This is a genomic window from Marinobacter shengliensis (assembly GCF_003007715.1).
GTDB lineage: Bacteria > Pseudomonadota > Gammaproteobacteria > Pseudomonadales > Oleiphilaceae > Marinobacter > Marinobacter shengliensis.
Genome location: NZ_PXNO01000027.1, coordinates 692058 through 806822, shown reverse-complemented (window position 1 = coordinate 806822; position 114765 = coordinate 692058). Strand labels below are relative to the sequence as shown.

Sequence of the window (114765 nt, the reverse complement as noted above, 5' to 3'; positions counted from 1 at the left end):
AAGTCAAACAGCGACAGTACGCCACCGGGAATTTCCGCCACCAGGAAATAGGCACCGGCGTACAGGCTGCCAAAATGATTCTTGTTGCCCTTGAGCTTTATTTTCGCCCGAACATAACCGGGGCGCATCTCTTCGACACTGAAGCCGTTTCGCGGTGCAAATGGAATGGCGAGTCCAATCAGGCGGTTAACAGTGGCATAGCTGCCGGTTTTCTTAAGCCATGCAACAGGCTGCAGAAGCGTGGCTTTCGGGTCGCTCGCGGTTACCCACTGGCCAGCGGTGCCGATAAGTGTATCAATGAGTGCCATATTCAGGGCTCCAGAGAATGGTTTTTCGGGATCATTACAGCCGAACGCGCGTGCTTCAAGAATCTTTTACAGTATTTTTGAAAGTTATCCGGTTTCAGTAACAGATTCTGTTCTACAGTTAGGGGGCGCGCCACTTAAGGAACAAGGCATTGGTTGCACGAAATCGTTTCATTCATCGTTATCTACCGGGGTTTCTTCTGGCCCTGTGTTTGTCCTTGCCCGCTCCAGCCATGTCAGTCGAACCGGATGACAAGCGCACCTTTATTCTTTGGTACCGGAATTACGATAACCCGGCCATCCGGTCACTGGTGGAACTGGCACTGGCCAAAACGTCGGAATACGGCGACTTCACGGTCGTGCGCAGTGAGGAACTGAGCCAGGGCCGGGTACTGCGAGAGTTGGCCAACAATAATAACCGGCTGGTGGATATTGCCAATGTTGCGACCACCGCTGAACGGGAGGAATTTCTCAATCCTATTCCCTTGCCGGTAGACGGCGGCTTGCTGGGCTTTCGGGTGTGCCTGGTGTTACCAAAGCACCTGCCCCAGTTCGAGGGCATCCAGAACATAGATGACCTGACTTCAAGAAAAATCCGGATTGGCCAGGGCTCTCACTGGCCAGACACGCCGATTCTCGAGGCCAACGGCTTGCAGGTGGTTACGCACACCCGCTACGAAATCCTGTTTGGCATGCTGCGCAATGAACGTTTTGAATGCTTTGCCCGTGGCGTTGGTGAAGTATTGTTTGACCTTGAACACAATCGGGCAGACGATCTGGTCATCGAACCCAACATTCTGTTCGCCTACCACATGCCATCCTATCTTTTTGTCGCTCCAAATGATCAGGAGGCCGCCCATCGGTTACAGCTGGGAATAGAACGCGCCATCAAAGATGGCAGTTTTGCAGTTTACCTGAAGCGATGGTTCGGTCGCGCAGTGACAGAGCTTGGGCTTGAGCAGCGCAAAGTGATTACCCTGGAGAACCCGTACCTCAGCGAGGAATCCATGTATGTGGGGCGGCACACTTTGGAAAACCTGCGTCGCCGGCTCGATTATCTGAGCCAGATTGCCTCACCTGATTGAAAGGTTATGACCCGCTGGCCGTCCATGGCCAGCCTCCGCTATACGCGGAAGCGGGTCACTTTTTCATTCAATGTTCTGCCAATGGTTTCAATGTGCCCGCTGTACACATCGTTTTCACTGGCGGCTTTGGCTGCTTCCTGGCCCTGGTCCGCAATCCGGGTGATGGAGGCATTCAGCTCTTCGGTAACCGAGGTTTGCTCCTCAGACGCTGTGGCAATCTGAGACGTCATCTGGCTGATGGCGGTGATGGCCTCGGCAATCCGGTTCAGGGATTCCATGGCGTCCTGGGCTTTTTCCATACTGACGTTAGACACCGCCGTTGACGCCTTCATCACTTCCACCGCATCGCCGGCGCCTTTCTGCAGACGCTCGATCATGTTATTGATTTCCTCAGTGGAAGACTGGGTCCTCTGGGCCAGGTTGCGTACTTCGTCTGCCACCACCGCAAAGCCACGCCCTGCTTCCCCTGCCCTTGCGGCCTCGATTGCGGCGTTCAGTGCCAGCAGGTTGGTCTGTTCTGCTATGCCCTGAATAACCTCCAGCACCGTGGTGATGGACGACACATCCTTACCCAGCGTGTCGATGACTTCAGCAGCTGCATTAACCTCATTGGAAAGCTTTTGTACCGCATCCCTCGACGCAGTCACCGTCAGCAACGACTCGCGACTCTCCTGATCCGCATTCTCAGCCGCTTCCGCTGTTTGCTGTGCGTTCTGGGCAATCTCCCCGGCAGCAGCAGACATTTCGTTGATGGCCGTAGCAATCATGTCAATCTCGCTCTGCTGGCTCTCAACGCTCGAACGGCTGGTACTGGAGGTGTTGCGCAAGGCGGTCACATTCTCATCCAGGTCATCACTACCCTCTTTGACTTCCCGGACAACCTGCTGAATGTTCTCCACAAATCGGTTAAAACTTTGCGCCAGTGCGCCAAACTCGTCCGAAGCGGAATCGTCCAGTCGGCGGGTAAGATCTGCGTCACCCGAAGCAATACTGGACATCGCACTGTTCAGGCGGCGCACCGGCACCATCAGCAATCGTATTCCGAAATACAGCGCCACCAGGGCAACTATCAAACCCACAGCGGCAATGACAAGGCCGCCCACCCGGGCCTCAACAATCGGAGCGTTGATCAGGTCCTCGTTAACAAACGTCACCAGGTACCACTCCACAGCCCGGGCATCGGCTATCGGATGAAAACTGACACTCCAGCGAGCGCCGTCCATCTCAAATGTATGCTGGCTGCCATCAAGAGCGGGCCGCTGACCGATAATGTCCGAAATGTTGTTTCCGACCACCTCTGAGTCCGGGTAGAAGAGCACAGTGCCTTTCTCGTTTACCAGTGCGGCGAACCCGGTATCGGCCAGGGTGATCGTCGACAACATTCGGTCAATCGTGCCAAGCCCGATATCCATGCCGGCTGCTCCTTTATATAAACCGGACTTGATCGGGGCCATGGCGGAGATAATGGTCGCACCAGTGCTGGCATCCTGATAGGGCTCAGTGAATGATGAACGCCCTAACCGCTGGGCTCCCTGGAACCAGGGGCGGGTGCGGGGGTCGTAGTCAGGTGGCAGTGTCGCTTCCACCTCTGGGCTCCGCATTAGCATCCGGCCGTCCTCGGTGCCGGCATAGACATCCATAATATTGCCGCCGCGCGTCATTGCTTCCATCAGGGTACGGGCCATATTGTCGGTGCGGATGCCCTCAAGGGCGCTGGCCGTCGCCTCAGCCATGTCCAGGCGAGTGTTGAGCCAATCGGAAATACTGGACGTACTCTGCTCTACCGCGTCGGCCATAAGCGCGTCAACATAACGATCCGTCGTTGATCTGAGCCTGATATCCGTTGCCACTGTCAACGCAGCCATCAGCATTATGATGAGAGCACCTACGGCAACGAGCAGTTTCTGAGAAAATGAGAATTGCAAGGGGAGTCCCTCCGATAAGACTGAGGTTGTTTCAATCAGCTTCTCATCAATTATAGATGTGAATTAATTGACTAACGGCAATTTGAGCGAAGTCTTTAGAACTCTTTGTTAGAATGGACTTACAGGCAACCAAGGCTGCCAAACCAAAGGAGATACACCAGATGGCCCATGAAGAGCTCCACCTGAATCTGCGAAACCTGACGCTTGAAGACTACAGCCAGCTCCAGGAGCTGATGGACGAGGTTTACGACGATATCGGTGGCGCATGGCCAAAGGAAACCATCAAGGCGTTGGTTGAGCAGTTCCCGGACGGTCAGATCTGTATTGAAGACAACGGGCACCTGGTGGCCGTTGCGTTGACCGTATGCGTTAAGTACGAGCGCTTCAGCAACCCCCACGCCTACGACGACCTGATCCTCCGTAACGAGAAAATCTGGCACAACGCCAATGGCGATTCGCTCTATGGCCTGGATGTATTTATTCATCCCGAGTACCGGGGCTACCGCCTGGGCCGGCGGCTCTATGAAGCCCGCAAGGAACTTTGCCGTTCCATGAACCTGCGGGCTATTCTCGCAGGCGGGCGTATCCCCAATTACTTCAAGTATTCCGAACAGTACACGCCGGAAGAGTACATCCATCGCGTCGACCGCAAAGAGATCTACGATCCGATTCTCACCTTCCAGCTGTCCAACGATTTTCAGGTAACCCGTTTGATGCACAAGTATCTTCCGGAAGATGAAAAGTCGCTGGGTTATGCCACCCTGCTGGAATGGCGGAACATCCTGTATACCCCGCCCTCCTCGGTGCTGAACGTAAAGAAAACCCAGGTTCGCCTGGGTGCCGTGCAATGGCAGATGCGGGAATTCACCTCAGTGGAGGAAGTGCTGAAGCAGGTTGAGTATTTCGTGGATGCGTTGTCTGATTACAAAAGTGACTTTGCCCTGTTCCCGGAATTCTTCAACGCACCCCTGATGGGCCTGACCGACCAGATGGACCAGACCCGCGCCATTCGTTTCCTTGCCGGTTTTACCGAGCAGTTCCGCAATGAAATGTCGGAAATGGCGGTCAGTTACAACATCAACATTATCACCGGCTCCATGCCGCTGATCGAGAACGACCGGGTTTATAACGTGTCGTACCTGTGCCATCGGGATGGCCGCGTGGACGAGCAACGCAAGATCCACATCACGCCCCATGAACGCCGCGACTGGGTTATTGAAGGCGGCGACAAGTTCCAGGTATTCGATACAGATGCCGGCCGGGTTGCCATTATGATCTGCTACGACATCGAATTTCCGGAGCTCGGGCGTGTAGCTGCCAGCCAGGATGTGGACATCATCTGTGTACCCTTCTGGACCGACACCAAAAACGGCTACTTGCGGGTTCGCCATTGTGCCCAGGCCCGCGCCATCGAAAACGAGTGTTATGTGGTGATCACCGGCAGTGTCGGCAACCTGCCCAAGGTAGAGAACCTGGACGTCCAATACGCGCAATCCTCCGTATTCTCACCGTCTGACTTCGCATTCCCGCACGATGCCGTGATGGCGGAGACCACCCCGAACACCGAAATGATCATGTTCTCGGATATGGACCTGGAGAAACTCAAATTGGTACGTAACGAAGGCTCAGTCACCAATCTGAAAGATCGTCGTGTTGATCTGTACGAATTGAAAACCAGATAAAGACCGCATCTGGCCCCCTTTGCGGGGGGCGGATGTTGAACTATTCCATGAAAGGGTTACGGTAGACAGCTGATGGCATTGCCAAAATTAAATAGCCCGTCTATTGTTTAATTTATGCTCAAATAATCTGGCTGATCTCAGAGGCAGAGAAAGCATTTCATGAACGAAGAACTACCGGATCTTGTTGCCCGTTTCCGCGTACGCCACGGCCTGTTTCGCAAAGAAACCGTGGAAGCTCGCCTTTATGAGCTCGACAGCTACGGCTGCGTGATGAAAACCGACAAGCTGTTCAAGCCCGGCGACACCATCACACTCGACCTCATCATGGATATGCCATTTGAAGAGATCCGCGCCGAGGGTGTTACCGGACTGGTTACCGAAAAGAGAAAGCACTGTAGCAACTTCTTCTACTCTATTGATTTTTTTCAACTTGAATCCGGAGATAACTCCCCTCTTTCGGACAAGCTACGCCGTATTCGTGAAGTGCTTCTGAAGAAGCAAAGCCTCAAATCCAGACGAAGCTCGAATACGACCAACGGAATGAGGCAATTGGCCTGATACACCGTTCCATCGTTCTATCCCCCTCTGTAAGGAGACGCCCTATGGCAAAGAAAGCCAAACCCAGTGTTGATAAGATTGTCAAAAAAGTGAACAAAGAGTTCGAGAAAACCACGGCTCAGATTGAAACACTCATCAATGATGCCCTGAAGCAGTTCGACCACCTGCAGCATCAGGTTCAGGATCCGGTTCGTAAACTGCTGAAGGAAATGGACGAGCTCCGTGAGCGCGAAGTGAAGCGCTTCAATGAAGAGTTCGAACGCCGGATGAACGAATTCCACGAACTGCAGAGCTCATTGCTGGACAAGCTGGGTATTGCAGCCAAGGAATCTGGCAAAGACGTCAAGAAAGCCGCAGACACCACCGCCAAGAAGGCTACGACTGCCGCTAAAAAGGCGACGAGTGCGAAGCCCGCGGCCAAGAAGCCTGCCGTTAAAAAACCGGCTGCCAGCAAGGCCAAGCCTGCCGCCGCCAAAAAGCCTGCAGCAAAGAAACCGGTAGCAGCCAAAACCGCCAAGCCGGCGGACAAGTCTGATCTGACCCGCATCAAGGGTATTGGCCCGGCAACGGCGAAGAAGATGAAAGATGCCGGCATTACATCCATCGACCAGATCGCCAACCCGAGCGATGCCGATAAACAGAAACTGGAAGCCTTCAAGAGCATCAAAGGGTTCAGTGAGCTGTCTGCAGAAGCCAAGAAAGTCATCTGATGCAAACACCCGATCAACCTGTATTACGGGACATTGTCCTGGTAGGTGGCGGGCACAGCCACGTCGGGGTCCTCAAGCGATTCGCCATGAATCCGGTCCCCGGCGTTCGGCTCACGCTCATATGCCGTGATACCCACACCCCCTATTCCGGCATGCTTCCCGGTTACGTGGCGGGGCATTACAGCTATGACGATGTGCATATTGATCTGAGCCGGCTGGCAGAGTATGCCGGTGCCCGGTTCTACCGTGCGGAAGTGTCTGGCATTGATCGTGCGGCAAAACGCGTCATCTGCAAAGGCCGCCCAAACGTTCCCTACGATATCCTGTCGATCAACATTGGTTCCTCTCCCCGGGTTGCTGAGGTCAGCGGTGCTGCGGAACATGCGGTACCGGTCAAGCCCATTACCGGGTTCAACAACCGATGGCTATCGCTGCTGTCACGCATCGAGAACCACGATGGCCCCATGACCATCGCCGTTGTGGGTGCCGGTGCCGGCGGGGTGGAACTCACCCTGGCCATGCAGTTCCGCTTGCGCAATGAACTTGCAAACCGGGGCAAAGACCCGGACCAACTGCACTTTCATCTGTTCGACGCCGCAAACGAGATTCTGCCCACCCATAATGCCAAGGTCCGTGCGGTGTTCCGGGACAAACTGGTTCGCCGGGGCGTAAAACTGCATCTGGGCGATGCTGTTTCCCGGGTAGACGCAGGACTATTGGCCACCGAATCCGGCCAGACACTGCAAACCGACGAAGTGCTTTGGGTAACCCGGGCCGGTGGCCCGGCCTGGCTGGAATCGACTGGCCTGGATCTTGACGACGGCCTGTTTATCCGGGCCCGGGACACCCTTCAGACCGAGAACGACGACCACATTTTTGTGGCCGGCGACATCGCCAACGTGGTGAACCACCCCCGTGAAAAAGCCGGGGTGTTTGCGGTGCGACAGGGGCGGCCTTTGGCGGATAACCTCAAACGCATGGCCCTGGGCAAGCCACCCAGACCGTTCAATCCCCAGAAAACCTGGCTGGCGTTGATCAGCACCGGTGACCAGTTCGCCGTCGCCTCCAAAGGCAATTACGGGTTTTCGGGCGCCTGGGTTTGGCGCTGGAAAGACTGGATTGACCGTCGGTTCATGAAGAAATTCACTGACCTGCCGGCCATGGAAGACAGCGCAAGACTGCCAGACACTTCGGCCGCCCAGAATCCCGAAGAAGCCTCCCAGGCCATATCGGCCGTTGCCATGCGTTGCGGCGGTTGTGGCGCCAAGGTTGGCAGCACGGTACTGTCCAGGGCACTGGGTGAGCTGCGCCCGATTGAGCGCGACGACATTCTCATCGGCCTGCACGCACCGGATGATGCTGCAGTGTTGAAAGTGCCACCGGGTAAGGCGGTGGTCCATACCGTGGACTTTTTCCGGGCGTTCATTGATGACCCTTACATTTTCGGAAAGGTAGCCGCCAATCACAGCCTGGGTGATGTATTTGCCATGGGCGCAGAAGCCCAGAGCGCTACGGCGGTGGCGACTGTCCCGTACGGGATCGAATCAAAGGTGGAAGATACCGTGTTCCAGATGATGTCTGGCGCGGTGGAGGTGCTTAACGAGGCGGGTTGTGCACTGGTCGGCGGCCATACCGGTGAAGGCAAGGAGCTTGCGCTTGGGTTTGCGGTGAATGGCCTTATCGATCCGGACAAGGTCATGAGCAAGGGCGGCCTTCGAGCTGGTGATGTATTGCTGCTGACCAAACCCATTGGTACTGGCACCCTGTTCGCCGCCCATGCCCGTTTGGCTGCCAAGGGGCGCTGGATTGATGCCGCGCTGGCCTCCATGGTCCAGTCCAATAAAGCTGCTGCTGAGTGCTTGCTGAGCCACGGGGCACGGGCCTGCACCGATGTCACCGGTTTTGGCCTGCTGGGGCACCTGGTGGAAATGACCAGGCCTTCCGGTGTCGATGCCGAGCTGGACCTCACCGCCATCCCCATTCTGCCTGGTGCGGAAGAAACCGTGGCAGCAGGGATTTTAAGCTCGCTGCAGCCGGCGAACGTAAGGCTGCGCCGGGGTATCCGGGACCAGGGAGACTGGGTAAACCACCCCCGCTATCCCCTGATCTTTGATCCGCAAACCGCTGGAGGACTTCTGGCCAGCGTGCCCGCAGCGGTGGCGGAAGCTTGTGTCAGGGAGCTCAAGGGCCTGGGCTATCCCCACACCGCGATTATCGGCCGGGTACTTGCCCAGGATGAAAACGGCCCGATAGAACCCATCACCCTGCGGGATTAACCGCAGCGAGCGCCAGCGCCACGGCCTGTTCCAGGCTCTGGCGCTCGCGCTCCGGAGTGAAGGTTCCTGCCAGCTCGTTAACGCAGGCCGTCAGTTGTGCCAGAAATTCCGGTCCGGTTTCAGCCTTACGCATCAACCGGGCCAGCGCGGCCTCATCCTTGGCCGGATAATAGCCGGGGTAGCGGTCACCCAGCAGGCCTCGGTTGCCGGGGATGTCAGAGGCCAGAATCGGCAACCCTGCCCTGCAGGCCTCAGACACCACGTTGGCGCCACCCTCCATCACAGAACTGATCACCATCAGGCTGCTCACGGCCATCAGATTTTCCAGCTGCGCTTTGTCCAGTTGTCCCAACCAGTGGAAACGGGGGTTATCCTTGCTTTCGCTCAATGCCCGTTCCCGCCACTCATCGTTGTGAGGCTTTCCGGCACAGGACACAATGATGGCCGACTCCTCCGGTAATAGCCGGCTGGCCCAAGCGGCACGCAGGGAATCCTTCTCATCCCTCAGGTGCCCGATCACGCAGATATTGAACTGACCTGGCTCTGGCCGGGATCCACCGCGAACCGCAGGCTTGGCTGCGGACTGCCGCAAGGTAAGCAGCTTGTGTCGGAAGGTTTCAGGAATGTCCTGGGCAACAAGATCATGCAGGCCGATCAATACCGATGCCGCTGCCATAGAGGCATGGGTTGGTTCCGGGTATTGGTACTGGTGATGATAGATGTCGGTGCCGGTCAGGGCGACGATCAGTGGCTTTTCAGGCCATTCGGTGTGGAACCGTTGGATCGCGTCGGCACTTCGCCAGGCATGAAGGGCTATCAGCAGGTCTGTTGGCTCTCCATCATAACCTGTAACCACCGTTACCTGATGGCCAGCCTGCTCCAGCAACTGCTGCCATCGCACGGCGGTTGCGCGGTTCCCCGCTTTTGAGTCCGGCCCCGCCGGGGTAAGAATGCTAATATTCATAGGCCTGCCAGGAAGATTTTGCACAATTCTGTCGCTCTGAATGCTCCAGGTAAAGAGTTCTACCGTATATCGGTTCAGACTTGACCGTAATCACGTTATCCTCTGCAGGTCGCAATCCACAGCAACATCATCACCCTCTTTTAGAAGGAAAGATTATGATCACCAAGCAAATACGGAAATGGCTTGTTTCCGGTTTCCTGATCCTGCTTGCCTCCAGCACTGTGTCTGCACAAACGTTTGTCTTTACCGCGATTCCCGATGAAGACGAAACCAAACTCGTCGAGCGCTTCCGCGGCATTGCAGATTACCTGTCGGAGCAACTTGAGGTAGATGTACGCTATATTCCGGTTAAGTCCTACGCCGCCGCCATTTCTGCATTCCGCAATAACCAGGTACAACTGGCCTGGTTTGGCGGGTTGTCGGGTGTTCAGGCCCGTGCATTGGTTCCCGGCTCAGAAGCACTCGCCCAGGGCGTTGAAGACCAGGCGTTTTACAACTACTTCATCGCCCACAAGAGCACCGGTCTTGAGCGCGGTGACGAATTGCCCGAGGGCGTTCGCGGCAAAACGTTCACGTTTGGCTCCAAGGGTTCGACTTCCGGCCGCCTGATTCCCGAGTACCACATCCGCCAGCGTTTCGGCGAAGCGCCGGAATCAGTGTTCAGCCGCGTCGGTTACAGCGGCAACCACACCCGAACATTGAGGTTGGTCGAGTCCGGCACCTATGAAGTCGGCGCACTCAACTACAAGGTTTGGGAAAAGGAACTGGAAGACGGCAATATCAATACAGACGACGTCCGGATTATCTGGAAGACCCCGGGCTTCCCCAACTACCAGTGGACCATCCGTGGCGACGTTGACGCCCGTTTCGGTGAAGGATTCACGGACAGGGTTCGCCAGGCCCTGCTTGATCTGGACGACCCCGCGCTGCTGGAGAGCTTCCCCCGTGAAGGCTTTATTCCCGCCTCCAACGATGATTATGAGCCCATTCGCAGCGTTGCCAAAGACATTGGAATCATCGATTGATGTCAGGCTTTTCATTTGATCAGCTAAAGGCAAGTTTTGGAGACAAGCGGGTGATAGGCCCGCTGTCTCTGAAGGTAAACGATGGTGAGCATGTGGCCCTGGTGGGCAAGAGCGGTGCCGGCAAGTCCACGCTGATCAAACTGCTGTATGAACGTTTGACCCGCGACGCCTCGCTGGTCCCTCAGGGGCTTGGGCTGGTCAACGCCCTGCCGGTGTTTCACAACGTGTTTATGGGCCAGCTGGACCAACACCCGCTGTGGTACAACACCCTTACCCTGCTCCGGCCATTCCGCAAGGACCGCGCCGTCATCAGCGACCTGCTGAATCAACTGGGCATTGCTGAAAAGCAATGGTCACCCACGGCCTCGCTGTCTGGTGGCCAGCGGCAGCGGGTTGCCATTGCCCGGGCTCTGTACAGACATGCTCCGATATTGCTCGCCGACGAACCCATCTCTGCCCTGGACGGCCCTATGGCGCATCTGGTTATGAACGCGTTGACAGAGCGCTTCCATACCAGCGTGATTGCACTCCACGATGTGGATATGGCCCTTGCCTACTGTAACCGGATCGTGGGTATTCAGGATGGACAGGTGGCACTGGACCAACCGGCCAGCAAACTGAACGCGTCTGATATCATGACACTTTACTGACAGGCAGCGCCGGCACCCCATGTTCTCTTACCCCACCGTTCGCGCCAGTTTTCTGTTTCTTGCCATCGCCGTGGCAGGCCTGCTGGTGGCCGACATTACCATCACCACCGCCAACCCCTGGCGGGATCTGGGGCAATTCTTTCTGGGAGTGGTTACACCCAATTTTTTCAGTACCGAAGGCCTGTTAACTGCTCTGCTGCGCACGGTTGCCTTTGGTTTTGTGGGGGTTACTCTTGGCAGTTTCTTCGGCTTCCTGCTGGCGCTTTTGTATCGTTTCATGCCGGTACGGATTTTCTGTGCGTTCATCCGTGCAATCCATGAACTGTTCTGGGCGCTGATCTTCCTTCAGTTCTTTGGCTTTCACCCGCTGACCGGTGTATTGGCGATTGCCATCCCCTACGCCGGCATCTTTGCCAAGGTGTATTCAGAAATCCTGGATGAGTCTGACCCGGAACCGGCGCAACTTCTGCCTAAAGGTACCCACGCCATTGCCGCCTTCCTGTACGCCCGGATACCGGACTGCTGGGTTCAACTGCGCACCTACACCGCCTACCGCCTTGAATGCGGTTTGCGGTCCTCCGCTATCCTCGGTTTTGTTGGCCTGCCTACACTCGGCTTCTATCTGGAGTCGTCATTCTCCCAGGGAATGTATTCCGACGCCGGAGCGATGCTTATTCTGTTTTACGTGCTAATTGCCACCATGCCGCTCTGGGTAAGGCCCAAGGTACTGCCTGTCTATATCCTGGCTGCACCGTTTTTTCTGGGAGAGGGCTTTCCGATTGTCTGGGGTAACGTTGAGCGTTTCTTTACCGAAGACATCGTGCCGGCGCCGTTACGCAATGGTGAAGGCCTGGCGGCTTTCTCCAGCTGGCTTGGCGATGTGATGGTCAGCGAGGCCCTGCCTGGGATATGGAACACGGTAGTGCTCACCCAGATAGCGTTGGTGGCCACGGGGATATTGTCGCTACTGGCATTCCCGCTGATCTCGAAACACTTCGGCGGGCCGGTGCGCCGCACCTCCGGCCACGTGTTTCTGGTGATTGCCCGATCCACCCCGGAATACATCCTGGCTTACATTCTGCTGCAGCTGTGGGGCCCATCCATGTTGCCAGCTGTGGTGGCCCTCGCGCTGCATAACGGCGGCATCATCGGGCACCTGATTGGCCGCCAGACCAACACCATCCACCTGCGCCCGGACGCCCCACAGGGTTTCGCCCGCTACAGCTGGGAACTGGTGCCCCGGGTTTATCGATCGTTCCTGGCGTTTCTGTTCTACCGGTGGGAAATCATCATGCGGGAAACCGCTATTCTGGGCATTCTGGGTATCTACACCCTGGGCTTCTATGTGGATTCCGCCATCCAGAACATTCAGTTTGACCGCGCCATGATCCTGATACTGATCACGGCCTTGCTGAACATTGGCGTCGATATCCTCGGCCGTTACATACGTCGCAAACTAGCACTGCAAACCATGCCCACCTGCTAAAGCGCTGGGATACCGTTCACAATTTCAGAGTTGGCCACGAGCTTTTGCCCGTTCTGCTGGCCAGTTGGCTCGCCATTCGGTTACACGCTGTTACAATTCGCAGCATCAGCAGTTAACCGAATGTTTGAAAGGCAGGCACACCGATGATGGTCAATGGACTGGTCGTTATTACCCAAGTTGGGCTCGTGATTTTGATGGCTTTGCTGGGATTGCGAATGTTTTCACTCATTCGGCAGGAATCCCTGGTTCAGGGTGGCGTTATCGGAAATGGTGGCGGTATTGAGGGTGCACCGTTTACTCAATCGCCTGCCCCGGAACACCCTGCCCGGCCGAAGTCGGTATCCCCATCAGTTGAGTCTTCCGACAAAACGGAACTGTTTACCAAGTTGCATATCCTGGCCGCACTGCAGGAGCGTGACTGCCGGGTCAAAGGACTTGCGCTAACAGATGCTCCAGAGGTGGTGCGCGCCTACACGGCTGCCTGGCTGTACGGTGCCGCCTGCGCCCTTAGCCCACGAGCCAATCGCCATAACGACGCCCTGGCAGGGCTGGTTGCCAGAATCGTGCATCGGAAAACCGGGATCCGCCAGCCGGCGGCCATCCAGGCCATCGCCACCCTTACCTCGAGCAGCGAACTACTGGCCTGTTATCGTGCAGGGTTGGAAGGCGCGGAATTCTGGGCAGAGCATCAGTTCGTACCACCGGCATTCAGCCTCTACGAGGTGGTAACCGGCAACGCCTTTATTTGACCGTTGCCAATTCCCATTCAGTACCGAGGGTAACGACCTGCCGGCCGGTATCATCTTCTTCGGGAGTGCCGCTGACACTGGGCTTGGTGAAGGTGCCGTCGTCTGTGTAGGTCATCGACTGCACGTCTACTGAGCGCACAAGCCAGGTTTTACCGTTAGCGGTTACCCGGGCGCGATGAGACAGGCCAAAAACAAACCGGCAGTAGTCCAGTTTGAGCTGCAACAGGTCCTGCTCGGCTTTCGTAATCTTGCGCAACAGAACCTTCTGAACACTTTCCCCGTAATCCATCACTTTTCCCTGGAAACAACTGTAATTTTGCAGGATTTAACTATTTTTGCGCTTTGAACACCAGTGTCCAGGGCACATTTTCCAATCTTTCCTGACCATCCTGAAGATCGATTCGCCAGATCATATCGGCGCCGGTCGTGCAGAACGGTGCGGTAAACCTCGCCTGGTACTCGAGCGGAGCTTCCCGAACCAGCGGCACCGGATACTCCCCCATGTACATCGATTGGCCTTTAAGGACAGCCAGAAAACGGTCAGGCGCCTTCGGAACGGAAACCTGAAGAACGTATTCCATGCCCTGGGCGCCCTCTTCTACCTCCTGCAACCGCACTCGCCATTCGCCATCCTGGGTGGTCCAGCTACAGGCACCTGCCAGAAGATCGCACTCGGGATGGTCAGCGGTATCACCCGTGGTATCGAGCAGGCGCGAACCGAACAGCGTAAGAACAATTGCTCCCACTACTAAACCTACGATCACGATGGCTCGTACCATTCTCCGCCCCCAGCTGTTCCAAAGTGGGCATTATGGGGATAAATCCCGACATAGCAAAGGTTTCTAAACTGCTGCCAGCATGAGAAAATGTCGGGCTTTCTGGTCTGAGTCACTCAAAAAACAGGACACGCCCGTGCAACCGGACATTTCCGTAAAGCACCTGAACAAGATCTACGGCGACGGTTTTCAAGCCCTGAAAGACGTCAATCTGGAAATCTACCCCGGTGAGATTTTTGCCTTGCTTGGCCCCAATGGTGCCGGCAAAACCACCCTGATCTCCATCATCTGCGGCATCGTCAATAAAGGCGACGGCGAAGTAAAAGCCGCCGGCCACGATATCGTGAAAGACTACCGCAAAGCCCGGGAGGCCATCGGCCTGGTTCCCCAGGAGCTGAATACCGATTCCTTCGAGACGGTCTGGCATGCGGTGTCGTTCAGCCGTGGGCTGTTTGGCAAACCACCCAAGCCGGCCCACATCGAAAAGGTATTGAAAGACCTTTCACTCTGGGACAAACGCAACAACCGCATCATGTCTCTCTCCGGCGGCATGAAACGACGGGTGATGATTGCCAAGGCGCTGTCTCACGAGCCTCGTATTTTGTTCCTGGACGAGCCCACAGCCGGAGTGGATGTGGAACTGCGCCGTGACATGTGGGAAATGGTGCGCAAACTTCGTGAGACCGGCACCACCATCATTCTCACCACCCATTACATCGAAGAAGCCGAAGAAATGGCGGACCGCATCGGGGTGATACGCCAGGGTGAAATCATCCTGGTGGAAGACAAAGATCGCCTGATGTCCAAGCTCGGAAAGAAAGAGCTGCGCCTGCACCTCCAGAACAAGCTCGAAAAGATTCCCGGCGAGCTTACCCTGGAACCGGTGGAACTGTCAGACGACGGCTACCAGTTGATCTATACCTTCGACGCCCAGCAACAGCAGGCCGGCGTTGCCCGCCTGCTCCGTACCCTTGGGGATCTGGGTATTGAATACCGGGATCTGCAAACCCGGGAAAGCTCGCTGGAAGAAATATTTGTTGGCCTGGTGCACGAATAGCCGCCGGTACGAATGGAGAGCGTAATGAATCTGTACGGTGTAAAAGCAATCTACAAGTTCGAGATGGCGCGCATGAAACGCACCGTCATGCAGAGTGTGCTGTCGCCAGTGATCTCCACCTGCCTGTATTTTGTGGTGTTCGGCTCGGCCATCGGCTCTCGCATGGGCGAGATCGGCGGTATCGACTACGGCGCCTACATCATCCCCGGGCTGGTGATGCTGTCGCTGCTGATGCAAAGCATTTCAAACGCTTCCTTCGGTATCTACATGCCCAAGTTCTCCGGCACCATCTACGAGGTGCTGTCTGCGCCGGTCTCCTATTTCGAGATTGTGCTTGGCTACGTGGGCGCCGCCGCCACCAAGGCTGTCATCCTCGGCCTGATCATCCTGGCCACCGCCCGGCTGTTCGTGGATTACTCGGTTCTGCACCCATTCTGGATGCTCTCGTTCCTGGTACTGACGTCCATCACCTTCAGCCTGTTCGGTTTTATCATTGGCATCTGGGCAGACGGTTTTGAGAAGCTGCAGATTGTACCCATGATGATCGTCACGCCTCTGGTGTTCCTGGGTGGCACCTTCTACTCCATCGACATGCTGCCCGACATCTGGCAAACCATCAGTCTGTTCAACCCGGTGGTGTACCTGATCAGCGGTTTCCGCTGGGCCTTCTATGGCGTGGCGGATGTTCATGTGGCCATTAGCGTGGGTATGACCCTGGTCTTCCTGGCTTTGTGTATGGTCGCCGTGTGGTGGATCTTCAAAACCGGTTACAGGTTGCGTACATGAGGCCGTTCAGCGCTGCCGTTGTCGCCACGCTGATAACGGCGGGTTTTGCCCCGGCCACACTGGCCGATGCGCTGGAACCGCTGCCCACTGTGGAAGCCTGCTTTGCGACCACCGATCACAAGCATGCCGTAGTGCTTGAGGTGGCCAGTAAAAACAAGCAGCGGCAACGGGGATTGATGGAACGAACCACACTGGCAGAAGACGCCGGCATGCTGTTTACCTACCAGACCGAACGCTCACCCAATCACGGATTCTGGATGTACCAGACTCTGATCCCCCTGGACATCGCCTATCTGGATAAGCAAGGCGTTATCGTCAGTATCCATACAATGACTCCCTGCCCCTCATCCGAAGGCCGGAACTGCCCAACCTATCCCTCAGGGGAGCGGTTCTGGAACGCTGTGGAAATGAATGCGGGCTTCTTCGAGGCGCGGGGCATCACTACGGGCGATCAGCTTGTATGGCCGGCAGAACAGGCCTGCCAGCCATAAAAACAACAGTCTTACTGGTGCTTCCAATTGGGGTCACGCTTCTCAAGAAAAGCCGAGATCCCCTCCTGAGCATCATCCGTGCAGGCATTAGCCGCCATCACCTTTGCGGTGTATTCGTAGGCGTCTGATAACGGCATTTCCAGCTGGCGATAGAACGCAGATTTGCCGATTTTCAGGGTATGCCCGGACTTGCTGGCAATCGTTGCCGCCATTCGATACACCGTCTCATCCAGAACGTCTGCCGCGACCACCCGGTTAACCAACCCTATGGACTCCGCCCTGGGCGCATCAATCAGTTCCCCGGTCAGCAGCATTTCCATGGCGTGCTTGCGGGAGACATTTCGAGACAACGCCACCATTGGCGTGGAACAGAATAAGCCAATATTCACGCCAGGGGTGGCAAACCGGGCCCCCTGCTCCGCCACGGCCAGGTCACAGCTGGCAACCAACTGGCAACCGGCTGCCGTGGCTACCCCCGCCACCCTGGCGATCACTGGCTGCGGCAGGTTTACGATCTGCTGCATTACCTTGCTACATTGCTGAAACAGTGCCAGCTGGAATTCATGGCTGTCGAACTGCGAACGCATCTCCCGCAGATCATGCCCCGCGCAGAATACGTGCCCCTCGGCAGCCAGCACCACCACACGGGTTTCGGAATCCTGTTCTATGGCTGTAAAAACATCTGACAATGCCTCCAGCATGGCCATCGACAGACTGTTTCGCCGCTCCGGATGACTCAGCGTTACGGTGGTGATGCCATTCTCCGTGCGCTGTCGCACCAGATTACCGGTTGCTTGTGTCATAGCCTGCTCCTCCCTCAAAACACGTCCGGGCAGTATCACCAAACCCTGCGCCTGTGTCGAACCGACCTTTGGACAATGGTTGTAATTAGCACCAGAGCCCTCAGGGTAATAGGAGGCGAATGCAAACAGGAGAATCTATGTCTCGCAATGTACTGATCAAAATAGCACTTCTGGTCCTGATCCTGGGTGGCGCCCTCATGGTATTGATAAAAGATGACCCCAGGGTGCCCACCGGCGATATCAACCAGATACGCCCGGTAATGCCAGTCCAGGAGTCGCAGTACCAGGAGCCCGAAGAAAGAGCTGAGCAGGATCAGTGATGAATTGAGTGGCAACTACCTGAAGGCGGGTTACAAGCCCGCGGGTATCTTTGGAGCGTGTCCGTATTATTTACACCAGCATCCGGAATCGCCTGTCTTCAGGGGCGCCCTTCTCGCTTTCCTTTTGTTAATCTGAGGAATTTCAGCCCCAGGCACTCCAATTGCTGATGTATCCGTGTATGCCTCGGAAGCGCTATTCCGATCGCGACACAACAACGACATGCTCACAGGGAGTGCCTCTCATGATTAAACAACTACTGGTTGCCGGTGCAACCGCAGCAATGTTGTCCGTAGGAACCGCAAGCGCTGCCGTTATTAACCTGACCAGCGTTACCGGACTGTGGACCGCAACAGTGCCAACAGCTCCGGATGTAACTGGCCAGAACACTAACGAAATTCGTTGGGGAACTCCGGTCTCCGGAGGTAACAAAAGTGGCTACCGTTTTGACAGTGTCGCCACACCAGCGCTAGTGACGGAAGAAGTATCTTTCAACCTGGGTACCTTTACCCACTTCAACTACCCGATCTACGAACCTTCGTTGACCTTCGCGCAGTTAACAGTGCAATCAACACTGGACATTGACGGCGTCGAAGAAACGGTCATGTCGGTCTTCGAGTTCCAACACTGGGAAACCCCAAATGAAGCCAAGCCCTGCGCAAATGGCGGTGCTAACTATTCCGGCGTGAACATCAACGGCTGCGCAGACCGGGTGACCTTCTCGCTGAACGTTGGCGCTTCGGATAGCTTCCTGATTGGTGGCGTGAATTACTACGTCGACATCGCCGGCTTCTTCTACGACGGTGCACTGGCCGATGAATTCTGGACCAAGGAAAAGAAAACCAATACCGCAACGCTGAAAGGCTTGATCACCTCTCGCCCGGTATCGGTACCAGAGCCTTCTACCCTGGCCTTGCTTGGCCTGGGCTTGCTGGGACTGGGCGTTCGCCGCAAGATGCGCCAAGCTGCCTGATTTCAGAGCACAGTGACGCAGTGAAAGCCGCTTCTTGACTCAAGGGGCGGTTTTTTTATGTCCGGATTTACGCAAAGGGAAATAATAGTGGTGCCCGGAGCCGGAATCGAACCGGCACGACCTTGCGGTCGAGAGATTTTAAGTCTCTTGTGTCTACCAATTTCACCATCCGGGCATCGGAGGGGAGATTCTTGAAGGGCGGAATTGTATAAGGCCCGATGGCGTAACGCAATTCTGTTCCACTCCCTCAGCCCTGATCGCTCATTTTCCCGCCAACTTGGATCAAACCGGCTTGGTGGCGCGCCCTTTGTAGATGAACCCGGCTATTTTCGGCGCATTGGGCATGTACAGGTTTTCCAGCTCCTGAATCTCAAAGCCGGCGTGGCGAATAAGGTCTGCAATTTGTCGGTTAAGGTGGCAACCACCCGCGAACATTTTCCAGCCCGGGGTTATGCGATGCTGCCATTTTCGGACGGTTTCATGGGGAGCCTCCCCGTGTTCCAGGAACAACAGGTCGCCGCCGGGCTTCAGTACCCGTTTCATCTGCAGCAATGCCGCATGCCAGTCCGGGATGGTGCAGAGCGTGAACGTCAGCAATACCGTATCCACGGAGTTGTCCTCCAGTGGAATCTTCTCACCGGGCAGGTCCAACCACTCCACGGTAATGGGTGATCGGTTAAGATTTGGTAATGCTTTGCGCCTCATGCCTTCCGAGGGCTCCAGGCCATAGACCATTTCAACCTGGCTCTGGTCATAAAACTCCAGATTGATACCGGAGCCCATGCCGACTTCCAGCACTCTGCCACGGGCCCTCGGTACAATCTGGCTACGCAGTCTCATCACCTGCCCCATGGAGCATGCCTTGTCGATAATGTGAGGTAACACTCTGTCCTCGTAAAAGCTCATGTGGCTCACCATAATTGTTTTTGATCAAGGGGTGCGACAAACTGCCCTACCCATTATTGCTACAATTTGAGTAGCATCGTAATGAACTGCCGGTAATAACAATAGACAAGATGAGCCAAGGCAGCGGCTGAACGGGCGCGCTGGCCCGTTTTTTGACTATGTTTGAGTTACCGGAGGTACTATGGAGCTCGATCCTCTCATCCTATCGCGAATCCAGTTCGCATTTGTGGTGTCATTTCACGCCATCTTCCCGGTGTTTTCCATCGGTCTGGCGTCGTTCATCGCTGTCCTTGAGGGCCTGGCGTTCAAAACCGGCAATCCGCTGTGGGAAAAACTGTCCGCCTTTTGGACCAAGGTATTTGCCGTGGTATTCGGGATGGGGGTGGTTTCCGGCATTGTGATGTCGTTTCAGTTCGGTACCAACTGGAGCAACTTCTCCCAGGCCTCAGCCAACTTCCTCGGGCCCATGCTCAGCTATGAGGTGATCACGGCGTTCTTCCTGGAGGCCGCATTTTTGGGTGTGCTGCTGTTCGGTCGTCACAAGGTGCCGGCGGGTGTTCACCTGTTTGCAGCCATTATGGTGGCGGTTGGTACCTTTATCTCTTCATTCTGGATACTGTCTGCCAACAGTTGGATGCACACACCTGCGGGTGTGGAGCTGAGAGAAGGCGTATTCCATGTCACGTCCTGGTCTCAGGCCATATTCAATCCCTCTTTCCCCTATCGGTTCGCCCATATGGTTATGGCGTCGTTCCTGACCGGTGGCTTTGTGGTGGCTGGCGTCAGCGCCTGGTACCTGCTTCGTGGGCGTGAAGTGGAAGCTAACCGCAAGGCCCTTTCCATGTGCCTGTGGATGTTATTGGTCCTGGCCCCGTCCCAGGCGGTAATTGGTGATCTTCATGGTTTGAATACCATGGAGCATCAACCGGTCAAAGTCGCAGCCATGGAAGGAAATTGGGAAACCTCTCGAAACGTACCACTGTTGCTTTTTGCCATTCCCGACCAGGAAAACCAGACCAACCGGTTCGAGATTGGTATTCCTAACCTGGCCAGCTTTATTCTTACCCACAAATGGGACGGTGAGGTGCCTGGCCTGAACGAGGTTGCGGTAGAAGAGCAGCCACCAGTCGGTATCGTGTTCTGGTCTTTCCGGGTGATGGTTGGCCTGGGGCTGTTGATGATTGCCTTTGCCCTTGCCGGTCTGGTGCTCAGACGCAATGGCGCCTATTACCAGAAGCGCTGGTTCCTTCAGGGTTTGCGGTTCATGAGCATCACTCCGTTTATTGCGGTGATTGCAGGATGGTTCGTGACCGAGATTGGCCGTTCGCCCTGGTTGGTGTATGGCATGATGAACCAGGCCGAGGCGCTGACACCGTCGCTTACCGGGGGTATGGCCCTGTTCACCCTGATTGGTTATGTCGTGGTGTATGGACTTGTCTTCAGCGCAGGCGTCTACTATCTGCTACGGGTGCTCTATGTGGGCCTGGAAGACGAGGATGAAGGCGAGCACGAATCTGACCGCCCGGCCCGGCCTTTGTCTGCCGCCCATGTGCCTTTTGAAATTGAATCCGGCAAAGGTGATGTTAGCCATGCCAAGCCAGCCAACGAAGGAGGTCACTGATCATGGAATTGTTCAATCTGTCTTTGATCTGGGCATTCATTATTGGCTTTGGCGTGATCATGTATGTGTTGATGGATGGTTTCGATCTGGGTGTTGGCATCCTGTTCCCCTTCGCCCCGACTGAGACCGACCGAGACACCATGATGAATACCGTGGCTCCGGTATGGGATGGCAACGAAACCTGGCTGGTGCTTGGCGGCGCCGGCTTGTTGGCAGCCTTCCCGCTGGTGTATTCGATCATCCTTCCTGCGCTGTATATTGGGGTGTTTCTGATGCTCGCCGGATTGATTTTCCGCGGTGTGGCATTTGAATTCCGCTTCAAGGCCCGGACTTCCCGCTATCTCTGGAACTGGGCCTTTGCCGGCGGCTCCACCCTCGCTGCGTTCGCTCAGGGTGCCGTGGTTGGCGCCTATATCCAGGGTTTTGAAACCACTAACGGAGCCTACTCTGGTGGCGCGCTGGACTGGCTGACACCCTTTACGGTGTTGACCGGTTTTGGCCTGCTTGCCGGTTATGCCTTACTGGGTTCGACCTGGTTGATCATGAAGACGGAAGGCCGGTTGCAGGAGTGGGCATACCGTATTACCACACCTCTTCTGACGGCGGTGCTGGTGATCTTCGCCATCATCAGCGTATGGACCCCGTTCGTGGATGACATGGTCCGTGAGCGCTGGTTTGATCACATCACAGTCATCTGGGTTCTGCCGGCACTGACTCTGCTCTGTGCGTTCCAGATCTGGCGCTCGGTTCGCAATCGCTTCGAGGGCATGCCATTTGTGGCAACCATGGGGCTGTTCATCACCACTTACCTGGGCCTGATTGTCAGCCGCTGGCCCTATGTGGTTCCCCCGGAGTACACCCTGTGGGATGCCGCCTCTGCCTATGAATCGCAGCTGTTCCTGCTGCTGGGGCTGCTCTTCGTTATCCCCATCGTGCTGGCTTACACCGCCTGGACCTACTGGGTATTTCGCGGCAAAGTCCGTGCAGGTGAGGGGTACCACTGAGTGGCGGAACCGGCTCAGGCTGATATTCGCCAATGGCTTTCCGGGCTCGCCCGAAAAAACCAGCGGTGGATTCGCGCCACGGTCGTAGCCGGAGCACTGGTCGGGCTGGCAACCATCGTTCAGATGGCTCTGCTGGCCTGGCTGGTGCATCAAATCGTCATTGAGGGCCAGAATGCGTCTACCCTCACACCCTGGTTCGTGGCCCTGGTGGCTACGCTGCTGGTTCGCACGCTGGGCCAGGGTTTCCAGACACAGTTTGCGGCGCGCTGCAGCGAACAGGTGCGGCGCGATGCCCGACGACAGATTCACCGCCACTGGCGGGATGCCGGCCCGGTAGCGCTCGCCGACAGCTCCGCCGGCACCCTGGCCCGGGAATGGCTGGACCATGTGGAAGCATTGCATGGTTATTTCGCCCGCTTCCTGCCGCAAATGTCGTTGTCGGTGATTGTGCCACTGGCCATTCTGATTCTGGTGTTCTGGCTGGACTGGCTTGCGGGCATTTTTTTGCTGCTTTCCGCGCCGCTGATTCCGATCTTCATGGCACTGGTGGGAATGGGTGCCGAGAAGGTCAACCAGCAGCATTTCGAGACCATCAGTCGATTATCAGGCCAGTTTCTGGACAAGGTCCGCGGCCTCACAACCCTGCAATTGTTTCGTCAGACGGAGGATGCTTCCCGCACCCTGCATCGGCGGTCTGACCAATACCGCAAGATCACCATGAAAACCCTCAAGGTGGCCTTTCTGTCTTCCGCTGTACTGGAGTTTTTTGCCTCCGTCGCCATTGCCGTTATTGCCATCTACATTGGTTTTGGTTTGCTGGGCTACATCACTTACGGCCCCAGCGCGGACCTCACACTCTTCTCCGGTTTGTTGATTCTGTTGCTGGCGCCGGAGTTCTTCCAGCCGCTGCGAACGCTGTCGCAACACTACCACGACCGGGCCGCCGCTCTTGGCGCCGGCGCTGAAATCCTTGCTCGACTGGCAACCCCCGTTGGCGGGGAGCCTGCATCCGATACGCCCGCATCGTTGCCGGATCATGGTCTTAGCCTGGACAACGTCACCCTCAGCTACCAGGGCGGCAAGCCGGTATTCGCCAACCTTGAACTGACCATTGAACGCGGAAAAGCGGTTGCGCTGACCGGGGCCTCCGGAGGTGGCAAATCCTCTTTGTTGCACTTGATGGCAGGGTTTATCCAGCCGGATAGCGGTGCCATCAGCGTGTTCGGCCAGCCACCCGGCCAGTGCCCGTTTGGCTGGCTTGGCCAGCGCGGGTTCTGGATACAGGGCTCCTGGGCAGACAACCTCCGCCTGACCAGTCCGGAGGCATCCGACATTGCCATTGAGAACGCGCTGCGCCTGGTGGGCCTGGGCAGTGTGCTTGAAAGCCGGGACCAGGGTATTCACAGTTTGATCGGGGAAGATGGCCAGGGGTTGTCCGGCGGGCAGGCTCGCAGGCTGAGCCTGGCACGTATTTTCCTGGCGGATTATGACCTGATCCTGCTGGATGAACCCACCGCCGGGCTGGACGCGACCAGCGAGATTCTGGTTCTGGAAGCGCTTCACAAACTGGCGGAAGCGGGCAAAACGCTGGTTTTCTCAACGCATCACCAGGCCCTGCTGACCCTCGCGGACCAGGTGCTGATTGTCAGTGACGGGGAGGTTCGCCATGCATGAACTCAAGCCCTGGCTGGACCTGATTCTTCAGCGGCGCGGCCGCCTGGTGGTTGGAGCCCTGTTGTTGCTGGCTACCCTGCTCTCCGGTATCGGGTTATTGGCGTTGTCGGGCTGGTTCCTGACCGAGACCGCACTGGTGGGGCTGCTGCTGGCCGCTGGCACACAAGCCTACATCAACCTGTACGTTCCGGGCGGCGGCATCCGTTTTTTCGCGGTGTCCCGCACGGTGTCTCGCTATCTGGAACGGGTGTACAACCACAACACGGTACTGCAGTTGCTAACCGATATTCGTGTTGCCCTGTTTAACCGAATGGCCGAAGCCGGACACCGTGACAGGGGCCAGAAATCTGGCGCCCAATGGCTATCCAGGCTTACCGCAGACGTGGATGCTCTGGATACCCTGTACCTTCGGGTGATCGCGCCCACGGCCCTGGCCGGGGTCGTCAGCGTGTTGCTGGTGCTCTCAGCATGGCTGCTGTTCTCGGGCTCATTGGCGCTGATACTGCTAATACTGTTGGCGGTGGCTATCTTGCTTTCGAGCTGGCGAGTGTTCGCCGGTACACAATACTTATCGGGTCAGCTAAGTGACCAGCAGGAGCAGCTCCGCGGCGATGTTATTGAGCACCTGGAAGGCTTTGCCGAGCTCACTGCGGCCGGGCGCACGGGCAAACACTCCGGCCGGTTGATGAGGCAAGCGCTGGCAATGTCCAGAACCCAGGCGCGGGTGGATAGCCGTGCCGGATGGCACCAGGCAGCCACACAGTTACTCGTGAATCTGGCGGTTGTGGTGACACTGTGGGTTGGTATTACCCTGTTTAACCAGGGATCGGTAACCGGCCCCGTGCTGGTTCTGCTACCCATCGCCCTGATGGGGCTGCTGGAAGTCTATGCCATGCTGCCGGATGCCTTCGCCAAACTGGGCGCCACCCTGTCTGCAGCCAGGCGCCTGAACCAGGAGGTGCAGCCCGCTCCGGGAACCGAGTATTCTTCAGCGTTTGACAGGCAGCCAGCAGAAGCCACCGCCAATGCACTGGAAGCACGGGATCTCTCGGTTGGCCACCCAGGGCTGCCACCGGTTCTGACCCATTTCAGCCTCAAGGTTGGCGCAGGAGAACGACTCGGAATTATTGGCGCCTCCGGCTCCGGTAAATCCACCCTGGCGGATACCTTCGCCGGCGTGATTCCGCCCCGGCAAGGGAAGCTCGCCGCCCTGCCCTGCGCCTATCTCACACAAGCGACGGTGGTGTTCGAAGACACGGTTAAAGCCAATCTGTTATTGGGCAACCCCAATGCTACCGATGGGGATCTATGGCGTGTTCTGGAACTGGTAGAGCTGGCAGACAGGTTTGCCCGTGAAGCCGAAGGTTTATCCACCTGGCTGGGGAGTGCCGGTAACCGGCTGTCTGGTGGTGAGGCGAGGCGGTTGGTGCTGGCGAGGGTGTTGCTGAGCACGGCACCCCTGGTGATTCTGGATGAACCTTTTACTGGAGTGGATACAGACACCAGGGGGCGGATAGCGCCCCAGATCAATCGATGGCTGGAAGATCGAGCGGTTATCTGCCTGGGGCATGGACCGGAGGCGCTATTGCCCTCCTCCGGCCATACCCTGCATCTGAATTGACCCTCAGCGGGTTTCTAACACGTCGAAAGTCAGGCCAGCTTTGCTGGTCAGGCGCTCCAGCAGTTTGCCATCCAGCATGGAAGCCGGCGTCCAGAAACCGCCCTGGTCATCGTCTGACAAATCAAACGCCAGGCACAGGCCTGCCTCGCCCAGCATTTTGGCCGTGGAACCGTAACCCGGATCCCGATCGCCGGTGACTTTGGTGATGATGGTCTTGCCGTCTGTGGTACGCCCCACAAAACGCAGGTCATAGAAGCCGTTTTCCTGGTCTTCCGGGCTTGGGCCCTCACCGGGCTTGGGCACCAACTTCTCAACCACCCAACGGGTTGGCTTGATGGCGGAAGCGGTAAAGAAAGCGCCAAGTGCGGCGGTGATGCCGTAAGCGGTCAGGCGGCCTTTGGCGCCCTTTCCGGTCATCATCGCTTCGTCGTAGGTGAACTCCTGACCGTAACGGGCCTTCTGAAGCGCGTTTGAACGGTGCACCACGCGGGTGTTGATGGCACCCATCACGAACGGCGCCAGCCACACGTCAAAGTCTTTGTCGTACTCTGCGGTTTTCAGGCTGGGCTGACGTACCTTCGAACGGTGGCCCTCCGGGCAGATCGAGAAGGGATTGGCAAGCTCCTTGCGCAGTTTCGGATCGGCGCCAGCTTCTTTGGCCACGTTAATCATGGATGCCACGGTGCCACCGGACAAGCCGCCCTTGGCGACCTTCACCCGCATGCGCACATCCTGGCAGGTTTTGCCGAAGGCTTTCTCAGCCTGCTGCTGCAGGAACCAGACGCCCATATCGGACGGGATTGAGTCGAAACCGCAGCAATGGACAATGCGAGCACCGGTTTTCCTGGCCTGGGCTTCATAGCCCTCGACCATCCGGCGAATCCACTGCACCTCACCGGTCAGGTCGCAATAATCGGTGCCAGTGTCCACGCAGGCCTTGACCAGCGGTTCACCATACAATGCGTATGGGCCAACGGTGGAGATCACCACGCGGGTCTGTCGGCACATGCCCGCCAGTGCGGCATCGTCGGCCGCGTCTGCCACCAGAACCGGCAAGTCCGCAGCCTGAGCACCCAGTTCGGCTTTGAGGGTATTCAGCTTGCCCTCTGAACGGCCAGCGATCGCCCACTTCACCTTGCCGGCCGCGCCATAGTTCTCTACCAGGTATCGGGTCAGAATCTGGCCCACAAAGCTGGTGGCACCAAATACCACCAGATCATAGTCTGCCTGCTTGGAATTCGTCATTACATGTCCTTTTGGGTTTGCGTGTACGAATATCTCTGATCGGTCAGGGTTGGCGAGACGCTTTTGCTGCCATCAGCACCATAAATACGGCCACTCCCAGCCCCCAGAAGCCGTTAAGAATCAGGCCACCTACCCAAGTCTGAGCTGATACTGCCAAACCCTTCATCGGAAAGACAACCAGCATCGCTACGGCGGTTGGGCCGACGGCACCCAGTATCACATGGCCGAGCCAGTACAACGCTCCTTTCAGGCGGCCGGCGATGGCCCATATCGCGACACCCCATAACCCGCCAAAGAATGCCAGTGAGATCACCGATGGTACCCCCAATGGCGGTACGGGAGTAAGGTTAAATGGCGCAGCGGGTACGGCACCTGCCAGGTAAAACACGGCAAATAGCCCCTGATGGAAAATCAGTGTTGCCAGAAAGCCCGCAACAAACGCCTTTATCCAGACCATATTGGATTCCTTTCAAGTTTCATTGAATTGATGGTAACAGGTTTAAAACCGGCACGACTTTCCCGGATACACCATGACAGGCGTCCGGCCGGCCAATCGTTTGTCATACAGCTTGTTGCACACTGTGGCGCATAATGACACAAGTGTGGAGGCATCCCTTGATCATCTTTCTGACCATCACAAGCCTGATATTGCTGGCCATCAGCGGTTTACTGCTTTGGCAACTGCTTGAACAGCGCAAAATGATCAACAACATGCTGGAAAACGAGGATATCAGTGATATCCATCGCGAACCGGAACTGGTGCTTACGTTGCGGGTGCTGGATCCGATTGCCCTGGCAAAGCGCGAATCCCGAACCGGCCGGGCGCTGGCAGACAAACTGCCGGTTATGACCCGGAAAATGGTCTACCAGGAAGTCATGAAAGAACTGGAAAGCGAACTGTTTGAGCGGGATATCGACGTTGAAATGCACATTGAGTATCGCTGAGGAGCACGGCTATGGTCTCTCAGGTTCTGGTCATCATTTGCCTCGCCGGCACTGCAACGCTTCTTTTTTCGGGGTTCCGTCTATCGAACCAAACCCGAAAACGGTTACTGATTATCAATGCCCATCGAATTGCGGCCCGCAGCGCCATCCAGAAGAGCCGGATGGACCTGGCGGAAGTGCGCAACCGGGCCCGACTTCTCGAAGATACCGTCTCAGGCGGCGCTTCTGCGGTTGAGAAGGTGCATAAGGCGATAGCCAACACCACCTTCGGTCTGATCGACATGTTCTCCAAGGATGAGGAGTTCAAAGACAGCACCCGTAAGGCCCGGCAAACTCATCACCAGAAAAGTGAGCAGGTTTATCAGGCGGTGAGAACCACCAATCGTGCCCTGCACATCCTGGCAGACACGCTGATTATCAGCAAAGCGGAAAAACGCATTGCTTCAAAACCAAAAAAGGCGCCCTGAGGCGCCTTTTTTGATCGAACTAACAGAAAGTTACAGGACTTTCTTCAGCTCTTCTTCCAACTGCGGTACGGCTTCAAACAGATCCGCAACCAGGCCGTAATCAGCAACCTGGAAGATCGGCGCTTCTTCATCCTTGTTGATCGCAACGATAACCTTGGAATCAGACATACCGGCCAGGTGCTGGATGGCACCGGAGATGCCGACCGCGATGTACAGCTGCGGCGCAACGATCTTGCCGGTCTGGCCAACCTGCATGTCGTTGGGTACGAAACCTGCGTCAACCGCGGCGCGGGATGCACCAACGGCAGCGCCCATCAGGTCAGCAACCTGCTCCAGCATCTTGAAGTTGTCGCCGTTCTGCATGCCGCGGCCACCGGAGATAACGATACCGGCAGAAGCCAGATCCGGACGATCAGACTGGGCTTTCTCTTCACCAACGAAGGAAGACAGGCCGGCGTCTTTTACAACGTCCAGCTGCTCAACGGAAGCGGAACCACCTTCGGCAGCTACCGGGTCGAAACCGGTCGGGCGTACCGTGATAACCTTGATGGCGTCGCTCGCCTTAACAGTGGCGATGGCGTTACCCGCGTAGATCGGACGAACAAACGTGTCATCGGATTCAACGCGCACGATGTCAGACACCTGGGCAACGTCCAGCAGCGCAGCAACGCGCGGCATGAAGTCTTTACCGGTAGTACCGGCAGCCGCCAGGATGTGGCTGTAGCCTTTACCTACTTCAGCAACCAGCTCGCCCAGGTTTTCGGCCAGGAAATGACCGTAGGCAGCATTGTCGGCAACCAGTACCTTGTTCACGCCTTCTGCCTTGGCAGCGGCTTCAGCGACGGCGCCTACGTTCTCACCGGCAACCAGCACGTCGATGTCACCACCGATGGCCTTGGCAGCCGCTACAACATTCAGGGTAGCCTGCTTGAGGCTGCTGTTGTCGTGTTCAGCAATTACCAGGATGCTCATTTAGATCACCTTCGCTTCGTTCTTCAGTTTGTCCACCAGCTCAGCTACGTCAGCCACCTTGATACCAGCCTGGCGTGCAGCCGGGGCTTCGACCTTCAGGGTGGACAGGCGCGGGGCGATTTCAACACCCAGATCGGCGGGGCTCACGGCGTCCAGCGGCTTCTTCTTGGCCTTCATGATGTTCGGCAGAGAAGCGTAACGCGGCTCGTTCAGGCGCAGGTCAGTGGTAACAACCGCAGGCAGGTTCAGAGCAACAGTCATCAGACCGCCGTCTACTTCACGGGTTACGTTAACCTTTTCACCATCAACAACCACTTCGGAAGCGAAAGTGCCCTGGCCCATGCCAGTCAGAGCAGCCAGCATCTGGCCAGTCTGGTTGTTGTCGGAATCGATGGACTGCTTGCCAAGAATAACCAGCTTCGGCTCTTCTTTCTCAACGACAGCCTTCAGCAGCTTGGCCGCTTCGAGGGACTGAACTTCTTCGTCAGTCTCGATGTGGATACCGCGGTCAGCACCCAGAGCCAGAGCAGTACGAATTTGCTCCTGAGCAGCTTTCGGTCCAATGGATACAACAACGATTTCACTGGCAACACCCTTCTCTTTCAGACGAACCGCTTCTTCAACAGCGATTTCGCAGAACGGGTTCATTGCCATCTTGACGTTGGCGAGGTCAACACCGGTGTTGTCCGGCTTGACGCGCACCTTCACGTTGTAGTCGATAACTCGTTTTACAGCGACCAGAACCTTCATAGATTCCTCGTTCTTCTACGATGGGTTTAATGACTCGCAATCCTTAACGGGGAGCCTGCTGGATAGTGCGCAGTAATACTGCAGGCTACTGTCTACAGGGTCAATAGCCCCATTCGACGCATCAGGACTGCCTTCACAGCCAATAGACCGGGTTGACCCGGCCTGGCAATGAGACGATACTAAAAATCGACTCAAAACACACGACATTTCGGTGTATACGTACAATGCCAAAGGTAAACGCAAATTTCAAACAAACGTTTGTTTGATTCCTGAAATGCGTTATCCTTTCGGGACAAAGGGCCCGTATTCAGGGCTCGGGGCTGTCGTCTATAGGCATTTTTACCGGTATGATGTCGCCCCTGAATGAATTGAGTTAGGCCTGCGGGCAAACAACACCCACTAAAAAAAGCTGTTTGAGGAGACCAACGTGGAACGCGAATCGATGGAATTTGATGTTCTGATCGTCGGCGGCGGCCCTGCTGGCCTGTCTGCAGCCTGCCGCGTGATGCAACTGGCGCAGGAAGCTGGCGAAGAACTGACTGTTTGTGTGGTTGAGAAAGGTTCCGAAATCGGCGCGCACATCCTCGCCGGTACGGTATTTGAGCCCACAGCCCTGAACGAACTGTTTCCGGACTGGAAAGAAAAAGGCGCGCCGCTGAACACGCCGGTTACCCGGGATGACATTTTCCTGCTCAAGAACCAGGAAAAAGCCACCAAGATTCCCAACGCCTTTGTGCCCAGGAACATGCACAACCACGGCAACTACATCATCAGCCTTGGTAACCTGTGCCGTTGGCTGGCTGAACAGGCTGAACAGCTGGGCGTAGAGGTTTACCCGGGGTTTGCCGCCTCTGAGACCATTATTGAAGATGGCCAGGTTAAAGGCATCATCACCGGCGACATGGGCGTGGCCCGTGACGGTTCCGAGAAAGACGGCTACATGCCGGGCATGGAACTGCGCGCCAAGTACACCCTGTTTACCGAAGGCTGTCGTGGTCACCTGGGCAAGCGCCTGATCAACGATTTCAAGCTGGACGAAGGCAAAGATCCACAGCACTACGGTATCGGTATCAAAGAGTTGTGGGACATTGACCCGGCCAAACACGAGCCCGGCCTGGTGGTTCATACCACTGGCTGGCCGCTGAACGAGTCCGGTTCCACCGGTGGGTCCTTCCTGTATCACCTGGAAAACGGCCAGGTTTATGTCGGCCTGATCACCGATCTGTCTTACAGCAACCCGCATCTGAGCCCGTTCGAGGAATTCCAGCGCCTCAAGCACCATCCGGAAATCAAGAAGTATCTGGAAGGCGGCAAGCGCGTTGCCTACGGCGCCCGCGCCATTTCCAAGGGTGGCTACAACGCCTTGCCGAAGATGAGCTTCCCCGGTGGTCTGTTGCTGGGTTGTGACGCCGGCACCCTGAACAGCTCCAAGATCAAAGGCTCCCATACCGCCATGAAGTCTGGCCTGCTGGGCGCAGAAGCCGTGTTTGAGGCCCTGAAGGAAGGTAAGGCTGGCGAAGAGATCACCAGCTTCCAGAAGCGCTTTGAAGACAGCTGGCTGTACAAAGAACTTTACGCCGAGCGCAACTTTGGCCCGGCCATGCACAAGTTCGGTAACATTGTAGGCGGCGCCATTGCCTTCTTTGAGCAGAACATTCTGCGTGGTAGCCTGCCGATCACCTTCCGCGATACCACTCCGGACTACGCCACCCTGAAGCCAGCGTCTGAGTGCAAGAAGATCAGCTATCCGAAGCCGGATAACAAATTGACCTTCGATCGCCTGTCCTCGGTGTTCATTTCCAACACCAACCATGAGGAAGACCAGCCGGTTCACCTGAAACTGACTGATCCGGACATTCCGCTGAAGGAAAATCTGCCCAAGTACGACGAGCCAGCACAGCGTTACTGCCCGGCCGGCGTATACGAAGTGGTCGAGAAAGACGACGGCAGTGGCAAGAAGTTCCAGATCAATGCCCAGAACTGTGTTCACTGCAAGACCTGTGACATCAAGGATCCTGCCCAGAACATTACCTGGGTAACGCCGGAAGGCGGCGGTGGCCCGAACTATCCGAATATGTAATCGGGTGCACTAGCCAGAAAAGCCGGAGCTCGTCTCCGGCTTTTTTGTGTCCGCGCCAAAACTCCAAAAAAAACGGCTCCCGCAGGAGCCGTTATTTGATCAACCTTTCGGAAGAGATCAGTGCACGTGGCCGTGCTCCTGCTCTTCGTCAGTTGCTTCGCGAGCTTCTACCACTTCTACGTCGAAGTGCAGAGTCTGGCCCGCCAGCGGGTGGTTGGCATCAATAGTGACGGTTTCGTCGCTGACTTCCACAACACGAACGATCTGGGGACCGCCCGGAGTCTGAGCCTGGAACTGCATGCCCGGCTCGATGGTGTCTACGCCTTCAAAGGCAGAGCGCGGAACCGGCTGAATCAGCTCTTCGTTGACTTCGCCATAGCCTTCGGCGGGAGCAACGGATACTTTCACCTGATCGCCTGCGTTCTTTTCGTTCAGCGCACTTTCCAGTCCACCGATAATGTTTTGTGCACCTTCCAGGTAAGACAGCGGCTCACGGCCTTCTACACGGGAGGAATCGAGTTGCTCTCCCTGGTCGTTAGTGAGCGTGTAATGGATGGTGACAACACGAGGTTGGGCCATGTGATCTCCTTGCGTGTCGCAATGACTGTGTATTTAGATTGTAGGCAATCGAAAGTGTTCGTGAACAGCCATACTGCACAGAGGGACTAACGACCACCGGGCCTCGTTAGAGAGCCAGGCTCGGTAACAAGTATGAAAACACAGTTTAACAAGTGACAGACTGCGTTTTCTACCCTATTTATAAAGGCGAACTTCCGCTTTTCAACCGCCCTGCCCGATTTTCCAGAATTTTCCGTGACTAAGCACGCCATACTGGGTTTCCCCATTTTCGTGCCGTTCTTCCACCAGATCAGCCAGCTCGTAGAATGCCGCCGTCACCAATCGGGCATCAATACCGTGGCGGACGTAAACCACTGGGCGGGGCTCATCGCTGTTCGGGTACTGGCTCACTGCCAGGGGATGCTCGGGCCCTATTTCAAGAATCTCACCTACGCTGGTGGTTAGTGAGAGCACTTGCCCTGCGCCCTCTCCTTTGCGCTCCAGGGAGTGTGCCAACAAGGGGGTGTCTTCCACCTGGATGCGCCATTTCTCGACAGGTGTGACCAGGTAATGGTGCCCGTCGTCTTCCCGGCGCAAAATGGTTGAGAACAGTTTAACCGTGGCTTCCCGCGCGATTGGGGCTCCCTGATAAAGCCACTGGCCGTCTCGGGTGATCACCAGGTCCATGTCGCCGGACAACTCCGGATGCCACTGGTGCAGTGGCGGAAGGCCCTTTGCGCTACTGTGTTGCTGTACCGATCGTTCGATATCATCAGGCTTCATGTTCATTGGCGGAAACTCCCAGGTTACAGGCCGCGCATCCATTCGGCACGCAGCGGCGCCGCGCCGGGGTCACGAATAGCAAGGTCAACCTCGCCGAGAAGTCGCTGCTTATCGCGCCCAAGGTTGCCCTTGAGGACCAAGTAATTGGATGCGTGATCACTACGGAATATGGTGCTGTCCAGTTCCAGGTGCTCGAGAAACACCCGAATCTCTTCGAACAGACCCTGCTGACTCAGGGGAACGAAGTCGTCGCCGAAACCAGCGCGAAAGCGCTCCTCACCCTGGGGAAAGCTCACCACCAGCGTGGACAGGTAATCGGGCTGAGTCTCGTTGCACAAAGTGGCCGTGTTGATGGCATGCTGCCGGGAGAGCTCCTCGCCCCCCAGACCGTTGAGCACCATCACAGAGCTGGTCAGCCCCGCCTGCTTTATCTTCTCCAGAGCCGACCGGGTAGACTCCCAGGTTTCGCCCTTGTTGATTCGCCGAAGCACTTCGTCATCACCCGATTCCATACCGACGTACAAAATGCCCAAACCGGCTTCCCGCAACTCGACAAGTTCTTCCACGGATTTCCTGGCCAGGTTGCGGGGCAAACAGTAACTCGACACCCTCCGCAGACCTGGGAAAGCCTGCTTCAGGTCTGCCAGAATTTCCAGTAAGCGTCGGGTTGGCAGAACCATGGCGTCGCCGTCCGCGAGAAACACCCTTGGTACGGATTCGAAGGCCTCAGCGGCCCGGGCAATATCACGGCGGATATCGTCGGGTTTGCGCGCGCGGAATTTTTTCTGGGGTTGGGTGTACATTTCACAGAAGGTGCACTGGTTCCAGGAGCACCCGTTGGTTACCGGAAGTATCAGCGATTTGGCTTCACTCGGTGGCCGGAACACCGGCTCAACGTATTCAATCGGAAAGCTGTACATGGCGTCTCAGCAACAATTCAGGGAAGTTGGATATGGGTAAGATCAGGGCAAAAACTGGGCTTTCAAGTCTGCGCAGCCGGGTCCCACCACTGGCATGTCGAGCAACACCGCCTGCGCAGTCATGAACGGTATGCCTTTGCGGTGGCCATCCACCAGCAGGGTGGACAGACAGCCAACGAACGGCATGTGAGACACCAGCATCAGCGGCGAGGCCTTGTTCTCCAGCAGCAAATCGAGGCACTTTCCGGGGTCGTCATCCGGGGTGATGACCGGACATTCTTCAACCGGGCAATTGAGCACTTCAGACACGATCGCCGCGGTCTGGCGGGCGCGCGTATACGGACTGGCCCAGATTCGCTCCGGCCGCCAGGGAGACTTGGCAATCTGCGCAGCCACAGAGGCGACTCCGGCTCGGCCGGCTTCCGTCAGCTCCCGTTCCTGGTCCAGGGTGTGCCAACCGGCCTCACCATGGCGCATGATGATCAGATGCAAGGTAATCCTCCCTGCCCGGCGCGGGCTTACTGACTGATGGTACGGGGCAGAATAAACTCAACGTCGGAATTCTGTACAGCCATCATCAGGCTGTTGATGACCGCGTTGATGGAGGCGCCTTCGTACAGGATTTCATAAAGCCCCCTCACCAGAGGCATATAAATACCGATGGCCTCTGATTTCTCCCGGACCAGCTTCAGGGTATATATACCCTCGGCTACCTGCCCCAGCTCCTGTGCAGCTTCGTCAAGCTTCTTGCCTTTACCGACCGCATAACCCACCCGGAAGTTCCGGCTTTTGTTGGAGGTACAAGTGGCAATGAGATCACCAACGCCAGCCAATCCCATGAAGGTCATCGGGTTGGCGCCCAGGCTGACCGCAAAACGGCTCATTTCCGCCAGGCCACGGGTAATCAGCATCGCCTTTGCGTTCTCGCCCATTTCCAGGGCGTTGGCCAGTCCGGCTACGATCGCGTAAATGTTCTTCAGTGCTCCGGCCAGTTCCACCCCGTACACATCGACGTTGGCGTAAACCCGGAAGTACTCGCAACCAAGCAGCTCCTGAATGGCCCGGCGCACATCCGGATCTTTGGCGGCAATCACCGTGGCCGTCAGCTCCCGGTTAACAATCTCGCCTGCCAGGTTGGGGCCACTGAGTACGCCGGTGCGGCAACGGGGAATTTCTTCCTGAAGGATCTCGCTCATCAGCTTGAAGCCGTGTTCTTCGATGCCCTTGGTCAGGCTGACAACAATCTGGCCGTCCCGGAATACCTGGCTGTTTTCCCGGATAACGGCACGAAATGCCTTGGACGGAATGGCAACCAGCACCACCTCCGCTTTGCGAACGGCATCTGCGAGATCAGTCGTGGGCTGGATATCGCCCTCCAGGGTGATACCTGGCATATAGCGTTTATTAATACGGTTCTGACGAATATCTTCGGCCTGCTCTTCATCACGCATCCAGAAGTGGACGGTGTGGCCATTCTCGCCAAGTACCTTGGCCATGGCAGTGCCGAAACTGCCGCCACCCAGAACGGCGACGTCACGAGGGCCCGCTCCAGCGGTGCGGTAGGTTGCGTTTTCAGACATATCTGTTCCGTTTTGTTGCTTCGGGGGCACCGCAGGGAACGCGTAACCGAACGTTCAGCCCGGTTCTTCGCACTCCAGTGCGCGCACCAGGTTCTTGAATTCTTCCCTGTTTTTGCTGTTCATACCCATCAACACTTTGTGGGCGTCGAGCACTTTATCTCTGACCTGCTGTTCACTGGCCTTCAGTACGGGGATTTCTTCGAGCTCTTCAATTCTGGAGGCAGGCTCCCGGACAATGATGAAAATCTTGTCGAAGCCCATAGAGGCGATAATGCGGGTAATGTCGGGGTTGGTAGAGATCAGAGTTGGCAGGAATTGACTTTGTTTTTGCGCCGCCAGGGCTATCTTGGCCAGCAGGCCCAGGGTAGTGCTGTCGATGATTTCCGTTTCCGTGAGATCGACCACAACCGTTTTGAACTGGGGATCACGGGTGATGGACTCAACCAGATTGTCCAGCGTCGAACACAGGTTCAGCCGGATTTCCCCAATAAACTTCAGGACGTAGATTCCCTGCTTCTCAGCTTGCAGGATTTTATAACCAGCCATTTTCACACTGCCACTAAGTCGACGACGTGTTGTCTGAACCATCTATGGTATCAGTTACCGATACTATCGCGATATCATCCGGCAGCTCCGAGATCTTACCAAGCCCCAGAGCGTCGCTCAGCGATGCGATAGTGTGACTACCTCCTGATACGAGTTCAAGTAGTGTCTTCTCCTTTTCATCCAGGGATTTGGCAGGAATCACTTCCAGAATCCCGTCTGAAAACAGCAACAGCCGGAACGGCTTGTCCAGCTTGACCTCGTAAACCTCCCACTCTGGAGCCTCAAACAACCCTACCGGGAGCCCACTGCCTTCCAGAAAACGGGTTTCGCCGCCCTCGAACGACAAAATCGGCATCGGGAAGTGTGCACCAACCGCATAACTTAATGTACGGGTGGAAATCGAGATAATGCCAACAAATACGGTTACGTGCTTACCGAGACCAGTATCCAGAAGCTCCGAATTGATCCGTTCCAGAAACCGTTCCGGGTACAGGATATCGTCGCTGGATTGGCGGCGCATATTGCGCTGCAGGCGATTGGTCAGGTTCTTGAGCAGCACCGTGACAAACGCCGAGCTGGCGCCATGCCCCGATACATCGGCAATATAGACCAGAACTTTGTCTTCGGTGATGCGGAAGTAGTCCAGGAAATCGCCGCTCAGGTAGAGCGAAGGCTTGATCAGGTGGTCCACCTGTAAACCGGACAGACGCAGCTCGTGGTCCGGTAACATTTTGAGCTGGACCTTGCGCCCGGCATTCTGGTCAGCCCTCAATTCCGCGATACCGGTGCGCAGTTCGCGGTTGGCTTCTTCAAGCTCCTGCCGGTACAACTGGTTCAGGCGATTCACCCTTACCCGGTCAAACAGTTTGCCGATAACGTCGTCCAGGGCGCCCTTGTCGTCGTTACAGGGTTTAAGAACAACATCCGCTGCACCTGCTCTGAGGGCCTGGACAATCTCCGCACTGGACTCACTGCAGGTACAGGCAACGATAGGGGTAAAGCTGTCGGCTTCATCCAGTCGCTTTGACAGCTCTCGGATGGCCTCGGGGGGCAAATCTGCAAAGATGACATCGGGAATGTTATCTTCGAAAAGGCTTCGGGCGGCGCTGACATCGGGAAATCCAGTCACGTAGAAGCCTCTCGCTTCAAGGTAGCGGGACAAATCCGATCTAGCCTGTTCGTTGGCGTCAATAATCAGAATGCGCTCGGTGCGCGAGGTCATGTTGATGGCCTTAAACTACCAGCGATAAAAGAGAAATTGGCTTCATTACGCCTATTCTGGCATGCCCCTGTGATATAACAAGGGCCGTGTCATTAAATTGGGAGATTTGTAACCATGCGACGTGCCGTCAACGACCTGCTCGGAGCCTACGACAAGCTCATCATGGACCCCGTGCACGGCGGCATTCCCTTGTATCGGCATGAAATCCAGGTGATTGACCATCCCCTGTTCCAGCGTCTGCGAAACATCTGCCAGAACGACATCCTGAGCCTGGTGTTCCCCGGCGCGACCCACTCCCGGTTCCTGCACAGCATTGGCGTAATGCATGTGGGCACCCGCATGTTTCGTTCAATGATCGACGCCTACCTTCGGGAAAGGCAACTCAGCGAACGCACAGATCTGAGCCTGAGCCAGCTGGACGCCATCGATTACCTGGCCAAAACCATTCGCCTTGGTTGCCTGCTGCACGACAGCGGCCACTCCAGCTTTTCGCACCAGTTCACCCAGGCCCGCCGCATCCGGGAACTCATGTCGCGCCCCCAGCGTTTCCGGGACCTCTGGCGCGGGGTCGACTTCACCCGTTATCACCCGGAGGAACCAGGAGAACTGGAACATGAACATTATTCCGTCCGGGTTGCCCATGACGTGCTTTCATCGGTAGATCTGGATAACGCTGGGCTGAACGCCGTTGATGTCATTGGCATCATGGAGACCACCGACGTAACCCCAAGCGACACCTTCTGCCGCCACGCCCGCACCTTCTGGGCATTCATTGCCGGCGAAGATGCGGTCGCCGGCACCATCGGTGAACAGGACGTGCCGGCCCTGGTCATGGGATTGCTGTCGTCCATCGTGTCCGGTGAGATCGACGCTGACCGGGCAGATTACATGCTGAGGGATGGTTTCCACAGTTCCGTTACCATCGGCGGGTTCAACCTGGACCACCTTCTAAGCAACCTGAGGTTTGGCTGGGATGTGTCCGAACCCTGGATGGGCCTGGCGATTACCCAGAAAGGCCTGGGTGCCCTGGAAGATTTCGTTTACAGCCGGTATCAGATGTACCGGAAAGTCTACGCCCACAAAACAGCCCTGGGTTTCGACTGGCTGCTGCGGGAAGCCATCAACGAAGTACTGGAAGACGCGGAAAGCTTCGACTGGATCGACACCTGCCTGAGCGATATGAGGTACTTTGCCGAGCTGACCGATAACTTCTTCTGGGAAGCTTTCCGGAAAGTGGCCCGCAAGCATCCGAAAAGTTATTCATTCTGCATAGTAAACCGGGTGAAGCTGCACCACCTGGATACCCGGGAAAATCTCGACAAACAGCAGATTGCCGACCACAGCCACTGGCTGGCTGGCGAGTTGGCCATGGACCCGGGCAACGTGGTGACCTGCTCCATGCGCGCCCGTTTCTCGAATATCCAGGACAACTTCAACGGCATAAAGGTATTGGTGAAGAATCCGATCTCCCGGGAGCGCTCATTGCGCAAGATTACCGAGGTCAGCGCGTTTTTCTCGAAGTTTGGTGACGGCACCATCACCCATTTCTACAGCCGGCCGGAAGTCACCAGGATGGCGCCTCCCGACCTGCTTGAATAGACTGGTGCGCTACTGAATCGCGGCAACCAAGCGGGTGGCGCTTTCCCACGCGCCTTCCACCCGGCCGCCAGCCAGCCAGTCGCCCGCCAGCCCAACCCCATTCTCGGCATCGTACCGATAACCGGGCTGACTACTCCAGGCCGACCGGGCATAAAGCCAGCGGTGGGCCACCGTCTCATCGGGCCGGGCATCGGCACCGGTTAACGCCGCGAATTCGCCTACCAAAGCGTTGCTGACATAGCCCGGCTCTGCATCCACATGGGCCTTGGTCCACTCCGGGGTGGCATGCAGTACCCACCATTGGCCGGAATCATCCCGGCCCGGTTTGGAGGAGTTGTTAGCAACCCAGTAGAGCACCTCAGAGTGCGGGCGCATGGCGTCTGCGTCTACCTCCGGTGGCTCCGAATAGTGAGCCGCCACTGCCCAACACGGGAGAATCTGATCAACCGGCTTTTCCAGCTCTTCCGCCAGCCCGTCAAGCTGGCTCGCCCGTAACAGTTCCTGGGCCTGGGCCGGGGGCGCGGTGATGATCACCTGGTCGAAAACACCGTGGTTCAGTCCTTCTGTACACACCAGTTGCCACTGGTTACCGGAACGCTCCAACCGTTCAATCCTCACCTGGGCAGTGACATCAACGTGAGCAGACAATGCGCGGGTGATGGCAGTCATTCTCGGTACGCCAACATAACGCTTTTCTTCCGGAAACGCCTGCCAGTTCAGGGTGTCGTCCTGAAAACGAAATCTGGCCGGCCATTCGAGGAACGCATCGCTTCCCGCCCAGCGCTGCAAGAACGAAAGAAACTCACGGTTGCGGGCGGTAAAATATTGAGCACCAACATCGGCAGAGCCACTACCCACTCTCTTGGAGGCCATACGACCACCGGGCCCGCGACTTTTCTCAAACACCGTGACACTATGGCCCCGTTGGCCAAGTAAAATTGCAGCCGTGAGGCCTGCCAGACCTGAACCGATAACCGCTACGCTGCGTATTGATGTGGTGTCTGATGTCACTTTAAGCATGGTTGTATATGGCCCGATTGAATTACTGGTTAACAAACATTCTGAGATGGTTCGATTCCGAAGCCGGTTCAGATCACCTGGACTCCAGTTCCAGATCCTTTAACTGGGTGAGAGTGCTGCCTTTTATCGCATTGCATCTTGCTTGCCTACTCGCATTTTTCACTGGTGTCAGCACGTTTGCCGTCGTGTTCGCCGCAGCCTTTTTCATCATCCGGATGTTTGCCATCACTGGCTTCTATCATCGTTACTTTTCCCACAAGACATTCAAAACCAGTCGCGCCGCCCAGTTTGTGTTCGCCGTACTGGGTGCCAGTTCGGCCCAGCGGGGCCCATTGTGGTGGGCCGCTCACCACCGCCATCATCACCAACACTCCGATAATGCGGAAGACCTGCATTCGCCCCACCACGGCGGGTTCTGGTGGTCTCACGCTGGCTGGTTTACCTGTGATGCCGGTTTCAGCATGGATGAACGCCGGGTACGAGACTGGTTGAAGTTTCCGGAACTCAAGTTTATCAACCGTTTCGATTCATTGATCCCGGTGGCGGCAGCCGTGCTGATCTACCTCCTTGGTGAAGCCCTGGCGGTTTGGGCACCGGGGCTGGGCACCAATGGTTTGCAACTGCTGGTTTGGGGATTTTTCATCTCAACGGTGTGCTTGTTCCACGCGACGGTATCCATCAACTCCTTGTCGCACGTGTGGGGAAAACGCCGGTTCGAAACCGACGACGACAGCCGAAACAATTTCTGGCTCGCGCTCATTACGCTGGGCGAAGGATGGCACAACAATCATCACCGGTGGCCACAATCCGTGCGCCAGGGGTTCCGGTGGTATGAAATAGATATTACCTGGTACGGGCTCTGGGCGTTGTCCAAGCTCGGGATAGTGTGGGATTTGAATCCAATACCGGCACACATCCAGAAAGAAACCCGTGAATTGGACGAACAGAGGAGGAAGCGCAAATGACGACTGCTTCTGCCATCGAGGTCGGCTCACCGAACCCCGCCCTGCCAGCTGTGCTCGACCAGTTCTGCGCCTTGTTCAATCAGCTGGATAAGGGCAATCTGCACAAACTGCAGCAGGTTTATGGTGAAGACATCGAGTTTCAGGATCCATTTGGAACGGTGAACGGCCTGGATGAACTGACGAATTACTTTGCCGACGCCTACGGCAACGTTATCCGCTGCCAGTTCCGCTTCAACAGCCCAGTGATCCAGGACTCCTGGTGCACGATTCCCTGGGTAATGGAGTTGCAGCACAAACGCATCAAAGGGGGAAAAACCGTAGAGGTTGAGGGTATCAGCCACCTCCGGATTCTGGACGGTCGGGTACGGTACCACCGGGATTACTTCGATGCCGGCCAGTTACTCTATGAAAATCTTCCGGTAGTGGGCGGCGTGATCCGCTGGGTCAAGGAGCAGGCAGGATGAGCAGACGCCTGGAAACCGCCAGCAACATCTGGCTGACCGGCGCATCGTCCGGTATTGGCGAGGCACTGGCAAAACAACTTGCCACCCACGGGCACAGGCTGATTGTCACCGGGCGCCGGAAGGAGGCACTGGATGCCCTGGTGAATCAGCATCCCGAACAGATGCTGGCAGCCCCCGCCGACACCACCAGTAAGAGTGATCTTGAGGCTTTAAAGGATTCTCTGGGCCACTTTGGTGATCTGGATATGGCGATACTCAATGCTGGTACCTGCGAATACCTGGAAATCGCCGAGTACGACAGCCGCGTTATTGAAGCCAACATGATAACCAATGTGGTTGGCACCGCCCGCAGCCTGGATATCGTGCTCCCAGCGCTCAGGGCCACACGGGCCAAAGGTAAACCGGCAACACTGGTGATCGTCAGCTCGTCGGCCTGGTGGTTTCCCTTTGGCCGGGCAGAGGGTTACGGCGCTTCAAAGGCTGCCCTGACCTACTTTGCTCACGCGCTGCGTGCCGACTTGGCGGCGGAAGGCATCGACGTGGTGGTGGTCTCACCGGGCTTTGTAAAAACACCTCTGACGGACCGTAACGACTTCCCCATGCCCTTCATCATCAGCTCGGAAGATGCAGCCCACCGCATCGTTAAAGGGCTTGAAAAGGGTAAAACGGAAATCGCCTTTCCCCGGCGTTTTACCTGGCTGCTCAAAGCGCTGGGCGCCTTGCCTCAAGGCCTTGTGGATCGCATGGCCGCATCCATGGCCCGTAACAACCACTCTTGAACACTTCGGTAACAGGAAAAGATTGCATGAACCCGAATCGTCAGCGTATTGCTGTGATTGGTGCCGGTGTATCCGGCTTAACGGCGGCCTGGCTGCTCAGCGAAAAACACGACGTTCAACTGTTCGAGGCTGGCGATTATGCGGGCGGCCACACCAACACCGAGCAAGTTGAGGCTGGCGGGCGCGTTTGGCCGGTGAACACCGGTTTTATCGTGTTCAATGACTGGACCTACCCGAATTTTATCAAACTGATGGACCGCCTGGACGTAAAGTCGGAAGTCAGTAACATGAGTTTCAGCGTGGACTGCCATGTGTCTGGCCTGCAGTACAACGGGACCAGCCTCAATACGCTGTTTGCACAGCGCAAGAACCTTCTTAACCTGAACTTTCTGAAGATGATCCGGGAAATCCTCCGGTTCAACAAGGAAACTCGCGCCGATCTCGCTGCCGGCCAGATTCCAGAAGGTGAAACCCTGGGCGAATACCTGAACCGCAACCGCTACAGCCGTTATTTCCGTAACAACTACATCGTTCCGATGGGTGCTGCTATCTGGTCTGCCCCGGAAATCGTATTGGAGCAGTTCCCGATCCGGTTTTTCCTGCAGTTTTTTAACAATCACGGCATGCTTTCGGTGGACGACCGCCCAACCTGGCGGGTGATTTCCGGTGGTTCCGCCACCTACGTGGACAAGATGATGGCGCGGCTGGGCGACCGCACTCACCTGAACAGTCCGGTAACGGCGATTACTCGGGACGAAGAAGGCGTCACCATTGTCGTGAACGGCCAACAGCACCGGTTCGATCAGGTTGTGCTGGCCTGCCATAGCAACCAGGCGCTGGCGATGCTGAATGATCCGACCGATCAGGAACGGGACATCCTTGGTGCCATCGGCTACCAGAAGAACGATGTAGTGTTGCACACCGATGCCAGCGTTTTGCCATCCACCCGGCTGGCCTGGGCAGCCTGGAACTACATGATTCCCGAACACAGCACCCAGCCGGTGTCGGTGACCTACAACATGAATACCTTGCAGAACTTCGATGATGCGCCTGAAACCTTCTGCGTTACGCTCAACCGCAGCCATGACATCGACCCCGCCAAGGTCATCAAGCGATTTGAATACGACCATCCGGTGTTCACCCTCGAAGCCGTGGCCGCCCAAGAGCGCTATGACGAGATCGGCAACCGTAACCGGACCCACTACTGTGGCGCCTACTGGTTCAACGGCTTCCATGAAGACGGTGTACGCAGCGCATTGCGCGTTACCCGCGCGTTCGGGGTGGAGCTCTGATCATGGCCAGCCAGTGGCTAGAAGGCACTATAAGACATAGGCGTAAGATTCCGGTTTTGCACGAGTTTAAATACAAGATCGGTATGCTGGCGTTAGACCTGGATGACTGGGAGACCATCACCTCTTCGAGCCCGTTCTTTTCCCTGGAACGGTTTAACTGGATGTCTCTGTACCGACGGGATTACCTGAACCCGGAAGTGCCCAGTCTGCGCCAGGCAGTGTTCAACCAGGTGAAAAGCGCCACTGGCTGGGCACCGGACGGCCCAATAGAGCTGATCACTCATCCGCGCTACCTGGGGTACGTCTTCAATCCAGTCAGCTTTTATCTTTGCTACAACCACGGCGAAAGCCCTCAAAACGGCGACGTTCCCCGAGTGATTCTGGCGCAGATTACCAACACACCCTGGAAGCAACGCCATGTTTACTGCCTTGAGTGCCATCAGCCCGGACCTACCCTGACCGGGGCGTGGCATACCGAACGCTTTGCCTTCAGCAAACGCTTTCACGTGTCCCCGTTCAACGGCATGGCTCAGCAGTACCAGTGGCTGTTCAGTTTCAAAGGCCCCGAGCTACGTATTCACATGAACGTGCAACAGGGACAGGAAAAACATTTTGATGCCACCCTGGTAGTCCAACGCAGCCCGTTTGAACGTAAAACACTGCACAGAAGCCTGAGGCGTTTTCCCCTGGAAACCCTCAAAGGCACGGCCGGCATTTACTGGAATGCCCTGAAGCTGAAGCTCAAGGGCGCGCCTTTCTACACCCACCCGGACAAGCTGGACAAAACGGACAGCCAATATCGAAAGGGCGTGGAAGATAAAGGCGCAGAGATCACTTTAACACCGGCACCCAGGCACTCAGATTCAGATATAGCGGGAAGGGTAAGCTCATGGAGAACCTGAACACATCCGTAGACAGCCAGCGCACCAGCCAAACGCCGCTGGTAAGCCGGATTGCAAAACAGCTTGTCTGCCAGCAGCTGTCACAACTGGCCCACGGCAAACTGGTGGTCAAGGAATACGGTGCTGAGGATCTCGTCTACGGTGACGGGGACCCGCAGTATCCGACAGCGGAACTGGTCATCCATGATCACACCACCTGGCGTGATCTGGTGACTGGTGGCAGCGTTGGGGCCGCCGAGTCCTTCGTTGCAGGGGACTGGAGCTCTCCGGACCTGACCGCCCTCCTGCGTTTTTTCAGCCGAAACCTGGACACCATGAATGCCTTTGAAGACAAGTTCAGCTGGGTAAGCAAGCCGACCCTGAAAGCGCTGCATTGGCTGAACCGCAACACCCCTGCCGGTTCGCGTAAGAACATCAGTGCCCACTACGATCTGGGTAACGATTTGTTCCAGCTCTTTCTTGACCCAACCATGATGTATTCATCGGCCATTTACCCGAGCGCGGACTCAACACTCGAAGAAGCCGCGGTCTACAAGCTGGATACCATCTGCAAGAAGCTGGACCTGCAGCCAGAGGACCGTGTGATCGAAATAGGCACCGGCTGGGGCGGGTTTGCCATTCACGCCGCCAAGCATTATGGCTGCCACGTAACCACAACCACCATCTCCCGGGAGCAGCTTGAGCTGGCCAAAGAGCGGGTGAAAGCCGAAGGCCTTGAAGACCGTATCACCCTGCTGTTTGATGACTACCGTGACCTGACCGGGCAATTCGACAAGCTGGTGTCGATCGAAATGATTGAGGCCGTTGGACCGCAGTTCCTGGACAGCTACCTGGCCCAGATCAGCACGTTGCTCAAGCCGGACGGCCTTGCCCTGGTGCAGGCTATTAATATGCCGGAGCAGCGTTACGACCGGGCCCTGAAGAACGTCGACTTCATTCAACGGTACATTTTCCCGGGCAGCTTCATACCCTCATTCGGAGCCATTATCACGTCCATGCGCCGCGGATCCAACCTGGTGCTGACCCACTCCGAAGACTTCGGCTTCCATTACGCCCGCACCCTGCGCGACTGGTGTGACCGGTTCATGGCAAACCGGAACACCCTGCTTGAACGTGGCTACGACGAGGCCTTCCAGCGTCTATGGCACTTCTACTTTGCCTACTGTGAGGCGGGCTTCAGCGAACGGGCCATTGGCGTGGCCCACCTGGTGCTGGCCAAGCCCGCCAACAAACGCGCCAACATACTCAGTTTATGATCGCCTCAGACACCGCCCGCAATATCCTGAACTTCGCCCTGTTCCAGACAGGCTGGCTGGTGTGCGTTCTGTTTCCCGGCCTGGCTGCCGCCGGGCTGGTGTTGATATTTCTGGCCATCCACTTTGCGTTGGTGAGCCAGAAGCGCTTTACCGAGCTCCAGTTCATCGGCTTCGGGGTGGTGCTTGGCAGCCTGATGGATACACTCTGGTTCCGAACCGGTGTACTGGGCATCAATGGTTCCGATGAAGTGCTGGTTGCGCCCCCCTGGCTGGTCGCTATCTGGGCCATATTCATGACCACCCTGTGCCACTCACTGGGCTGGATAGCGCAACGCAAATGGCTACCTTATGTGTTTGCGCCGATCGGAGGGCCGTTCGCCTATTGGTCCGCCAGCAAACTGGGTATCGTCACCCTGCCCGACCTCACGATCTCTCTGGCCGCCATGGCCGTGGGGTGGTTCCTGTTATTCCCGTTGCTGCTTTTCGTTCGGAAGACCCTGTACTCGGAGTTGCAGCCATGATTCGTTCAGCCATTACCTTCAGCGCCCTGACCATTCTGGCACTGCCCGTAAACGCCAACCAGTTCGTGTTCACCGGCACAGCCAAGAGTAACGGTGGCACGTTGCTTTACCAGGAAGTCCATCGGGTTGAGGGCCATTGTGCGGAAGGCATCTTCGAACCCCAAACTCACTCAGTGAACTACCGAAAGGAACCTGGCGAGGACCCCTTCGCAACCAAACAGATGAACTATGAAGACTCCTCGCTCCGCCCGAGCGTGGATTTTCAGCAACCGGACTTCAACGAGAGCCTGAAAATCACCTACCCGGAGGCGAACCGCCTGGATATTGAATGGCAGACTCCCGCCGGCGACGTTGAGAGGTACGAGGTAGATTTTGATAATCGGTTAGTGGTGGATGCCGGTTTTGATCATCTGGTCCGGGCCAACTGGGGCAAGGTTACCCGGGGGGAGTCGGTGGAGTTTCGCTTCCTGGGCCCGACACGGGGCGAGCATTATGGGTTTGTACTGGAACCCACCCGCAATAACCAATTGAACTCCGATGTTGTCCTTCGTATTCGCCCCACCAGCCTGGTTCTCCGGCTTCTGGTTGACCCTATCGTGCTGGGGTACAACAAAGAGGGCGCACTAACCGAGTACCTGGGCCTTACCAACATCCGTGAAAACGCAGATGCCAATTTCACCGCGCACATCCGCTACGAGGTGGAACAATACCCGGATTGTGAACTGACGCCCTGAACCCGGCCCGGCCGCCAAACAGATAACCGGCCACGGTGTGGTAAACTCTCGGGCAAAACGTACCGGAGACTCCACCCCCATGATGTTTGTGTCGTTTAACGTCAACAGTATCCGCACCCGTCTGCACCAGCTTGAAGCTGTGATCGAGCAACTGAACCCGGATATCATCGGGCTTCAGGAAACCAAGGTTACTGACCAGGAATTCCCGGTAGATGACATCCGCAAACTCGGCTACCACGTGCACTTTCACGGCCAGAAAACCCATTATGGCGTCGCCCTGCTCTCCCGGGCCGAGCCCGAGTCGGTCCAGAAGGGATACAGCACCGATGACGACGATGCCCAGCGCCGTCTTATAACCGGTCGCTTTACCGTGAACGGAGAGCCGCTGACCGTGATCAACGGCTACTTCCCCCAGGGTGAGAGCCGGGATCATCCGGTGAAATTTCCCGCAAAACAGAAGTTTTACCGGGATCTGATGGCCTACCTGGACGACTTGAAAAGCCAACCTGGCCATGTGATCGTCATGGGCGACATGAACATCTCGCCCACAGACAAAGACATCGGCATTGGCGCGGATAACGCCAAGCGCTGGCTGCGCACCGGGAAATGCAGTTTTCTGCCAGAGGAACGGGAATGGCTTGCCCAGGTTGAAAGCCGGGGATATACCGACGTCTTCCGGTACCTTCACCCGGACGAGGCCGATACCTTCAGCTGGTTTGACTACCGCAGCAAAGGCTTTGAACGGGACCCTAAACGGGGCCTGCGAATTGATCTGATTATGGCCAGCGACAGCCTGCTGCCCAAAGCCACAGAGGCCGGCGTATCCTATGATATCCGAGGTATGGAACGGCCATCAGACCACTGCCCGGTATGGGCGCGGTTTGACCTCTGAGGAATCGATTCAGCGATTATGAAAAAAATCAAAACCAGGGACAGGATTCTCGGCACCAGCCTGGCGCTGTTCAACAGCCTGGGCGAGCCGAATGTCACCACCCTGCTGATCTCCGATGAGCTGGACATCAGCCCGGGCAACCTCTATTACCACTTCAAAAGTAAGAGCGACATTGTCGACGAGCTGTTCCAGAGCTTTGAAGCAGAAATGGTGGACTTACTCGCGGTGCCGGACGACGCCGATATTTCACTGGACCAGTTCAGCTTTTTCCTGCATTTGCTGTTTGAGGCTGTCGCCCGATATCGTTTTCTGTATCAGGATCTGGTGAACGTGCTGTCTCGCTACAGCCAGCTGCAAGTGCGGTTTAAACGGATTCTGGCGAAGAAAAAAAATGCGTTTCGGGTTTTGTGTGAGAGCTTTCAAAGCCAAGGGGTCATGACCATCAGTGAAGACGAGCTGCTCTCACTGTGCGAACAGCTCACCCTGACGGCCTGCTATTGGAGCAGCTTTGACACGCTGTCCCATCTGGATGACCGGGAATCGGTAGATCCGGGCAAGGGAGTATATCAAATGCTGCACCTGATCCTTCCGTACCTGGCGGAACAGGAGCAACAGGAGATTCAGCTGACCAGCCGCAGCTACCTTTGAGGGTTATTCTTCTTCATCCGAGGCTGGTGAATCACCCCGCAATCTGGCCAATTCGCTTTCCAGCGCTTCAATCCTGCGCTCCATCGCTTCAATTTCCTCGCGCCGGTGAATACCAAGGCGACGCAAAGCACCGGATACGCGCTGGTCGAACATGTGCTCAAGCTTGTCCCAGGTTCCGGTCGCCTTTTCCTTAACCTCACCAACGCGACCCTCTACGGTCTTGATCTGCTTTTCCACCACGCCCCGGGTCCTGGTTTCCAGTTGCTCACCCTCCTGCACCAGGCGCTCAAAAAACTTACCCGCGTCTTCCTCGGCCTTGGTGTATGCACCCAGACCCGCAAGCCAGATCTGGCGGGCGGAATCCTTAATTTTGTCCGCCAGATGCGGATCATTTTCCGGGTTTTTATCGTCGTGGTCTGACATGAATACCTCTTGGCAACAAAGCGGGAACGGTCTGGCCCCATTGTATTACAGCCAAACGGGGATTTCAGTGGTCATACACACCTCCCTGAAACCCGCATAACGAAGGGGCGCAGTATAAACACCCAAGGCATATGAAAAAATGTTTTCAAACGAAAGCCGCTCTCACTTGAACTGCTCACATTATGGTCAATACTTCCCGTTACCGGCATCCCAGTTGATGTCGGTTTGTCTGGAAGTCTTTCATGGATACTACTCGCACGCCTCTGCCCGGCATTCCTTGCCGGGCTTTTTTTTTGGTATTATCGCCCATATTTATAAGCTTATTCCTCAAAGAGAAACCTGGAGTACGTAAATGATTGAGATTGCCTGGAGCCAGTTTACCCCTGGCACTGCACTGACTGGCGGTATTCTGATTGGGCTGGCCGCCGCCAGCTTCCTGCTTCTGAACGGCCGCATTGCCGGCATCAGCGGCATACTCGGCGGTTTGCTTACCCCCACCAGAAGCGACATTCTGTGGCGAATTGCCTTTCTTGCCGGGCTGATTGGGGCACCAGCGATTTGGACACTGGCAGGCCAGTTACCACCTATCGAAATCAACGCCGGTTACCCTGCCCTGATTGCCGCCGGCCTGCTGGTGGGCATTGGAACACGCTATGGGTCTGGCTGTACCAGCGGTCATGGGGTTTGCGGTTTGTCCCGGCTGTCAGTTCGTTCCCTGGTGGCCACCCTCAGCTTTATGGGCATGGGGTTCGTGACCGTTTATGTTATCCGTCACCTGATTGGAGCCTGAAGCCGTGAAATATCATATTGCTTCCCTGTTTGCCGGCCTGATTTTTGGCCTTGGTTTGATTGTTTCCGGTATGGCCAACCCGGAAAAAGTCCTCGGATTTCTGGATATCGCCGGTGCCTGGGACCCATCCCTGGCCTTTGTCATGGGCGGTGCGGTTGTTGTTGGGCTGATAGCCTTCACCATCGCCCGCAGACGTACATTGTCATTCCTGGGCTTCAACATAAAGCTCCCCACCAACACCCAGATCGATAAACGGCTGGTCGTCGGTAGTATGATGTTTGGGGTCGGCTGGGGTATTGCCGGATTCTGCCCGGGGCCGGCTTTGGTTGCCTTTGGTGCGGGCGAAATCAAAGGCGTGGTCTTTGTTGCATCGATGGTCACAGGTATGATTCTGTTTGAAATTGCTGAGCGTATACGGGCATCATCCGGTCATAACGCCTAACCCCTGAGCAACACGAGCCGATCACAGCATTGTGCCGGGCCCCAAGGGGCCCGTCTTTGAATCCCCGGCCATCAACCATTGGAGCCCCAAGTGGATATCAGAAAGATTGATGAAACCCTATCGGTAGCCCCCCAGATTTCGGTTCAGGATGTTGCCGAAATTGCCCGGCTCGGCTTCCGGACCCTGGTTGCAAATCGCCCGGACCGTGAAGAGCCCGGCCAACCCGCCATGGCGGACATAGAAGCGGCAGCGCGGGAACATGGCCTGGAGTGGGTATTCCTCCCGGTGGAGTCTGGCAATATCACCGACCAGGACGTTGACCAGTTTGCGCCGATGATCCGGAATGCCGATAAACCCGTACTGGCCTTCTGTCGCTCTGGAACCCGCTGTACCGTGCTGTGGGCCCTGAGTGCCGCACGGGAAACCCAGCCGGAGGAGATTCTGTCCAAAGCTCATCGCGCGGGATATGACATCACGGGCCTTATACCGCGATTGGCACAGCAGGCTGGCAAGCATTAACCCACCACCATCGGATAGCATCAATGCCATATAAAGGGACGGATCAGTTCAGCCATAACGAGCCCGAACGCCTGGGGGTACTTGTGACCAACCTTGGCACACCAGACGCCCCCACCACACCAGCGCTGAGAAAGTATCTTGCCGAGTTCCTGTGGGACCCAAGGGTGGTGGAAGTACCCCGCCCCATCTGGTGGTTGATCCTCCATGGCATCATCCTGAGAATCCGGCCAAGAAAAAGCGCCCAGGCCTATGCCAGTGTCTGGCAACCGGAGGGCTCTCCCCTGCTGATACACACCGCCAAACAGGCGGAAGGCATTCGGGAAGCGCTGAAGAAAAAGTATGGCAGCAACGTGGTGGTGGGTTTTGCCATGCGCTACGGCAACCCGTCAATTTCCCGGGTATTGGAAGACATGCAGCAACAAGGTGTTCGCAAGCTGCTTGTCCTGCCGCTGTACCCCCAGTATTCGGCATCCACCACGGCGTCTACCTTTGATGCCATCGCCGCCGACTTTACCCGCCGCCGCTGGCTGCCGGATTTCCGGTTTGTGTCTCACTATCACGACTACCCGCCCTACATTGAGGCCATGGCACGCCATATTGAGGCGCACTGGGCCAATCATGGCCGGCACGAAAAACTCATCCTGTCGTACCATGGCGTCCCCCTGAAATACCTGCTCAAGGGCGATCCTTATCATTGTGAATGCCATAAAACCTCACGCTTGCTGGCCGAACGGCTTGGCCTTGGCCAGGACGACTACCTGACGACCTTCCAATCGCGCTTTGGGCGGGAAGAATGGCTGCAACCCTACACCGACGAAACCCTTAAATCCCTACCGGAAAAAGGTGTAAAATCTGTAGATGTCTTCTGCCCGGGGTTCTCTTCGGACTGCCTCGAAACCATCGAGGAAATCAACGAAGAAAACCGGGAATACTTCATGGAGTCCGGGGGTGAAGCCTTTGGCTACATCCCTTGCCTGAACGCCACACCCGGCCATATCGACGCATTGGTGCAACTGGTGGAAGACAACCTGAAAGGGTGGGCCGTGCCTGACAACAGCCCGGACAATCTGGCTGCCAGGCAGAAATGCGCAGAAGCCCGGAAACAGGCGACGTTTCCCGGCCGGACGGATATCTGAGACGACCGGTACGCTATGAAACTGAATTGCGATCTCGGCGAGAGTTACGGCGCCTGGCAGATGGGCCAGGACGATCTGGTCATGCCCCTGATCGACATGGCTAATGTGGCCTGTGGGTTCCACGCCGCAGATCCCATGGTCATCCGCAACACGCTGGCGCTGGCATCGCGTTACCACGTGGAGATTGGCGCTCACCCTTCGTACCACGACCTCAGCGGATTTGGCCGGCGGTCTATCCACCACACCCCGGAAGAAATCGAAGCCCTTCTGCTTTATCAGTTGGGCGCCCTGGAGGGCATGTGTCGTAAAGAAGGTTTAAGCCTGAGTTACGTGAAGCCCCACGGCGCCTTGAACAACGACATGATGCGGGACCCAACCCTGTTGCACGCGGTCATGGTTGCCACCCGAATCTTCCGGCAGGATCTGCCCCTGATGATTCCGGTCACCCGGAAATACCGGGAGCATCAGCAAATGGCCGCCGATGTCGGCGTTCCCCTGCTGCTGGAAGCCTTTGCCGACCGAGCCTACGACGACGAAGGCCAACTGGTGTCCAGACGCCAGGCTGGGGCGGTGCACGAAGACCCTGAAATCATTGTGCGCCAGGCCCGGTACTTTGCCGAAAAAGGTGGCGTATTCAGTGCCACCGGTAACTGGCTTGAACTTCCTGCAGACAGCCTGTGCGTTCATGGCGACAACGAAGCCGCGCTTGAGGCGATCAAGGCCATCCGCAAGGCTCTTGGCAAACCCGGGCAATGATTGAAGCGGTTTCGGAAGATACCATCCTGATTACCCTGGCCGAGGCCATCGACGAGAGCCTGCCTGCCCGCATCGCCGGACTTGCCGACAACATTCGCAGTGCCGGTTCCCCCTGGTTAGTCGATATAGTTCCCTCGTATACAACGCTGATGGTGGTCTACGATCCATTGAAGATCGACTTTCGGCAGGCTGTGTCTGAGCTAAGGCCACTGGTTACCCTCGAAAACACCTGTAAGCGCGCGCCGGATGTGAAGGGCCGACTGGTTGAGCTACCGGTTTACTACAGCACCGAGACCGGGCCTGACCTGCAATGGCTGGCCTCAGAGTGCGGCCTGGCGTGCGAGGACATCATCCGCAAACACAGCGCCGTTGAGTACCGGGTCCATGCCCTTGGGTTTGCTCCCGGATTTGCCTTTATGGGGCAAGTGGACCCCACCATCGCCGCGCCCCGAAAGACCAGTCCCCGAAAACGGGTGCCCGCTGGCAGTGTTGGCATAGCCAACCGGCAGACCGCCGTATACCCGCAGACGTCCCCTGGCGGCTGGCAATTGATTGGCCGGTGCCCGACACCCTTGTTCGACCAAAACAGCCTGTCGCTGCTCAGGGTCGGCGACCGGGTGAGATTCAAAGCCATAAGCCGGGAGGCGTTTCTGGCCGAGGGCGGGGAGCTGACCCCATGAGCTTTCTGGAAGTCGTCCGCCCCGGCGTACAAAGCACCGTTCAAGACAGCGGTCGTCGGGGTTATCGCCACCATGGGCTGGCCGCAGGCGGCGCGCTGGACCTGATCAGCTATACCTGGGCCAACAAGCTGCTGGACAACCCTCGCAATGCGGCCTGTCTGGAGATAGTGCTGGGTGGATTTCGTGCCATTGCCCATGGTGCGCTTCAGGTAGCCCTCACCGGCGCCAGAACACGCGTAACGGTGAACAGGCAAACGGTTGATTTGTGGCAAACCCTGAACCTCAACGATGGTGACGAACTAACGATTGACCACTCAACGCACCATCGGCTTGTCTACCTGGCCGTGGTGGGTGGGTTGGATGCGCCGGAACAATTCGGGAGCCGTTCAGTGGTTGTTCGGGAAAAGCTCGAGGGCCGGAGCCCGGTGCAGGCGGGGGATCGATTGATGCCATTGCAGCCAAAACGGAAAGTGCCAGAGCGGAAAGTACCCGATCACCAGCGCCCCAACCTTGATGGAGAGGCGGTTATCCGGCTGATTCCGGGCTATCAATACCCTCAGTTTCAGCGAGCGGATATCATCCGGCTAACAACCAGCCGCTATACGGTTGGCGACCAATCCGACCGCATGGGCTTTCGACTCCAGGGAGCGCCCCTGAGCTCCCCGCCCCCCGGAATTATTTCCGAAGGCATCGCCCTTGGAGCCGTCCAGATTCCCGGTGATGGTCAACCTATCGTCTTGCTGAACGATTGCCAGACCATTGGTGGCTACCCGAAGCCCGGCGTCGTTCCCGCCGTGGATTGCGGCCTTCTGGCCCAACAACTGCCTGGTGCCAGCGTCCGGTTTGAATTGTGTGACCTGGCTACGGCGCAGAATCAGCGTCGCCTGTTTGAGCTCCATTACCAGCACACTCGCTGGTGTCGGAGCGGCCAGGAACTTGAGTGGCTCTGATACCACCGGCATGGTCCAGGTCGGGAACAGCCTGGCAAAAGGTGCACTCCTCGGTATCCACTGCAGCACCGCCCGTTTCAACGTAACGCACCCGGTGGCTAGCGCTCCCACGATTGGCAGAGACGGCAAAGCGCCGGTTCTTTCGATCCTGCTCGGTTTCCGGAATCTGGCTCTGATCCTGATCCATTAAAGCACCTGCTCACAACGGGCATTCGATTTCACACCAGTGTACTGGATTCGCAAAGAAGTTTAATACGCAGGAAGTTACGTAGTCTGTCGAAGGTATCGATTGGGGAGTATAGAGACCGGTGTCAGGAAGAAAAGTGGCGGTGGGCCAGGGATTCGAACCCCGGGACGGCTATTAACCGTCGGCGGTTTTCAAGACCGCTGCATTCAGCCACTCTGCCAGCCCACCGTCTTACCGAAAAAACGCCAGAAGGCGTATTTCCGTTGCTGCCGTTGCGACAGCGGGTGGAATGATACCGGATTTGCCATTACTGTCAACGCCTTGAAGAAAAAACGTTGGAAATTCCACTGGTTCTGGTCACGGTGCGAGCAAGATTACACCAGTTTAATGGAATCCATTGGGGCATTTTCTGTCGTAAATGATTGAAAGTTGCGGATTCGACATTATCATGGGACTCAGTATCCAGTTGCAATAAACGGAGATGACAATGGAAGACAGACGTTTCGGCGTTCAGAACAACCAGGCTGCCTACCCGCAGTCCGGTCAAGCCACCGGCGTAACAGCGGGCATTGATGAAGATGCGCTGAAGGTACTGCGCAACACCTACATGCTGCTGGGCATGACCTTGGCCTTCTCGGCCCTGACTGCGTTCCTGAACATGAACGGCACGCACCCGGGCTTCCTGATCACCATCGTTGGCTATATTGGCCTGCTGTTCGCGACCTATAAGCTCAAGAACAGCCCCTGGGGCATCGTAACCACCTTCGCCCTGACCGGCTTCATGGGGTACACCCTGGGCCCGATCATCGGCGCGTTCGTTGCCGCGGGTGCCTCTCAGATTGTCGCCCAGGCACTGACCCTGACAGCCGTAGCCTTTGTTGGCCTGTCAGCCACCGCGCTGATCACCAAGAAAGACTTCAGCTTTATGTCCAGTTTCCTGACGGCCGGTGCGTTCGTGCTGATCGGTGCCATGCTGCTGGCCTTCTTCATGCAGAGCTCTGCCCTGCATCTGGCGGTATCCGCTGGCTTCACCATTTTCGCCTCCATCATGATCCTGTTTGAAACCAGCCGGATCATCAAAGGCGGCGAGCGTAACTACGTGATCGCAACCGTTGGACTATACGTGGCCATCTACAACCTGTTTGTCAGCCTGCTGCACCTGCTGGCGGCATTCAGCGGCGACGATTAATTCGCCAGAGCAACGCGTTGAACAGGAACCCCGGCCTTTGCCGGGGTTCTTGCTTTCGGTAAACTGAAATCCGATCCATTCCTGACCGGCAACCTATCGTTATGTCCCCTGGCCTTTCTTACACCCTGGTTATTACCGGCGCTCCCTGGTCTAGCCAGGCACCACAAACAGCACTGGCATTCGCACAGGAGCTGATTGCAGCCGGCCACCACATCGACCGGGTGTTTCTTTATGGCGAGGGCGTACACCTAGCTTCAGCCCTGAGTACGCCCCCCTCCGATGAACCCGACTGGCCAGGCCAGTGGGCAGATTTCCTTGCTGACAACCAGACGCCTGGGGTCGCCTGCATTGCCTCGGCCTTGCGCCGGGGAATCGTCGACCAGGGCGAACAGGCAAGGTATGAACTCAGCGCCAACAACCTTCGCCAGCCTTACCAGATAGCGGGCTTGGGGGAATGGGTGGAAGGCAACCTGAAGTCTGACCGTGTGATCTACTTTCATGGGAGCCACTAAGATGACCACCTTGATTGTGATTGATCAGGCTCCGTATGGCTCCTGGTCCGGTCGCGAAGCGCTGGATATGGTGTTTTCCCTGGCAGCCTTCGATCAACCAGCGGCATTGCTCTTTATCGGCGCTGGCGTTAACTGGCTGCGCAAATCCCAGGATGCCGGAGGCATCGGCCAGAAAACGGTTGAAAAGAACCTTGCTGCGGCACCGGTGTTCGGAGTCGAACAGATTCTCGCGGAACAATCCGCCTGCGAGCGTTTTCGGCTTGGTGAGGGAGACAGGCTGAATGGCGTGGAACTGATTCCATCGGTCAGAGACGCCCTTGATCGCTTTGAACGCATCGTTTTTGCAGGCTAAGGATGACGGAATGACACAGGAACAAACGATTCAGGCGACACTTCATATCCTGAACAAATCACCCAGTCACCCAAGGTTCGCAACCTGTCTGGCAGCCCTTCACGAAGGAGACACGCTGGCACTAGCGGAAAATGCGGTACTGGCGGTAACAGACAGCACTGCTGGCCTCCCCCGAAACTGTGTTGCCCTTGGCGCAGACCTTGAGGCCAGAGGCCTGGCAGGCAACCCCAATGTACAAATCATTAGCTATGGCGATCTGGTGCGCCTGACCGCCGAACATTCACGTACGGTGAGCTGGTAATACAATGACGACTTTGCCGTTGCGCAACAACGAGGGTTTTCTGGAAGACGCTGGCAGCTGGACCCCTGAGGTAGCACAGGAGATTGCCGCCGAGGACAGCATAAAGCTAAATGAAAATCACTGGGAGATCATAGATTTCCTGAGGGAATTCTACAAACAACATGAAATGTCTCCGCCGTCAAACCGGTTATTTGTGAAGGCGGTGAAAGAAGCGTTCGGGGACGACAAGGGCAACAGTATCTACCTGATGCAGCTATTCCCGGGCACACCCGCCAAAACCGCCTGCCGGATTGCCGGGCTGCCCAGACCAACCAACTGCCTTTGATCAGCGATCGCCCTGCCCTGGTGGCCGGCTACCACTGCTGGATTGGGATTTCTGCATTTCGGCAGTCGAGCCCAGAAAACTGCTGAGCCCATTCTCGAACAGATTGGAGCCAAACTTCAGGAATTGCTTGGTCGATTCCTTGGTCGCGCCTTCCCATGCATTTTGCGGGAGCTGCCGGACGGCATCGGCGACGCCTTTGTTGACACCCTTGGCCACCTTGGGCTCGATCTGGTCAGCGGCTTCCACCAACTCCCGCATGCGTTCAGCCAGCCAGGGCCGAACCACGAGGTACCAGAACGCAAACAGAACCGCCGCCACCGTACCAGCGGTCAACAGCACCTGAACAATCATCAAAACCCACACAGACATTACCTGTCTCCCTTGTTAGCCACCCAGTGGCGGCATCGGCAGCTGGTTCATCGCGATAAACTGAATCAGGCCGGCCACTGCGCCGAACAAGCCTCCAACAAACATCAGCTGGAGCTCTTCTTCTCTGAACGCCGGCCGCAATATGTCCTGGAACTCCTCCGGACGGAGCGATTTCATCTGGCCCGCCAGCACACCGGCCACAATGGGCGCCCGCTCTTTGTTAAAAGCGGGATCGTTGAACACATCCCGGGTGGCGATCACCGCCTTCTGGTTCATCACTCGCTTGAGATCAGTGTAGCCAGTCATACCAACCGTCACCTGTGCCGCCAGCTTCATAACCATGGAGTTATCCAGCATCGGACGCAGATGCTTCTGGATGATAGCTCGGGTTCTTGCTCCGTGCTGGCCATTGATCATGGCGTCCGCCACCTTCTCAACGGTGATCAGTTCCTCGGCCACCAGACGTGCCCAGGTATCACTGATCTGCTCCTGACGGCGCAGAAACAACCCCTGAATCCGCCAAAACAGAACCCGGCGAGGGCGAAGCGGTGCAAAAATCAGATTAATGGCGATCCAGTTGGTGATAAAGCCAATGGCAAAACCACCGACCGGCAGCAGCCATGGCTCCGGATAGGCCAGCCACAGCGGCGCCAGGATGGCACCCAGCAAACCGCCAATGATGGCACCACGGTTGATGACCGATTGCAATTCAACGGAACCGGCTTCCCGGAAAATGCGATTCATCAGGTCAGGATGATTCTGCAATTCGCGGCTGAGCAGTGCTTTCAGATCCACCAGCTCATTCAGGTCGTCACCGAAATCCTCAACCAGCTCTTCAATCCTGTCCGGCAGCTGCTGCCTGGCCCATTGGTAGATCCTGGCGCGAACAAACAGCGGCAGGTTATCCCACAACACCGGCTGCACTTCGTACATGACTTCGTCGATGTATTCATCCATCCGTGGTGAAACCTGTGCCACCACCTGTTGAACAATGCGCTGGGGCTCCAGCTTTTGATAGACGGTATTCAGATCACCAAACTGCTGCAGCGTCCGGTCGATACAGATGTGCGCCATCTTCTCGGCTTTACGGGGGATAACACCCTGCCAACCAATAACGCCAATGCCGATGAAACGCACCGGGTGAAATGACATCTGTATCGCAAGCCAGTTCGTAAACCAGCCGACGACAGCAGCCATCACAGGTACGGATAAGAGAGCAAGGTCGAGCAAGTGTTACCCCGGTTTCAAGTCTGGCGGCGATGGCGCCGCTGATATCACTGTTTTTTATGGCACGGTACAGCAACCGTGCACGGTTCTGTTAGTCAACAGGATGATGGAGTATTGCAGATATCAGGACATTGGCCGTGTAGCCACGAAAGACAGGCGTCTGCGGCAGCCGCCGAAGTGAACGGCGGCTTGGCAGAGGTAATGCAGAAATTACTGATAGTAGGCGTTTTCAGTGTTCGAGTGGTCGGTCACATCACGAACCGCAGTGATCTCCGGAACCCGCTCCTTGAGGGTTTTCTCAACACCCTGCTTAAGGGTCAGACTGACGGCGGAACAGCCCTGGCACCCGCCACCGAAACGCAGCACTGCCACCGACTCCTCAACGATCTCGACCAGCGATACATCACCGCCGTGGGCCGCCAGATTGGGGTTGATCTCAGACGCCAGCACGTAGTTCACCCGCTCAGGAAGGGGGGCGTCATCAGACACCTGGGGCACTTTGGCGTTCGGCGCCTTGATGGTCAACTGGCCGCCCATCTGGTCTTTGGAGTAGTCCACGTAGGCATCTTCCAGAAACGGTACCGAGTTATGGTCCAGGAACAGGGTGAATTTCTGCAGATCAACCTGCTCGTCTGTAGGGACGACTTCGTTTGGCGGGCAATAGGCCAGACAGGTCTCGGCATTGCGGGTACCCGGCTGGGTGACGAAAATACGAACGCCCATGCCCTCGACATCCTGCTTTTCAATCAGTTGCGCAAGATAATCCCTTGCGGAATCAGTGACAGTTACCAAAGCCATGCTTCCTACCTGTTTTCAAATGTAGTCTCTATTTTAGGAGAGTTCGCAGGAACTTAAAAGACCAAGTAAAATAGTCGGGCTTTAACAGGATAATGAATTGCACGTATAACCTCCCGCCAGGAACTTTGTGGTCAGTGCTTGATAATGATCATCTGTATTAAGACGTATACGTACAATTTTGCTATGATCCCGCGCCGTCCGAACAAACACGACGTTATTAATGACCCCGGAAGAATTCCCTATGACCGATCGTACTACCCGCCTGGACCAGCTTCATAAGGCCCTCAAGGAACGCATAATCATCCTCGATGGTGGCATGGGCACCATGATCCAGAACCAGAAGCTGGACGAAGCCGCATTCCGGGGCGACCGATTCAAGGATTTCGACCGGGACGTTCAGGGCAACAACGATCTCCTCAACCTGACCCAGCCGGCCCTGCTCCGCAATATCCACGCAGACTACCTGGATGCCGGCGCAGACATCATCGAAACCAACACTTTCAATTCCACCCGCCTTTCCCAGGCGGACTACGGCATGGAAGATCTGGCCCGTGAATTGAACGTGGAAGCGGCCAGGATCGCTCGGGAAATCGCTGATGAGTTCACCGCCCGCAATCCGGACAAACCACGGTTTGTTGCCGGCGCCGTGGGCCCTACATCGCGCACCGCCTCCATCTCACCAGACGTCAATAACCCGGGTTACCGGAATGTGGATTTCCAGACCCTGGTGGATAATTACTATGAAGCGGTATCCGGGCTGGTGGAAGGCGGCTCCGATCTGATCCTGATTGAAACCATTTTCGACACCCTGAACGCCAAGGCCGCCATTTACGCGACCCAGCAGTTCTTTGAGGACAACGGTTTTGAACTGCCGATTATGATCTCCGGCACCATTACCGACGCGTCCGGCCGAACCCTCTCTGGCCAGACCACCGAGGCCTTCTACAACTCCATCGCCCATGCAAAACCCATCTCAGTGGGTCTTAACTGCGCCCTGGGCGCGGATGCGTTGCGCCCCTATGTGGAAGAGCTGGCCAACAAGGCAGAAACCTATGTGTCAGCCCACCCCAACGCCGGGCTGCCCAACGAATTTGGCGAATACGACCAGACCCCCGAAGAAATGGCCGATATCATTGAGGGCTTCGCCAAGGACGGGTTTCTGAACATCATCGGGGGTTGTTGCGGTTCACGCCCGGATCACATTGAAGCCATTGCCAAGGCGGTATCCAAGTATCCGCCCCGGAAGATTCCCGACCGTCCCAAGGCACTGCGTCTGTCAGGCCTCGAACCCTTTACCGGTGACGAAAACACGCTGTTCATTAACGTGGGCGAACGCACCAATGTGACCGGCTCCAAGCGATTCTTGAGACTGATCAAGGAAGAACAGTACGAGGAAGCCCTGAGCGTGGCCCGGGACCAGGTGGAAAACGGCGCCCAGATCATCGATATCAACATGGACGAGGGCATGCTGGATTCAAGGGAGGTTATGGAGACCTTCCTGAAACTGGTGGCATCCGAACCTGACATTTCCCGCGTGCCGATCATGATCGATTCTTCCAAGTGGGAAGTGATCGAGGCCGGTCTTCGATGCATTCAGGGCAAGGCGGTGGTGAACTCCATCAGCCTCAAGGAAGGCGAGGAAGAGTTCATCAAGCGGGCAAAAGACTGCATGCGCTACGGTGCGGCCGTTGTGGTCATGGCCTTTGACGAAGACGGCCAGGCCGACACCTTCGAGCGTAAAACCGAGATCTGCAAACGCTCCTATGACGTGCTGACCGGCATCGGCTTTAACCCGGCCGACATTATTTTTGATCCGAACATCTTCGCCATCGCCACCGGCATCGAAGAGCACAACAACTATGCGGTGGACTTCATCAATGCCACCCGCTGGATCAGGGAAAACCTGCCCCACGCGTCCATCTCCGGTGGCGTGAGTAACGTCTCGTTTTCTTTCCGCGGTAACGATGCGGTGCGTGAGGCCATTCACTCCGTTTTCCTGTATCACGCGGTCAAGGCCGGCATGAACATGGGCATAGTGAACCCGGGCCAGTTGGTGATCTACGATGAGATCGAACCAGACCTGAAGGAATTGGTGGAAGACGTCGTCCTGAACCGCCGCGATGACTCAACAGATCGCTTGCTTGAGGCGGCCGAAAAGTTCAAAGGCAAAGGCGGCCAGACCAAAGAAGAAGACCTTGCCTGGCGTGAATGGCCCGTCGAGAAGCGTCTTGAGCATGCCCTGGTGAAAGGCATCACCAGTTACATTATTGACGACACCGAAGCTTGCCGGCAGAACGCCAATCACCCCATCGAAGTGATCGAAGGCCCGTTGATGGCGGGTATGAATGTGGTTGGTGACCTGTTCGGTGATGGCAAGATGTTCCTGCCCCAGGTGGTCAAGAGCGCCCGGGTAATGAAGCAGGCCGTCGCCCACTTGATCCCTTTCATCGAGGCTGAGAAAACAGAAGACCAGCAGGCCAAGGGCAAGATTCTGATGGCCACCGTGAAGGGCGACGTACACGACATTGGCAAGAACATCGTGGGCGTGGTCCTGCAGTGCAATAACTACGAAGTCATCGACCTAGGCGTGATGGTGCCCTGCGAGAAGATTCTGGACGTCGCAAAAAAAGAGAATGTCGACATTATTGGTCTGAGCGGCCTGATCACACCCTCGCTGGATGAAATGGTCCATGTTGCCCGGGAAATGCAGAGGCTGGATTTCAATATCCCGCTGATGATTGGCGGTGCCACCACCTCCAAAGCCCACACTGCGGTGAAGATCGAGCCCCAGTACAAGAACGACATTGCCCTGTATGTATCTGATGCCTCCCGGTGCGTAAACGTGGCCTCTCAGCTACTGAGCAAGACCGCAAAGCCCACGCTCGTGGAAGCCGCCCGTACCGAGTACGACGAGATCCGTGAGCGCCGCAAGAACCGTGGCGACCGTACAAAGCTGGTGTCAATGTCAGAAGCACGGGCACGGGCACCGGAACTCGATTTCGAGACTTACCAGCCACCGAAACCGGCCTTCACCGGGGTGCGGGCGTTCAACGATTACAACCTGAACGAACTGGTGGACTACATCGATTGGACGCCGTTTTTCATTTCCTGGGACATTGCCGGCAAGTACCCGGCAATCTTCGACGATCCGAAGCGGGGCGAAGCTGCACGCACCCTGTTCGACGACGCCCAGAAACTGCTCAAGAAGATGATCGAAGATAAACGCATCACCGCCAGAGGCGTGATTGGCTTCTGGCCGGCCAATCGTCGCGGAGACGACATTGTTGTTTACACAGACGAGTCCCGCACCGAGGAGCTGACTACCCTGCACCACCTTCGCCAGCAGGACGAAAAAGCGCCCGGCAAACCCATGATGGCCCTGTCTGATTTTGTGGCCCCTGAAGACTCCCACGTGGGTGACTATGTCGGCGGCTTTGCCGTAACCACCGGTATTGGGGTGGACGAACTGACCAAAGAGTTCAAGGATGCCCACGACGATTACAGCGCCATTATGGTCCAGGCCCTGGCAGACCGGCTTGCAGAAGCCTTTGCCGAGCGCATGCACGAACGGGTTCGCAAAGAATTCTGGGGCTATGCAACCGATGAACAGCTGGCCAACGATGACCTGATCAAGGAACGGTACCAGGGCATCCGCCCGGCCCCCGGCTATCCTGCCTGCCCTGACCATACAGAGAAAGCCACCCTGTTCAAACTGCTGGATGCAACGGCCAACACCAGCCTCCAGCTGACCGAACACTTTGCCATGTACCCAACGGCAGCGGTCTCTGGCTGGTACTTTGCCCACCCGGAATCCAAATACTTTGCCGTCGGCAAAATTGGCGTAGACCAGGTTGAAGACTATGCTGAACGAAAAGGGCTGTCCAAAGCAGAAGCTGAGCGCTGGCTGATGCCCAGCCTGGCCTACGATCCGGCCGAATAAATCAGGGTGACTCAATGAACGATATGGCTGACAACAACAATAACAGCAGCAAGAAAAAGCCCGGTTCGCCGGGCGTTCTGAAAATCATGCAAAGTATCCTCGCCGGCGCTTTGGGGGTGCAGTCTGAAAAGCGCCGACAAGAGGATTTTGCCAGCCACAGCCCGGTGCCCTACATCATTGCCGGGCTGCTGTTTGGCGCTGCGTTTGTGGGCGGGCTGATACTGGTGGTAAAGGTGGTGCTGGCAGGCCAGTAGCACTACTGGCCGGCAACCCACACTACTGCAAAGGCAACAGCCAGCAACACCAGTAACACTGCTGCAACGGCATCGACCTGGCTATCTGAATCCGCTGTCTTTTTCATAGCTTACTCCTCGGTTATCCAGTCTTGTTGTTGTTTCAGTACCCGGCTTTTATTAAAGCAGGAAATTGATATTCGTCCAGTCCTGCCCGCCGCTGCTGATTTTCCTGCTTATCACCTGAATCGATAATGATATTTTGAAATAATCATTTTAAGAATAAAAACCCAGTGATATCCTCCGCTTCAGGAATAAGGCCCAATGTCATTTTGGCGCCATTCAACAACCGCATTTCAGAAGTTACCAGGCAGGACGTTACCCTATGTACGTTTATGATGAGCACGACCGGCAAATTGCCGCGGAACGTGTCGCACAGTTTCGGGACCAAACCGAGCGGGCCCTGGCGGGCGAGCTGGCGGAAGAAGAGTTTCTTCCACTTCGTCTGCAGAACGGTCTCTACGTTCAGCGTCTTGCACCCATGCTGCGTATCTGTGTGCCCTATGGCATGCTCCGTTCAGACCAGATCCGCCGCCTGGCCCGCATCACCCGTGATTACGACAAGGGTTATGCGCATTTTACAACCCGTACCAACATCCAGCTGAACTGGCCAAACCTGGAAGACGTTCCGGATATCCTGGCCGAACTGGCCGAAGTGGAAATGCATGCCAACCAGACCAGCGGTAACTGCATCCGTAACACCACCACAGACCAGTTCTCCGGTGTTCAGGCCGATGAAATCGCCGACCCTCGCCCTTACTGCGAGATTATCCGGCAGTGGTCTACCTTCCACCCGGAGTTCGCTTTCCTGCCCCGCAAATTCAAGGTGGCGGTTAATGCCTCCGAAAAGACGGACCGGGCAGCCATTCAGGTACACGATATCGGCCTGCAACTGGTCCGGAATGATCAGGGTGAGCTGGGCTTCCGGGTACACGTAGGTGGCGGCCTGGGCCGCACGCCCATGGTGGGGCCAGTCATTCGGGAATTCCTGCCGGAACTCGACCTTCTGACTTACCTGGAGGCGGTCCTGCGGGTCTATAACCGTTACGGCCGGCGCGACAACAAGTTCAAGGCACGCATCAAGATTCTGGTGAAGGCACTGACCCCGGAAGGTTTCGCCGAGAAAGTCGAAGCTGAATGGGCACACATCAAAGATTCCCCGACTCGGCTGACCCCGGAAGCGATCCGCAAATTCCAGGGCTATTTCACCGAGCCTGACTACGAGACACTGGAGAACGCCACTGCCCTGCTGAGTGAGCAACGATTTGAGAACCGCGAATTCGACAAGTGGCTGACTCACAACGTCAGCGAGCACAAGAAGCCCGGCTATGCCAGTGTCACCCTGACCCTGAAAAAAACCGGGACCCCGCCGGGTGACGTGACCGATTATCAGCTTGAGCAGATTGCCGACCTGGCGGACCAGTTCAGCTTTGGTGAGGCCCGCGCGACACACGAGCAGAATGTGGTTCTGGCCGATGTTCGCCAGGACCAGCTGTTCGAGCTCTGGCAGCGCCTCGTTCCCTTGGGCTTTGCCACTGCCAACCTGAACACCCTGACCGACGTCATCTGCTGCCCGGGCGGCGATTTCTGCGCCCTGGCCAACGCCAAATCGATTCCCGTTGCAGAGGCTATCCAGCGTCGCTTTGATGATCTGGATTACCTGTACGACCTCGGCCCCATCGACCTCAACATCTCCGGCTGCATGAATGCCTGTGGCCACCACCACGTTGGTAACATTGGCGTGCTGGGCGTTGACAAGAAAGGCGAAGAGTTCTACCAGATCAGTCTCGGTGGCGACTCCCATCATGACGCCGCCATTGGCAAGATTCTGGGGCCCTCGTTTGCAAGGAACCAGATGCCCGAAGTGATTGCCAAGATCATTGATGTATATGTCGACAAACGGAGCGAGGAAGAAACCTTCCTGGATACCTATCGCCGTGTTGGTATTGAACCATTCAAGGAGCGGGTCTATGCCTGATGTAATCGCTGCTGACGGCAGCATCCGTAACGACAGCTGGGTGGTCGTAGACCGCCCTGCCGAGGGTGAATCCCTCAATGTAGCCGCAGGCCAGCCTGCGCTGATTCCCGCGGATCTGTGGCTTGCAGGCTACGAGCACTACGTAGGCCGGGATGATATCGGAATCTGGTTCGACAGCCATGACGAGCCCGAAATGCTCGGGGAAAAGGTTAAGGAATTACCGTTGATTGCGGTGAACTTTCCACGCTTTGTGGATGGCCGGGGTTACAGTATCGCCCGCCTGCTGCGGGAAAGGTTTGGCTACCAGGGAGAGCTGAGAGCTATCGGAGATGTACTGCTGGACCAGTTGCAGTTCATGAAACGGTGCGGCTTCGATTCCTACGTGCTGCGGGCCGACAAGGACATCAGCAAGGCAGCTCGCTGCCTGAACTTCTTCAGCCAGGCCTACCAGGCTGCCACCGATACCGACCAGCCCCTGTTCCGTCGCAGGGCTTCCTGAGCGATCACGGGTGGGCGCAGAGCGTTAAACTCTCTGCGCCCGACCCTGACTTACTGAATTTTCTGATTACGGAAAGCACTGAGCACCCGCCAAACGGTATGCTCAAGCGCCGCACTGGTGGCCAGGCCAAGCCGTTCCGGCAGGGTTCTCTTACGCTGGAATGACACCGAGACCACCTCACCCCGATCGCAGGCCTCGATCAGGTATTCGTCCGACGTCTTGATATCGTCAATGAGCTTGACCTCAAGGGCACGCTTGCCAAACCAGATGTCGCCATTGGCCACCGCCTGGATATCCAGCGCAGGGCGCCGCTCGCTGACGTATTCCTTGAACAGGCCGTGGGTATCTTCAAGGTCCGCGAGAAATTTCTGCCGGCCCTTTTCGGTGTTCTCTCCAAACACGGTTAGTGTGCGCTTGTGCTCACCGGCGGTCAGCACTTCAAAATCCACATCGTTCTTCTGCAGAAAACGATGGAAGTTCGGCAGCTGGGCAACCACACCAATCGAACCCAGGACTGCAAAGGGCGACGCAATGATCTTGTCGGCAACGCAAGCCATCATGTAACCACCGCTGGCCGCCACCTTGTCTACGCAGGCCGTCAGGGGAACCCCTTTACTGCGAATCCGGTCTAGCTGTGCGGCTGCCAGACCATAGGCGTGCACGAGGCCGCCACCGCTTTCCAGGCGAACCACCACCTCGTCTGTCTCCGGGTTGGCGACACTGAGCACCGCAGAGACCGACCGCCTGAGCGTGTCGGTATCGCTGGCTTTGATGTCGCCATCGAAGTCGATGACATAGATGCGTGGTTTGGAGGCCTTTTCTTCCTCAGCGGTTTTATCCTGTTTGGCCGATTTTTTCTCGGCTTTCTCTTCTTTTTTCTTTTGTTTCTGCCAGGCCTTGTGTTCGGCGTCTGACATCAACCGGGACTGGATGGATTCTTTCAGTTTCCGGTACTGGTCGTTCAGTTTGCGAATTTTGAGCTCGCCCTCTCCTTCATGATCACTCCGGTCCCGCTGGGTGGCGGAGAAAATCACCGAGGCCAGAATGATGGCGGCCACCACGAAGGTCACCACTTTAGCGAGGAAAAGTCCGTATTCGGTCAGAAATTCCAAAATGCAGTCTCCAGACGTCGTTGCAAAGCCATGAGTGTACCCCCTCACAGGGGGCGTGATAAGTCCAAAAGAAAATTAAAACAAGCGTTCGATCAAGCTTGACACAACCGTGTTCTAACCATAAAGTCGGATGGCGAGGTCGGCGCTACCCGGGCTATCAAACAGACTTCTGAGGCCAGGGATTCCAAGCCGTCACCATGACAAGACAACCACTCAAAAGGGTAAAACAATGTCTGTAGCTCAGGTATTTGAAAAACTCGAACAGAATTTCAACGCAGACGCGGCACAAGGCCTGGATCTGGTGTTCCAGTTCGACATCGAAGATGACAAAACCTACCACCTGGTGATCAACGACGGCACTTGCAAGCTGCACGAAGGCGCGAACGACGATCCTTCCGTTACCCTGATCATGAACTCCGACACCCTGCAGGGTATCGTTTCCGGCGAAACCGACGGCATGCAGGCATTCATGGCTGGTCAGCTGCGCGCCGAAGGCGACATGATGCTGGCAACCAAGCTGGGTGAACTGTTCAAGATGGGCTAAGCCCCGCTTAACAGGCCATAAAAAAAACCTGCGCAAGTCGCAGGTTTTTTTTGGTCGCTTCAACGACTCCGAAGCCGTTATTACAGCCCGACGTCGCCCAATGATGACTCCGCCAGTTTCAGCAGGTCGCTGTTGCTCTCTTCGCGGCGGCCAATGCTTTCAATGTAGTACTCCAGCGACGTAAGCGCGTCCGCCAGCGCTTCAAGCACCTGAGGTGCCGGCGCTTCCCTCGCATCCAGTAGCTGCTCCTGAATGGATGCCGCTACCCGCGCAATGACACTGGCAGCGTGGGGGTCGTTCACCATCTGCAAACCACCCCAGATACTGCGCAGGGTGCCCGGCAGGTTGGCCAGGTGCAACTTGTCGTAGTCGGATTCGATAAACGCGGTAATGGCACGCTTGGCCAGGGTCAGGGCGCTACGCGCCTCGTCTGCAACCACCCAGATGGCTTCCTGCAGGTAGACGGACTCGTCCCGCTTGCGTTCACTGCCTGCCAACGCATCGGTCTCCGAGGTAATACCTCGAATGACGATCTGCATGACGGCATCCTCCACCCCCAGCACCGAATCGGCCAGGCGATAGAGTTCTTCCTCTGCCGGCAGGCGCTTCTCCTCCTCCCACTGACGGAGTTTCGTCGCTTCCTCACGGGCAATACCGGCCAGGCGATTGAGATCGAGCATCACCAGGGTGTTCGCCAGGCGCTCGAGGGCGTCAGCGATGGACGCCAGCTCGGCCAGGTCTGGCTCAATACCCCGTTCGATGATGTCCAGCTTATCCTTCAGTTGGTTGAGCTCTTCCTGCAGCGCTTCCGACAAGGATTTCAGTACATCCGAACCCGGGCCGTACAGCCGGCGCGAATGGGCTTCAAGGATAGCATCGGGAAACTCAGAGGGCGCCAGCCGGTAGGCGGAAAGAACGCTCGCCACCTCGGGATTAGCGGACCCGCTGCGGTACAAAAGGTAGACAAGGTCTTTGATGACCGAGTCAGGGGCATCTTTGGTGGTGGCCACTTTGCCAACGTACACCACTTCGCGGGCATACTTCTCTATTCGCATAAGCAGACGTTTGCGGGCTTTATTGAAGCCCATGGCCCGGTCCAGCATGGTGTCTGCAACCACAGACAGCAAACACCACATCTGTCCCATTGGCGCGCCCCGACAAAGCCTGGCAAAGCCACGGGAAGCTCTGGCCACCAGCTTTTTGCTGACCACCTCATTTCGCTCACGAAGAATGCCAAGCAGAGCGACCTGTAGGGTCAGGCGCATACGCCTGGCGAGAATTTCGTATTCGGCATCGCCGCCTTCAAGCGGCTGAAGCGAGAGCCCGGAGCAGAAATCCGGACGCTCTTTCACATCCACATCAAAGAAACAGGATTCGGGATAGGGTTTCTCGCGCCGCGCCTCGCGCAGATCATTGATCACCGGAAGCAGCAGTTCCGGATGGTCTTCCCGTTGCTGGTGGTAATATTCAACGTAGCGACGCAAGATAAACAGGGCGCTGTTGAGGGTCGTCAGCAGAATGTTCTTGTCGTCATTGGCGCCAACGGGCACGTCGTTGGCCAGGTTTACTGCCTCCTGACACAGCAGGGTTCCACCACGCAATTCCACCAGAATGAAGATGCCCCGCAACTGATTGAGATAATCAACACAGTTCTGCAGGTCTTCCCCACTCTCACGATTTTCCTGAAAGCGCTCAAGGCTGGATTCTGCCTGTTTGATGGTCTGTTCGATTTCGCTTTTGACCAAATCAAACGACTGCGATTTCGTCGCCAGAGACGATTGAACCATAAACGCTTCCTGTTACTTTGCGGAGACTACCGCATCCTGTTCGTGAACTAATGCCGGGGACATGGGGCCGGCGTTTGTTATGGGCCATGCACCCTGCCGGCCAACATTCAGCTCGCAGAAAACTGGCGAACTTATCATTACTTATAACATAAAACTCAAGTACCTCAAGAAAGGCGGAATGTAACAAATGGTACACCCTGACGTGGTTCTCATTCCGATTGCTGTAATTTGCTCCAGACGGTGTGGCCGGCCTGCTTCTCCATCATCGCCAGAAATTCTTCATGGGCCGAGGCCTCGGCGTCATCAGCACGGATCACAGCCAAAGCCGGTCGGTTGCCAGTCAGGCGGCGGATGCCACCGGCAGTTCCATCATCGCCAGCCCCGGCATCCAGGGATAACGCTGTTTGCCCGCCGGTCATCAACAAATAAACGTCAGCCAGAATCTCCGCATCCAGCAACGCGCCGTGCAGTTCCCGGTTACTGTTATCTACTCCGTAGCGTTTGCACAGGGCATCCAGGTTGTTCTTCTGACCCGGATGCTTGGCCCGGGCGATGGCGAGCGAGTCGACGATGCCGCAGTGGTCAGCGGTTTTCCGGACCGGCTTGAGGCGCGCGAACTCGGCGTCCATGAAGCCGACGTCAAAAGCCGCGTTATGTATAACCAGCTCCGCACCCTTGATAAACTCGAAAAATTCGTCGGCAATTTCGGCGAACCTGGGTTTGTCGGTCAGAAACTCATTGGTGATGCCGTGAACGGTGATAGCTTCGGCCTCAACCTCCCGTTCTGGATTGATGTAGACGTGGTAATTACGGCCCGTCAGCTCACGCTCAATGACTTCAACGCAGCCAATCTCGATAATGCGGTGGCCGTCGTTCGGGTCGATACCCGTGGTTTCGGTATCCAGTACGATCTGTCTCATGTCTCTGTGCTCTCTGTTTCCGTCGTCGCCCACGCCACAGGCCGCGTCAGGCGCTGGTCAGTTCGTCAACGCCACGGTTGGCCAGTTCATCCGCAAGCTCGTTGTCGGGGTTACCGGAATGGCCCTTGACCCAGTGCCAGTTCACCTTGTGTCGTGCCGTTTCGGTGTCCAACTCTTGCCATAAGTCGGCGTTCTTGACTGGCTTCTTCGCCGAATTCTTCCAGCCGTTTCGCTTCCAGCCCGCCATCCATTCCGTGATGCCCTTACGGACATACTGGGAGTCTGTATACAGCTCAACCTCACATGCACGGTTCAGGGCCCTCAAACCGCGAATAGCGGCCATAAGCTCCATACGGTTGTTCGTGGTCTGGCGCTCACCACCATGCAGGGTCTTGCAGGCATCTCCGTATCGCAAAACCACACCCCACCCACCGGGACCAGGATTGCCTTTACAGGCACCATCGGTGTACATCACCACCTTGCCAGCCATTTACTCTCCCAATTATTCATTGATTCTCTGTCGCGCCAGCGCTCTGGCTTGAACACCCCCGCGAGGCACCCACCGTGCCGGGCATCGAGATCACTTTGCTCTTGCGCCAGGGCGCCCGCCTGCGGATGGGGGCGTACACACGCTTGCGGGCAAGGATACAGTAATACGCGCCGACCGGCAGGAAATGACCGTTCTCATTCAGGGTACGGTGATTCCTGGTGGTGTAGCCTTCCTTTCTCTGAACCGGCAGGGTGCAAAAATGGGTGCAGGAGGTCTCAAGCTCAAAGCCGAGCAGCCGGAGCCAATCCTCCATCCGTGAACGCATCAGGAAGCGCCCCCCCCAGGGCCCTTGATGATGTCTTGAAAGCAGACGCCTGACACCCCAAAGGCTCAGTGGATTGAATCCAATCAGCGCAATACGCCCCTCGCCCCTCAACACCCGGGCCGATTCCCGTAATACCTCGTGGGGATCCGGGGAGAAATCCGCTGTGTGGTGCAGTATCACCAGATCCATGGAGTCCCCTGGAAACGGCAGTTCGTCAGCATCACACACTGCTACACCATCCGGCATCTGCGGGTGCCAGCCAGGCGTGGTGATGATTTTCTGGACGAAATCGGCACCGCTGGCAAGCGGCAGCCTGTGGCTTAGCCCCACCTGCAGTTGCCGGGCCCCGGCCAGGCCCTCGAATGCATGATCAAGTACCCGGCGCTGGCTGGCCAGCAACGATCTGCCAAGCGGAGTCTGGAACCAGCGCTCAAAACTCTCATGCCTTTGTGAGTAGTCCACCGCCCCTGAGGCGCCCAATCTGAATCTCTGCATTAACCGGATTCCCCTGCACCGCCTTTTGTTCCCGGCTCACGAACGACCCTTGGGATAGAAACGGCGTTGGACTATCATAACAGCCACATCCAAAGAGCACATGGGGTCATGCATGTTCGATATCCAGGCCATTCCTGCGTTTTCCGACAACTATATCTGGTGCCTCTGCGACCGGTCATCCGGCAAAGCGCTGGTGGTAGACCCTGGGCAGGCCCAGCCAGTGGAAGACTACCTGGAAAGTCAGCAGCTGGTTCTGGATACCATACTGGTCACCCACCACCACCCCGACCACACCGGCGGCATCGCCAGCCTGGCAAAGACCTTTCCGGATGTTCGCATAACGGGCCCGGAGGATTCCCCCTTCAAGGGCACCACCAACCCGATCCATCCCGGTGACGAAGTGGTCTGGCAAGGCCTGACCTTCGAGGTCATGGCAGTACCGGGCCACACTCTCGACCATGTTGCCTACTACTCGGAAACTGAGATTAATGATCGCCCTGTGCTGTTCTGCGGCGACACGCTCTTCGTTTGCGGCTGCGGGAGGCTGTTCGAGGGCAAACCCGAGCAGATGCGACAGTCTCTCGAGTCGTTGCGCGCCCTGCCCGATCAGACCGGGGTTTACTGTGCACACGAATACACCCTGGCCAATCTCAGGTTTGCCCGCAGCTGGTTGCCAGACGACAAAGCCCTCGAGCAGTTTGAGCAGGACTGTCAGGCCAGGAGGAACCGTGGTGAGCCGACCGTACCCTCCAGTATTGGCGCAGAAAAAACCCTGAACCCGTTTATGCGCTGGGACCAGCCGGAAGTGATCGAAAGTGCCCGGCAATATGCTGCAAGGCAGGGTTTGCCATGCGATTCAGCGGATGCGGTGTTCGCGGCCATTCGACACGGCAAGGACCATTTCTGAGCTGTTAATGCTTGAGTTCTTAACATTTCTTCTCACAGCCGTAACATCAGCCGTATTGACCCCCGGAAAAGGGCTCCCATAGAATCCAAGCCTGTTTGTTACCGTAACTCATTAATGTGCCGGGTTTCTGTCCATACCCGGCCAATACCCGGAAGCTGTGTTTATGTCGGTGAAACGATTGTCTTATGTGCTGATTGCCAGCACCCTCCTCTCAGGTTGCAGCACCAGTCAGGTTCTTGAAAACTGGCACACTCCGTCAGCCTGGTTTGGCGAAGACAACAACACCGCAGACAGCAACAACCCCCTGGATTCTGACGAAGTCGTTGTTGCGCAGGGCGACGAGGGCCTTAAGAAATCGGTTGCATCCGGAAACGGTGATCAGGCCAGCGACGCACCGCTGGACGACGCCATCGCCCCCGAACTGCGCAAGCAAGCCAGGGAAGCGCGGGAGAAACTGGATAACCCCCGTAGCAGCCAGGACGTTGCCACTTCGGAATCCGATTTATGGGACCGGCTTCGGGCCGGATTCCAGATGGACCACTCCGTTGACAACGCCCGGGTTCAGGCACAGCTGGACTGGTATGCCCGCCACCCCCGCTACATTGACCGGGTGGTTGAACGTGGCTCCCGATACCTCTACCACATCCTGGAAGAAACCGAAAAACGTGGTCTACCCAACGAACTCGCACTGCTGCCCATTGTTGAAAGTGCCTTTGACCCCTTCGCCTATTCACACGGGCGGGCTGCGGGTTTGTGGCAGTTCATCCCGTCGACCGGCAAGTATTTCGGGTTGACTCAAAGCTGGTGGCACGATGACCGCCGGGATGTCATTGCGGCAACCGACGCAGCCCTGACGTACCTTGACCGCCTGGCCAACCGCTTTGACGGCGATTACACCCTGGCCCTGGCTGCCTACAACGCGGGTGGCGGCACAGTATCCAGCTCCATTCGCCGTAACCGCAACGCCGGTAAGTCCACAGACTACTGGTCGCTGAGCCTGCCCACCGAGACCCGGCACTACGTACCCAAGCTGATTGCGCTGGCCAAGATCTTTGACGACCCAGAAGCCTATGGCATCGAGTTGCCTGCCCTGAAGAACGAACCGTTTTTCGAGGTGGTTGATACTGGCTCGCAACTGGATATCGCTCAGGCCGCAGAACTTGCTGGCGTCGAAATCAATGAAATCTATTTGCTCAACCCCTCCTATAACCGCTGGGCCACCAATCCGGATGGCCCTCACCGGCTGCTGGTTCCGGTCGAGAAAGCCGAGGGCTTCCGTACAGCGCTTGCCGATTTCCCGACCGAGCAGCGGGTGTCCTGGCAGAATTACCGGGTGCAGAAAGGCGATAGCCTGAACACCATCGCCCGAAAGTTTTCGACAACACCTTCCGTCATCCAGCAGGTTAACAAGCTGAACAGCGATCTCATCCGCATCGGCCAACAGCTGCTGATTCCCTCGGCCACCAAGGGTTCGGAGACCTATGCGCTGAGCCAGAGCCAGCGCCTGCAACGCACCCAGGAGCGGCAACGGGATGGCAACAAGGTTAACTACACGGTCCGCCGTGGCGATACCTTCTGGGACATTGCCCGGGAACACCGGGTTTCGGTACGGGAAGTGGCGGCCTGGAACGGTATGGCGCCGGGCGACCCACTGATCCCGGGCAAACAACTGGTGATCTGGTCTAAAACCGCACAACCCACCAAGAATGTTGCCAGTAGCCAGCGGGACAGCGCCATGGTTCGCAAGGTGGGATATCGTGTGCGCCAGGGTGACTCGCTGTCTGCCATTGCAAGCCGCTTCTCGGTGAATGTGCGGGATATCGCATCATGGAACGATCTTAATACCAACCGTTATCTGCAACCCGGCCAAAGTCTGGTACTCTACGTGGACATAAGAAACAGCCCATAACGTGCGAGAACCATGACAAAAACACGGAAAGCACCTCACCTGACCCTGTCTGGACTGATCACATCCCTGGCCTTGATGGCCACTCCGCTTTTTTCCGCTGCTGACGATCACCATGAAAACGGGCCAGCGCCCGTTCATGGGATCGCCATGCATGGTGAGTTGAAATACCCGGAAGGCTTCAGCCACTTCGATTACGTTAATCCCGAGGCGCCCAAAGGCGGCTCCCTGAAGCTGTCCGTGGTATCCAACGGGTTCGATAGCTTCAACCCGTTTGTGATTCGCGGCGTGGCGGCCGCCGGCGTCAGCACCTACGTCTACGACACCCTGATGGAATCGTCCTCGGACGAGCCATTCTCCGAGTATGGGTTGATTGCCGAGAGCGTGGAGTTTCCCGAAGACCGCCGGTACGTCATATTCAATTTGCGGGAAGAAGCGAGATTTCAGGACGGCACCCCGATCACCGCCAAAGACGTCGAGTTCTCGCACCGTATCCTGACCACTGAAGGGCACCCCTTCTACCGCAACTACTACGCGGATGTGCGCAAGGTCACGATCGAGAACAGTCATCGTATCCGATTCGATTTCGGCGAAACCGATAACCGTGAGCTGCCTCTGATCCTGGGGCAAATGCCTATTCTCCCGGCCCATTACTGGGAAGAGCGGGAGTTTGGTCGAAACGGTCTGGACATTCCGGTGGGCAGTGGGCCCTACCGCATTGGTTCGTTTGATGCTGGGCGCTCTGTTACCTATGAGCTGATTGAAGACTACTGGGCAAAGGACCTGCCCGTACGTGTAGGACGTTTCAATTTCCAGCGCATCCAGTACGAATACTACAACGATGACACGGTAGCGCTGGAAGCCTTCAAAGCAGGCAACTTCGACTTCCGCCAGGAAACCTCCGCAAAGAACTGGGCAACCGCCTACACCGGCCGGCGTTTCGAAGATGGCCGAATCGTTCGCGAGGCCATCCCTCATCAACGCCCAAGCGGTATGCAGGGTTTTGTCTTCAACACCCGAAAGCCGGTATTCAGTAACCCGAAGGTCCGCCAGGCCCTGGCTTACGGCTTTGACTTCCAGTGGGCTAACCGTAACCTGTTCTTTGACCAGTACACCCGGACCAACAGCTATTTCGAAAACAGTGAACTGGCCTCATCCGGTCTACCTCAAGGCCCTGAACTGGACATCCTTGAACGCTTCCGCGATCAGCTGAACCCGGAGGTCTTTACCCGCGAATACACTCCGCCTGACACCAGCGACAGCCGGTCCATGCGCGACAATCTGCGGGCGGCCATGGAACTGCTGAACGAGGCCGGCTACAGCATCCGTGGCGGTAAGATGGTGCACGAGGAAAGCGGTAAGCAACTGAGCTTTGAAGTGCTGCTGTTCCAGAAGAGTTTTGAACGCGTGGTACTGCCCTTTACCCGCAACCTGGAACGTCTGGGCATAGACGTCACAGTGCGCCTTGTTGACAGCAACCAGTACATCCAGCGAGTACGCAGCTTTGACTTCGACATGATCACCCAGGTGCTTCCGCAATCCGACTCCCCGGGCAACGAGCAGAGGGAATACTGGCACTCCAGCACCGCGGACGTATCCGGCTCCCGAAACTTCATGGGTGTTAACGACCCCGTGGTAGACCAGTTAGTCGACATGGTGATCCAGGCACCGGATCGGGAACAATTGGTGCACCGTGTGCGCGCGCTCGACCGGGTACTGCTGCACAGTCACTATGTGATTCCGCACTGGCACCTGACCAAAGACCGGGTAGCCTACTGGAACCATTTACAGCGACCTGAGGTCACACCGAAAAATGGTATCGACCTGAACAACTGGTGGATCAACCGCTGATCCATCGACTGTCACCAACGCTGTAATGAAAGGATTCCTCCCCTAAATGGGCATCTACATTCTCCGGCGGCTTGCTCTGATCATCCCCACACTGGTGGGGATAATGCTCCTCAATTTCATCATTGTTCAGGCCGCACCGGGCGGCCCGGTTGACCAGCTTGTTGCCCAGATGGAAGGCCACGGCAGCAGTGCCCTGGCACGGGCGGGCGGTGGTGATACCGGTGGCGAAGTCGTCACCAGCTCCGGCGACAGCCGGGGTTCCCGGGGCCTGCCACCGGAATTGCTGAAAGAAATCGAGGTGATGTACGGTTTCGACAAGCCCGCCCATGAACGCTTCCTGAAGATGCTCAAGGATTACGCGACCTTCAATTTCGGCGAATCCTTTTTCCGGGACCGTACCGTCGTTGAGCTGATCATCGACAAGATGCCGGTTTCCATTTCCCTGGGGCTCTGGTCCACACTGATCATTTACCTGATTTCCATCCCCCTGGGCATTCGCAAAGCCGTGTCTGACGGCTCCCGATTCGATGTCTGGACAAGCTCTGCCATCGTGGTGGGCTATGCCATTCCCGGCTTCCTGTTTGCCATTCTGTTGATCGTGTTGTTTGCCGGCGGCAGCTATTTCGACTGGTTCCCCCTCCGGGGCCTGACCTCTCCGAATTTCGATGAGCTCAACTGGTACCAGAAGATTGCCGATTACTTCTGGCACCTGGCCTTGCCGGTTACCGCCAATGTGATTGGCGGCTTTGCCACCCTCACACTACTGACCAAGAACTCGTTCCTGGATGAAATCGGTAAACAATACGTGGTGACGGCCCGTGCCAAGGGACTGGAAGAAAAACAGGTACTCTATGGCCATGTGTTCCGCAACGCCATGCTGATAGTGATCGCCAGCATGCCCGGTGTTCTGGTGTCCCTGTTCTTTACCGGGTCCTTGCTGATTGAAGTGATTTTCTCCCTGGACGGCCTTGGCCTGCTCGGCTTCGAGGCGGCCCTGAACCGGGATTACCCGGTGATTTTCGGCACTCTCTACATCTTCACCCTGATGGGTTTGATTCTGAAGCTGATCAGCGACATCACCTATGTGCTGGTAGACCCGCGCATCGATTTTGAAAGCCGGGAGGGCGCATAATCATGCCCCGACTGACGCCCATCCAACAGCGCCGGCTGCGGAATTTCAGGAATAATCGCCGTGGTTTCTGGTCACTGTGGCTTTTCCTGGCCCTGTTCGGTCTTTCCCTGGTGGCAGAGCTGATCGCCAACGACAAGCCACTGGTGGTCTCCTATCAGGGCGATGTCTATTTCCCGGTAGTCCAGATGGTGCCCGAGGAAACCTTTGGCGGCTTTCTGCCCACGGAAACCGACTACCGGGATCGCTTCATCCGGGACGAAATAGAGGCCAACGGCTGGATACTCTGGCCGCCGATCCAGTTCAGCTACAACACCATCAACTATGAACTGAGCGTACCCTCGCCCGCGCCACCCAGCGCCGAACACTGGCTGGGGACCGACGACCAGGGACGGGACGTGGCTGCCCGGGTCATCTACGGCTTCCGGATTTCCGTGGTTTTTGGTCTGACCCTGACCATCGCCAGCTGCATTGTTGGCGTGATCGTCGGCGCCATTCAGGGCTTTTACGGAGGCAAGGTGGACCTGTTCGGCCAGCGCTTTATCGAGATCTGGTCGGGCCTGCCAATGCTGTATCTGCTGATTATCCTCTCCGCCATTGTTCAGCCCAACTTCTGGTGGTTGCTGGGCATTATGTTGCTGTTCAGCTGGATGGGGCTGGTGGATGTGGTTCGTGCTGAATTCCTGCGGGCGAGAAACTTCGAATACGTTAAAGCGGCTCGGGCGCTCGGGTTGGGTAACCGGCACATCATGTTCCGGCACATTCTGCCGAACGCCATGGTGGCCACCCTCACCTTTCTGCCGTTTATCCTGACTGGCGCGATTACCGGGCTAACTTCGCTGGATTTCCTGGGCTTTGGCCTGCCATCCGGTTCACCATCCCTGGGGGAGCTGATTGCCCAGGGCAAGGCCAACCTCCATGCCCCATGGCTGGGTATCTCTGCCTTTGTCTCCCTGTCGGTGATGCTGACGCTGCTGGTGTTTGTAGGTGAAGCCGTACGAGATGCCTTTGACCCGAGAAAGAACTGATATGAGTGAACTCCTGACCATCTCGGACCTGTCCATTCGCTTTGATAACGGCCCGCTGGTCGTAGACAGCCTGTCGCTGCGGGTTCGCCTTGGGGAAACCCTGGCGCTGGTGGGCGAAAGCGGCTCTGGCAAATCGGTGTCGGCCCTGTCTGTTCTCAGGTTACTGGATGCCCGGCACGCCCGTTATCCCTCTGGCAAGATTCTGTATCGTGGCGAAGATTTGCTGACGGCTGCGGATAGCCGGTTGCGACAAATCCGCGGCCGGGAAATCAGCATGATCTTCCAGGAGCCCATGACCTCACTCAACCCCTTACATACGGTTGAAAAGCAGATCACCGAAACTCTGGAGCTACACAAGGGCATGCGCGGCCCCCAGGCCCGAAAGCGTTGTATTGAACTGCTCGACCTGGTGGGCATTCCCGAGCCGGAGCGGCGCCTGAACAGCTACCCACACCAGCTGTCCGGTGGCCAGAAACAGAGGATCATGATCGCCATGGCCCTGGCCAACGAACCGGATCTGCTGATCGCCGACGAACCCACCACGGCTCTGGATGTGACCGTACAGAAACAAGTACTGGAGTTGCTGGAATCGCTGAAACAGAAACTCGGCATGGCCATTCTGATGATCACCCACGACCTGAGCATTGTCCGCCGCTATGCGGATAGAGTGGTGGTTATGGAACAGGGTAAATGCGTTGAGGAAGCCGCCACCGAGCAACTGTTCACCGCGCCTGCGCACCCCTATACCCGGAAGCTCATTGATGCGGAACCACCAGAAAACCCTCTCCCACCGACGGATGGTGGTAGAACACTGATGGAAGTCACGGGGCTGAATGTTCAGTTCCCTATTCGCAAGAACCTGCTGGGCAAGGTCAAGGAGAGTTTCCACGCGGTTCAGAACGTGAGTTTTGCCCTGCAACCAGGCGAGACACTGGGTATTGTCGGTGAAAGCGGCAGTGGCAAAACCACCATCGGACATGCGCTACTGAAGTTAACCGCCAGCACCGGTAGTATCCGGTTGGCGGGAACCGAACTTGGGCCTCTGTCCCAGAAGCAGTTCCGACCCTGGCGCAAGCGGGTCCAGATTGTCTTTCAGGATCCTTTCGGTAGTCTGAGCCCCCGGATGTCGGTGGCTGAAATTGTCCGTGAAGGGCTAGAGATACACGACACCAACGATGCCGAGCAACACGACGCCAGAGTGATTCAGGCACTGAAGGATGTGGGGCTGGACCCAGACGCCAGGCACCGTTACCCCCACGAATTTTCCGGCGGGCAGCGACAACGCATTGCCATCGCCCGGGCACTGGTGTTGCAGCCGGAACTGATCATTCTCGATGAGCCTACCTCCGCCCTGGACCGGACCGTCCAGAAGCAAGTGATTGAGCTTTTACGGGAAATTCAGGCCAGATATAAGCTAAGCTACATCTTTATCAGTCATGATCTGGCTGTCGTTCGGGCACTCAGCCACAAATTGCTGGTGCTGAAGAACGGCCAGATAGTGGAGTACGGGGCCGCTGAGGCTATTTTCCGGGCACCGAAACAGGACTACACCCGGGAACTGCTGACCGCGGCTTTCTTTTATCAGCCTACGACCAATTGACCGTTACCCCAGCCGACGCATGTCGGGGATAATGCGCTGAAACCAAGGAACACAGGGAGCAGATACCCATGGGAATCCTCAGTGGCAAGAAAGCACTGATTGTTGGTGTAGCCAGCAAACATTCCATCGCCTACGGCATCGCCGAGGCATTCGCCCGTGAAGGCGCTGAACTGGCCTTCACTTACCAGAACGAAAAGCTTCAGTCCCGGGTTGAGAAATTCGCGGATCAGTGGGGCAGTCAGCTGACGTTCCCCTGCGATGTGGCCAGTGACGAGCAGATTGACGCTGTGTTCACCGAGCTCAACAAACACTGGGACAACATCGACATCATCATCCATGCCGTTGGTTACGCGCCAGCGCATGAACTCGACGGTAACTATGTGGATGTGACCACCCGTGACGGCTTCCGTATCGCCCATGACATCAGCTCCTACAGCTTTGTCGCACTGGCCAAGGGCGCCCGCAAGATGATGCATGAGGGCAGCAGCCTGCTGACCTTGAGCTATCTCGGTGCGGAAAGGGTTCTGCAGAACTACAACGTCATGGGGCTTGCCAAGGCCTCACTGGAAGCCAACGTGCGCTACATGGCCGCCAGCCTTGGCCGGGAAGGTATTCGGGTAAACGGTATTTCCGCAGGCCCGATCAAGACTCTGGCTGCTTCCGGCATCAAGAGTTTCCGCCGAATGCTGGCCGAGAACGCCAAGCAGGCTCCCCTGCGCCGCAACGTCACCACTGAAGAAGTCGGTAACGCCGCAGCGTTCATGTCGTCCGATCTTGCCTCTGGTATTACTGGTGAGATTCTCTACGTGGATGGCGGCTTTAACATCACCGGGATGAGCGAACTGGAATCCTGATTGTCATCCTGTGACGTCATCAAATAAGCCGGCTCCGTGCCGGCTTATTTGTTCAACTCTCAGCAAGGGCTGTGGCAACCGCATCCATCCATTCCAGATAATCCGTCTCATCCGATTCCAGAATCTGGACACCCACCAGGTATTCCTGGCCCGTTTCACGGCACCACACAACCTCCACCATTAACCGAAACCGCTGCGTTTTGTGCCCAAGACTGATCTCCGCCATCAGCAACGAGTTCAGCACCAACGGCTCCGACGAGACAAGGCTCAGGCCCCTCGCCGAAATATCGCGAATCTGGCATTCAAGAGGAACGGCATCCTGTACCTCAACATCCGGTTCAGGTGACTCAAGCCACAGCCATGCCCGAGCCCTGGCGGTTAAACGATATTCCTCGCGATTGTCCTGCCCACCGGGTAACCCCTGGGAGCTTCCGAACTCGTAGTTATCATCAACCATAAGCCATCCTCAGTTACGGCCAACACGGATCCGGCCAACAACCCGGCTCAGGGTGTCGTCGAACTCTGCTGCACTCCCCAATATCCGGATGCGGCCTGATACAACCCCGGATACCAGCTCATCGTGTAGAAACTCACGGCGATTAAGCCCCAGACGGTCCACGAACACGAACTTCCGGGATGCAGAAATCTTGACCGCCAGTTTCAGCCTGGTCGGTACCTCATCATCCTTCTGGGCGGCCAGTACAATCCAGCCTCCCAAACCAATACTATCCACCTGTTTGGCCGCCGCCAGCTCACGTTCTTTCTGGAGACGTTCGCGCTCCGCTTTCTCATCTTCCTGGCGCTGCCGTTCCACTTCGGCCCTCTGTTGCTCCAGGGCTGCCTGTTTTGCCTCTTCTTCGGCCTTTCTTGCGCGCTCGGCGGCTTCCTTCTCCTTTCGCAGTGCCTCTGCCCGAGCCCTCGCTTCCCGAGCCGCCTCTTCACGTTGTTTCTGCTGTTTCTCGCACACCTTCAACAACAGATTCACGGTTTCCGAGAGCACCTCACCAAACGGTGTCGGAGCCGGTAAGGGCCGCAGGGTGTCGGCTTCAAGATCTGCCAGGAACAGCGCCCAGTCCTGCAGGCCGAGCTTGACGCCGGCGCCGTTGGTCCAGAGCACTTCCTCACTATCTTCGAGCAGCGCGAACAAATAACGCCTTTGCTCAGCGGCGCCCTCACCTTCGACAAACCAGCGGCCGATAAAGCCCTCGGCCTGTTGCGGGTCTACCGAAGCCAGCGATAGCCAACGGCTGTCCCAGGTCAGACTGGTGCCGCTACCCAGGGCAGGCTTGAGTTCCGGCACCTCGCCGCGGATACGCGCTACGATAACCGTCTGAATATCCGCCAAAGCGTTCTCCGGTAACTCCTGGCCGAGGGCCCGGGTCCACACATCCTGTATCCGGTCTCCTATCTGCTCGCCTACATGGTAAAGCCGGTTCCGGTCTCTGTCCGACAGTGCAGGATCACCAAGCCATACCAACCACTCGAGCAGTTTGTTGGCGTGTCGATACAGCTCACTGTCTGTGCCCTCGGACCAGACGCTCTGTTTGAGAACCTTGTACCAGTCTTCGATGATGAATCGACTGATGACCCCCGGTAACTCACGCCCTGTCAGTGCCCTGCCGATCAGCGCGCGGGAAACCTGGTCGGCAAGACGCTGCCGCGAAGCACCACGCTCGGTCTCAAGCAGGCGTTCACGCAACCGGCTGACCTGGTGCTCACCTTTCTCCCGGTCATCAAGCCATTGTTTACAATAGCTCTCCACCAGTTCGGGCTGGCCACTTTCAAAGCTGCCGGACACCGCGATAACCAGGCTGTCCAATTGGTCCAGCAACACCCTGGATGATCGCCCCCCGGTATCACTCCACCCCCGCCACTCCTGCAGGTTGTCCAACCAGTCAAGAACAACGTCGCTGAACACATTGGTTCCGCGGGTATCGAGCTGCCACGCCAGCCAGAACCGTAATCTGGCAATACGACTAACCAGGGCACGATGCAAACCACTGGTTTTCAGAAACACGTCCATTATCCGGTCAGACAGATAGGCTGCATTGACCTGGCGCACGGTCCATTCGATCTGCACCGACCGCAGAACATCCGTTACCCGCTCGTCCCGTTGTTCCGTCCAACAGGAAAACAACAGCGGGCGCCAATCGGCATTGGACTCAGGTGACGATTTTCCGGCCGGATAGGGTAAATCCGGCACCCGGATACCCGAAAGAACCTGCGTAATCCTCTCTGAAACCACCTTTCGGGGGGAAGAGTCTGCTTGTGGTTTCCTGGCTGGCGGCGACATCCGTTACCTGTTGACTGGAAGCGTTGAAAAGGGTCTTCAAATAACGCAGTATAACCAACTCGCCGGGGTTTACAGCAACTGCAGACCGGCACCATTCGCGTTAATTATTAAACACCGGGCCCATAATGACAGCGTTACCCGGTGATGTAACGATCTGATTCGGGGAAGCACAACAAGATGTCGGGCAAGAAACTGGAAAACCTGAACGTGGCCAGCCAGGAACCACTGATCACTCCTGAAGCGCTGAAGAACGAAATGCCGCTGTCAGATGAAGCTGCCGAAACCGTAGCCTCTGGCCGCCAGGCCATTTACGACATCATGGATGGCAAAGACCACCGCCTGTTTATCGTGGTTGGCCCCTGCTCTATCCACGATGTGGAGGCAGCCCGCGATTACGCTGCCCGGCTGAAAAAACTCGCCGACGAAGTCAGCGATACCCTGCTGCTGGTGATGCGGGTATATTTCGAGAAACCGCGCACCACCGTTGGCTGGAAAGGCCTGATCAACGACCCACACCTGAACGATACCTTCGATATTGAACAGGGCCTGCACATTGGCCGTCGCTTGCTGCTGGATATCAACGAGATGGGCCTGCCAACCGCCACCGAGGCCCTTGACCCGATCTCCCCCCAGTACCTGCAAGACACCATTGCCTGGTCCGCCATTGGCGCCCGCACCACCGAGTCTCAAACCCACCGGGAAATGAGCAGCGGCCTGTCCATGGCCATTGGCTTCAAGAATGGCACTGATGGCAGCCTGGACGTAGCCGTTAACGCCATGAAATCGGTTTCTCACCCCCACAGCTTCCTGGGCATCGACCAGCAAGGCAAGGTGGCCATCATCCGCACCAAGGGCAACAACTATGGCCACGTGGTGTTGCGCGGTGGCGGTGGCAAACCGAACTATGATTCCGTGAGTGTTGCACTATGCGAGCAGGCGCTGGACAAAGCCAATCTGCGCAAGTCGATCATGGTGGATTGCAGCCACGCCAATTCCAGCAAAGATCCGGCCATTCAGCCTCTGGTCATGCAGGATGTGACCCATCAGATCCTGGAGGGCAACCAGTCTATCCAGAGCCTGATGGTGGAAAGCCACATCAACTGGGGTAACCAGTCCATCCCGGAAAACCTGGCAGACCTGAAATACGGCGTGTCGGTAACCGACGCCTGTATTGACTGGGAAACCACCGAGAAAGCCATTCGGGATATGCGCGAAAAGCTCAAAGACGTGCTGCCCAAGCGTAACGCCTGAGCGCGCTGACAGGATTCACGGGGTAGCCGATCAACTTCGGCGCCCCGTGAGACCGATACGCGGGCCCGCCCCGCTTCTCCACCCTCAGGCGCTCTCTACAGCTCCCCGCCAGTCCAGGCGACTTCTGAGCCCGACCACTTGACCGATAATCACCAGAGTGGGCGCCTGAACACCACTGTTCTCCACCTTGCCAACAATATCACTGAGCGTGCCCACCACCACTTTCTGGTCGGCGGTTGTGCCCTTGGACACCAGCGCCACCGGCATGTCTGGTGTCATGCCATGACCAATCAATTCCCGGCAGATAATCGGCAAACCGACCAACCCCATGTAGAACACCAGTGTCTGATTATTCTGCACAAAGTCTGACCAGGGCAAATCGCAGGTATCGTTTTTCAAATGCCCGGTAATAAAGCGCACCGACTGGGCGTGGTCCCGGTGAGTCAGCGGAATGCCCGCATAGGCCGCACAGCCGGACGCTGCGGTTATACCGGGAACCACCTGAAAGCGAACACCGGCAGCTGCCAGCGTTTCAATCTCTTCGCCGCCGCGGCCGAAGATGAACGGGTCACCACCCTTGAGGCGCACCACTTTGTGGCCCTCCCGGGCCAGCTCCACCAAGCGCTGGTTGATCTGATCCTGCGGCAACGTGTGATTTGAGCGCTGCTTGCCGACATGAACCATCTCAACGTTTTCGGGGATCAGGGAAATTATTTCCGGGGAAACCAGCCGATCGTAGAGAATAACATCGGCGGACTGGATCAGGCGCCAGGCCTTGAGGGTCAGAAGTTCAGGATCACCCGGGCCGGCGCCCACCAGGGCGACCTCGCCCGCAGAATTATTCGGGTTTTCGGTTACCGGGTTGGACCTGTACCGAACTGGTGCAGGCCCTGCCTTGACACCCCTTCCTGGTGCATCCGTGAATGGTTCGCTCATTGGATCCGATCAATGCCTTTCATATAGGGTTTGAGAACGTCCGGAACCAGAATACTGCCGTCCTCCTGCTGGTAGTTCTCCATCACCGCGATCATCGCACGGCCAACGGCCAGACCCGATCCGTTCAGAGTATGAACAGGCTCGGGCTTTCCGGTTTCCGGGTTGCGCCAACGTGCTTGCATACGCCGTGCCTGAAAATCACGGGTGTTGGAGCAGGATGAAATTTCCCGGTATTTACCCTGCCCGGGCAGCCACACTTCCAGATCGTAGGTCTTCGCTGCGGAGAAGCCCATGTCGCCGCCACACAGGGTAACCACACGATACGGCAGTTCCAGCAACTGCAGCACCTTCTCGGCATGGCCAGTGAGCTGTTCAAGCGCCTCGGTGGAGTCCTCGGGGCGCACAACATGCACCAGTTCAACCTTGTCGAACTGATGCTGGCGGATCATGCCACGCACATCCCGGCCGTAGGAACCCGCTTCGCTGCGGAAACAGGGGGTATGGCACACCATCCGCAGCGGCATTTCGCTGGCCTCCAGAATACTGTCGGCCACCAGGTTGGTCGCCGGTACTTCGGCGGTCGGGATCAGGTACAGCGGGTTGTCACCGGCGGTACGGAACAGATCCTCTTCAAACTTGGGTAGCTGGCCGGTACCGAACAGCGCGTTGGCATTGACCAGGTACGGCACATAGGCTTCGGTATAGCCATGCTCTTCTGTGTGCAGGTCGAGCATGAACTGAGCCAGTGCCCGATGCAGCTTCGCCAGTTGGCCGCGCATGACGGCAAAGCGGGAATGCGCCAGTTGGGTGGCCTTCTCGAAGTCCAGACCCTTGAGCTGTTCGCCCAGGGCAACGTGGTCTCTGGGTTCGAAATCAAAGTTACGCGGCGTGCCCCATACACGGGTCTCTACGTTGTCGTCTTCGTTGGCGCCCGGTGGAACGTCTTCATCCGGCAGATTGGGAATGCCGGCAAAAAACGCGTTCAGGGATTCCTGTACTGAGCGCAACTCCTCCTCAGCTTCGGCCTTCTGCTGCTTGAGATTGTCCACCTCTTCCAGCAGCGGTTTGATGTCTTCACCCGCCGCTTTGGCCTTACCAATGGATTTCGACCGTTTGTTCTGCTCGCTCTGCAGCGTTTCCGCACGAACCTGAATGGCTCGACGGCGTTCCTCAAGGCGTTCGAAGGTGGCAACGTCAAACTCGAAGTTTTTGATAGCCAGCCGACGGGCAATTTCTTCAGTCTGTGAACGGACACGTTTCGGATCGAGCATGATCTTCCTGAATTTTCCGGTTAACGAATAGTATGGATATCACGGCATTATACCTGCCGTGGTTCTGCTGACCACCATCCCCGGGCTGAGGGCCAGGTAATTTGCGGCATGAGGGTTACATCAATAACGCTTTTTGCCGCTTCGGGCATCGAGATCATCCAGGCGCTGGCGCTTTTCAGCCAGTTTGATCTCCAGTCCACGCATGACCGGCTGATAGTAACGGCGCTGGTGAATCGCTTCAGGCAGGTAAGATTCTCCGGCCGCGTAGGCGTCCGGTTCGTCATGGGCGTAGCGGTATTCGTCACCGTGGCCCAGGCTTTTCATCAGCTTGGTAGGGGCATTACGCAGGTGCACCGGCACTTCGTAATCAGGATCCTTTCGGATGTCCGCCATACATTCGTTGAACGCCTTGTACACGGCATTACTCTTTGGTGCCAGCGCCAGGTAGGTGACGGCCTGGGCCAGCGCCAGCTCCCCTTCCGGCGACCCCAACCGCTCCTGGGCATCCCAGGCCTGCATGGTAATTTGCAGGGCACGGGGGTCTGCGTTACCGATGTCTTCGCTGGCGATCCGCACCAGGCGCCGCGCCACATACAGGGGGTCACAGCCACCGTCCAGCATACGGCAAAGCCAGTACAGGGAACCATCGGGGCTGGAGCCCCGTACGGATTTATGCAACGCGGAGATCTGGTCATAGAACACATCGCCGCCTTTGTCGAAACGGCGCAGACTGGTTTGCAGTACCTGTTCCAGTGTCTGGGCGGTGATGGCGTTCTGCCCGCTGTCGTCCGGCTCGGCCAGGTCAGCGGCCACCTCCAGAATGTTCAGAGCACGCCGGGCATCGCCTCCAGAGGCTTCGGCCATGTTATCCAGCACCCCGGCTAGCACCTGAAGGGTACCGCCGAAACCCGCTGGCGAAACCAATGCTCTATTCAGGAGCTCAAGGATGTCCGGCTTGTCCAGATTTTTGAGCACATACACGCGAGTCCGCGACAGGAGCGCGCTGTTCAGTTCGAAAGAGGGGTTTTCCGTGGTGGCACCCACAAAAATAAAGGTGCCATCTTCAATATGAGGGAGAAATGCATCCTGCTGGCTTTTGTTGAACCGGTGCACCTCGTCAACAAACAGCAGCGTGTCCCTGCCCTGGGACTGCTTGCGGTTGCGGGCCCGCTCGACCACATCCCGGATATCCTTGACGCCGCTGAGCACGGCAGAGAGCGTTTCATAGGACAAGTCACCCACGTTGGCCAACAGCCGGGCAAAGGTGGTTTTGCCCACTCCGGGTGGTCCCCAGAGAATCATCGAATGCAGTTGGCCCTGCTCTACGGCGCGCCTGAGCGGTTTTCCGGGGCCGACCAGATGAGCCTGGCCAACGTATTCGTCCAGGTTGGCCGGCCGCATTCTGGCCGCAAGGGGCTGGAATCCGGCCTCGGGCTCAAACAGGTTGTCCTGCATCAGGCACCGTCCCGAATAATATCCACCTCCTCGGGGTATTCCAGGCGGAAGGCACTGTTGTCCAGTTCCTGATTCAGGGTTATCCGGTCAAAGCTGAGAATACTCAGTTGAGACAGCGAATCTTCCATTCTCATTTCCTGAAGTTCACCGTTGTAGAAGCTCAAGCGCAAGGATGTAAACAGGGAATCGGCGCCCCTGGGAACCAGTGTGAACTCGCGGGTATTGTCACCCATCCGGCGCTCACTCACATCGTAGGTTTCCTCAAGATTATCCACTTCGCCACTCAGAAGCAGCGCCGGTGTTGTCTGCACCCGGTCATCCAGGGTGTGAATAGTGACCTGTTCCAGATCCGGGTCGTAAACCTCCACCGTGTCGCCGTCACTGACAATAAACTGGGACAAAGGCGCACCGGTCTCCCAGTAGAACAGTCCCGGGCGCTTGGCCTTCAGGGAGCCGCGGGTTTCCTGAACCCGGTTGCCATTTTCATTGACCACAATCTGGATGAAATCGGCCTGGTAGGTTTGGTAACTGCGCAACATGGAAGCCAGCTCTTCAGCGGCATCGCGAGAGCTGTTGCCCTGTTCCGCAGAGGCCGTTGCCACGACGGCCATCATGCACAGCGCCGCTATCGTCGTGTAGACAGATCTGATCATAAGTATGCTGCTCCTAGTCTCTTGGGGGCGGCGGCGCCAGAACTTCCCTGGCACCATTATGACCCGCCGGACTGACCACTCCCGAGGCTTCCATGGCGTCCACCAGGTTCGCGGCACGGTTGTAGCCGATCTTGAATTTACGTTGTACGGAGGAGATCGACACCCGCCGGTTCTCCGTCACAAAAGCGACCGCTTCGTCGAACAGCGCGTCTCCTTCGTCACCACCGCCTGCACCGCCTTCACTGAGGGTTGGCACGCCCGGCAGGTGCTCACCTTCGGCGCCGTTAAGCACATCATCCACGTATTCCGGTTCACCCCGGGCTTTCCAGGCACTGACCACCCGGTGTACTTCGTCATCGTCAACGAAGGCTCCGTGTACCCGAACCGGCAGGCCGGAACCCGGCGGCAGGTATAACATATCGCCGTGGCCCAGCAGCTGCTCGGCGCCGCCCTGATCAAGCACGGTACGGGAGTCGATCTTGGACGACACCTGGAACGACATCCGGGTCGGGATATTGGCCTTGATCAGGCCTGTGATCACATCCACGGATGGCCGCTGGGTAGCAAGAATCAGATGGATACCGGCGGCACGGGCCTTCTGGGCAATGCGGGCGATCAGCTCTTCCACCTTTTTGCCGACAATCATCATCATGTCAGCAAATTCGTCGATTACGACAACGATGAACGGCAGGGTTTCCAGTTCTGGCCGCTCCTGTTCGTCGTTGGCCAGGTATTCATCCGGTTTCCAGAGAGGATCCAGTAACGGCTCGCCCTCGGCGCGGGCGTCTTTCACCTTCTTGTTGTAACCGGCGATGTTGCGCACGCCCAGGCTGGCCATCAAACGGTAGCGCCGCTCCATCTCCGCCACACACCAGCGCAGTGCATTGGCGGCTTCTTTCATGTCCGTCACAACCGGTGCCAGCAGGTGCGGGATGCCATCGTAGATGCTCAGTTCCAGCATCTTCGGGTCCACCATGATAAAGCGCACTTCATCGGGGCTGGCCTTGAGCAGCATGCTCAGCAGCATGGCGTTAACCCCGACCGATTTACCCGAACCCGTAGTACCGGCTACCAGCAGGTGCGGCATCTTGGCCAGGTTGGCCACCATCGGATTACCACCAATATCATTACCCAGCGCCAGGGTCAGCGGCGATGACGACTCGGTAAACACCCGGGCCCCAAGCACTTCGCTCAGACGAACGATTTCCCGCTCCTCATTGGGAATCTCGATGCCCACCACGGACTTTCCGGGTATGACTTCCACCACCCGTACACTCAACACTGCCAATGAACGGGCCAGATCCTTGGCCAGGTTGGAAATCTTGCTGACTTTCACCCCGGCGGCGGGCTTGATCTCGAATCGGGTGATAACCGGGCCAGGATTGACCTCGACCACCTCAACCGTGACACCGAAATCCGCCAGCTTCTCTTCGAGCAGGCGCGACATGTGCTCCAGTGATTCTTCCGAGTAACCCTTTTCTTTATGTTCCTCAGGCGGGTCCAGCAAGGATATCGGCGGAATCAGGCTCTCAATGTCTTCCAGCAAAGAGCCCTGCTTGCTGTTAGCTTTCTTGTCGGCAGGCCCCTGATCATCCTTCTTGAACGGTGCAATTTTCAGTGCCCGGTTCGCGGGCTTGGGCTGCTGGGGCGCGGCCGCCTTGCGAGGCGTTTCATCCCGATCCCCCGAGCTGAAACTTTCCAGTCTTGCGGGTTCTGGTTCAATTTCAGGAAGCCCGTCAATCGCCGGTTCCTTACGAGCTTTGCTTCTATCCTTCTGTGTACCTCTATCGGCCGCTTTTGGTTTGCGGCGGAATAAACGGCGCCACCAGGAGTCTTTCTGAGGTGCTTTCTCTGCTACCGGATTGGTCTGCGCCACCCGGTCCTTGATAACCGGAGGCTCTGGCTCAGGGCGGGCAGCAGGAGGCACACCAGGGCTTTTGACCTTGCGCTCGCTGCCCTTGAACAGCGACTGAAGCCAACGTCCGGTTCTGAGCGTCAACCCACCAACATGGTCCATCAGACGGAACCAGGACAGGCCGACGGTCACGGTCAGGGCGAACAGGAAAATCGCGATCAGCAACAGCGTGGTGGCTGGCAGATTGAAGAAGCGCACCATAGCTTCTGAAACCGCCGTGCCCAGTACACCGCCGGAGGAGGCACCAAGGCCAAATACCGAATAAAGGGAAAGCAGGCTGGTGGCCGACAACAGAATCAGCAGAAACCCGCCAAAGCGAACCATGAACAGTGGCCAATGGAGGTCCAGTGACTCATGCCTGCGACGGATCAGCATGACGGCATAACCGGCAATCATCACCGGGAACAGCCAGGAAACCTGCCCGAAGAAGTCCACCAGCAGGCTTGCGAGCCAGGCGCCGGAGCGCCCGGCGGCGTTATCCACGCGAGTATCGTGGCCGATACTCGCCCACCCGGGGTCAGACGCACTGAAGGTAAACAGCGCCATCGCCAGATAGATGCACAGCACAATCATGCCGATAACCGCACCCTCTCTGGCCCCTTGGGCCATCAGGCGGCGAAAGCGCTGTTGTTTTTCTGTCAGTTCCGTCGATGCTGCTTGTTTCGCTTTAGCGGATTCCGCCATGAATGCTCAAACCGTCAGTGAGTTTAGTCTTTCAGCGCCTGAAAACCCCGTGTCAGATCGGTTTTCAGGTCATCAATGGCTTCAATGCCAACAGACAACCGGATCAGATTCTCGGTGATGTCCGCCTTGTCTTTATCCTCGGGAGATAACCGGCCATGGGTTGTCGTCGCCGGGTGGGTGACGGTGGTTTTCACATCACCCAGATTCGCTGTGATTGAAATCATTCGGGTGGCATCAATAAAGCGCCAGGCTTCTTCTCTGCCCCCTTTAACCAGAAACGACACAATTCCGCCAAACCCGTCCTGTTGCTTCTTCGCCAGCTGATGCTGGGGATGGCTTTCAAGACCGGCGTAGAACACCTTTTCCACGCTCGGCTGGCTTTCCAGCCAATTCGCCAACTCTAACGCATTGTTGCAGTGGGCTCGCATACGGATCGGTAAGGTTTCCAGCCCCTTCTGGAACACCCAGGCATTGAACGGGCTCATGGTGGGCCCGGCAGATCTCAGGAACCCGTAGATCTCATCCAGATACCTGGCAGGCCCTACCACCACTCCGCCAACACAGCGGCCCTGGCCATCCAGGTACTTTGTGGCTGAATGGATCACCAGATCCGCACCTTGCTCAAGGGGTCGCTGCAATACCGGCGTACAGAAACAGTTATCCACCACAAACAGGGCATCGTTGGCCCTCGCCAACGCAGACAACGCGTCCATATCAGCGATTTCACAAAGCGGGTTGGATGGCGTTTCAATAAACAGCATCCGGGTTTCTGGCCGGACTGCTGCCTCCCAGCCGTCTGCATCGGTCAGGCTAACGAACGTGGTCTCAACCCCGAAACGCGCCATATACTTCTGGAACAACACGTTGGTGGTGCCAAACACGCCACGGGAACAGATAACGTGATCCCCGGACTGCAGCAACGCCATACAGGTACTCAGGATGGCCGCCATGCCCGAGGCAGTGGCAACGGCCTTTTCTCCACCTTCCATGGCAGCGATGCGGGCCTCAAAACCCTGAACCGTTGGATTGGTAAAGCGGGAATAGATGTTACCGGGCTCCTCACCACCAAAACGGGCTGCCGCCTGGGCCGCACTGCCATAGACGAAACTGGAGGTCGGAAAGATGGCGTCGCTGTGCTCCAGCTGACCGGTGCGGACCTGCCCTGCCCTCACGGCCAGGGTATCCACTGACATACCGTCCAGATCCGATTCAGGAATCCAGAGATGTTCTTCACGGCCGACTGTCATAGTGTTCTCCTGGCACGGGCGTTAGGGTTTCAGTCTTCGTCATTATGGAGGTCGATAATGGCATTATCACCGTCGATGATCTGCCCACCGGGACGCTTCTCGTCTTTACGCAGGTCTTCGAGCCGGCGCAGGTAGGCTTCGTCCACGTCACCGGTTACGTAATCACCGGTAAACACCGAGCACTCCCAACCATCGATATCGTCGTTGACATCGTTGACACAGGTAATCAGGTCTTCCAGGTCCTGATATACCAGCCAGTCAGCACCAATCTGCTCCCGAACCTCCTCCACCGAACGGTCGTGGGCAATCAGCTCACTGGCCGAGGGCATATCAATGCCGTACACGTTGGGGTAACGCACAGGCGGCGCTGCTGAGGCGAAGTAGACGTTCCGGGCACCGGCGTCCCGGGCCATCTGAACGATTTCCTTACAGGTAGTTCCCCGGACGATGGAATCATCCACCAGCATGACATTCTTGCCGCGGAACTCCAGGTCTATGGGATTAAGCTTCTGGCGCACCGACTTCTTCCGCATTTTCTGGCCGGGCATGATAAACGTCCGCCCGATATAGCGGTTCTTGATAAAGCCTTCGCGGTATTTGACGCCCAACTGATAGGCCATCTGCATGGCCGAAGTCCGGCTGGTGTCCGGAATCGGGATCACCACATCAATGTCATGGTCCGGCCGCTCCCTGAGCACCTTGTCTGCCAGGGTTTCGCCCATGCGCAGGCGTGCCTTGTATACCGACACCCGGTCCATGATGGAGTCGGGGCGAGCAAAATAGACGTGCTCGAAGATGCATGGATACAGCTTGGGGGATTCCGCACATTGCTCGGTGTAGAGGGTACCGTCTGTTTCGATGTAAACCGCTTCACCCGGTGCGATATCCCGAACGATCTCGAAGCCGGCGGCGTTCAGAGCCACGCTCTCCGAGGCGATCATGTATTCTTTCTGGCCATCTTCGCTTTCCCGCACACCGTAACAGGCCGGGCGAATGCCATTGGGGTCCCGGAAACCGACAATGCCGTAGCCGGTAATCATCGCGATAACGGCATAGGCACCCCGGCAGCGCTTGTGCACGGCGCGGACGGCGGAAAAAATCTCATCTTTGGTCGGGTTCAGTTTCCCAAGCTTCTGCAGCTCATGGGCAAATACGTTGAGCAACACTTCGGAATCGGAATTGGTGTTGATGTGGCGCAGATCGGTGCGGAACAAGTCGCTGCTCAGGTCATCGGCATTGGTCAGGTTGCCGTTGTGTGCCAGAGTAATGCCGTAGGGGCTGTTCACGTAAAACGGCTGGGCCTCGGCAGAGCTTGAACTGCCAGCGGTGGGGTAACGGACGTGACCGATCCCCACATTGCCTACCAGCCTGCGCATATGCCGGGTATGGAATACGTCCCGGACCAGACCATTGTCCTTGCGAAGAAAAAACCGGTTATCCTGAAAAGTCACAATACCCGCCGCATCCTGGCCACGGTGCTGAAGAACAGTCAGTGCATCGTAAAGAAGCTGGTTGACGTTTGAAGTACTGACAATACCGACAATGCCGCACATGGCTGGGGAACTCTCCGAGTGTTAAATCTGAATGTTAACGGGATGCAGGCGTGGGTTCCACGCCTTCCTGCTCTGTTGAGGATTCGGTGCTGTACCCGGCCCCTGCTTCGGGGCCCAGGAACCGGGCAAATTCATCACCCAGGGTTCGACGGGACCAGTCTTCGACCACCGCCAGACGGTCGATCATCACGGACGTTCTCCACCAGGTATCTTCGGCAAGCGGTGTGTAGCGGGTAAACGCGATACCAACAATCACTACCACCACACCCCGTAGCAACCCGAACCCCATGCCGAGAACGCGGTCGGTGGCTGACAATCCGGTCGCCCGCACCAGATGACCAATCATATTATTGACAATAGCGCCCACAATCAGGGTGCCGAAAAACAGAATCGCAAAGGCCGCAATCAGACGCACCAGTGGTGTTTCCACGGTGGATTCAAGCAATGACTGCATCTGAGGATGGAACGTGCGGGCAATGATGAATGCCGCAACCCAGGTCACCAGCGACAGGGCTTCGCGAACAAAGCCCCGCTTCAGACTGATCAGCGTGGAAACAGCAATCAGAGCAATGATGACCCAGTCAATCCAGATCAGCGCGTCCATGAAAAACCCGATGGAGAAAAGGAAGCGCGAATTCTAACAGGAAACCGGGCGTCACCAAACCGCCTGAGGCTCATAAATTGCAAGTCACCGGGTCACTTTCCGCCGGAGGTAACCAGGCTATTCAGCGAGAAGGCATCATCCAGGGCTTTCTTGGCGGCTTCGGCCTCGGATTTGTTGACAAACGGCCCGCTGAACACCCGGGTCAATGTGGTGTCACCACGCTCTACTTGCTGTAGGTGGGCGCCGTACCCCATGTCGCGAACATTGTCGCGCAGACGGCGGGCATTATCGGCATTACCAAAGCTGCCCAACTGGACAACCCAGGCACCTTCAAGTGACCGGGTGAACTCAGCGGATTCATCGGCGGAGCTGGCAGAAGTTGCCGGCTCAGAGGGTTGAGAAACCTGTGGCTGAGGCTCTGAGCCGGCGGCATGGCTATCCGTCGTGCGGGTAACCGGCTCTGCTACCTGGGCCGCGGGCTCGCGGGCGCTGGATGGTTCTGGCACGGGCTCTTCAACGCCTTCAATCAGTCGATAGCCGGGAGCTGATTCCGTAGTGGGAGTGTCCTGAGGGGCGGAATTCATGCCGTAGTCGCTGCCGCCAAGGGCCGGCTCCGGGGGAACGTCCACTTCAGGGAACGGCGGCTCCTCGGGGATGGTGACAGGCCGGGACTGGCGCTCGGAATGGGGCTCGTCAAATATCATCGGCACAAAAATCACAGCCAGGGAGACCAGAACCAGCGCACCAATGATTCTTTGTTTCAATCCGTTCACGAGAAAGCGCTCCCTTAACCTAACAGTTTGATACTGATACTAACCGCCGAGTGCCGTTAACACAAAGCTCCGGCGCCTGCCATGGACAAAGTTTAAGAGACTTCGCCGGTAAGTCGGGCCCGGGCCTCCGCAACGGTGTAGAACGAACCGAATACCACAATGGTGTCCTTCTCGCCGGCCTCCGCCAGTGCCGAAGCCATGGCATCAGCCACAGACTCAGACGCCGTGCAACCGGCAATTCCGCAAGCCCGCGCCCGCTCCACCAGAGTCTGCACCTCCAGCCCGCGCGGCACATCGAGACCGGCGAACCACCAGCGTTCGACAACTGGCGCCATGGCCCGCATTACCCCCTCCACGTCTTTATCCGCCAGAGCGGCATAAAGACCGAACACCTTGCCCTGCCCTGACCGCTGCAACTCAAGCCGCTGAGCCAACCAGCGTGCGGCATGGGGATTGTGACCAACATCCACGATCACATCCGGCCTTGTTCTCAACCGCTCAAAACGCCCTGGCACCGTTACAGACCTGGCTGTATCCGCTAACAGGCTGACAGTCATGGTTGGCGCCAACACCCGCGCCAACACCGCCGCTGCCGCAACACTTTCGACAGGTAGCGGGCCGGCCGGCAGGGTTATACTGAGCCCCTCAATCGTCAGCTCAACGGAATCGCCAACCGGCCTGAGCCGGTAATCACGCCCGGTCACCTTAAGATTGACCTTCTGCGCGGCGGCCTGCTGAAGCACAGAGGCGGGAGGCTCTGGATCTGCACAGACCGCAGTAATCCCGGGCCGCAGAATACCGGCCTTTTCGAAGCCGATCACTTCCCGGTTATCGCCCAGAAAGCCGATATGGTCGATATCAATAGAGGTGATCACCGCGAAGTCAGCGTCCAGCACATTAACGGCATCCAGACGTCCACCCAGGCCGACCTCCAGAATCCAGTCTTCAACACCCGCGTCTGCGAGTGCCACGAAGGCTGCCAGGGTTCCGAATTCAAAGTAGGTCAGGGAAACCTTACCCCGTGCCGCCTCCACTTGTTCGAAGGCGGATATCAACGCGGCATCGCTGATATCCTGACCGTTAATCCGCACCCGCTCGTTATAACGCTGAAGATGGGGAGAAGTATAAGCTCCGGTGGTTCGCCCGGCGGCCCGCAAAAGCGACTCCAGGGCCGCCACGGTCGTGCCTTTGCCGTTGGTGCCCGCTACAGTGATGATTCGCGCTGCTGGCTTTCGCGGAAACAGACGGCGCAAAACCACCAGAACCCGATCCAGGCCAAGGTCAATTTCGGTGGGATGAATGGCTTCCAGATACTGAAGCCACTTTTCAACAGACGCACCGGCCCCGGGAGGGACCGGTACGGGCCTTGCGTCAGTGCTGGGAGGGTTCATCTGTGTCGGGTTTTTCCGTGATCTCGAACTCGATGGGATCTTCCGTGCCTGGCTTTTCCTGGCCGGTGAACTTGGCAAGAACGTGGGCTACCCGCTCGCGCATCTGGTGCCGGTGCAGAATCATATCGATAGCACCGTGTTCCAGCAGGAATTCACTGCGCTGGAAACCTTCCGGCAGTTTCTCGCGGACGGTCTGCTCGATCACCCGGGGGCCCGCAAAACCGATCAGCGCATAAGGCTCGGCTATATTCAGGTCGCCCAGCATCGCGAGGCTGGCAGACACTCCGCCGAACACCGGATCAGTCATGATCGAAATGTAGGGAATGCCTTCCTGCTTGAGCTTCTCCAGCACTGCAGCGGTCTTTGCCATCTGCATCAACGACAGAATGGCCTCCTGCATACGGGCGCCACCGCTGGCAGAAAAGCAGACCAGGGGAATACGGTGCTCAAGGGAAACATTGGCCGCCTGTACGAACTTCTCACCAACCACCTGGCCCATGGAACCGCCCAGGAAGTTGAACTCGAAAGCACAAGCCACCAGGGGAACGCCCATCGTTGAACCCTTCATAGCGACCAGGGCGTCTTTTTCGCCGGTTGCTTTCTGGGCTGCTGAAAGCCGGTCCTTGTAGCGCTTGCTGTCCTTGAACTTGAGCCGATCAGAAGGCTCCAGTTCTGCGGCTATTTCTTCGCGGCCGTCCTTGTCGAGGAAGATGTCCAGCCGGCGCCGGGCAGAGACACGCAGGTGGTGGTTACACTTCGGGCAGACGTCCAGGTTTTTCTCGAGTTCAGGCTTGTATAAAAACGCCCCGCACTTGGGGCACTTCTTCCACAGCCCTTCCGGCACCCCGGTACGTTGCCGCGATTCCGAGCGAATCTTGCTCGGCATGATCTTATCCAGCCAGTTACTCATGCTTTCATCCTGTCCTTTGATGCCTGGAAGCCGGCCCCTCAGGACGCCAGACTATCCAGGGCTTCACGCATCGGGTGCAACAGATCCTTCAGCGCCTTGGCCAGGGCTTCGGGATCTGTCTGGTGTCGGGCTATTGTATCGACCAGCACGCTTCCGACAATTACACCATCGGATACTTTGCCAACGGCAGCCGCTGTCTCCGCATCCCGGATTCCGAATCCGACACCGACCGGCAGCGCCGTCAGTTCGTGCACATGGGCCACTTTTTTCGCCACTTCATCAACATTGATGGTTGCCGACCCAGTCACGCCCTTGATTGAAACATAGTACACATAACCGGATGAGTGTTCGCTGATTGCCTTGATGCGCTCATCCGTGGTGGTGGGCGCCAGCAGGAAGATTGGGTCCATGTTACGGGCGGAAAACAATGGAGCGACGTCTTCGGCCTCTTCCGGTGGCAGGTCAACGGTGAGGATACCGTCTACACCCGCATCGGCCGCAGCATCCGCAAACGCCTCGTAACCCATGGCTTCCATCGGGTTCAGATACCCCATCAGTACCACCGGTGTGGTGGTGTTGGTCTTCCGGAATTCCTTGACCATTCCGACTACCTGGCGCAGGGACGTGCCGTGCACCAGGGCTCGCTCACAGGCAAGCTGGATAACAGGCCCGTCCGCCATGGGATCGGAAAACGGCACGCCCAACTCAATGATGTCTGAGCCAGCATCCACCAGGGTGTGCATCAGGCTGACCGTCTGCCCCGGCTCTGGGTCACCGGCGGTGATATACGGGATCAGCGCCTTTCGACCCTGCTCTTTCAATGATTTCAGTACGCCTTCAATTCGGCTCATGCCTGCTCCTGATACCTTCAGATCTCAATGCCATCCAACTGGGCAATGGTGTGAATATCCTTGTCGCCACGGCCGGAGACATTGATCACGATCATCTTGTCCTTGTCCATGGTTGCTGCCAGCTTAAGCGCGTAGGCAACCGCATGGGCGGTTTCCAGCGCCGGCATAATACCTTCAACACGGGTCAGCTTACGGAAACCGTACAGCGCTTCGTCATCGGTGACCGAGACATAATTGGCGCGACCGATGTCTTTCAACCAGGAGTGCTCTGGGCCTACTCCCGGATAATCCAGGCCAGCGCTGACCGAATGGGTTGCTGCGATCTGGCCGTTTTCGTCTTCCATCAGGTACGTACGGTTTCCGTGAAGAACCCCCGGGCGCCCGGCACACAAAGGTGCGGCATGCTGACCGGTTTCGATACCCAGGCCACCTGCTTCAACACCGTAAAGCTCAACATTCTCATCAGACAGGAACGGATAGAACATGCCGATGGCATTGGAGCCGCCACCAACACAGGCTACCAGCGCATCCGGCAGTTTACCTGCCTGCTCAAGGGCCTGGCGACGGGTTTCCCGACCAATCACCGACTGGAAATCGCGAACCAGCAGTGGATAGGGATGCGGGCCAGCCACGGTACCGATGATATAGAAGGTTTCATCAACATTGGCCACCCAGTCACGCATGGCGTCGTTCATGGCATCTTTCAGGGTTTTGGTGCCGCTCTGGACCGCATGCACGGTGGCCCCGAGTAGCTTCATGCGGTAGACGTTGAGGGACTGACGTTTGACGTCTTCCGCCCCCATGAACACATGGCACTCAAGCCCAAGCCGCGCGCACACCGTTGCGGTTGCCACACCATGCTGTCCGGCCCCAGTTTCAGCAATAATTCGTTTCTTGCCCAGGAAACTGGCCAGAAGCGCCTGGCCAATGGTGTTGTTCACCTTGTGAGCACCGGTATGGTTGAGGTCTTCACGCTTCAGCCAGATCTGGGCACCACCGGTTTCCCTGGTCAGTCGCTCGGCAAAATACAATGGGCTGGGACGCCCCACATAGTCCGCCAGGTCTTTATCGAAAGTGGCCTGGAATTCGGCATCATCTTTCAGCCGGAGATACTCTTTCTCCAGCGTCATCAACGAGTCCATCAGGGTTTCGGAAACAAACCGGCCACCGAAGGCACCGAAGTGACCTTTCGCATCCGGAAGCGCCTTCAACATCTCTTCAGTCAGTTTTACAGACACAGTGAACCTCTTTCATAAAATCGGATAGTTTGGTGGCGTCTTTCTTGCCCTTGCTCTGCTCCACCCCTCCGCTTACGTCGACAGCCCAGGGCCTGACTTCTTCAATGGCGCGGGCTACGTTAGCAGAAGACAACCCACCGGCCAATATCAGGGGTAACGGCCGGTGCTCAGGAATCAATGCCCAGTTGAAGGATTGCCCGGTTCCCCCATAACGATTCGGATCCCAGGCATCGACCAGAAGGCCGGAGGCCTTGCGATAGTCATCAAAGGCCTTCTCTATCTGACCCTCTTCGCGAACCCTGACCGCTTTGATCCAGCGGCGTCCGAAGCTGTCACAGAAGTCCGGGGATTCATCGCCGTGGAACTGCAACAGATCCAGCGGAACCTGATCCAGCACACTCTCGACAAACCGGGCATCCGGATTCACAAACAAACCGGTCAGCGTGACGAAGGCAGGTATTCGATCCGCCAGCGCCCTGGCGTGCTCAACCGTAACCGAGCGTGGGCTCGGCTCATAGAAAACCAGACCGATGGCGTCTGCGCCGCACCTTACCGCGACGTCAATATCTTCCGGCCGGGTCAAGCCGCAAACTTTCACACGGGTGGTCATGTTTCTGACACCGGTTGTTTGGGGTGAATGTGCGTTGGCTCAATAGGTCCGTTCTCACCGTCGGTGAACCAGGGACTGACGAAACCGGGGCCGCACAGAGCCCTCGGTATTCCGTACTGATCCGGGTAGCCAACATCCACAAGATAGAGTCCGTCCGGTGGTGCGGTCACACCCGCCAACTTGCGATCTTTGCTGGCCAACACCTCACCAATCCATGGTTCAGGCTGCTTGCCCGCCCCTACGGCCATCAAGGCGCCGGCAATGTTGCGCACCATATGGTGTAGAAAAGCGTTGGCCTGAACATCTATTACGACATAGTCGCCCTTTCGGGTTACCGAAATCCGCTCCAGATAACGAACCGGCGTTCTGGACTGACAACCGGCTGCCCGGAACGAACTGAAGTCGTGTTCACCGACAAGCACCTGAGCCGCCCTGTGCATACTGGCAACGTCAAGCGGCCGAAAAGTCCAGCTCACCTGCCCCCGCTGAATCCCGGGCCTTACCGGACGATTCAGAATAACATACCGGTAGCGCCGATAAACCGCCGAGAACCGTGCATGAAAATCTGCCACACCATTGCCCGCCCAGTGCACGGAAATATCATCCGGCAAGGCGGTATTCATGCCCATGACCCAGGAGCGGAGACTCCTCACCGAGGGAGTATCAAAATGAGCCACCTGAAAGCTGGCATGAACGCGGGCATCCGTACGCCCCGCGCACACCAGGTCAACCGGGTGATCAGCAACTCTGGACACGGCCCTGGCCAGCTCGCTCTCCACTGACCGGACACCGCTTTTCTGGAGTTGCCAGCCATGAAACCCGCGACCATCGTATTCAAACGCAATGGCTACCCGACCGTTACCGATCGCATTATCTGTGGTCAAAGGCTGAGAATTGAGAAACAAGGATTGGTCCGTCGAAAAGAGTTCACTGAAAAACAAAGCGCCGGCCTTATGGCCGGCGCTGTTACCGATATCACGAGATTATAACGGATCAGGAAAGATTTTTAAGGAGCTCCTGCGCTTCCGCCTTCTGCTCGTCGTTTCCTTCCAGAGCGACCTCTTCCAGGATATCACGGGCTCCGTCGCTGTCCCCCATCTCGATGTAGGCCCGGGCCAGATCGAGTTTGGTGGCCGCTTCGTCAGTCCCGGCAAGGAAATCGAAATCATCGTCCTCGCCCAATGACTCCTCATCGATATCAAGCGCGGAACTCTGCTCCTGCTTGCCATCCAGCGATTCGGACGCCAGCGGAACCAGATCGTCATCCATGGCATCAGCCTCCTGCTCAGTGGCCTCAGACTCACCTTCCTGAGCCGGCTCACTTGTTGGTTCTGAGTCAGCCGGCTCTTCGCTGCTGAACGCGTCTTCCAGACCAAGCTCTTCATCCAGGGATGCCGCTTCCTGTTCCGGACCTGCGGGCTGCTCGTCAGACTCAGAGAACTCTTCCATCAGGGCGAGATCCTCGTCAGACACATCAAGCTCCAGGTCGTCCAGCGTAGACTCGTCAAGGTCCAGCCCTTCCGGCTCGCCTTCTTCCTCGGCAACCTTGTCCAGTTCGGCATCAAGCTCGTCCAGGAAGGACTCATCCAGGGCATCCACGTCGCCCGACAATTCATCCTCAACGGTTTCCGCGTCTCCAACCTGCTCTGCTTTATCAGACTCATCTTCCAGTCCGAAATCCAGAGTATCCTCTTCCGCTGTCTCAACCGCCGGCTCCTCGGTGGCTTCGTCTTCAAGTGCGGACTCGAAATCGAAACTGAGATCCTCTTCGTCGGCTTTGGCCTCGCCCGAGTCCTCAAGATCCATTTCGAGAGAAGAGAAATCCTGCTCTTCGGAAGTGTCGACGGCGGATTCGTCTTTTTCAGATACCTCAAGACCGGAAAGGTCGTATTCAATCAGATCGTCGGGAGAATCACCCTCCTTCTCGACGTCCGATTCCAGCTCTCCGAACTCGTTCTCCTGCTCAGGCTCGGGACTGGCCTCAAACTCGTCTGCTTTCAGGTCATCGGACAGCTGCCAATCATCATCAGACGGTAACTCGTCTTCCTGACCAGGCTCTTCCTCTGTCGCCACCGAAGTACTGAAGGAATCAGACCGCAGTTGCGACTCAAGGTCGTCGATGCTTGGCATAGACTCGGCTTCTTCAAGACGCTCGCGAAGAACGGTTGCCTGCTCAATAGCGGCTTCGTCTTCCAGGGCCTCAATTTCCCCGTACTGTTTCTCGAACGAATCACGATCCTGGCTGTCCGCGTATACCCCAAGCAGCTTCAACCGGAGATCAGTGCGGCTCGGCTCCCGGGAAATGGCGGTTTCAAGCACCTGTGCTGCCTGATCATGACGACCATAGGCAATGTAGGTGTCGGCTTCGGCCAGGGCGTCAGCGCCTTCCTGCTGATCAACAGCTTCGTCTTCCAGGCTCAGATCAAACGAATCGCTTTCGCTACCGTCCTCGCTGTTGAGCTGGTCGTAGAACGCCTTTTCACGATTGGCGTTCCGGCGTGCAACCAGCAGAAGCAACAGCAAGAGCAGAACCAGGCCGCCACCCAGGGCAATCTGGTACATCGGATTGTTTGAAATGGCGTCAATCACATTACCGGGGAAACCCTTCTCCACGGCGGGAGGGGCAACCGGCGCTGGCTGGCGAGGCTGTTCGCGGGGCTGCTCCGCTGCCGGAGCGGCGGCCACGTCTGCCTCATCGGCTTCCTGCTCTGCCGCTTCGTCGGCGGGTTGCGCGGATTCGGTAGTCGCGACTTCCTCACCGGCGCTATCAACGCCACTGTCGTCTGTCAGCTCATCCGATACGGCCTGCTCGCTACCCTCAGCTGCGGGCATATCTTCGAGTGCTTCTGAATCGTCCTCGGCGACGTCATCAGCACCATCAACTGCCGCCAGTTCTCCGGTCGGCGCTTCGGCCTCGTCGTCCGGGAGTTGATCCGCCGCCGCTGCCTCTTCAGCCGTCATACCCTGCAAATCTGCAAGCTGGCTGTTCTTGAGCTCTAACAGACGCTGCAGGGTGGAAACCTGATCCTGAAGATCAGCCAGGCGACTGTTCAATTCTTCGTTTTCGCGACGCGTGGCTTCCAGCTCTTCCATCGCTACCGCTGAGCCCACGTCGCTGCCGCCCGGCAAATCGCCATCACCGCCAGCGGAGCCACCCTCGGTAACATCGCGAGATTCGCCATCCGCTACCAGCAAGCGCAATTCGTCACCGGCTGCGCCCGCCTGGGTAGGCGCCGGAGCGGATTCAGCCTCTGCGGTACGGGTGGCGTCGACGGTACGAGACTGGAACGCCTCGTTTTGCTGTGCAACAACGCGGTTGGCTTCCGCCTGGCTCCGGCTGCGGATCTGTTCCATGGTTGGAACTCTCAGCACCTCACCACGCTTCAACCGATTGATGTTGCCGCCCATAAAGGCATTGGGGTTCTGGTCCTGAAGGGCCAGCATAACCTGCTGCATAGACACAGAGCTGTCCGGGCGGACACGCTGGGCGATAGTCCAGAGCGTGTCTGATGGACCGGTCGGGCCGAACGTGTCAGCCTGATAGCCCCGGGCAAGTGAACTCTCGGCCTGGGCCTGGCGACGCACAGACTCCTGGCTACGGGGCGCTGCCTGCCTTGGACTTGCTGGCGCTGCCGAAGGCGCACTCACCTGCTCCTGAACACCGGAATCTTCGGCATACACTGGTGGATCTACCAGTACCGAATATTCCCGCATCAGTCGGCCATTAGGCCAGGTCAGCTCCAACAGAAAATTCAGGTAAGGTTCCCGGAGCGGCTCCCGGGAAGAGACGTTAACAACGAGACTGCCGTCGGAAGCGGTAACCACCTCAAACCTCAGCCTGCTCAGAAACTGGTGGCGATCAATGCCAATCCGCTGATAAGCGGCTTCCGGCGCAACATTTACAAATACATCACCGGGATCCACCCCACGACTTTCACGGAGTGATATTTCCGCATCCAGGGGCTCATTCAGCCAGGACTGCAGTTCAATTTCCCCCAGCCCCAACGCCTGAGCGACACCGGAACCGAGCCCTCCCGCCAGCGCCATGGCAACCGCAAGCTTGCGTACCTTCATGCTTTTTCCTTTCCAGTCTCCGTTATTCTTTACTGCTGTATCTCAACAGAATCGGACGAGGTTGGATGACTTCCGTCTTTTTAGTTCTCGTTGTTATATCGCAATTATACCGTTCAGTTTGGCAAGTATTGTTGATAAAGCCTCTTTTATCAATCAATCAGCCGCAATCCTTGCACCGTTTTTTTACCAATCGGGCGGAACTCCTTAACAGCCCTGAAAATAACAGGGGCGGACGCTGAAATCAGCCTCCGCCCCACTCCGGCATACGAAAAACCGGACACAGTTGGCATTAATTACCACTGTGTAACACTATTTAACGTTCCTGCAGAATCCGCAGCATGCGGCGCAGAGGCTCAGCGGCCCCCCACAGCAACTGGTCACCCACGGTAAACGCAGAAATGTATTCCGGCCCCATGGACAATTTGCGAATCCGCCCAATGGGGATACTCAGGGTGCCGGTCACTTTCGCCGGCGTGAGTTCCTGCATGGTGGCATCACGATCATTCGGGATGACTTTCACCCAGTCGTTGGCCTTGGCAAGGATACCCTCGATTTCCGCAACCGACAGGTCTTTCTTGAGCTTGATAGTCAGCGCCTGGCTGTGAGAGCGCATAGCGCCAATACGAACACAGATGCCGTCGATAGGAATCGGATTGTCGCTGCGGCCAAGAATCTTGTTGGTCTCAACGCCCGCCTTCCACTCTTCCTTGCTCATGCCGTTATCGAGCTGCTTGTCGATAAACGGAATCAGGCTGCCCGCCAGGGGCACACCGAAGTGCTCGGTGGGGAAATCACCGGAACGCATGGTATCGGTTACCTTGCGGTCGATTTCCAGGATCGCCGACGAGGGGTCAGCAAGCTCCGACTTGACGCTGTCGTTCAACGCACCCATCTGGCTCAGCAGTTCCCGCATGTTCTGGGCACCGGAACCGGAAGCCGCCTGATAGGTCATCGGAGAGACCCACTCAATAAGATCCTGCTCCAGCAGACCACCCAGGGCCAGCATCATCAGGCTCACGGTGCAGTTACCGCCAATATAATCTTTTACGCCCTTATCCAGGGCGGCATCGATCACGTTGCGATTAACCGGATCCAGCACAATGACGGAGTGATCCACCATCCGCAGGGACGATGCCGCGTCAATCCAGTAGCCGTTCCAACCTGCATCGCGCAGCTTCTGGTACACCGCTGAGGTGTAATCACCGCCCTGACAGGTCAGGATTACGTCCATGCCTTTCAGGATGTCGATATCAAAGGCATCCTGGAGTGCCGGAACGCCTTCTTTGCCTACGTCCGGGGCCGGCTTGCCCGCCTGGGAAGTGGTAAAAAACACCGGATCGATGTCGGCAAAATCGTTTTCTTCACGCATGCGCTGCATGAGGACTGAGCCTACCATGCCACGCCAACCTACAAGTCCAACTCGCTTCATGTGCGACCTTTGAACCTCACATTATGCCCGCCCGCTACCGTTATCGCTGGCAGGGACAGGATGGATGATCCCGCAGTGGCAGCATCGCGCCACTGTCGGGTCTCGGTTTAGCGAATCAGGGCTGACTCAAAGTGCATTGAGAACAGCTTCACCCATTTCCCGGGTTGAAACCTTCTTACCACCGTCTGACATGATGTCTGCGGTGCGCAGCCCCTGATCCAGTACCTTGCTGACCGCCGCTTCAATCGCTTCTGCGGCTTTTTCCTCATTCAGGCTGTAACGCAGCATCATGGCTGCACTGATGATGGTGGCCAACGGGTTGGCAATGCCCTGCCCGGCAATATCCGGCGCCGAACCGTGGCAAGGCTCGTACATGCCCTGCTTTTCAGAGTTCAGCGACGCCGACGGCAACATGCCGATGGAGCCGGTGAGCATAGCCGCTTCGTCAGAAAGAATATCACCAAACATGTTGCCAGTCACAATCACATCGAATTGCTTGGGAGCCCGAACCAGCTGCATGGCGGCGTTGTCCACGTACATATGGGACAACTCGACATCCGGGTATTCACGCTTAAGGTCTTCCATAATCTCGCGCCACAGCACGGTCACTTCCAGTACGTTTGCCTTGTCGACAGAGCACAGCTTCTTGCCGCGTTGCTGGGCCGCTTCAAAGGCGACGCGGCCGATTCGGCGAATCTCAGACTCAGTGTACTGATAGGTGTTGTAGCCCTGGCGCTCACCATTCTCCAGCTCGCGCACACCGCGGGGCTGTCCAAAATAGATACCGCCGGTCAGCTCGCGCACGATCAGGATATCCAGGCCAGAAACCACTTCCGGCTTCAGGGAAGACGCAGACGCCAGTTGCGGGTACAGAATGGCTGGGCGCAGGTTGGCAAACAGCTGCAGGTTCGAACGCAGACCCAGCAGCCCCTTCTCCGGGCGCTTGGCCATCGGCAGGCTGTCCCACTGGGGGCCACCGACGGCACCCAGCAGAATGGCGTCGGCATTGCGCGCTTTTTCCAGGGTTTCGTCCGGCAACGGTGAGTCCGTGGCATCGATAGCCGCACCACCCACCAGGGCCTTGTCAAAGGTCAGGCCAAGATTGAACTGGTCATTAACCTTGTTCAGAACCTTCTCCGCTTCAGCGACGATTTCCGGACCAATGCCGTCACCCGGCAGAAGCAACACATTACGGGACATATCAGAATCCTTGTTTATCAGTTTCCAGCGTTAAACAACCAGGGGGCAGTCTGGCGGCGAGCATCTTCGTAGGCGCGAATGGCATCGGCGTCTTCAAGGGTCACACCGATATCATCGAGCCCATTGAGCAGACAGTGACGACGGAAATTATCGACATCAAAACTGTAAGACTCACCAGAGGGGGTCGTTACTGTCTGAGCTTCCAGGTCCACCGTTAATTCATAACCTTCGTTAGCCTCGGTCTCCTGAAACAGCTTATCAACTATTTCTTCATCCAGAACAATGGGTAACAGGCCATTCTTAAAGCAGTTATTGTAGAAAATATCGGCAAAGCTCGGGGCAATAATCACCCGGAAGCCGAAATCATCCAGCGCCCACGGGGCATGCTCCCGACTGGAACCGCAACCGAAGTTCCTGCGAGCCAACAGCACACTGGCGCTTTTGTATCGATCCTGGTTCAGAACGAAATCCGGGTTCACGGGGCGATTGGAACAGTCCTGATCCGGCTTGCCTTCATCCAGATACCGCAGCTCATCAAACAGGTTCGGGCCAAAGCCCGTGCGCTTGATCGACTTCAGAAACTGCTTGGGAATGATCATGTCCGTATCCACATTGGACCGGTCCATGGGGGCAACAATACCTTGGTGTTGCGTAAATGCGCGCATGGTCTCTCTCCTGTGGATCAGTTCAGCAACTCACGAACATCAACAAAATGGCCAGACACGGCTGCTGCCGCCGCCATCGCCGGGCTCACCAGGTGGGTACGCCCACCAAAGCCCTGACGGCCCTCAAAGTTCCGATTGGACGTGGACGCACAATGCTCGCCCTGCCCCAATTTGTCGGCGTTCATGGCCAGACACATGGAACAACCGGGATCACGCCATTCCAGGCCCGCCTCGATGAAGATCTTATCCAGACCTTCCTGCTCTGCCTGGGCTTTCACCAGACCAGAACCCGGCACCACCATCGCCTGTTTCAGACTGGCGGCCACCTTGCGGCCTTTCACCACGGCCGCAGCTTCGCGCAAGTCTTCAATGCGGCTGTTGGTGCAGGAACCGATAAACACACGGTCCAGCTGGATGTCGGTAATCTTCTGGTTCGGCCGCAGGCCCATGTACTTAAGCGCACGAACAATGCCTTCACGCTTGATCGGGTCTTCTTCCTTCGCCGGGTCCGGCACGCTGCCATCAACACCGGTCACCATCTCCGGAGACGTACCCCAGCTTACTTGCGGCTTGATAGCGGAACCGTCCAGCTCAACTACCTTATCGAATACCGCATCGTCATCGCTGTGCAGGGTACGCCAGTACTCAACCGCCTTGTCCCAGGTTTCGCCTTTTGGCGAGAACGGACGGCCTTTCACGTAGTCAATAGTGATGTCATCCACCGCCACCATCCCCACACGGGCACCACCTTCGATGGCCATGTTGCAGATGGTCATCCGGCCTTCCATGCTCAGGCCACGAATCGCCTCACCACCGAACTCAATGGCGTAACCGGTACCACCGGCGGTGCCGATCTTGCCTATGATCGCCAGAACCACATCCTTGCCGGTCACACCCGCGCCAAGCTTGCCGTTCACCTTCACCAGCATGTTCTTCATCTTCTTCTGAACCAGGCACTGCGTCGCCAGCACGTGCTCAACTTCCGAGGTACCGATACCATGAGCCAGGCAACCAAAGGCGCCGTGGGTTGAGGTGTGGGAATCACCACAGACAATGCTCATACCCGGCAAGGTTGCCCCCTGCTCCGGCCCGATCACATGCACGATGCCCTGGCGCTGGTCTTTGATCTTGAATTCCAGAATCCCGAACTCGTCACAGTTCTTGTCCAGAGTCTCCACCTGGGTGCGTGACACCGGGTCAACAATACCGTCGATGCCTTTGTCACGATCGGTGGTCGGCACGTTATGATCCGGCGTCGCGATGTTGGCATCAATCCGCCAGGGCTTGCGGTTGGCCAGGCGCAGACCTTCAAACGCCTGCGGCGACGTCACTTCGTGCAGCAACTGCCGGTCGATGTAGATCAACGCGGAGCCATCGTCCCGCTGTTTGACCAAATGGTCGTCCCACAACTTGTCGTATAAAGTCTTGCCCGCCATGGTTGCTCTCTCACTCTCTGGGGGTTTCTGTTTATGCTCTCAGTTCGCCTATCTTACTCTTTCGCCCCGAATAACCTCAATTCATGTTTTTCATTCTTTGCATTCCTTTAGGTTATGGGCTTAATATTCCGGTTGTTTAGTGCAAGACGCAACTGGGTAGGTCAGGCTTTTCAAAACACGCCTACAAGCACGTCCATGTGGGCTCGTTTCGGGCCGTCCATGGCCCTCAACGGTTTTGAAAGGCCTGACCTACCCAGTCGCGCCCCATAAATTTTCCGTGGATTCTGTGTAAATCGCACCCTGACGGCATGCTCAACGGTTAACGGAGCAGCTTCACTGAGCCCCTCCCAAAAATCTCGTAGGCCATGGATGGCCGGAGCGAAGCGCACATGGATGTGCTCGTAGCGTTTTTTGGGAGGGGCTCAGTGAAGCTGCTCCCAACTCCAAACAAAGCGGCAAGAGAAGAACCAAAATGGACGCAAACGCCTTAAAAGCCTTCCTGACCATAGTCGACCAGGGCTCCTTCTCAGAAGCCGCCGAAACACTCCACCTGACACAACCGGCCATCAGCAAACGCCTCGCCGCCCTCGAAACCCAGCTTGGCACCAAACTCATCGACCGAAGCAACCGGGAAATCCGCGTCACCGAAGCCGGCGCCAGACTCCTGCCCCACGCACGCAAAATCCTCGATGAAATACACAACGCCCGCCTCGCCCTCAGCCCAAACGCCGACACCGTCGAAGGCGAACTCCAGCTCATTGCCAGCCACCACATCGGCCTTCACCACCTGCCAAACTGGCTAAGGCGCTACCGCCGCGAATACCCACAAGTAACGCTGGACCTTCAGTTCATGGAATCCGACGCCGCCTACCACCAGATGAACAAGCGTAACGCCGAGATCGCGTTCGTCACCCTCAGCGATAGCATGAACCCGGAGTTCCGGATTTTGGTGCAATGGCCAGACCCGATGGCCTTTGTCATTGGCGCGGAGCATCCGCTGGCACAACTGAAACACCCACGGCTTGAAGACCTGGCCCAACACCCGGCCCTGTTGCCGGACACCAGCACTGCGACCTACCGGGTGGTCAGCCGATTATTTCTGGAAGCGAACCAGCCACTGAAACCCTTGATGCCCACAAACTACCTGGAAACCATCAAAATGATGACCAGTGTCGGCCTGGGCTGGAGTGTGCTGCCGGTGAGCATGCTGGACAACAGTCTTCGGGTACTTGACGTTGGACACCCGGTTTCCCGGGTACTTGGCGCCGTTGCGCTGAGTGGCCGGCAATTGAGCAATGGTGCCCGGGCGCTGCTTGAGATTGTGGAAGCGGAAGAAATCAGGAACTGATTAGCGCCCGGTCTCCTCATCAACCTTCGGCATGGGTTGCAAGCCGCGCCAGGTGATCAGGATGGCCACAGCCATGGCGGCAGCGCCACCCCAGAACGCGGCGGAGGTGCTGATACCCTCCACCAGAAAACCGGACATCCAGGCGCCGAGGGCGCCGCCGGCACCAAAGGTCAGACCGCTGTACAAGGCCTGCCCCTGGCCATGGTGATGCTTGCCAAAGAACCCCTGAATGTATTGCACAGAAATCGCATGCAACGCACCGTAGGACGCTGCGTGAAGCAGCTGGGCGAAGATGAGAATGGGCACGACCATGGTCAGTTCGGCAATGAGTATCCAGCGAATCATGGTCAGGAACAGAGCCCCGATGACAATCTGGCGCACACTGAACCGATGCGACAACCGGTGCATCACCAGAAACAGTCCGATTTCCGCCAGCACACCCAGCGACCAGAGCAAGCCAATCGACAGCTTGCCGTAGCCATGTTGTTCCAGATGAATACTGAAGAAGGTGTAGTAGGCACCGTGAGATACCTGCAGCAGGAAATTCATCAGGAAGAAGGCAATCACAGCAGGATGGGTGACGATGGCTTTCAGGCTGCCTTTGGGAGCCGGCGGTTTACGCTCGCCCCGCTCTGCAGGCACCAGAAACGCCGATACCGCGATGCCCGCAAAGACGGGCAACAGCAGCCAGGGCAGATAACTGACCGGAACCCACTCCAGAATGGCACCCACGACAGCCACGGCACCGATAAAACCCACCGAGCCCCAGAGCCGAACCTTGCCGTACTTGTCTTTCCTCGTGCCAAGTGCCCGTAGGGTAATCACCTCATACAGCGGCAGGATCGCGTTCCAGAAGAAGGTGAAGGCCAGCATCACCAGAAGCAGGCCATAGAACCCGGGTTCCATGAACACGCCGGCAAAGAACAGCGAGCCGGTAATGGCGCCAAAACGGACCAATCGCACCCGCTGGCCGGAACGATCCCCCAGCCAGCCCCAGACACTTGGCGCGACAATTTTGGTGAGCTGAATGGTCGCCATCAAAGTGGCGATTTGCAGGTAGGAAAACCCCTGCCCCTCCAGGTAGAGGGACCAATAAGGCAAAAGCCCTCCAAGGAGGGCGAAGAACCAGAAGTAGAGGTTAGACAGCCGCCAGTAGATGGTGTCGCCTCCCTTTGATCAAAGCTGGCCGATGACCGGAGTGCTCACTTCCACATCGCCATTCTGCCCCCGGTGGCGCAGGTAATGGTCCATCAACACGATGGCCATCATGGCCTCGGCGATGGGCGTGGCGCGAATGCCCACACAGGGATCGTGGCGACCGGTGGTAATCACCTCAACCGGATTACCATGCACGTCAATACTCCGGCCCGGCAAACGCAGGCTGGATGTGGGCTTCAACGCAATGCTGGCAACAATCGGCTGGCCGGAGGAAATTCCGCCGAGCACGCCGCCCGCATGATTGGACAAGAACCCTTCCGGCGTCATTTCATCCCGGTGTTCAGTGCCTTTCTGATCAATGCAGCCAAACCCGGCGCCGATTTCCACACCCTTTACCGCGTTGATGCTCATCAGTGCGTGGGCCAAGTCTGCGTCCAACCGATCAAAGATCGGCTCACCCAGTCCCGGCGGCACACCGTCAGCGACCACGTTGATGCGGGCACCGATGGAATCCCCTTCTTTGCGCAGGGCGTCCATATAGGCTTCCATTTCCGGCACCTTATCGGCGTCCGGACAGAAGAACGGGTTCTGATGCACCTGATCCCAATCGTGTTTTTCCGCTTTGATCGGCCCAAGCTGAGACAAATAGCCACGAATGCGAATGCCCAGACGCTGTTCAAGAAACTTGCGGGCGACCGCGCCGGCAGCAACGCGCATGGCTGTTTCACGGGCCGATGACCGGCCACCACCCCGATAATCCCGGACACCATACTTGTGCGTGTAGGTGTAGTCGGCGTGCGCCGGCCGGAACTGCTCGGAAATCTTGGAGTAATCCTTGGAGCGCTGGTCGGTATTCTCGATGATCAGGCCAATCGGCGTCCCGGTGGTTTTACCCTCGAACACGCCAGAGAGGATGCGCACTTCATCGGCCTCACGCCGCTGCGTGGTGTGGCGGGAAGTCCCAGGCTTGCGGCGGTCCAGATCCTTCTGCATATCGGCTTCTGACAGCTCAAGGCCCGGAGGGCAGCCATCGATAATGCACCCCAGGGCAGCCCCATGGCTCTCACCGAATGTGGTTACGGTGAACAGTTTACCAAACGTATTTCCCGACATAATTCAGCACTTTATAAAGGTTTTATAAAATATTTTTTAACTGTTTCTGGCCTGCCACTCGCGCAGGTCGGCAGCCGTTACCAGAAACACGCCATCGCCGCCGCTATCAAATTCCAGCCAGGTAAGCGGCAGGTCCGGATAGGCGTCGTCCATGGCGCCCCAGGAGTTACCCACTTCCACGATTAACAGACCGTTCTCGGTAAGATGCTCTGCAGCCCCGGCGATAATACGGTGGGCAATATCAAGACCATCATCGCCTGCAGCCAGACCCAACTCCGGTTCGTGACGGTACTCTTCCGGCATGTCCGCCATGTCTTCAGCATCCACGTAGGGCGGATTGCTGAGTATCACGTCGTAACGGCCTTCGATGCTCTCAAACACGTCCGAACGGATGGTCTGAACCCGCCCTTCCAGGCCGTGCAACTCGATATTTGAGTCCGCCACTTCGAGGGCGGCCTCGGAAATATCAGACAGATCAACCTCGGCTTCATCAAAGACGGTGGCCGCGCCGATACCGATACAACCGCTGCCCGTGCACAAATCCAGTATCCGCTGAACGGGCTGGCTGCCCAACCAGGGCTGCAGGCCATTCTCCAGCAGCTCGCCAATCGGCGACCGGGGAACCAGCACCCGCTCATCAATATTGAACGGCATACCCATAAACCAGCCTTCGCCCAGAAGATAGGCGATTGGTACGCGTTCATTAATGCGGCGCTCAATGCGCTCAACAATCAGTTCGCGCTCTGTGCGCACCAGGCGCGCATCCAGAAACACATTGTTGTTCTCCAATGGCAGGTGGACACTGCGTAACACCAGCTGCACGGCTTCATCCCACACGTTGTCGGTACCATGCCCGAAATACAACGGCGATGCCGCAAACCGTGACGCGGCATAGCGCAGAAAGTCCCGGATGGTGTGTAGATCGTCAACTGGACTGGTCACAAAAACGTCTTCCTGGTCAGGCTAATGTAGCGCGGCATTATACGCCTATTAAGCACAGGCCTGCAGCCCGCATACAGATTAAAGGGCCAACGGACCGGAACTGCTGCGGCTTTGCTCAAACCGGTCCAGTGCGGCAGCCATACGCTCCCGGCCCAGCTGAATCAGTTCCGGTGCCTTGTGATAATCGTAACTTCGGCTGGCATTCTTGGGGATATTAACCAGGAGATCAGGCGGATACCCGGCAATCTTGTATTGAACCAGAGCACTCTGCATGGTTTCGATGGTCAGGTTCATCACATCAAATTTGCCAATGCCCAGCTTGTCCCAGTCAATGGTCTCGTGGTCATCCCGTTTCTGGTGATGAGCGGCCTTCTCGGGCTCCTCGTGCCGGACTTTCAAATCCTTCTCTTTATGCTTTTTCGCCATCTCCCGGGTGATTTTTTCTTCGGGAGATTCCCCGGTATCGAGTTTCCTGGAAGTCAGGGATTTAATGGCATCCCAGTCAAACCACCGCGAGGCTTTATCCCGGATGGCGTCGACCCATTCATCCATATCGCTGCCGGAGT

Annotated in this window: 113 protein-coding genes and 2 tRNA genes (2 of these 115 running past the window's edge); 59 read left to right on the top strand and 56 right to left on the bottom strand. The window is 56.9% G+C overall.

The features are described 5' to 3' along the window. Window positions 1–308 carry the 5' portion of a PaaI family thioesterase gene (locus tag C7H10_RS16870; RefSeq protein WP_061332915.1) on the bottom strand. Its footprint begins 247 nt before the window's first position, so 308 of the gene's 555 nt are visible here — the first part of the coding sequence; its start codon is at window positions 306–308; the stop codon falls past the left edge of the window. Window positions 309–538: 230 nt separating this feature from the next. Here C7H10_RS16870 and C7H10_RS16865 point away from each other — a divergent pair, with 230 nt between their 5' ends. Then, on the top strand, window positions 539–1390 hold the full coding sequence (locus C7H10_RS16865) for a type 2 periplasmic-binding domain-containing protein (RefSeq protein WP_138437442.1): 852 nt from the start codon (window positions 539–541) through the stop codon (window positions 1388–1390). Between the two features lie 38 nt (window positions 1391–1428). Here the strand turns inward: C7H10_RS16865 and C7H10_RS16860 are convergent, their stop codons facing one another. Continuing rightward, window positions 1429–3255, bottom strand: a complete 1827-nt coding sequence (locus tag C7H10_RS16860) for a methyl-accepting chemotaxis protein (RefSeq protein ID WP_244178317.1) — start codon at window positions 3253–3255, stop codon at window positions 1429–1431. A 221-nt stretch (window positions 3256–3476) separates the two neighbouring features. On the opposite strand from C7H10_RS16860, the gene C7H10_RS16855 reads away from it, so the two are divergent. The 4 genes from C7H10_RS16855 to selD all read left to right on the top strand — a co-directional run bounded on the left by C7H10_RS16855 (window position 3477) and on the right by selD (window position 8541). Continuing rightward, entirely contained in the window at window positions 3477–4997 is a 1521-nt protein-coding gene (locus C7H10_RS16855) for a bifunctional GNAT family N-acetyltransferase/carbon-nitrogen hydrolase family protein (protein ID WP_061332912.1), read from the top strand. A gap of 159 nt (window positions 4998–5156) precedes the next feature. After that, window positions 5157–5555 (top strand): hypothetical protein, encoded by a 399-nt coding sequence (locus C7H10_RS16850; protein WP_061332911.1) that lies wholly within the window; start codon window positions 5157–5159, stop codon window positions 5553–5555. A 44-nt stretch (window positions 5556–5599) separates the two neighbouring features. Beyond that, window positions 5600–6265 carry a helix-hairpin-helix domain-containing protein gene (locus tag C7H10_RS16845; RefSeq protein WP_061332910.1) on the top strand — a complete coding sequence of 222 codons (666 nt, stop codon included), beginning with the start codon at window positions 5600–5602 and terminating at the stop codon, window positions 6263–6265. After that, on the top strand, window positions 6265–8541 hold the full coding sequence (gene selD / locus C7H10_RS16840) for a selenide, water dikinase SelD (RefSeq protein WP_106695760.1): 2277 nt from the start codon (window positions 6265–6267) through the stop codon (window positions 8539–8541). Before C7H10_RS16845 ends, selD begins: the two co-directional genes overlap by 1 nt. Here selD and senB read toward each other — a convergent pair. Further along, window positions 8525–9505, bottom strand: coding sequence for a selenoneine biosynthesis selenosugar synthase SenB (senB, locus tag C7H10_RS16835; protein ID WP_106695759.1), 981 nt, complete (start codon window positions 9503–9505; stop codon window positions 8525–8527). The two genes, selD and senB, sit on opposite strands and share 17 nt — an antisense overlap. 155 nt (window positions 9506–9660) lie before the next feature. On the opposite strand from senB, the gene C7H10_RS16830 reads away from it, so the two are divergent. From C7H10_RS16830 to C7H10_RS16815, 4 genes are all read left to right on the top strand, one after another. After that, on the top strand, window positions 9661–10530 hold the full coding sequence (locus C7H10_RS16830; protein ID WP_106695758.1) for a putative selenate ABC transporter substrate-binding protein: 870 nt from the start codon (window positions 9661–9663) through the stop codon (window positions 10528–10530). Further along, on the top strand, window positions 10530–11180 hold the full coding sequence (locus tag C7H10_RS16825) for an ATP-binding cassette domain-containing protein (RefSeq protein ID WP_061332906.1): 651 nt from the start codon (window positions 10530–10532) through the stop codon (window positions 11178–11180). Before C7H10_RS16830 ends, C7H10_RS16825 begins: the two co-directional genes overlap by 1 nt. Window positions 11181–11199: 19 nt before the next feature. Next, the gene (locus tag C7H10_RS16820; protein ID WP_106695757.1) at window positions 11200–12666 is read left to right on the top strand and encodes a PhnE/PtxC family ABC transporter permease; all 1467 of its coding nucleotides are present in this window, start codon (window positions 11200–11202) and stop codon (window positions 12664–12666) included. 215 nt (window positions 12667–12881) lie between these two features. Further along, window positions 12882–13415, top strand: coding sequence for a hypothetical protein (locus tag C7H10_RS16815; RefSeq protein ID WP_244178316.1), 534 nt, complete (start codon window positions 12882–12884; stop codon window positions 13413–13415). Here C7H10_RS16815 and C7H10_RS16810 read toward each other — a convergent pair. Continuing rightward, window positions 13408–13704, bottom strand: a complete 297-nt coding sequence (locus tag C7H10_RS16810; RefSeq protein WP_106695755.1) for a hypothetical protein — start codon at window positions 13702–13704, stop codon at window positions 13408–13410. The genes C7H10_RS16815 and C7H10_RS16810 overlap by 8 nt on opposite strands. Window positions 13705–13744: 40 nt before the next feature. Continuing rightward, window positions 13745–14179, bottom strand: coding sequence for a hypothetical protein (locus C7H10_RS19230; protein ID WP_244178315.1), 435 nt, complete (start codon window positions 14177–14179; stop codon window positions 13745–13747). A 148-nt stretch (window positions 14180–14327) separates the two neighbouring features. On the opposite strand from C7H10_RS19230, the gene C7H10_RS16800 reads away from it, so the two are divergent. From C7H10_RS16800 to C7H10_RS16790, 3 genes are read left to right on the top strand one after another with little or no spacing between them, the layout of a single operon-like run. Beyond that, window positions 14328–15248: an ABC transporter ATP-binding protein gene (locus C7H10_RS16800; protein ID WP_061332901.1), complete on the top strand. Its 921-nt coding sequence runs from the start codon at window positions 14328–14330 to the stop codon at window positions 15246–15248. A 24-nt stretch (window positions 15249–15272) separates the two neighbouring features. Next, window positions 15273–16034, top strand: coding sequence for an ABC transporter permease (locus tag C7H10_RS16795; protein WP_058089804.1), 762 nt, complete (start codon window positions 15273–15275; stop codon window positions 16032–16034). After that, window positions 16031–16525, top strand: coding sequence for a DUF192 domain-containing protein (locus tag C7H10_RS16790; RefSeq protein WP_106695753.1), 495 nt, complete (start codon window positions 16031–16033; stop codon window positions 16523–16525). The genes C7H10_RS16795 and C7H10_RS16790 overlap by 4 nt, the downstream gene beginning before the upstream one ends. Window positions 16526–16536: 11 nt before the next feature. Here the strand turns inward: C7H10_RS16790 and C7H10_RS16785 are convergent, their stop codons facing one another. After that, window positions 16537–17328 carry an enoyl-CoA hydratase gene (locus C7H10_RS16785; RefSeq protein ID WP_106695752.1) on the bottom strand — a complete coding sequence of 264 codons (792 nt, stop codon included), beginning with the start codon at window positions 17326–17328 and terminating at the stop codon, window positions 16537–16539. Between the two features lie 137 nt (window positions 17329–17465). Here C7H10_RS16785 and C7H10_RS16780 point away from each other — a divergent pair, with 137 nt between their 5' ends. Beyond that, window positions 17466–17648 carry a hypothetical protein gene (locus tag C7H10_RS16780; protein ID WP_106695751.1) on the top strand — a complete coding sequence of 61 codons (183 nt, stop codon included), beginning with the start codon at window positions 17466–17468 and terminating at the stop codon, window positions 17646–17648. Window positions 17649–17890: 242 nt separating this feature from the next. Further along, window positions 17891–18619 carry a THxN family PEP-CTERM protein gene (locus C7H10_RS16775; RefSeq protein ID WP_106695750.1) on the top strand — a complete coding sequence of 243 codons (729 nt, stop codon included), beginning with the start codon at window positions 17891–17893 and terminating at the stop codon, window positions 18617–18619. An 88-nt stretch (window positions 18620–18707) separates the two neighbouring features. On the opposite strand, the gene C7H10_RS16770 is transcribed toward C7H10_RS16775, so the two are convergent. Together C7H10_RS16770 and C7H10_RS16765 are read right to left on the bottom strand one after the other, a co-directional pair. Continuing rightward, window positions 18708–18794 (bottom strand) — tRNA-Leu (locus C7H10_RS16770). A gap of 107 nt (window positions 18795–18901) precedes the next feature. Next, window positions 18902–19525, bottom strand: coding sequence for a class I SAM-dependent methyltransferase (locus tag C7H10_RS16765; RefSeq protein ID WP_106695749.1), 624 nt, complete (start codon window positions 19523–19525; stop codon window positions 18902–18904). A 181-nt stretch (window positions 19526–19706) separates the two neighbouring features. Here C7H10_RS16765 and C7H10_RS16760 point away from each other — a divergent pair, with 181 nt between their 5' ends. The 4 genes from C7H10_RS16760 to cydC are packed head-to-tail and all read left to right on the top strand — an operon-like array spanning window position 19707 to window position 25445. Further along, window positions 19707–21146: a cytochrome ubiquinol oxidase subunit I gene (locus C7H10_RS16760; RefSeq protein WP_106695748.1), complete on the top strand. Its 1440-nt coding sequence runs from the start codon at window positions 19707–19709 to the stop codon at window positions 21144–21146. 2 nt (window positions 21147–21148) lie between these two features. Next, a complete protein-coding gene (cydB, locus tag C7H10_RS16755) occupies window positions 21149–22150 on the top strand; it encodes a cytochrome d ubiquinol oxidase subunit II (protein WP_106695747.1) in 1002 nt (333 codons plus the stop codon). Next, window positions 22151–23824 (top strand): thiol reductant ABC exporter subunit CydD, encoded by a 1674-nt coding sequence (cydD, locus tag C7H10_RS16750; protein WP_106695746.1) that lies wholly within the window; start codon window positions 22151–22153, stop codon window positions 23822–23824. Beyond that, window positions 23817–25445 (top strand): thiol reductant ABC exporter subunit CydC, encoded by a 1629-nt coding sequence (gene cydC, locus C7H10_RS16745; protein ID WP_106695745.1) that lies wholly within the window; start codon window positions 23817–23819, stop codon window positions 25443–25445. The genes cydD and cydC overlap by 8 nt, the downstream gene beginning before the upstream one ends. 3 nt (window positions 25446–25448) lie before the next feature. Here cydC and C7H10_RS16740 read toward each other — a convergent pair whose 3' ends face one another. Continuing rightward, the gene (locus C7H10_RS16740; protein ID WP_061332891.1) at window positions 25449–26690 is read right to left on the bottom strand and encodes a saccharopine dehydrogenase family protein; all 1242 of its coding nucleotides are present in this window, start codon (window positions 26688–26690) and stop codon (window positions 25449–25451) included. A gap of 43 nt (window positions 26691–26733) precedes the next feature. After that, entirely contained in the window at window positions 26734–27147 is a 414-nt protein-coding gene (locus tag C7H10_RS16735) for a hypothetical protein (protein WP_061332890.1), read from the bottom strand. Between the two features lie 158 nt (window positions 27148–27305). Between C7H10_RS16735 and C7H10_RS16730 the strand changes: the two genes are divergently transcribed. After that, window positions 27306–27635 carry a hypothetical protein gene (locus tag C7H10_RS16730; RefSeq protein WP_058089793.1) on the top strand — a complete coding sequence of 110 codons (330 nt, stop codon included), beginning with the start codon at window positions 27306–27308 and terminating at the stop codon, window positions 27633–27635. A gap of 11 nt (window positions 27636–27646) precedes the next feature. Then, complete coding sequence (locus C7H10_RS16725; RefSeq protein ID WP_106695744.1) at window positions 27647–28102, top strand: hypothetical protein; 456 nt, start codon at window positions 27647–27649, stop codon at window positions 28100–28102. A gap of 30 nt (window positions 28103–28132) precedes the next feature. Here C7H10_RS16725 and C7H10_RS16720 read toward each other — a convergent pair whose 3' ends face one another. Both C7H10_RS16720 and C7H10_RS16715 read right to left on the bottom strand, forming a co-directional pair. After that, a complete protein-coding gene (locus C7H10_RS16720) occupies window positions 28133–29074 on the bottom strand; it encodes an electron transfer flavoprotein subunit alpha/FixB family protein (RefSeq protein ID WP_106695743.1) in 942 nt (313 codons plus the stop codon). Next, window positions 29075–29824 (bottom strand): electron transfer flavoprotein subunit beta/FixA family protein, encoded by a 750-nt coding sequence (locus C7H10_RS16715; RefSeq protein WP_061332887.1) that lies wholly within the window; start codon window positions 29822–29824, stop codon window positions 29075–29077. A 427-nt stretch (window positions 29825–30251) separates the two neighbouring features. On the opposite strand from C7H10_RS16715, the gene C7H10_RS16710 reads away from it, so the two are divergent. Continuing rightward, a complete protein-coding gene (locus tag C7H10_RS16710; protein WP_106695742.1) occupies window positions 30252–31904 on the top strand; it encodes an electron transfer flavoprotein-ubiquinone oxidoreductase in 1653 nt (550 codons plus the stop codon). 117 nt (window positions 31905–32021) lie between these two features. On the opposite strand, the gene C7H10_RS16705 is transcribed toward C7H10_RS16710, so the two are convergent. The 7 genes from C7H10_RS16705 to C7H10_RS16675 form a co-directional block, all read right to left on the bottom strand. After that, window positions 32022–32483, bottom strand: coding sequence for an FKBP-type peptidyl-prolyl cis-trans isomerase (locus C7H10_RS16705; RefSeq protein WP_058089788.1), 462 nt, complete (start codon window positions 32481–32483; stop codon window positions 32022–32024). A gap of 201 nt (window positions 32484–32684) precedes the next feature. Continuing rightward, a complete protein-coding gene (locus tag C7H10_RS16700) occupies window positions 32685–33251 on the bottom strand; it encodes a DUF1285 domain-containing protein (protein WP_106696032.1) in 567 nt (188 codons plus the stop codon). A gap of 17 nt (window positions 33252–33268) precedes the next feature. Next, a complete protein-coding gene (locus C7H10_RS16695; RefSeq protein WP_106695741.1) occupies window positions 33269–34165 on the bottom strand; it encodes a radical SAM protein in 897 nt (298 codons plus the stop codon). Between the two features lie 42 nt (window positions 34166–34207). Then, a complete protein-coding gene (sixA, locus tag C7H10_RS16690; RefSeq protein WP_106695740.1) occupies window positions 34208–34657 on the bottom strand; it encodes a phosphohistidine phosphatase SixA in 450 nt (149 codons plus the stop codon). Between the two features lie 26 nt (window positions 34658–34683). Continuing rightward, a complete protein-coding gene (locus tag C7H10_RS16685) occupies window positions 34684–35745 on the bottom strand; it encodes an NAD(P)H-dependent glycerol-3-phosphate dehydrogenase (protein WP_106695739.1) in 1062 nt (353 codons plus the stop codon). 54 nt (window positions 35746–35799) lie between these two features. Continuing rightward, window positions 35800–36291, bottom strand: a complete 492-nt coding sequence (locus C7H10_RS16680) for an STAS domain-containing protein (RefSeq protein ID WP_058089783.1) — start codon at window positions 36289–36291, stop codon at window positions 35800–35802. 13 nt (window positions 36292–36304) lie between these two features. Next, complete coding sequence (locus tag C7H10_RS16675) at window positions 36305–37513, bottom strand: PP2C family protein-serine/threonine phosphatase (RefSeq protein ID WP_061332882.1); 1209 nt, start codon at window positions 37511–37513, stop codon at window positions 36305–36307. A gap of 114 nt (window positions 37514–37627) precedes the next feature. On the opposite strand from C7H10_RS16675, the gene C7H10_RS16670 reads away from it, so the two are divergent. After that, window positions 37628–39112: an HD domain-containing protein gene (locus C7H10_RS16670; RefSeq protein WP_061332881.1), complete on the top strand. Its 1485-nt coding sequence runs from the start codon at window positions 37628–37630 to the stop codon at window positions 39110–39112. Window positions 39113–39121: 9 nt separating this feature from the next. Here C7H10_RS16670 and C7H10_RS16665 read toward each other — a convergent pair whose 3' ends face one another. Further along, window positions 39122–40132: an NAD(P)/FAD-dependent oxidoreductase gene (locus C7H10_RS16665; protein ID WP_106695738.1), complete on the bottom strand. Its 1011-nt coding sequence runs from the start codon at window positions 40130–40132 to the stop codon at window positions 39122–39124. Between the two features lie 8 nt (window positions 40133–40140). Here C7H10_RS16665 and C7H10_RS16660 point away from each other — a divergent pair, with 8 nt between their 5' ends. The 10 genes from C7H10_RS16660 to C7H10_RS16615 all read left to right on the top strand — a co-directional run bounded on the left by C7H10_RS16660 (window position 40141) and on the right by C7H10_RS16615 (window position 48585). Continuing rightward, window positions 40141–41097: an acyl-CoA desaturase gene (locus C7H10_RS16660; protein WP_061332879.1), complete on the top strand. Its 957-nt coding sequence runs from the start codon at window positions 40141–40143 to the stop codon at window positions 41095–41097. After that, window positions 41094–41561, top strand: a complete 468-nt coding sequence (locus C7H10_RS16655; RefSeq protein WP_106695737.1) for a nuclear transport factor 2 family protein — start codon at window positions 41094–41096, stop codon at window positions 41559–41561. Before C7H10_RS16660 ends, C7H10_RS16655 begins: the two co-directional genes overlap by 4 nt. Then, window positions 41558–42340: an SDR family NAD(P)-dependent oxidoreductase gene (locus tag C7H10_RS16650; RefSeq protein WP_106695736.1), complete on the top strand. Its 783-nt coding sequence runs from the start codon at window positions 41558–41560 to the stop codon at window positions 42338–42340. Before C7H10_RS16655 ends, C7H10_RS16650 begins: the two co-directional genes overlap by 4 nt. A 26-nt stretch (window positions 42341–42366) precedes the next feature. Continuing rightward, window positions 42367–43632 (top strand): NAD(P)/FAD-dependent oxidoreductase, encoded by a 1266-nt coding sequence (locus tag C7H10_RS16645; RefSeq protein ID WP_106695735.1) that lies wholly within the window; start codon window positions 42367–42369, stop codon window positions 43630–43632. 2 nt (window positions 43633–43634) lie between these two features. Further along, complete coding sequence (locus C7H10_RS16640; protein WP_106695734.1) at window positions 43635–44534, top strand: DUF1365 domain-containing protein; 900 nt, start codon at window positions 43635–43637, stop codon at window positions 44532–44534. Continuing rightward, complete coding sequence (locus C7H10_RS16635) at window positions 44522–45790, top strand: SAM-dependent methyltransferase (RefSeq protein ID WP_106695733.1); 1269 nt, start codon at window positions 44522–44524, stop codon at window positions 45788–45790. The genes C7H10_RS16640 and C7H10_RS16635 overlap by 13 nt, the downstream gene beginning before the upstream one ends. Further along, window positions 45787–46311: a DUF2878 domain-containing protein gene (locus C7H10_RS16630; protein WP_061332873.1), complete on the top strand. Its 525-nt coding sequence runs from the start codon at window positions 45787–45789 to the stop codon at window positions 46309–46311. Before C7H10_RS16635 ends, C7H10_RS16630 begins: the two co-directional genes overlap by 4 nt. Further along, window positions 46308–47045, top strand: coding sequence for a hypothetical protein (locus C7H10_RS16625; RefSeq protein WP_106695732.1), 738 nt, complete (start codon window positions 46308–46310; stop codon window positions 47043–47045). The genes C7H10_RS16630 and C7H10_RS16625 overlap by 4 nt, the downstream gene beginning before the upstream one ends. A 79-nt stretch (window positions 47046–47124) precedes the next feature. Further along, entirely contained in the window at window positions 47125–47937 is an 813-nt protein-coding gene (xthA, locus tag C7H10_RS16620; RefSeq protein WP_106695731.1) for an exodeoxyribonuclease III, read from the top strand. An 18-nt stretch (window positions 47938–47955) separates the two neighbouring features. Then, window positions 47956–48585 carry a TetR/AcrR family transcriptional regulator gene (locus C7H10_RS16615; RefSeq protein WP_061332869.1) on the top strand — a complete coding sequence of 210 codons (630 nt, stop codon included), beginning with the start codon at window positions 47956–47958 and terminating at the stop codon, window positions 48583–48585. 3 nt (window positions 48586–48588) lie between these two features. Here C7H10_RS16615 and C7H10_RS16610 read toward each other — a convergent pair whose 3' ends face one another. Further along, window positions 48589–49008: a phasin family protein gene (locus C7H10_RS16610; RefSeq protein ID WP_106695730.1), complete on the bottom strand. Its 420-nt coding sequence runs from the start codon at window positions 49006–49008 to the stop codon at window positions 48589–48591. A 352-nt stretch (window positions 49009–49360) separates the two neighbouring features. On the opposite strand from C7H10_RS16610, the gene C7H10_RS16605 reads away from it, so the two are divergent. The 8 genes from C7H10_RS16605 (at window position 49361) to C7H10_RS19225 (ending at window position 54471) form a co-directional block, all read left to right on the top strand. Continuing rightward, window positions 49361–49798, top strand: coding sequence for a YeeE/YedE family protein (locus C7H10_RS16605; protein ID WP_061332865.1), 438 nt, complete (start codon window positions 49361–49363; stop codon window positions 49796–49798). 4 nt (window positions 49799–49802) lie between these two features. After that, complete coding sequence (locus tag C7H10_RS16600; RefSeq protein WP_106696031.1) at window positions 49803–50240, top strand: YeeE/YedE family protein; 438 nt, start codon at window positions 49803–49805, stop codon at window positions 50238–50240. 90 nt (window positions 50241–50330) lie between these two features. Further along, entirely contained in the window at window positions 50331–50759 is a 429-nt protein-coding gene (locus C7H10_RS16595) for a protein tyrosine phosphatase family protein (RefSeq protein ID WP_106695729.1), read from the top strand. A gap of 23 nt (window positions 50760–50782) precedes the next feature. After that, the gene (gene hemH / locus C7H10_RS16590; RefSeq protein ID WP_106695728.1) at window positions 50783–51895 is read left to right on the top strand and encodes a ferrochelatase; all 1113 of its coding nucleotides are present in this window, start codon (window positions 50783–50785) and stop codon (window positions 51893–51895) included. A 15-nt stretch (window positions 51896–51910) separates the two neighbouring features. Beyond that, window positions 51911–52651: a 5-oxoprolinase subunit PxpA gene (locus C7H10_RS16585; protein WP_106695727.1), complete on the top strand. Its 741-nt coding sequence runs from the start codon at window positions 51911–51913 to the stop codon at window positions 52649–52651. Then, window positions 52648–53331, top strand: coding sequence for a 5-oxoprolinase subunit PxpB (gene pxpB / locus C7H10_RS16580; protein ID WP_106695726.1), 684 nt, complete (start codon window positions 52648–52650; stop codon window positions 53329–53331). Before C7H10_RS16585 ends, pxpB begins: the two co-directional genes overlap by 4 nt. Then, a complete protein-coding gene (locus tag C7H10_RS16575; protein WP_106695725.1) occupies window positions 53328–54281 on the top strand; it encodes a 5-oxoprolinase subunit C family protein in 954 nt (317 codons plus the stop codon). Before pxpB ends, C7H10_RS16575 begins: the two co-directional genes overlap by 4 nt. Then, window positions 54268–54471 carry a hypothetical protein gene (locus tag C7H10_RS19225; protein WP_167392910.1) on the top strand — a complete coding sequence of 68 codons (204 nt, stop codon included), beginning with the start codon at window positions 54268–54270 and terminating at the stop codon, window positions 54469–54471. The genes C7H10_RS16575 and C7H10_RS19225 overlap by 14 nt, the downstream gene beginning before the upstream one ends. A gap of 134 nt (window positions 54472–54605) precedes the next feature. Here the strand turns inward: C7H10_RS19225 and C7H10_RS16565 are convergent. Further along, window positions 54606–54696: transfer RNA gene (locus C7H10_RS16565), tRNA-Ser, on the bottom strand. 259 nt (window positions 54697–54955) lie between these two features. Between C7H10_RS16565 and C7H10_RS16560 the strand changes: the two genes are divergently transcribed. The 5 genes from C7H10_RS16560 to C7H10_RS16540 all read left to right on the top strand — a co-directional run bounded on the left by C7H10_RS16560 (window position 54956) and on the right by C7H10_RS16540 (window position 57147). After that, window positions 54956–55657 (top strand): Bax inhibitor-1/YccA family protein, encoded by a 702-nt coding sequence (locus C7H10_RS16560; RefSeq protein ID WP_058089752.1) that lies wholly within the window; start codon window positions 54956–54958, stop codon window positions 55655–55657. Between the two features lie 101 nt (window positions 55658–55758). Continuing rightward, window positions 55759–56169, top strand: a complete 411-nt coding sequence (tusD, locus tag C7H10_RS16555; protein WP_106695723.1) for a sulfurtransferase complex subunit TusD — start codon at window positions 55759–55761, stop codon at window positions 56167–56169. A gap of 1 nt (window position 56170) precedes the next feature. Continuing rightward, a complete protein-coding gene (locus C7H10_RS16550) occupies window positions 56171–56521 on the top strand; it encodes a DsrE family protein (protein WP_106695722.1) in 351 nt (116 codons plus the stop codon). A gap of 10 nt (window positions 56522–56531) precedes the next feature. Further along, window positions 56532–56822, top strand: coding sequence for a sulfurtransferase complex subunit TusB (gene tusB / locus C7H10_RS16545; protein WP_106695721.1), 291 nt, complete (start codon window positions 56532–56534; stop codon window positions 56820–56822). 4 nt (window positions 56823–56826) lie between these two features. Next, window positions 56827–57147, top strand: coding sequence for a TusE/DsrC/DsvC family sulfur relay protein (locus C7H10_RS16540; protein ID WP_106695720.1), 321 nt, complete (start codon window positions 56827–56829; stop codon window positions 57145–57147). Here C7H10_RS16540 and C7H10_RS16535 read toward each other — a convergent pair whose 3' ends face one another. The 3 genes from C7H10_RS16535 to nfuA all read right to left on the bottom strand — a co-directional run bounded on the left by C7H10_RS16535 (window position 57148) and on the right by nfuA (window position 59541). Continuing rightward, window positions 57148–57516 (bottom strand): hypothetical protein, encoded by a 369-nt coding sequence (locus C7H10_RS16535; protein WP_061332841.1) that lies wholly within the window; start codon window positions 57514–57516, stop codon window positions 57148–57150. 15 nt (window positions 57517–57531) lie between these two features. Next, window positions 57532–58668, bottom strand: coding sequence for a DUF445 domain-containing protein (locus C7H10_RS16530; protein WP_228703981.1), 1137 nt, complete (start codon window positions 58666–58668; stop codon window positions 57532–57534). 285 nt (window positions 58669–58953) lie between these two features. Then, window positions 58954–59541, bottom strand: coding sequence for a Fe-S biogenesis protein NfuA (gene nfuA, locus C7H10_RS16525; RefSeq protein WP_058089746.1), 588 nt, complete (start codon window positions 59539–59541; stop codon window positions 58954–58956). A gap of 241 nt (window positions 59542–59782) precedes the next feature. On the opposite strand from nfuA, the gene metH reads away from it, so the two are divergent. The 4 genes from metH to C7H10_RS16505 all read left to right on the top strand — a co-directional run bounded on the left by metH (window position 59783) and on the right by C7H10_RS16505 (window position 66251). Continuing rightward, window positions 59783–63481 carry a methionine synthase gene (gene metH, locus C7H10_RS16520; RefSeq protein ID WP_106695719.1) on the top strand — a complete coding sequence of 1233 codons (3699 nt, stop codon included), beginning with the start codon at window positions 59783–59785 and terminating at the stop codon, window positions 63479–63481. 14 nt (window positions 63482–63495) lie between these two features. Beyond that, window positions 63496–63735, top strand: a complete 240-nt coding sequence (locus tag C7H10_RS16515; protein WP_082780601.1) for a DUF2970 domain-containing protein — start codon at window positions 63496–63498, stop codon at window positions 63733–63735. Window positions 63736–64099: 364 nt separating this feature from the next. Further along, on the top strand, window positions 64100–65752 hold the full coding sequence (locus C7H10_RS16510) for a nitrite/sulfite reductase (protein ID WP_106695718.1): 1653 nt from the start codon (window positions 64100–64102) through the stop codon (window positions 65750–65752). Then, window positions 65745–66251, top strand: a complete 507-nt coding sequence (locus tag C7H10_RS16505) for a DUF934 domain-containing protein (RefSeq protein WP_106695717.1) — start codon at window positions 65745–65747, stop codon at window positions 66249–66251. The genes C7H10_RS16510 and C7H10_RS16505 overlap by 8 nt, the downstream gene beginning before the upstream one ends. 50 nt (window positions 66252–66301) lie before the next feature. On the opposite strand, the gene sohB is transcribed toward C7H10_RS16505, so the two are convergent. Then, window positions 66302–67363: a protease SohB gene (gene sohB / locus C7H10_RS16500; protein ID WP_106695716.1), complete on the bottom strand. Its 1062-nt coding sequence runs from the start codon at window positions 67361–67363 to the stop codon at window positions 66302–66304. A gap of 229 nt (window positions 67364–67592) precedes the next feature. Between sohB and C7H10_RS16495 the strand changes: the two genes are divergently transcribed. Continuing rightward, on the top strand, window positions 67593–67907 hold the full coding sequence (locus tag C7H10_RS16495; RefSeq protein WP_061332831.1) for an SCP2 sterol-binding domain-containing protein: 315 nt from the start codon (window positions 67593–67595) through the stop codon (window positions 67905–67907). Window positions 67908–67987: 80 nt separating this feature from the next. On the opposite strand, the gene C7H10_RS16490 is transcribed toward C7H10_RS16495, so the two are convergent. From C7H10_RS16490 to C7H10_RS16475, 4 genes are all read right to left on the bottom strand, one after another. Next, on the bottom strand, window positions 67988–69694 hold the full coding sequence (locus tag C7H10_RS16490; protein ID WP_106695715.1) for a FimL-related protein: 1707 nt from the start codon (window positions 69692–69694) through the stop codon (window positions 67988–67990). A 209-nt stretch (window positions 69695–69903) separates the two neighbouring features. After that, the gene (dnaQ, locus tag C7H10_RS16485) at window positions 69904–70647 is read right to left on the bottom strand and encodes a DNA polymerase III subunit epsilon (protein ID WP_266094473.1); all 744 of its coding nucleotides are present in this window, start codon (window positions 70645–70647) and stop codon (window positions 69904–69906) included. Window positions 70648–70660: 13 nt separating this feature from the next. Beyond that, window positions 70661–71104: a ribonuclease HI gene (gene rnhA, locus C7H10_RS16480; protein ID WP_061332824.1), complete on the bottom strand. Its 444-nt coding sequence runs from the start codon at window positions 71102–71104 to the stop codon at window positions 70661–70663. A gap of 16 nt (window positions 71105–71120) precedes the next feature. Next, window positions 71121–71924 carry a class I SAM-dependent methyltransferase gene (locus C7H10_RS16475; RefSeq protein ID WP_106695713.1) on the bottom strand — a complete coding sequence of 268 codons (804 nt, stop codon included), beginning with the start codon at window positions 71922–71924 and terminating at the stop codon, window positions 71121–71123. 112 nt (window positions 71925–72036) lie between these two features. Here C7H10_RS16475 and gloB point away from each other — a divergent pair, with 112 nt between their 5' ends. From gloB to C7H10_RS16440, 7 genes are all read left to right on the top strand, one after another. Next, window positions 72037–72831: a hydroxyacylglutathione hydrolase gene (gene gloB / locus C7H10_RS16470; protein ID WP_061332820.1), complete on the top strand. Its 795-nt coding sequence runs from the start codon at window positions 72037–72039 to the stop codon at window positions 72829–72831. Window positions 72832–72994: 163 nt separating this feature from the next. Then, on the top strand, window positions 72995–74740 hold the full coding sequence (locus C7H10_RS16465; protein ID WP_106695712.1) for a LysM peptidoglycan-binding domain-containing protein: 1746 nt from the start codon (window positions 72995–72997) through the stop codon (window positions 74738–74740). 12 nt (window positions 74741–74752) lie between these two features. Continuing rightward, window positions 74753–76588 carry an extracellular solute-binding protein gene (locus C7H10_RS16460; RefSeq protein WP_106695711.1) on the top strand — a complete coding sequence of 612 codons (1836 nt, stop codon included), beginning with the start codon at window positions 74753–74755 and terminating at the stop codon, window positions 76586–76588. 46 nt (window positions 76589–76634) lie between these two features. After that, window positions 76635–77720, top strand: a complete 1086-nt coding sequence (locus C7H10_RS16455) for a microcin C ABC transporter permease YejB (protein ID WP_106695710.1) — start codon at window positions 76635–76637, stop codon at window positions 77718–77720. A gap of 2 nt (window positions 77721–77722) precedes the next feature. After that, entirely contained in the window at window positions 77723–78745 is a 1023-nt protein-coding gene (locus C7H10_RS16450; protein ID WP_106695709.1) for an ABC transporter permease, read from the top strand. A gap of 1 nt (window position 78746) precedes the next feature. Further along, window positions 78747–80345, top strand: coding sequence for an ABC transporter ATP-binding protein (locus C7H10_RS16445; protein WP_106695708.1), 1599 nt, complete (start codon window positions 78747–78749; stop codon window positions 80343–80345). Between the two features lie 68 nt (window positions 80346–80413). Beyond that, a complete protein-coding gene (locus C7H10_RS16440) occupies window positions 80414–81199 on the top strand; it encodes an enoyl-ACP reductase FabI (RefSeq protein WP_061331157.1) in 786 nt (261 codons plus the stop codon). Between the two features lie 52 nt (window positions 81200–81251). On the opposite strand, the gene C7H10_RS16435 is transcribed toward C7H10_RS16440, so the two are convergent. Both C7H10_RS16435 and C7H10_RS16430 read right to left on the bottom strand, forming a co-directional pair. After that, window positions 81252–81656: a PilZ domain-containing protein gene (locus C7H10_RS16435; protein WP_106695707.1), complete on the bottom strand. Its 405-nt coding sequence runs from the start codon at window positions 81654–81656 to the stop codon at window positions 81252–81254. A 9-nt stretch (window positions 81657–81665) separates the two neighbouring features. After that, window positions 81666–83402, bottom strand: coding sequence for a DUF1631 family protein (locus C7H10_RS16430; protein ID WP_244178314.1), 1737 nt, complete (start codon window positions 83400–83402; stop codon window positions 81666–81668). Between the two features lie 267 nt (window positions 83403–83669). Between C7H10_RS16430 and C7H10_RS16425 the strand changes: the two genes are divergently transcribed. Further along, complete coding sequence (locus C7H10_RS16425) at window positions 83670–84743, top strand: 3-deoxy-7-phosphoheptulonate synthase (RefSeq protein WP_061331154.1); 1074 nt, start codon at window positions 83670–83672, stop codon at window positions 84741–84743. A gap of 84 nt (window positions 84744–84827) precedes the next feature. Here the strand turns inward: C7H10_RS16425 and cobA are convergent, their stop codons facing one another. The 20 genes from cobA to leuC all read right to left on the bottom strand — a co-directional run bounded on the left by cobA (window position 84828) and on the right by leuC (window position 109638). After that, complete coding sequence (gene cobA / locus C7H10_RS16420) at window positions 84828–85679, bottom strand: uroporphyrinogen-III C-methyltransferase (RefSeq protein ID WP_106695705.1); 852 nt, start codon at window positions 85677–85679, stop codon at window positions 84828–84830. Continuing rightward, the gene (gene serS, locus C7H10_RS16415) at window positions 85676–86950 is read right to left on the bottom strand and encodes a serine--tRNA ligase (protein ID WP_072677366.1); all 1275 of its coding nucleotides are present in this window, start codon (window positions 86948–86950) and stop codon (window positions 85676–85678) included. Before serS ends, cobA begins: the two co-directional genes overlap by 4 nt. Window positions 86951–87070: 120 nt before the next feature. Then, window positions 87071–88405 carry a replication-associated recombination protein A gene (locus C7H10_RS16410; protein ID WP_106695704.1) on the bottom strand — a complete coding sequence of 445 codons (1335 nt, stop codon included), beginning with the start codon at window positions 88403–88405 and terminating at the stop codon, window positions 87071–87073. Continuing rightward, on the bottom strand, window positions 88405–89058 hold the full coding sequence (gene lolA, locus C7H10_RS16405; protein WP_061331150.1) for an outer membrane lipoprotein periplasmic chaperone LolA: 654 nt from the start codon (window positions 89056–89058) through the stop codon (window positions 88405–88407). Before lolA ends, C7H10_RS16410 begins: the two co-directional genes overlap by 1 nt. Before the next feature lie 13 nt (window positions 89059–89071). After that, a complete protein-coding gene (locus tag C7H10_RS16400) occupies window positions 89072–91657 on the bottom strand; it encodes a DNA translocase FtsK (RefSeq protein WP_106695703.1) in 2586 nt (861 codons plus the stop codon). Between the two features lie 23 nt (window positions 91658–91680). After that, a complete protein-coding gene (locus C7H10_RS16395) occupies window positions 91681–92904 on the bottom strand; it encodes an O-succinylhomoserine sulfhydrylase (RefSeq protein ID WP_106695702.1) in 1224 nt (407 codons plus the stop codon). A 29-nt stretch (window positions 92905–92933) separates the two neighbouring features. Next, window positions 92934–94457, bottom strand: coding sequence for an amidophosphoribosyltransferase (purF, locus tag C7H10_RS16390; RefSeq protein ID WP_061331147.1), 1524 nt, complete (start codon window positions 94455–94457; stop codon window positions 92934–92936). Window positions 94458–94491: 34 nt separating this feature from the next. Beyond that, window positions 94492–95061 (bottom strand): CvpA family protein, encoded by a 570-nt coding sequence (locus C7H10_RS16385; RefSeq protein ID WP_106695701.1) that lies wholly within the window; start codon window positions 95059–95061, stop codon window positions 94492–94494. 92 nt (window positions 95062–95153) lie between these two features. Next, window positions 95154–95834: an SPOR domain-containing protein gene (locus C7H10_RS16380; RefSeq protein WP_106695700.1), complete on the bottom strand. Its 681-nt coding sequence runs from the start codon at window positions 95832–95834 to the stop codon at window positions 95154–95156. Window positions 95835–95926: 92 nt separating this feature from the next. Next, window positions 95927–97225: a bifunctional tetrahydrofolate synthase/dihydrofolate synthase gene (folC, locus tag C7H10_RS16375; protein WP_106695699.1), complete on the bottom strand. Its 1299-nt coding sequence runs from the start codon at window positions 97223–97225 to the stop codon at window positions 95927–95929. Further along, window positions 97206–98135, bottom strand: coding sequence for an acetyl-CoA carboxylase, carboxyltransferase subunit beta (gene accD / locus C7H10_RS16370; RefSeq protein ID WP_106695698.1), 930 nt, complete (start codon window positions 98133–98135; stop codon window positions 97206–97208). Before accD ends, folC begins: the two co-directional genes overlap by 20 nt. A gap of 38 nt (window positions 98136–98173) precedes the next feature. Further along, entirely contained in the window at window positions 98174–98986 is an 813-nt protein-coding gene (gene trpA, locus C7H10_RS16365) for a tryptophan synthase subunit alpha (RefSeq protein ID WP_106695697.1), read from the bottom strand. A 17-nt stretch (window positions 98987–99003) separates the two neighbouring features. Further along, window positions 99004–100212 carry a tryptophan synthase subunit beta gene (gene trpB / locus C7H10_RS16360; protein WP_208622852.1) on the bottom strand — a complete coding sequence of 403 codons (1209 nt, stop codon included), beginning with the start codon at window positions 100210–100212 and terminating at the stop codon, window positions 99004–99006. Next, the gene (locus tag C7H10_RS16355; protein ID WP_106695695.1) at window positions 100205–100834 is read right to left on the bottom strand and encodes a phosphoribosylanthranilate isomerase; all 630 of its coding nucleotides are present in this window, start codon (window positions 100832–100834) and stop codon (window positions 100205–100207) included. Before C7H10_RS16355 ends, trpB begins: the two co-directional genes overlap by 8 nt. Continuing rightward, window positions 100831–101739 carry a tRNA pseudouridine(38-40) synthase TruA gene (truA, locus tag C7H10_RS16350; protein ID WP_106695694.1) on the bottom strand — a complete coding sequence of 303 codons (909 nt, stop codon included), beginning with the start codon at window positions 101737–101739 and terminating at the stop codon, window positions 100831–100833. Before truA ends, C7H10_RS16355 begins: the two co-directional genes overlap by 4 nt. An 88-nt stretch (window positions 101740–101827) precedes the next feature. Next, entirely contained in the window at window positions 101828–104908 is a 3081-nt protein-coding gene (locus tag C7H10_RS16345) for a FimV/HubP family polar landmark protein (RefSeq protein WP_106695693.1), read from the bottom strand. Window positions 104909–105221: 313 nt separating this feature from the next. After that, window positions 105222–106337 (bottom strand): aspartate-semialdehyde dehydrogenase, encoded by a 1116-nt coding sequence (gene asd, locus C7H10_RS16340; protein ID WP_106695692.1) that lies wholly within the window; start codon window positions 106335–106337, stop codon window positions 105222–105224. A 126-nt stretch (window positions 106338–106463) separates the two neighbouring features. Then, window positions 106464–107537, bottom strand: a complete 1074-nt coding sequence (gene leuB / locus C7H10_RS16335; protein WP_106695691.1) for a 3-isopropylmalate dehydrogenase — start codon at window positions 107535–107537, stop codon at window positions 106464–106466. Between the two features lie 17 nt (window positions 107538–107554). Next, on the bottom strand, window positions 107555–108202 hold the full coding sequence (leuD, locus tag C7H10_RS16330; protein ID WP_058089707.1) for a 3-isopropylmalate dehydratase small subunit: 648 nt from the start codon (window positions 108200–108202) through the stop codon (window positions 107555–107557). Between the two features lie 17 nt (window positions 108203–108219). Next, complete coding sequence (gene leuC / locus C7H10_RS16325) at window positions 108220–109638, bottom strand: 3-isopropylmalate dehydratase large subunit (protein ID WP_106695690.1); 1419 nt, start codon at window positions 109636–109638, stop codon at window positions 108220–108222. A 472-nt stretch (window positions 109639–110110) separates the two neighbouring features. Here leuC and C7H10_RS16320 point away from each other — a divergent pair, with 472 nt between their 5' ends. Then, window positions 110111–110986 carry a LysR family transcriptional regulator gene (locus tag C7H10_RS16320; protein WP_106695689.1) on the top strand — a complete coding sequence of 292 codons (876 nt, stop codon included), beginning with the start codon at window positions 110111–110113 and terminating at the stop codon, window positions 110984–110986. Here C7H10_RS16320 and C7H10_RS16315 read toward each other — a convergent pair whose 3' ends face one another. From C7H10_RS16315 to C7H10_RS16300, 4 genes are all read right to left on the bottom strand, one after another. Next, window positions 110987–112132, bottom strand: coding sequence for an MFS transporter (locus C7H10_RS16315; protein WP_279629221.1), 1146 nt, complete (start codon window positions 112130–112132; stop codon window positions 110987–110989). It lies immediately after the preceding gene. Between the two features lie 30 nt (window positions 112133–112162). After that, complete coding sequence (gene aroC / locus C7H10_RS16310; protein ID WP_106695687.1) at window positions 112163–113257, bottom strand: chorismate synthase; 1095 nt, start codon at window positions 113255–113257, stop codon at window positions 112163–112165. Window positions 113258–113293: 36 nt separating this feature from the next. Beyond that, the gene (gene prmB / locus C7H10_RS16305) at window positions 113294–114199 is read right to left on the bottom strand and encodes a 50S ribosomal protein L3 N(5)-glutamine methyltransferase (RefSeq protein WP_072677386.1); all 906 of its coding nucleotides are present in this window, start codon (window positions 114197–114199) and stop codon (window positions 113294–113296) included. 78 nt (window positions 114200–114277) lie between these two features. Then, window positions 114278–114765, bottom strand: partial view of a patatin-like phospholipase family protein gene (locus C7H10_RS16300; protein WP_106695686.1) — the 3' portion only. 739 nt of this gene lie beyond the right edge of the window; only the last 488 of its 1227 coding nucleotides appear in the window; its start codon lies beyond the right edge, outside the window — the gene reads right to left on this strand; it ends in the stop codon at window positions 114278–114280.

Bases quoted from the DNA above. Each gene is read 5' to 3' on its own strand.
- C7H10_RS16865 (WP_138437442.1), top strand. From the start codon at position 539: ATGTCAGTCGAACCGGATGACAAGCGCACCTTTATTCTTTGGTACCGG.
- C7H10_RS16860 (WP_244178317.1), bottom strand. From the start codon at position 3,255: ATGGCTGCGTTGACAGTGGCAACGGATATCAGGCTCAGATCAACGACG.
- C7H10_RS16855 (WP_061332912.1), top strand. From the start codon at position 3,477: ATGGCCCATGAAGAGCTCCACCTGAATCTGCGAAACCTGACGCTTGAA.
- C7H10_RS16850 (WP_061332911.1), top strand. From the start codon at position 5,157: ATGAACGAAGAACTACCGGATCTTGTTGCCCGTTTCCGCGTACGCCAC.
- C7H10_RS16845 (WP_061332910.1), top strand. From the start codon at position 5,600: ATGGCAAAGAAAGCCAAACCCAGTGTTGATAAGATTGTCAAAAAAGTG.
- selD (WP_106695760.1), top strand. From the start codon at position 6,265: ATGCAAACACCCGATCAACCTGTATTACGGGACATTGTCCTGGTAGGT.
- senB (WP_106695759.1), bottom strand. From the start codon at position 9,505: ATGAATATTAGCATTCTTACCCCGGCGGGGCCGGACTCAAAAGCGGGG.
- C7H10_RS16830 (WP_106695758.1), top strand. From the start codon at position 9,661: ATGATCACCAAGCAAATACGGAAATGGCTTGTTTCCGGTTTCCTGATC.
- C7H10_RS16825 (WP_061332906.1), top strand. From the start codon at position 10,530: ATGTCAGGCTTTTCATTTGATCAGCTAAAGGCAAGTTTTGGAGACAAG.
- C7H10_RS16820 (WP_106695757.1), top strand. From the start codon at position 11,200: ATGTTCTCTTACCCCACCGTTCGCGCCAGTTTTCTGTTTCTTGCCATC.
- C7H10_RS16815 (WP_244178316.1), top strand. From the start codon at position 12,882: ATGTTTTCACTCATTCGGCAGGAATCCCTGGTTCAGGGTGGCGTTATC.
- C7H10_RS16810 (WP_106695755.1), bottom strand. From the start codon at position 13,704: ATGGATTACGGGGAAAGTGTTCAGAAGGTTCTGTTGCGCAAGATTACG.
- C7H10_RS16795 (WP_058089804.1), top strand. From the start codon at position 15,273: ATGAATCTGTACGGTGTAAAAGCAATCTACAAGTTCGAGATGGCGCGC.
- C7H10_RS16790 (WP_106695753.1), top strand. From the start codon at position 16,031: ATGAGGCCGTTCAGCGCTGCCGTTGTCGCCACGCTGATAACGGCGGGT.
- C7H10_RS16785 (WP_106695752.1), bottom strand. From the start codon at position 17,328: ATGACACAAGCAACCGGTAATCTGGTGCGACAGCGCACGGAGAATGGC.
- C7H10_RS16780 (WP_106695751.1), top strand. From the start codon at position 17,466: ATGTCTCGCAATGTACTGATCAAAATAGCACTTCTGGTCCTGATCCTG.
- C7H10_RS16775 (WP_106695750.1), top strand. From the start codon at position 17,891: ATGATTAAACAACTACTGGTTGCCGGTGCAACCGCAGCAATGTTGTCC.
- C7H10_RS16765 (WP_106695749.1), bottom strand. From the start codon at position 19,525: ATGAGCTTTTACGAGGACAGAGTGTTACCTCACATTATCGACAAGGCA.
- C7H10_RS16760 (WP_106695748.1), top strand. From the start codon at position 19,707: ATGGAGCTCGATCCTCTCATCCTATCGCGAATCCAGTTCGCATTTGTG.
- cydB (WP_106695747.1), top strand. From the start codon at position 21,149: ATGGAATTGTTCAATCTGTCTTTGATCTGGGCATTCATTATTGGCTTT.
- cydC (WP_106695745.1), top strand. From the start codon at position 23,817: ATGCATGAACTCAAGCCCTGGCTGGACCTGATTCTTCAGCGGCGCGGC.
- C7H10_RS16740 (WP_061332891.1), bottom strand. From the start codon at position 26,690: ATGACGAATTCCAAGCAGGCAGACTATGATCTGGTGGTATTTGGTGCC.
- C7H10_RS16735 (WP_061332890.1), bottom strand. From the start codon at position 27,147: ATGGTCTGGATAAAGGCGTTTGTTGCGGGCTTTCTGGCAACACTGATT.
- C7H10_RS16725 (WP_106695744.1), top strand. From the start codon at position 27,647: ATGGTCTCTCAGGTTCTGGTCATCATTTGCCTCGCCGGCACTGCAACG.
- C7H10_RS16720 (WP_106695743.1), bottom strand. From the start codon at position 29,074: ATGAGCATCCTGGTAATTGCTGAACACGACAACAGCAGCCTCAAGCAG.
- C7H10_RS16715 (WP_061332887.1), bottom strand. From the start codon at position 29,824: ATGAAGGTTCTGGTCGCTGTAAAACGAGTTATCGACTACAACGTGAAG.
- C7H10_RS16705 (WP_058089788.1), bottom strand. From the start codon at position 32,483: ATGGCCCAACCTCGTGTTGTCACCATCCATTACACGCTCACTAACGAC.
- C7H10_RS16700 (WP_106696032.1), bottom strand. From the start codon at position 33,251: ATGAACATGAAGCCTGATGATATCGAACGATCGGTACAGCAACACAGT.
- C7H10_RS16695 (WP_106695741.1), bottom strand. From the start codon at position 34,165: ATGTACAGCTTTCCGATTGAATACGTTGAGCCGGTGTTCCGGCCACCG.
- C7H10_RS16685 (WP_106695739.1), bottom strand. From the start codon at position 35,745: ATGTCTGAAAACGCAACCTACCGCACCGCTGGAGCGGGCCCTCGTGAC.
- C7H10_RS16680 (WP_058089783.1), bottom strand. From the start codon at position 36,291: ATGGCTGGTTATAAAATCCTGCAAGCTGAGAAGCAGGGAATCTACGTC.
- C7H10_RS16675 (WP_061332882.1), bottom strand. From the start codon at position 37,513: ATGACCTCGCGCACCGAGCGCATTCTGATTATTGACGCCAACGAACAG.
- C7H10_RS16670 (WP_061332881.1), top strand. From the start codon at position 37,628: ATGCGACGTGCCGTCAACGACCTGCTCGGAGCCTACGACAAGCTCATC.
- C7H10_RS16665 (WP_106695738.1), bottom strand. From the start codon at position 40,132: ATGCTTAAAGTGACATCAGACACCACATCAATACGCAGCGTAGCGGTT.
- C7H10_RS16660 (WP_061332879.1), top strand. From the start codon at position 40,141: ATGGCCCGATTGAATTACTGGTTAACAAACATTCTGAGATGGTTCGAT.
- C7H10_RS16655 (WP_106695737.1), top strand. From the start codon at position 41,094: ATGACGACTGCTTCTGCCATCGAGGTCGGCTCACCGAACCCCGCCCTG.
- C7H10_RS16650 (WP_106695736.1), top strand. From the start codon at position 41,558: ATGAGCAGACGCCTGGAAACCGCCAGCAACATCTGGCTGACCGGCGCA.
- C7H10_RS16645 (WP_106695735.1), top strand. From the start codon at position 42,367: ATGAACCCGAATCGTCAGCGTATTGCTGTGATTGGTGCCGGTGTATCC.
- C7H10_RS16640 (WP_106695734.1), top strand. From the start codon at position 43,635: ATGGCCAGCCAGTGGCTAGAAGGCACTATAAGACATAGGCGTAAGATT.
- C7H10_RS16635 (WP_106695733.1), top strand. From the start codon at position 44,522: ATGGAGAACCTGAACACATCCGTAGACAGCCAGCGCACCAGCCAAACG.
- C7H10_RS16630 (WP_061332873.1), top strand. From the start codon at position 45,787: ATGATCGCCTCAGACACCGCCCGCAATATCCTGAACTTCGCCCTGTTC.
- C7H10_RS16625 (WP_106695732.1), top strand. From the start codon at position 46,308: ATGATTCGTTCAGCCATTACCTTCAGCGCCCTGACCATTCTGGCACTG.
- xthA (WP_106695731.1), top strand. From the start codon at position 47,125: ATGATGTTTGTGTCGTTTAACGTCAACAGTATCCGCACCCGTCTGCAC.
- C7H10_RS16615 (WP_061332869.1), top strand. From the start codon at position 47,956: ATGAAAAAAATCAAAACCAGGGACAGGATTCTCGGCACCAGCCTGGCG.
- C7H10_RS16610 (WP_106695730.1), bottom strand. From the start codon at position 49,008: ATGTCAGACCACGACGATAAAAACCCGGAAAATGATCCGCATCTGGCG.
- C7H10_RS16605 (WP_061332865.1), top strand. From the start codon at position 49,361: ATGATTGAGATTGCCTGGAGCCAGTTTACCCCTGGCACTGCACTGACT.
- hemH (WP_106695728.1), top strand. From the start codon at position 50,783: ATGCCATATAAAGGGACGGATCAGTTCAGCCATAACGAGCCCGAACGC.
- C7H10_RS16585 (WP_106695727.1), top strand. From the start codon at position 51,911: ATGAAACTGAATTGCGATCTCGGCGAGAGTTACGGCGCCTGGCAGATG.
- pxpB (WP_106695726.1), top strand. From the start codon at position 52,648: ATGATTGAAGCGGTTTCGGAAGATACCATCCTGATTACCCTGGCCGAG.
- C7H10_RS16575 (WP_106695725.1), top strand. From the start codon at position 53,328: ATGAGCTTTCTGGAAGTCGTCCGCCCCGGCGTACAAAGCACCGTTCAA.
- C7H10_RS16560 (WP_058089752.1), top strand. From the start codon at position 54,956: ATGGAAGACAGACGTTTCGGCGTTCAGAACAACCAGGCTGCCTACCCG.
- tusD (WP_106695723.1), top strand. From the start codon at position 55,759: ATGTCCCCTGGCCTTTCTTACACCCTGGTTATTACCGGCGCTCCCTGG.
- C7H10_RS16550 (WP_106695722.1), top strand. From the start codon at position 56,171: ATGACCACCTTGATTGTGATTGATCAGGCTCCGTATGGCTCCTGGTCC.
- tusB (WP_106695721.1), top strand. From the start codon at position 56,532: ATGACACAGGAACAAACGATTCAGGCGACACTTCATATCCTGAACAAA.
- C7H10_RS16540 (WP_106695720.1), top strand. From the start codon at position 56,827: ATGACGACTTTGCCGTTGCGCAACAACGAGGGTTTTCTGGAAGACGCT.
- C7H10_RS16535 (WP_061332841.1), bottom strand. From the start codon at position 57,516: ATGTCTGTGTGGGTTTTGATGATTGTTCAGGTGCTGTTGACCGCTGGT.
- C7H10_RS16530 (WP_228703981.1), bottom strand. From the start codon at position 58,668: ATGTCATTTCACCCGGTGCGTTTCATCGGCATTGGCGTTATTGGTTGG.
- nfuA (WP_058089746.1), bottom strand. From the start codon at position 59,541: ATGGCTTTGGTAACTGTCACTGATTCCGCAAGGGATTATCTTGCGCAA.
- metH (WP_106695719.1), top strand. From the start codon at position 59,783: ATGACCGATCGTACTACCCGCCTGGACCAGCTTCATAAGGCCCTCAAG.
- C7H10_RS16515 (WP_082780601.1), top strand. From the start codon at position 63,496: ATGAACGATATGGCTGACAACAACAATAACAGCAGCAAGAAAAAGCCC.
- C7H10_RS16510 (WP_106695718.1), top strand. From the start codon at position 64,100: ATGTACGTTTATGATGAGCACGACCGGCAAATTGCCGCGGAACGTGTC.
- C7H10_RS16505 (WP_106695717.1), top strand. From the start codon at position 65,745: ATGCCTGATGTAATCGCTGCTGACGGCAGCATCCGTAACGACAGCTGG.
- C7H10_RS16495 (WP_061332831.1), top strand. From the start codon at position 67,593: ATGTCTGTAGCTCAGGTATTTGAAAAACTCGAACAGAATTTCAACGCA.
- C7H10_RS16490 (WP_106695715.1), bottom strand. From the start codon at position 69,694: ATGGTTCAATCGTCTCTGGCGACGAAATCGCAGTCGTTTGATTTGGTC.
- rnhA (WP_061332824.1), bottom strand. From the start codon at position 71,104: ATGGCTGGCAAGGTGGTGATGTACACCGATGGTGCCTGTAAAGGCAAT.
- C7H10_RS16475 (WP_106695713.1), bottom strand. From the start codon at position 71,924: ATGCAGAGATTCAGATTGGGCGCCTCAGGGGCGGTGGACTACTCACAA.
- gloB (WP_061332820.1), top strand. From the start codon at position 72,037: ATGTTCGATATCCAGGCCATTCCTGCGTTTTCCGACAACTATATCTGG.
- C7H10_RS16465 (WP_106695712.1), top strand. From the start codon at position 72,995: ATGTCGGTGAAACGATTGTCTTATGTGCTGATTGCCAGCACCCTCCTC.
- C7H10_RS16460 (WP_106695711.1), top strand. From the start codon at position 74,753: ATGACAAAAACACGGAAAGCACCTCACCTGACCCTGTCTGGACTGATC.
- C7H10_RS16455 (WP_106695710.1), top strand. From the start codon at position 76,635: ATGGGCATCTACATTCTCCGGCGGCTTGCTCTGATCATCCCCACACTG.
- C7H10_RS16450 (WP_106695709.1), top strand. From the start codon at position 77,723: ATGCCCCGACTGACGCCCATCCAACAGCGCCGGCTGCGGAATTTCAGG.
- C7H10_RS16445 (WP_106695708.1), top strand. From the start codon at position 78,747: ATGAGTGAACTCCTGACCATCTCGGACCTGTCCATTCGCTTTGATAAC.
- C7H10_RS16440 (WP_061331157.1), top strand. From the start codon at position 80,414: ATGGGAATCCTCAGTGGCAAGAAAGCACTGATTGTTGGTGTAGCCAGC.
- C7H10_RS16435 (WP_106695707.1), bottom strand. From the start codon at position 81,656: ATGGTTGATGATAACTACGAGTTCGGAAGCTCCCAGGGGTTACCCGGT.
- C7H10_RS16425 (WP_061331154.1), top strand. From the start codon at position 83,670: ATGTCGGGCAAGAAACTGGAAAACCTGAACGTGGCCAGCCAGGAACCA.
- cobA (WP_106695705.1), bottom strand. From the start codon at position 85,679: ATGAGCGAACCATTCACGGATGCACCAGGAAGGGGTGTCAAGGCAGGG.
- serS (WP_072677366.1), bottom strand. From the start codon at position 86,950: ATGCTCGATCCGAAACGTGTCCGTTCACAGACTGAAGAAATTGCCCGT.
- C7H10_RS16410 (WP_106695704.1), bottom strand. From the start codon at position 88,405: ATGCAGGACAACCTGTTTGAGCCCGAGGCCGGATTCCAGCCCCTTGCG.
- lolA (WP_061331150.1), bottom strand. From the start codon at position 89,058: ATGATCAGATCTGTCTACACGACGATAGCGGCGCTGTGCATGATGGCC.
- C7H10_RS16400 (WP_106695703.1), bottom strand. From the start codon at position 91,657: ATGGCGGAATCCGCTAAAGCGAAACAAGCAGCATCGACGGAACTGACA.
- C7H10_RS16395 (WP_106695702.1), bottom strand. From the start codon at position 92,904: ATGACAGTCGGCCGTGAAGAACATCTCTGGATTCCTGAATCGGATCTG.
- purF (WP_061331147.1), bottom strand. From the start codon at position 94,457: ATGTGCGGCATTGTCGGTATTGTCAGTACTTCAAACGTCAACCAGCTT.
- C7H10_RS16385 (WP_106695701.1), bottom strand. From the start codon at position 95,061: ATGGACGCGCTGATCTGGATTGACTGGGTCATCATTGCTCTGATTGCT.
- folC (WP_106695699.1), bottom strand. From the start codon at position 97,225: ATGAACCCTCCCAGCACTGACGCAAGGCCCGTACCGGTCCCTCCCGGG.
- accD (WP_106695698.1), bottom strand. From the start codon at position 98,135: ATGAGTAACTGGCTGGATAAGATCATGCCGAGCAAGATTCGCTCGGAA.
- trpA (WP_106695697.1), bottom strand. From the start codon at position 98,986: ATGAGCCGAATTGAAGGCGTACTGAAATCATTGAAAGAGCAGGGTCGA.
- C7H10_RS16355 (WP_106695695.1), bottom strand. From the start codon at position 100,834: ATGACCACCCGTGTGAAAGTTTGCGGCTTGACCCGGCCGGAAGATATT.
- C7H10_RS16345 (WP_106695693.1), bottom strand. From the start codon at position 104,908: ATGAAGGTACGCAAGCTTGCGGTTGCCATGGCGCTGGCGGGAGGGCTC.
- asd (WP_106695692.1), bottom strand. From the start codon at position 106,337: ATGAAGCGAGTTGGACTTGTAGGTTGGCGTGGCATGGTAGGCTCAGTC.
- leuB (WP_106695691.1), bottom strand. From the start codon at position 107,537: ATGTCCCGTAATGTGTTGCTTCTGCCGGGTGACGGCATTGGTCCGGAA.
- leuD (WP_058089707.1), bottom strand. From the start codon at position 108,202: ATGCGCGCATTTACGCAACACCAAGGTATTGTTGCCCCCATGGACCGG.
- leuC (WP_106695690.1), bottom strand. From the start codon at position 109,638: ATGGCGGGCAAGACTTTATACGACAAGTTGTGGGACGACCATTTGGTC.
- C7H10_RS16320 (WP_106695689.1), top strand. From the start codon at position 110,111: ATGGACGCAAACGCCTTAAAAGCCTTCCTGACCATAGTCGACCAGGGC.
- aroC (WP_106695687.1), bottom strand. From the start codon at position 113,257: ATGTCGGGAAATACGTTTGGTAAACTGTTCACCGTAACCACATTCGGT.